The following is a 115,343-nucleotide window of genomic DNA, read 5'->3' as shown; positions in this document are numbered from 1 at the left end:
CCCTTTTTCTCCTGTTCGGACAACTGTCTTAATTAAGTTTACGGACCCTGTATTTTGGAGGGATATTTTATTGGCTGCGATGATTTCCCCACCGCGGCAAACACCACGCACTTTTATATCGTGACCTGCTGTAACCGAACTATGATAAAGCCCTTTCGAGGTCACCTCAATATTGCCATTACTATATAACACGCTATTAATAGCATAGGGTACTGAAAGGTATAATTTCGGAGCTGCTTTCTCACCATACAATTCCACAAGCGTTTTTACTTCCCCGATTAAAAGTTCGAAACCACCCATGTCTTTCAATTGCTTATTTTCAGAAGTTATAAATACCTCATATAATTTGGCTGCCATTTCACTCCATTCTACCGGCAACTGGAGAGAATGATTTTTAACTTTTTGGAGGAAGTGCCTATTCAAATCTTGGAATGCCGTATATTTCTTTTCGAGCAAGAGCCTAATAAGATGGTTCAACTCAGCTGAACTGAGGCTATCGTCCGTCTCTCCCCGTATCAGGAGTATCTGTTGGATTGCAGCTTGAATTAGTTCCAGATACCCCTTAATTTCACTAAGTTGAGTTGTTAGTTCTCCTATTATAAACTCATGTTGCCCGACGCTAATTGTGGAGGAAAAAACATTCCCTTTTACGACAGCCGATTTCATGGCATGAATCGTCGCTTTCGTCACAGAGCCCCCTATGTTAACTGTTCCTGTCGCCCCCACGAACATTGAAGGTTGTATATTCCCTTGTATACTTACGTTCCCCTCAAAGCGAATATTTCCGCTCGCCATATCGACTTCCCCTTGGTGATGAAATTCATGATTGACATCAATTTTCACAAGCTTATTTCGCCATTCCACGGATGGTTTCCCTGAAATCGCTGCAACAATATCATTGTCCACCTGTGTTACATTCACACCAAGACGCAGGACAATGTCATTCGCCTTTTTCACAGGGATCGCTTTCCCAAGAAGGCTACTGCCTGGTGTTCCCTGAATCGGTGGTATATAGGTTGCAATGACTTGTCCAGCTTCTACCGACACAATCAGGTTCATCTCATGGAAATCCACCTTTTCCAATTCCCCCGGTGTTTTTTCCTGATAGTCGATATGCATTTCTAAATCGCCATCCAGTCCTTCAATTGGAGGTACCCCTTTTGCCACAATCGTTTCAAACGGTTTGATCGTGTCCGTCACTTTCTTGATAGCCGGGAAGAGCAACCCTTTTTGTATGCCTAATGATTTCAGGTGCTCAACAATTACTTGAGGGTCTAAATCATTGTAGTACTCAATTTCCTCATCTGCTTCAATATGAAGAACTTGTTCGAACTCCGTATCGCGTAAAGTGTGCTTCACCTTTTTCCCAGGTGTGAAAATAAGCATGGCAAGCATGTCATGCTCAATCAATTGAATTTCAAAATGTGGTGGAATAAGCCCATCGCTTACTGTCACTTCTACTTTATCTCCAGGTGAAATAATTGCTTGCCGCTTTATTTGTTTTCCATTGATTGAGAAATTAACATTTGAACCAGGAACGACTATGGGGTATTTTTTACCTAAAAACTGTATATCAATCTTTTCATTGCTAATACGTGCCCCAGCTACTTTACTAATTGCTGATGACAGGCCACCCAGAGGCTGGGCATCGTTCCATTCCCGATTCGTCCCTTCTGTTGGTACTAATCTATCGAGATATTGTTCGATTGCCAGATTCCGATCTTGCGTCTTTTTCGTAGCGGATGGTGATTCTATGATTTGTGTAACATTTACTTCAGCCAACGTTTTTCGTAAGCCAAAAAGATTCTTTCGCGGATTCGACAACACTTCAATATGGACTTCTTCCAATTTCAATTCTGTAATCGATAAGGCTAGCCGAACAGCTTCCTCAATCGTTTCTGCTTTTACCGTAATAGATTTCCCCATATCTTCCCCCCCCATTTCAAATCTAATTTCCGTTTTAGGCTAGTACATTAATCTTATCATATTTTTCTGTATTTTCTATCATTATACCCAGTGTTTAGATAGTAAATGTGTAAATGCGACCTAATTCGCTAAGGGTTGTCCACAGGCCGATAGTTTTATATTTTTCTATACAACAAAAAAAGAGCCGGTTCACTTTTCAGTGAATCGGCTCTCTTGCTATTTTTACAATACCGCTTCGACTTCTTTAATCATTTCTTTCACAGATTGAAGTCCGCCACCAGACAGGTACCAATAGTCAGGATCTAAGTAAATGATTTTACCGTCTTTATAAGCGCTTGTTTTCTTCACAAGGTCGTTTTCAATTGAATCTTTTGCACTTGCATCGCCGCCAATCGCAGCGTCACGGTCGATAACAAAGAGAATGTCTGGGTTTGTTTCAAGGATATATTCGAATGTGATGCTTTGACCATGAGTCGATACTTCAAGTTTTTCATCAGCTGCTTTAAAGCCAAATACATCATGAATAATACCAAAACGTGAACTCAGTCCATAAGCACTTACTTTTCCTTCATTTCCAAGAATGATCAATGATTTCGCATCGCTCTTGCTTGATTTTTCATTAATCGCTGCAATTCTTTCGTCAATGTCTGCAAGTTCTGCTTTCATTTCATCTTCCTTACCAAAGAGTTCAGCAACCATTTCCATGTTTTCTTTGAATGACTCCATGTAGTTTGTTGTATCCACTCCTACAAAGATTGTTGGAGCAATTTCACTTAGTTCATCGTACATAGCAGATTGACGTCCTGAGATGAGGATAACATCTGGTTTCATTGCATGGATTGCTTCAAAATCAGGTTCTTTAAGACCGCCAACGTTTACATACTTTGAATCTTCATATTTTGACAAGTATGAAGGAATGTTCTTTTGTGGAACACCTGCTACTTCAACGCCAAGCTCGTCTAGCGTGTCAAGCATACCAAAATCGAATACGACAACTTTTTCAGGATTTTTTTCGACTGTAGTTTCGCCAAGGTCGTGCGTAATTACCATTGGTTCTGCTGTTTCAGTTTCTTCAACTTTTGGCTCTGTTTTGTCACCAGTTGTTTTATCGTCTGTTGCATCTTCGTCTTTCGATCCACAAGCTACAAGTACAGCCATTAATGCGAACAACATCATTGTCATTAGTATTTTCTTCATCATTACCATCCTTTTAGTTGTATTGTAAGTTTAAATCTCTTTACTTGAATCGATTTATAAACTCCAGGTAACTACACTTTTCTTGATTAAGAGTCGAAGTACACACATATACGACAATTAGCCATTTGTTTAATTGGAATATCCATATCGTAGATATCCTTTAATGCATCAGAAGTGATGATTTCATCTGTCGGACCGTCTTTGACGACACGTCCCTCTTTAAGCGCAACAATCCGATCCGAATAAACGGATGCGAAGTTAATGTCATGTAAGACGATGACAACTGTTTTCCCTAAATCATCTACAAGTCTTCTCAATATTTTCATGATCTGGACGGAGTGCTTCATATCCAAGTTATTCAGCGGTTCATCAAGCAATATATAATCCGTATCCTGCGCGATAACCATTGCGATGAATGCCCGCTGGCGTTGTCCACCTGACAGTTCGTCGAGGTAATCGTCCTGCATATCCATTAGATCCATATAATCCATCGCTTGATTGACGAAACGAAGATCTTCGGCCGTCAGCCTCCCCCTTGAATGTGGGAATCGACCAAACGACACTAGTTCACGAATTGTTAAACGGACGTTCATGAAGTTCGACTGTTTCAAAATCGAAACTCGTTTTGAAAAATCGTTCGATTTCATCTGTTTTACATTGTCTTTATCAACCAGCACTTCCCCCGTATCTGCATCTAGCAGACGGCTTACCATTGATAGAAGTGTCGATTTACCAGCACCATTCGGTCCGATAAAAGACGTGATTTTTCCGCGGTGGATATTCACGCTTACTTTTTCAACGACCGCTTTTTTTCCATAAAACTTCGATAGCTCACGGACTTGGATCATGTAGATCGACTCTCCTTTAATAGTAAGTAGATGAAGTAAATGCCGCCGATGAAGTTAATAATGACACTGAGAGTCGTCGAGAACGTGAATATTCGTTCAACAACCCATTGTCCCCCGACAAGCGCGATAATACTCATAATAGACGCACCCGCAATAAGGATGCTATGCCTATACGTTTTGAAAAACTGATAGGACAAATTCGCAACGATCAAACCAAAAAATGTGATTGGACCTACTAGTGCAGTTGAGACCGCTATTAAAACAGAAGATAGGATTAGCATGGTCTTGACGACTTTGTCGTAAGAGACACCTAAGTTAAGTGCGGTGTCCCTTCCAAGTGACAGAACATCAAGTTGGTTGAAGTATCTCCATCCAATGACGAGACTGATGATAACGATGGCAAATGCCCACCAAACGAGTTCACCGCTGACGTTGTTGAAACTGGCAAACATCCTATCCTGTACAAGCATGAATTCGTTCGGATCAATTAACACTTGCAAAAATGTCGATATGCTTCCGAAAAATGTCCCGACGATAATTCCTACAAGAAGCAGGAAATAAATTGGGCGTTTGCCCCCCTTGAATAAAAATCGATAGAGGATAAGCGCGAATACAACCATTGCAGAAACAGATATTATAAAATTCACCTGTTTATTGACGATTATCACATGACCCGAACCAAGGAAGAAAATGATTGCGGTCTGCAACAATAAGTACAGTGAGTCAAGACCCATAATACTCGGTGTCAAAATACGGTTATGTGTAATTGTTTGGAAAATGACCGTTGAGTACGCGATTGCAACACCCGTGATGGCCATTGCCATCACTTTGATACCGCGGCGCGGTAACGCATAGTCAAAGCTTCCGTTTAACCCTTGGAAAAGATACAGAATACAGAATATAGCTGCGATTACAGAGAGAATGATGAGTTTCGTTGAGTTACGCATAGGCCTTCCTCCTAAACAATAAATAGAGGAATATTCCACTGCCAATAACGCCTACCATCAAACTAATTGAAATCTCATACGGATAGATAAGCACTCTACCTAAAATGTCACAGACAAGCAGGAATATCGCGCCTAGCAGTGCTGTATGAGGCAATGTCTTCTGTAAATGATCTCCTTTAAAAATAGAAACGATATTCGGAATGATCAATCCAAGGAAGGGAATCATTCCGACCGTCAAGACGACGGTAGTGGTAATAAGCGCAACAAGGATTAGTCCGATATTGACGATCCGCCTATAAGCAAGCCCGAGGTTTTTCGAGAAATCTTCACCCATTCCCGCAACAGTAAACCGGTTTGCGTACAAATATGTGATGATTAGCACGGGAATGCTTATGTATAGAAGTTCATAACGTCCTTTCATAATCATCGAAAAATCACCTTGTAACCATGCCGACATATTTTGAATGACGTTCGCTTTGTAAGCGAAAAACGTCGCAATAGATGACAAAATATTACCGAACATAAGCCCAACTAACGGAATGAAAATCGCATCCTTGAATTTGATACGGTCAAGGATTTGCATAAACAGTAGCGTGCCGGCAAGCGCGAATACAAATGCGACAATCATCTTTTCAATTGTGGATGCGTTTGTGAATAACAGCATCGAAACAAGAATCCCGAGCCGTGTCGCATCCAAAGTTCCTGCTGTTGTCGGTGAAACGAATTTATTTCGGCTCAGCTGTTGCATAATGAGACCTGCTATACTCATCCCTGCTCCTGCAAGAAGAATAGCGACAAGTCGCGGCACGCGGCTGATTAGAAAAATTTCGGTTGCTTCCGATTTAAAATCAAGCAGACCCATTGGCGTAATATGGCTCACTCCAACAAATAGCGATAGGAATGAAAGACTGATAAGTGCGATGACTAAGTAACGTATCTTCATGGGTATCCCCGATATCGATTATTTACTACCAATTGAGAATCCGTTAATGAAAACAGTTATCAATTAGCGCAAATTCAATTATAGCATGCTAGAAACAACTGTCAATGAATAACTGAAAATCATTATCAGTGAGAATACAAGAACAAGTAGGCTACCCTTGGCTACCACTTTTCATATAGTCAGTCATGCGAGTTTATGGACGGTTTGGGATTTGTTGTTATTAATCTTCCGGGTTTTATGATTGGTCTGAGTTTTTTACTGGTCTGGCAGTGTTTCTGATAGATTCCCTTGTTTTTACTTATTGCAATAAAAAAAAACACCGGAGTGGATAACCGGTGCCCATTGTTTCACTGCCCCATCGATTCATTGATATCGACAGCGTTATCTAGTATTTCTTGTGGAATTTTAATTGTGTCGATTTCGTTAATTTTACTGATGTCGGCTTTTACTTTCTGGTCAATATGCATTTCTTCGCCTTCGACTTCCATCGTCATATCCATATTCATATTGAACGCATTTGTGTAGAATGTCTTTTTGTCGATGAAGATTTCATACTCGAGTGATTTCACTTCCATATTTTCCATCACTTCCGCCTGTTCTTCATTCATTTCCATACCAGCAGGCATGTTTTCAGTAGCAACTTTTTTGAATAGCTTGCTGAATTTATCGCCTGCTGCGGATAATGTAAGGATGTAAGCATCATCCGTTTGCTCAAACTTGAAGTCATCTGTAAATTCTTTGAACATGTTCATGTCAAGTGTCGGATCCGCTCCTCCGGACAGTTGGCCACTCATTTCCTCATACATTTCATTTGGTAGCTTAATCCAATCACCCGACTCCGGATCTTTCATGAAGAAGCCTGCATCTGTCATATAGATTTCCATGTCCATCTTCCCTTGCTCACCCATGTCCATATTCATCTTCTGATACATCGAGAGTGGTTCCATAACCATATCCATGTCCATATTTATCTTACTGTTCATTTCAAACTCTTGGCTTGGTACTTTAATCAGCTGATCGATATCCATTTTGGCGTGCATACTCTTTTGCTCTTCCGAAACTGCCATCACCTTCTCATAAACTTCCTGCGCTGTCATGTCGCTCTTATTCTGGACTTCTACCTTCTTGCCCGTATCAGGATCTGTTTTCGGCTCCGCTGTCTTACCACATGCACCAAGTCCAAGTACAAGAATTCCTGCTGCAATACCCTTCATCAAATTGTTCATATTATCCGCTTCCTTCCAATTGCTAATTTTATCTACATATACTCATACGGCTCAAAACACAAAGAGTTCCACATTTCAAAGTAATTGAATATTATTACTCAATTACTTATTCACATCTATTGAACTACATGAGTATTATTTCGGTTTCAGAAATTAATTATCGTCTTCTGTCGCTTTTTCCGCTATACTAGCAATTATCAGACTAAAGGGGATTAAAACGATATGCTCAAAAAGTTCTTTTCATATTACAAACCACATAGGCGACTTTTCATCATCGACTTTTCAAGTGCTATTTTCGTAGCATTGCTCGACCTTGCGTTCCCAGTCGCGGTCCAGTGGTTCATTGATGATTTGCTGCCTAAAGGCAATTGGGGACAAATCACGACGATAAGTATTCTATTATTGGTCGTTTATTTACTGAGTACATTCCTTCAATATATCGTCAGCTATCTTGGTCACAAACTCGGCATCAATATCGAAACCGATATGCGCCAGCAGCTATTCAACCATGTACAGCGGCAATCCTTCCGATTTTTCGACAACACGAAGACCGGACATATTATGAGCCGGATCACCAATGATCTGTTCGACATCGGGGAACTCGCCCACCATGGTCCAGAGGACGTCTTCATCGCGATCATGACGCTTATTGGGGCATTTGCCATCATGTACAGCATCAACCCTGAACTTGCACTGATCGCAATTATTATGGTTCCATTTCTCATTATCCTCGTCACATTCTGCAACATCAAAATGAATGCGGCATGGCAAAACATGTACGGTAAAATTGCTGACGTCAATGCACGCGTAGAAGATTCCGTGTCAGGTTCACGCGTTGTCAAATCATTCACGAACGAAGACTTCGAAATTGCGCGCTTCCGCATAGACAACGGGAATTTCAGAATAGCCAAGCTTGTCGCCTATAAAGTGATGGCCTGGACCCATTCGAGTATGTTCATGATGACCCGACTTGTCACACTTATCGTACTTGTTGTTGGAGCGTGGTTCACACTCAACGACAAATTGTCGAGTGGCGAACTCGTAGCATTTGTACTGTTCGTCAATGTGCTCATTAAGCCTGTCGATAAAATCAGCGCGCTATTGGAACTGTATCCAAAGGGTATGGCAGGATTCCGCAGGTTCCGTGAATTAATTGAACAAGAGCCTGAAATTAAAGATCGTCCAGACGCAGTGGCTGTTGCCCATTTGAACGGAGATATTATCTTCGATGATGTAGATTTCCACTATGACGATAACAAAGCCGTACTAGAAGGTATTAATTTAAACATACGCGCGGGTCAAACGGTTGCATTTGTTGGGCCATCTGGAGCCGGAAAAACAACGATTTGCTCGCTTATTCCGCGTTTTTACGATGTCACTGAAGGTGCGATTTCTATTGACGGGATCGATATCCGCGATATGACGCAGCACTCCTTGCGTTCACAAATCGGTATCGTTCAGCAGGACGTCTTCTTATTCACCGGGACCATTAAAGAAAATATTGGCTACGGAAAATTGGATGCGATGGATGATGAAATTATTTCAGCAGCGAAAAAAGCGCATCTAGAAGACTTCATCGCTTCACTTCCTTATGGCTATGAAACTCAGATTGGAGAACGCGGCTTGAAATTATCCGGCGGCCAGAAACAACGTCTTGCCATTGCCCGCATGTTCTTGAAAAACCCGCCAATTCTTATTTTAGATGAAGCGACATCCGCTCTCGATACAGAAACGGAACGCATTATTCAGCAGTCACTCGCTGAACTTGCTGAAAACCGGACAACCCTTGTTATCGCACACCGATTGGCGACAATCCGTGATGCTGATCGCGTTGTCGTTGTCACAGAAAACGGGATTGCGGAAGATGGCAAGTACGATGAGCTTGTGAAGAAAGGCGGGATTTTTGCCCGACTGCATAACAATCAATTCCAAGAGGTTTAACTTTCATATAAGCGGGCATACTAGAACTATTCCACCCCCTTTCTCTTAGATAGAAAAAACAGCACTACATGACCTCCCTAGTCATGTGGTGCTGTTTTTTGTTTTTTAAAAGATAAGAAAGTATGAGTTTTTTGGACTTAGAATAGTGTCTAGCTCCAGCGCCTAGCCCCTCGAGTCGCTTCAGTCCTGAGGTTAAAGGCAAAGTGCGCCTTTATCTTCAGGCCCTCCAGCGCTTGTCGGGTCTACCAAGGCGCCTTGCGCTTTTCATTAGTGGCTTATGATAAATTCTTCAACCTTGGCCCGCTCTGAAATATCCATTTCCACAGTCATCAGCGTTCCATCTTCTTCATACTCCGTACTTTTGACGTTTGCTTTGTCATTCAAATAGGACACGATATCACCACGGTCAAATGGAATAAGTAGCTTGCATGTACTATATTGTTCAAAAATCTTTTTCTTGATCAACTCAATAAGTTCATCTAATCCTTTTCCTTCACGTGCAGAAATCCACACACTATCATCGCTCACTACTGGATAGGGAACATCCGCAAGATCAGCTTTATTGTAAATATTAAGCGTCGCTACATTCTCTACTCCAACTGCCTGCAATGTGTCATTTGTTACTTCCATCATATAGCCGTGTTCCGAATTCGACACATCCACTACATGTAATAGGAGATCCGCATCACGTGCTTCTTCTAATGTTGAACGGAATGCTTTTACAAGATGGTGTGGCAGTTTCGAAACAAAACCGACTGTATCCGTCAAGATGAATTCTTTGTTATCCTCAAGCTTCACTTTCCGAATTGACGTATCGAGTGTCGCGAATAACATATCTTCCTCATACACTTGCTTCGCATTGTCTACGTCCATCTTCAGCAGCAATTTATTCATAATCGTCGACTTGCCTGCATTCGTATAACCGACAATCGAAACAACAGGGATACCACTCTTTTTACGTTGCTTGCGCTGAGTTTCACGCTGATCCTTCACATGTTCAAGGTCACGGCCAAGTTTGGAAATCTGGTCTTCGATTTTTCGACGATCGAGTTCAAGTTTCGTTTCTCCTGCCCCTTTATTCTGAACACCGCCGCCTGCTCCGCCGCCCTGTCTACCAAGGGATGCACGTAAACCGACAAGTCTAGGAAGCATGTATTGCAGTTGCGCAAGTTCAACTTGCATCCGAGATTCACTCGTTCTCGCACGCCGTACGAAAATATCAAGAATGAGCATTGTCCTGTCAATCACTTTACAGTCCAGTTCCCGCTCCAAATTACGAATCTGAGACGGAGACAATTCATCATTGAAGATAACAAGGTTAGCATCTAATTCTTCGTAGAAGTTCTGAATCTCTTCCATTTTCCCTTTCCCGACATAAGTAGACGGGTTACGCTTTTCCATGTTTTGCGTCACTTCTCCAACGACTTCAACATCGATTGCTTTAGCAAGGTTTTTTAATTCTTCCATTGCATATTCAAAGTGCTGATCCTTTTGTTCATGGACCCCCACAATTACTGCGCGTTCGACTAAAAATTCCATAGAACTACCCCTTCCAGACAAGCTATAAGTATGTTTAGTCTACCATATGTGACGAAATTGTATGTCAGACAGGTCGAACTGCACAACTACTCTGTCACTGTTGGTCAGTTTGCCCAACGATAACATCCGTCAATCTATCTTTGTCGCCATCATGTGCAACAAATTTCAGCACAACATTCGGCAAGACGATGTCATCAGTATTGCCAACTTTCTTCGACAATAAAATGGCCCACTCCGCTGTTACTCTTAATGGATCTTCGACACTAAAAACACACTCCGTAATTTCCAGCTGTTCATTGTCCAGGGAAAGCGTTCCCTCTTCACGTAATTTCACAAAACGTGTTTCTTCTGGCTCCTCCCATTCGATGAAAAATGGATAGGGTAACTCATTCGATACGGGTTGATCGATGAACAACATTTTCCACTTCCGCAATTGGCCATCAGCCGTTCTTCGCTCAGCATCGAGCACACCTGACGTTCGGAACCCTTTATTTTCAACTTCATCATTGAATTTCTCAATACTTTCGACAGACAGACAAATCGTCCCCCACCCATCGCTTTGTTCAAGATCATGCAGCAATAACTTAGTCAGCGGATGCTCCACTTGTTGCGCAATTCCCATTTTCTCGACTGACAACCATTCAATATAAGCATTCTTCGTATAGAGTAGTGCATTATGCGTACCCCATTGTTCATGACGACCACCGACTACAGCGTGACGTCCACTCGCTTGCTGTTCCACTACGATTTTCTCCGGTTCTTTATTCGTGAAATAGACAGTATGATCAAGCTTCATAGTAATAACCCCACCTTCTTAATTTTAAATAAATGAAAAGCCTGCAGTAGTAGATACCGCAGGCTTCCAAATTACTTATCTTCGTTAAGGATTTCAAGTGCTGCTGAGAATTCTTTATCAATCTCGGCATTTGGTTTATATGTGATATTACTAACGACAACTGTAACAATCAGGCAGAGGAGGAAACCAGGTACGATTTCATAAAGGGTGCCCGATAATGCATCGACGTTCCCCCAAATCATAACTGTTATTGCTCCAACTATCATTCCCCACAGTGCACCTTTCGTTGTAAGTTTGCGCCAGTAAAGAGATAGCAAGATGATTGGACCAAATGCAGCTCCAAATCCAGCCCATGCAAACGATACGATTTTCAAAATGGATTCATTGTTAGGCCAAGCAAGTACCATAGCAATTACTGAAACTGCAAGGACGGCCATTCTACCTAAAAACACATAATGCTTATCCGTTGCGTCTTTTTTCATAAACGTTTTGTATAAATCTTCAACTAGCGCAGAAGAGGATACAATCAGTTGCGAAGAAATTGTACTCATAACAGCTGCAAGAACAGCCGCAAGCATGATTCCCGCAATGAATGGATGGAAGATAATCTGCCCTAAGACAATAAATACCGTTTCATTATCCACCAGTGTTGCATTCGTGTTCTGCTGATAATAAGCAATTCCGATAAGTGCAGTTGCAACTGCACCGAATAAACTCAAGAACATCCAACTAATTCCGATACGACGTGCTTTTTTCGCTTCTTTGTGCGAGTTAAGCGCCATAAAGCGGACGATGATATGCGGTTGACCGAAATAACCCAGTCCCCACGCGACTGCAGACAAAATACCTAGGAACGTTGCACCAGATACGAAATTCAGCAATTGTGGATCCACAGCACGGATACTTGTCGCAGTTTCTGTAAATCCTCCTGTGATGAAGATACCGACAATCGGCACAAGAAGGAGCGCAAAGAACATAACGATACCTTGGACAACGTCCGTGTAACTAACCGCCAAAAATCCTCCGAATAGTGTATAGAAAATAACGACACCCGAAACAATCAATAGGCCTACGTGATAGTCCAACCCGAATGAGCTAAGGAAGAACTTCCCGCCTGCAACCATTCCCGAAGACACATAAAACGTGAAGAATATTAGAATAATAATCCCTGAAGCAATACGTAAGAGACGGGATTTATCTTTCAGACGACTTTCCAAGTAACTCGGAATTGTAATGGAGTCACTTGAAACTTGTGTATACACACGTAAACGAGGTGCAACAAAGACCCAGTTCAAATATGCTCCAACTGTCAAACCGACCGCAATCCATGCTTCAACTAAACCGTTGAGATAGATTGCACCCGGCAACCCCATAAGCAACCAGCCCGACATGTCAGCAGCACCAGCACTGAGAGCGGTTACAGCCGGCCCAAGCGAACGCCCACCTAACATATAATCCGTGAGATTGGATGTGCGTTTGAATGCATACCATCCAATGAAAATCATCGCCGCCATGTATATAATAATTGCAATTAATTGATACCCTTCATTTGACATGATGAATCCTCCTTTTATTAGATTGCCTCTATCATATCACCTTTTTAATAAATAAAAATCTGTTTTTTAAAATAACCGATAGTAAATAATGTATATTGAATAGACAGAATACGACGAAGTTATTTCATTCACCTTACATTTCCCAGGAAATAATGCATATTCGACAAGCAACCTTTTTATAACACACAAAAACAGGCGGATACCCCTATGTCTAGAGGTATACACCTGTTTTTTATGAGGGCACTGAAAAAGTACGATTTCCTTCAATCCCGTTGATTTCCGGTCCGAGCGAGGTCTTCAGTTCGCGCTGTTCCCACTGGAGTCGCCGCTCTTCACTACAATCAATTAGTTCTAACTATAAAAAGAACTTTTTCACTGGTTTCGTTTTTTATTGGTATGACTTTTCTACGGACATTTCTCGCAGTTTGAACTTTTGTATTTTCCCCGAAGCAGTCATTGGATATTCTTTTATAAACTCAATGTACTTTGGTATCTTATGATGTGAAATACGCCCCTTACAAAATGCGCGTACGGACTCTTCATCAAGATTCAGGCCTTCTTTCAGAATAACCCACGCCATTAGTTCCTCACCGTATTTCGCATCTGGCACACCGACGACCTGTACGTCTGCGATATCAGGATGCGTATACAGAAATTCCTCAACCTCTTTCGGGTAAATATTTTCGCCACCACGGATGACCATATCTTTGATGCGCCCCGTAATATCGATGTAGCCATCTGCATCCATCACTGCAATATCGCCCGTATGAAGCCAACCTTCTGCATCAATCGCTTCACGTGTTGCTTCCGCATTGTTGTAATACCCTTTCATAATGTTATAACCACGCGTGCAAAGTTCCCCTGGCACGCCAACCGGCAGCTCTTCACCCGTTACAGGATCAATAATTTTGACTTCAACGTTCGGATGCGGCTTGCCTACTGTCGATACGCGTTTTCCGATTGGATCATCTGTCTTCGTCTGTGTAATGACAGGGGACGCCTCTGTCTGGCCGTAACAAATCGTAATTTCACTTGCTCCCATATCTTCAATAACACGTTTCATAACTTCAATCGGACAGACAGATCCAGCCATAATACCGGTACGAAGCGTAGATGTATCGTAGTTCTTAAAGTCAGGGTGATTCAACTCTGCGATGAACATCGTCGGCACCCCATGAAGTGCTGTACACTTCTCATCTTGTACCGCTTGAAGTACACGCAATGGATCGAACTGTTCGAGTAGAATCATCGCAGAACCGTGCGTAACCGCCGCGAGCGTTCCTAGTACACAACCAAAACAATGGAAAAATGGAACAGGAATACAAACGCGGTCCTGCTCTGTCAGTTTCATGTAATCCCCAATTTGTTTACCGTTATTCACGACGTTATAATGTGTCAGCATGACCCCTTTAGGAAAGCCTGTTGTGCCAGAAGTATATTGAATATTAATGACATCATCGGGATCAAGCGATTGAAATTGTCCCTCAAACTGCTCATCCGTTACTTTATCAGCTTGCGCCATGAATTCCGACCATTTGTACATACCTTGTTCTTCTCGTTCCGTCATCAGGATGATTCGTTTGAAATGAGGCAGTTTGACACTTGATATAGAGCCCCTCTCACTCGTCACCAGTTCAGGACAAACCGTACGGATAATATCTATGTAACTCGTTCCTTTAAAGCTTTCATCCAGAATGAGCGTAGTTGCATCAGATTGCTTCAGCAAATATTCCAGTTCTGTAGCTTGGTAATTCGTATTTACAGTGACCAGGACTGCCCCCATCTTCCCTGTTGCATATTGGCTAAGCAGCCATTCCCTTTTATTGTCTGACCATATGGCAATGTTTTCCCCTTTTTCGATGCCCATAGCAATAAATGCTTTTGCAAGTTTGTCCGTTTCTTTATCAAATTCTTTATATGTTCTTCGAATTCCATGTTCCGGATAGACATAAGCTTCCTGGTCCGGATAAAGCTCCGCTTGTTCCCTTACAATTTGCCCCACTGTTTTACGTAGCAATGTCATGTCCATTCCCCTTTTCTGAAACAATCATATAGCAATATGTTATCACGAAGTTCAGATTATTGAAAATTAATTTCAGGTTGTAGTGTATTTGTTGTGAGGTTCCGATGGAGTGTTGTTTTCTTTTGGCGAAACGTTGCGAACACCATAAAAAATACCGTTCCACCTCTCAAGGCAGAACGGCATACTTCAATTCATTCCACAGGGAAGACGCGTCCCCGTTCGTCTTTGTAAACGACATGATGTCGTTCGAGTTTCGTTGGCGAATCCAGACCTGCCGCTGCAGCGACACGGAAAAGTCCTTCTCGCATCGTCAAAATATAATTCGTGACACGGTACTTTTTCTCTTCGACGACGAGGCCTTGCTGTAATTTCTTATCTGTTGTCGCAACGCCCGCTGGACAATCATTCGTATGACAACGGTGCGCCATAATGCAACCGACCGAGATCATAAAACCACGCGCAACTTGAACAAGATCTGCTCCCATTGCTAGAACTATTGCTGCTCGGTCCGGTGTCGTAATCTTACCCGATGCAATAATTTTCACGCGGTCACGTACTTCAAATTTTCGAAGTGCATCGTCCAGAAGAATAATTGCTGACCGCAACGGTAATCCAACGCTATCAGCAAGATCCTGGTATGTAGCGCCCGAGCCGCCCTCCCCACCATCTAATGAGATAAAGTCGGGACCCATACCTGTTTCATGCATGAATGACGCAAGTTCCTCTGCATCCTGTTTCCCACCGAGGACAACCTTAATACCAACCGGTTTACCCGAATGCTGACGAATTTGATCAATGAATTCAAAAAGTGTTGGGTAATCATCAAACTGGTGAAAGCGGTTTGGACTATTAATAGAGACAAACGGAACAACATTACGAATTGCCGCAATTTCTTCCGTTACCTTCGCCCCTTCAACGTGCCCACCACGCATTTTCGCACCTTGCGCTAATTTAATTTCAAACGCTTTGACTTGCGGAATATCCGCTTTTTCACGAACCCGCTCAAAACTGAATTCGCCATCCTCCGTTCTAAATCCGAACAAACCCGAGCCAATTTGTGCAATTATATCTGCACCGCCCGCCAAGTGATGCTGGGACAGACCTCCTTCGCCGGTATTCATCCAAGCCCCTTGCGCCATGCCAATCCCTTTTGACAATGCAGTGATTGCATTTTCCCCGAGTGCCCCATAACTCATCGCGGATTGACCAAGCATGCTGCGGACATGAAATGGATGCTCACAGTTCGGACCAATGACGATTGCATCCTCTTCTGGCAACAACCAAGGCAATGTCGGAATATCTTCGCGGTGTTCTTTACGTGAAAAGAGATTATCTTCATCAACGACATAACGCATCGTATCTATAAGGTTTGAATTATCAACGCGCATTTCCTCATTTTGCTTCGTAAACATTGCGTTGCGGATATAATAACCCGATTCTTCAAAATCACGTTTCGAGCCAAAGCCAATGACACTATTCAAATATTTCCCTGGCATAACCATGTGTAGGTATTCTTCACGATTGAATGGTTCGCCGTCATTATCGTCGTCAAACAGATATTGACGAAGCTCAGGACCCGTCTTCTCCATCACATAACGCATCCGCCCTAAAATCGGGAAATTCCGAAGAATCGCATGTTGCTTTTGGCTTTTGTCATAAAAGTATAGATATATGGCAATTGTAATTGGTAAGATGACTAGAAATAAAATTAACAACGCCGTGGTAATTGAAATACTTTCCGCCCAATTCATAACAACACCCCTTTGTTAAGCTTTAAAGGTAGTTTACCACTATCACAGTCTGTTAATCTTAATTAATAAAACATTTTTTGGAGGGATTCCATGGTTATCGACTTATTATCTGCCCACGCATCTGTTCGAAAATATAAAGACATTACACTATCAAAAGAAGAAGTACTTGAACTCATTCGGGCCGGGCAGCATGCCGCAAGTTCGCACTTTGTCCAAGCATACTCTGTCATTTATGTAACGGATGTTGAAAAACGCAAGAAACTAGCGGAATTCGCGAAGAACCCGCAACAGATTTTATCAGCTGGCGCCGTTTTGGTCTTCTGCGCGGACTATTGTCGATTGAAAAAGGCAGCTAACTTAGTCGGAAAAGACATTGATTTCTCCTCTGCTGAAAGTGTCCTTGTCGGCTCCATTGACGTTGCTTTATTCGCCCAAAATGTAGCGATTGCGGCCGAATCAAAAGGTTACGGCATCTGTTATATCGGGGGAGTACGTAATGCACCTGAGGAAATAAGCGAATTGCTATCGCTTCCCAACGGTGTTGCTCCACTATTCGCCATGACAATCGGCGTTCCTGACGAAGCGAATGAAGTGAAACCGCGCTTACCGGTAGAAGCAATTATTCACGAAAACAGCTACAATACCGATAAATACGACGAACTTATACCTAAGTATGATGAAACAATGAACGACTATTATTTAAGCCGTGGCTCAAACCGTAAAGACGCCGCCTGGTCCGATTCCATGGCAGACTTTTTAGAAGTCCCTCGTCGAACGCATATGAAGGATTTTTTGAAGAAACAGGGATTTGAGTTTAACTAGGAGTGATGACAATGCAATTTGAGGAATTAGTGGACGAATTCACACGACGGATAACAGACGGGTCTTTCATTGGCGGGACAATCAGCCAATCCCGCACAAAAACAGATGAATTAAAACGGGTGAAAGTAAAACCTGTGGAAATAAAAGGACAGCTGCATATTCAATTTGAATACCAGTACGAACGAGTGCTGAACCATGAAAATGTTACCCCTGATGCATTGCGAGCACATTTACAACAACTGCTCGAGCGTTTCAGACAAATACACGCTGAGTTTTCGGATGAAAAAGTCCAGGTTCAGCTGACGAAAAAATTTAAAGTAATGTGGAAGTCTGAAAAAGTAGCATCTGAAAAAGTAGTTGACCTTTCACACAACCGCAAGAAAAATTATTTATTGGATGAAAATACTCCCTATCCATTTCTAGTACGACTTGGCGTCCAAACGCCCGACGGCAAAGTGAAAAAACAAAAGCACGACAAGTTTAGGCAAATTAACCGGTTCGTCGAATTCATCGACGATTCTCTTGCGCACTTACCGAAAGATCGAACTGTACGTATTCTTGATTTCGGTTCCGGTAAATCATATTTAACATTTGCGCTCTATCATTATTTACGTATCGAAAAAGGACTGGATATCAAGGTAACTGGGCTTGATTTGAAAAAAGAAGTGATTGAGGAATGTAGCACCATTGCGAAGGATCTTGGTTACGATAATCTTGAATTTCTAGTAGGAGATATCAATGATTATAATGACGAAACGTCAGTTGACATGGTCGTCACCTTACATGCATGCGATGTTGCGACAGATATGGCGCTTGCCCGTGCGGTGAAATGGGGAGCGAAAGTCATTTTGAGCGTTCCATGTTGCCAGCACGAACTATTCTCGCAGGTTAATTCCCCCGCGCTCGACGTTATGCTTCAACACGGACTCATCAAAGAACGGTTCTCAGCACTTGCTACTGATTCCATTCGTGCCGAGCTGTTATCACTCGTGGGTTACGAGGCTCAGTTACTCGAATTCATCGACATGGAGCACACACCCAAAAACATTTTGATTCGAGCTTATCAGACCGGACGAGAAGCTTCTGCTGATGAAGTGAAACGGTACACTGAATTTAGGAAGCTGTTGAATGCAGATCCTTTTTTAGAGAAAGAACTGGGCGATTTATTGAATATATGATTAAAGCCATCCACATTTGCCTCATGCGAATGTGGATGGCTTTTTCAATTTAAAGAATCACATGTTATCATTTAGAATAATTAGATTTAGTGATTAAAAGGAGACAACAACATGCCGATATATAATAAATTAGTACGCGACCGTATTCCCGAAATCATCGAAAAGTCCGGTCTGATTTGCAATACACGCCTTTTGAATGAAGACGAATACATTAACGAAATCAACAAAAAAATGCACGAAGAACTGGAGGAATACGAATCCACCGAGACGACAGATGACGCCATCGAAGAACTTGCGGATTTGTTGGAGCTCATCCATGCAGCCGTTTCATATTACGGGCTATCATTTGAAGATTTAGAAAAGGTAAGAGTAGAAAAGGCTGAGAAACGCGGCGGATTCGAAGAGCAGATTTTCCTTATGGATGTTGAAGAAGACTGATACCCGATGGTTCACCCTACTTAATAATGCAATGCTGTCCGCGACATTAAGTTCGCGGACTTCTTCCCTTACGAAACTTACCATCCACACTTATTTCCCCAATGATACATCCAAAAACACATAGTCATCCCGTTTATGCTGCCCTGAAAAAACGACCGGGACCCGTTCACTAAAAATCGGTCCGTCTACAACCACAGTGTGAAATTCTCCAGATTCCCCGCATGAATCAATGCCGAGCGCATCGAGTTCATCCATCAGTTCGATAGTAAATTTACGGCCTATGAAGTGGGCAGGCATCATTGTTGTATTGACGACAACGATGTATGCCTCGAATCCGCCCTCTATAAACTCATCCAATATCTTGCGACGCGGCTCCATCCATAATGGATGAACTGCTTTCATATTGACTTTCGCACATGTTTCTTGAACCCACTCCAAATGGTCTTCAAGATCGATATCCCCGAAAACCCCGTGGCTGATGCCTGACTCAACACATTCTTTCATCGCGTCTAAAAATTGCTCTTCATACCCTTTCCAGCTTGCTCCCCGTATCATTAAAGGGACGCCGATCCTTTCAGCTTGGGCTGCTACGACTTCAAAAGGCAGCGCATGTGATTTTGACCGTTCTTCATCCTCTTCAAACATTGTCCATAACCGTTTCGGAATGCCACCCGCTTTCATTGCGCGGTAATAAGCCATCGCAGAATCTTTTCCGCCGCTCCATGATGCAACAAATAATATATCCTCCATCTTGATTTCTCCTCCGTATAGCAGATTTTTTTGTTTTTAAGCATCAGTACTTCTCTCTCAAGATCAGCAATTTTTTCGCAGTGCTTTTCAAGATTCGAAAACTCCCTTGCAAAAAAGAAATAAAACTTTAAAGAACTATAAATCCTCCTAGAAACACAATACTAAAATCTACATTATCGCCATGGCCTACACCCTTACGTTATATTTATTTTACCATGAATTTCCCAATGTTTCGTAAAGGATTCTTTTAATTGATTTTTTTCAGCGAATGAAAACATAAAACTTTTCAGACATGTACCCCGTCAAATAACTATAACGTGTTCGCGACATGTTGGAAATTGGAGAAGGTGAATCTTTTGTCATGACAAAAAATGAGAAGTTTGAGCTTGTAGAAAAATTTATAGTAGAGAATCGTGAAGCCCATTATCGCCTTGCATACAGCTATGTTAGAAATAAAGAAAATGCACTTGATATTGTACAAGATGCCATTTTAAAAGCCCTCAATTCAATTGATCGACTTGAAGAGATTTCCTATTTGAAAACTTGGTTCTACCGGATCATCGTTAATACATCCATTGATTTCATCCGAAAACATCAGCGTATTACAGTGATGGATGATGACATTCTCGGCATTCATTTGCCACAGTTAGAGGATGACATTATCGACATGGACTTACATGATGCCATTGACCAGTTGCCTCCTAAATACAGATCTCTTATTATTCTTAGATTTTTCGAGGATTTGAAAATTGATGAAATCGCTGTAGTGATGGATGAAAATGTGAATACGATTAAAACAAGATTATATGCAGCATTGAAAAAGTTACGCATTGAAGTTGGGGAGGAATTCAGGTTATGAAAGAATTGAAAAAGTTGAAAAAGAACTATGACGAAACAGAGATTCCGTCTGAGTTGGAAGACGTCGTAAAAGCTTCGATTCGTCGAGCAAAAGCGTCACAGAAAAGACGTCCATTTCTAAAACAATGGACGATTGGAGCCGCCGCTGCTGCTGCTCTATTCATCGGTAGTATAAATGTCAGTCCATCCTTCGCACAGGCAATGGCAAATGTTCCGCTTCTTGGGGCGATTGTGGATGTATTTACCGCACAACAATTGACTGTCGATGAAAAAACGTACCAAGCAAATGTCGCCACACCAGCAATTGAAGGATTGACTGATGAAGGACTGCAAGCTTCTCTGAATGAGAAATACCTTGAGGAAAACAAAGTACTTTTCGAACAGTTCCAACAAGAGGCCGCGGAATTGGAAAAGGCAGGTGGCGGTCATCTTGGCATCGACACTGGCTACGAAGTGAAAACAGATACTGACCAGCTTCTATCGATTGCTCGCTATGAGGTGAATACGGTCGGATCCTCTTCAACAACAATGAAGTACGACACAATTGATAAGCAGAACAACGTGTTAATCACATTGCCAAGTCTTTTTAAAGATGACAAATACGTCGATGCTATTAGCTCATATTTAGTAAGTGAAATGGAGCGACAAATGGCAGCAGATGAAGAGGTCTCTTACTTTTTGAATAGCGAATTTTTCGATGACTTCAAAACAATCCAAGCCGATCAGTCATTCTATATTACAGCTGATAATAAGCTTGTCATTTCATTCGATAAATATGAAATTGCACCTGGTTATATGGGTGTCGTGACGTTTGAAATTCCGTCAGAAATTTTGAGTGATTTACTGGTCAGTGACACATACATTAACTAATCCCTTTCCTATATAAAAAAGCAGACACTTTCGCGTGTCTGCTTTTTATAATTCAATTATGCTGGCATCGGCGTTTTTGTTGGTTCTGCGTAGCCTTCTTTATAATTTTCATCGATGAATTCACGGATTTCTTTTAACGATTTACCTTCTTGCTTCATCATTACAGATTGCACGGCGATATCCAGACAAACTTGGCAACGTGTGCCATGGTCATCCCAGACAACAGAACCGTCTTCACGAACTTCGTCGATGAAACAATTCAAGTTACTGTCATGACCTGCGCTTTCACCACACCCACAATAGCAAGGCATCCACTCAATAATATCCGTTGCAGTTCCCGCCATTTGATAGACAAGACGCATATCCTCCGACTTGTCATCTAGGAACGACGGTAAAATATCAGCAGAAGCTGTTACTTCTTGCAAGTCACCGTTTGGTACATGCTGCTGTTCCCCATGTGCCATGTCATGTTCTTTCTCACTTGGCTGCGCTTTTTCTCCGCATGCTGAAAGGACAAGAACTGCTGCAAGCAAGATAAATATCCATTTCTTTTTCATATACTGCCCACCCCTTATTCGCGTAGTTGTCCTTTCATCATAACCCAAAACAACACGTTTATAAGTTACAGTTTGATGGACAATAAAGTTAATCTTCAATCAGAGGGGTCTTACTGCCCGTTAATGAGGGATCAAACACGACGGTGATTAGCCTCTTGCTTAATCCAATGCCTGATACCCTTCCCGGCATACGGCTCATCCGCAAATCTCGGAATCACATGTAAATGCGCGTGCGAAATCGATTGCCCGCCTGTTTTTCCCGTATTCCAACCAACCGAATAACCATCGTGCCCGTACCGCTCTTCCAAATAAGCTTTCACTTTCATTAGCAGTTCCTGTGTATCAATCCATTCCTGCGCGGTTAATGAAAATACATCGACTGCATGCCGTTTCGGAACGATGAGCCCGCTCCCTTCCAACACAGTTTGCTCGGAAGGCTTTTGAATATAAGCGCATGTCGCATTTTCAAAGATAATTTGTTGCTCAGGATCCGCTAGCAAATTGCAATATGGACACTCTTTTTCGTACATACTGAAGTCGACTCCTTATTTCCCAATCATTTTTGAAGGAACGACATACTCGTCAAATTGTTCTTCTGTCAGCAAGCCAGATTTAAGTGCCGCCTCTTTTAGCGTTGTTCCTTCCGCATGTGCTGTTTTCGCGATTTTCGCTGCATTTTCGTAACCGATATAAGGATTAAGTGCCGTCACAAGCATAAGTGAGTTTTGAACTTTACGATCAATTTCTTCACGATTTGGTTCAATTCCAACTGCACAGTTATCGTTGAAACTGATCATCGCATCGCTCAACAACGTCACGGATTGAAGGAAGTTGAATATGATAACCGGTTTGAAGACGTTCAGTTCGAAGTTCCCCTGGCTCGCTGCGAAACCGATTGTTGCGTCATTCCCCATCACTTGTGCGACAACCATCGTCAATGCTTCACTTTGAGTCGGGTTCACTTTTCCAGGCATGATGGAACTGCCTGGTTCGTTCTCAGGAATTGTAATTTCACCAATACCTGAACGTGGTCCACTAGCCAACCAGCGCACATCATTCGCAATTTTCATTAGGTCTGCTGCAAGTGCTTTGATAGCGCCATGAACGTAAACAATTTCATCATAGCTCGTAAGTGAATGGAATTTATTTACCGCAGACGTAAATTCGATTCCTACTGCTGTGCTGATTTCAGTAGCAACACGGTCCCCAAATCCTGCAGGTGCGTTAAGTCCTGTACCAACAGCTGTTCCACCGATTGCAAGTTCTTTCATCGACTCGACGCTGTCCGTAATCATTTTTTCTGTTTTCTCGAGCATCCGGTGCCAACCGCTAATTTCCTGGCCAAGCGTTAAAGGTGTCGCGTCTTGTAAATGCGTACGGCCGATTTTAATGATATCCATGAACTCTTCGGACTTCTTGTTAAGTGTTTCTTTCAATACACCAATTGCCGGTACGAGTTGTTGTTGTACTGCCACGACGCCTGCAACATGCAACGCTGTAGGGAATGTGTCGTTTGAACTTTGTGATTTATTGACATCATCGTTCGGATGAAGGCGTTCTTCCTCGCCCCACTCTTCAAGAAGTTGATTTCCACGGTGTGCAAGCACTTCGTTCATATTCATGTTTGACTGCGTACCGCTTCCTGTTTGCCAAACGACAAGTGGGAAATGATCATCCAGTTTGCCAGAGACTACTTCATCCGCCGCTGCAGAGATAGCCTTCATTTTTGCTTCTGAGATAGCACCGTGTGCATGGCTCGCGATTGCTGCAGATTTTTTCAAATGGGCAAATGCACGAATAACACCAATTGGCATTTTTTCTCCGCCAATTTTAAAATTTTGTTTACTGCGTTGCGTTTGCGCTCCCCATAGCTTGTCCGCAGGTACTTTAATTTCACCAAATGTGTCGTGTTCAATACGATAATCCATCATTCATCCCTCTTTCAATTGTAAGTATTTCCATTATCGCTGATTGGCACCTTTTTTTCATCCGCCCAGTCTCGGATAAATGCTTTTTGCCTAGGGTTTAGGTTCGTCGGCAATTCATCTTTTCCGAAAAAACGATGTGCTTTGCTTTCTGTACCGCCCTGTTTTAGTTCACCCAAATAGTTTTCTGTTTGAAAAATAACTTGCACGCTATATACTTGATCACCATTCGGATACGTCACAAAACAGGCCTCTCCGGAATAAAGACCAAATAGCTTAAGCCCCTCCACATGCAGTCCCGTTTCTTCATATGTCTCCCTTTTCGCCGTTTCTTCAAACGTTTCCCCAAGCTCCATCACACCACCAGGAATACACCAATTGTCCTCATCTGTGCGGTGTTGAAGCAAGATTTTATCTTCATTTGTAATGATGACGCCGCAACCCACCGTTAGTAGTGATTCCTTACCAATCATTTTCCTCATCGTTTGAATGTAATCCATAGCATTCCCCCCTTTTTTTATATAGAAAAGACCCGGTTTCCCGAGTCTTTTTCCATTCTTCATTTCCAATTGAATTGGTTTTTCTTTAATATCTCTATAAATGCATCGACTACTTTAGGGTTAAATTGTGTCCCTCTTCCGCCCTCTAGTTCTTTCACAGCTTCTTGTATAGAAAGGGCCTTCTTATACACTCGATCGGTTGTCATTGCATCAAATGCATCAACGACCGATACGATGGCGGATTCTAGCGCAATTTCATCACCTTTGAGACCATACGGATAGCCTTTTCCGTCGTGTCTTTCATGATGTTGTTCGACAATGAATGCAGTATCTGCTAGCCATTCGACAGCATGCTCACGCATAATCTTTGCACCTTCTGTCGTATGAGTCTTCATAATTTCCCACTCTTCAGCTGTCAGTTTCCCAGGCTTATTAAGAATTTCTAGCGGGACAACGCGCTTGCCGACATCATGAAAATAGGCGCCCCATCTCAAAGTGCTAAGGCTTTCTGTTGGGAGTTCCAACTGTTTCCACACTTCGATTGAATAATCCTTAATTCGGTTGCAGTGCATATAAGTATAGCCATCGACCGATGCAATCGCATCCGCCTCTTCTTGGAGGATTTGTGTTTCGAAAAATCTGTACTCAAAACTTTCAGCTTCCATTTTAATTAAAATATCTGCTTCCGTTTTCCCATAAAACGAAATAATATGTTCATAATTCGATGCTTCAATTGTCTCACCGATTTCCAATAGACGGCGCTTTCCTTCGTATTCCATTTCTACGACCCCGTTAAGAAGCTTATAGGACTCTATGAAGGCGTCTTCGGCATCGTATTGGACCCAAAATGAGCCATTCTTGTGCAATGAATAAAGCGCATTTGACAATCCGTTCCATCTTCCGAGCAATACGACATCCGCATAACCGAGATGAAGTACCGGATATCCTTCGCTAGTTTGATTGCTATACGACTGGTTTAAAATAGTGTACATAAGCGTACTCCTAGGGTTAAGGCATATGATCATCAAAGCATGTCTGAATATTACCATTATAACAAGGCACGCCAACGTTTCATACACCTTTACTCGATTGATGCAAAAATATGTCGATTAGAGTTCCTGCCTCAACGCATTGATGACATCAATTTTCGTCGCTTTACGCGCTGGTCGCCACCCTGAAATCATTGCGACGCCTATGCTGATCGTAGAAGCGATAACCACAAGTTGCCATGGAATAACGGAGAACGTAACAGTCATATCTCCAAAATCTTCTTCACCGAGCGCCGCCGTAACAATTATTGGCAGCACATAATTCGACACAATGCTCACCCCATAGGAAATAACAACTGCAAGAACCGTCCCAACTATACCAATCCACGCACTTTCCATCAGGAATAGTCGTTGGATTAATTTCGGATCTGCCCCGATTGCTTTCATAACTCCGATTTCACGCGTCCGCTCTGTCACAGCCATTGTCATCGTGTTAAATATTCCGATAGATGCAATTAAGATCGCAATTGTCCCAACGAATACAAGTCCAGCTTTCAACGCTAGGAAAAAGACATCTAATTGATCAAGTTCTTCGGATATGGAATACACACTATATCCATCGTCTTTTAATGCAGTAGAGATTGCTTTCACATTTTCTAATTTATCCGCATAGACGTTTACATTGCCATAAAATAATTGCTGTGCGTCTGTATTATCATCCACTGGCTTGTCTACATGTGCATAATAGATTTTTTCTAAATCTGGAATAATAGATGCGTCAGCGTATATTTTTTGATCCTGCTCCCAATCTTTCGCAGGTTTCTTTCCGATTCCCACTATCGTGAGCATCATTTTATCCTCAATCATTTCACCTTCATCGTCACCGATTTGATAGTTGAACTGTTCTCCAATCAATTTTCCGTCATACGTAGTAAATTCACCATCTTCATTTTCATCTTGTTGATTCATCAAGGACTCTGCGAAATTGCTTCCCACGACGACTTCGTTCACTTTTTCAGGTAAACGTCCTTCCTGAAGCTCGAAATTCGCTTTCTTTTCTTCTGTAAAATCCGTCACAACGAGTTGACTATTCCCAGTGAAATCACCAATTGAAGACTGCTGTTCTGCCCCTAAGTTTTGGCGGAATACAACTGCTTTTACATGATCCCGTTTCTTCAGCTCTACAACTTTCTCTTCATCCATCTCACTTGAGAACACTTCAATTTGTGTCACAAGTCGGTTCGATAAGACCTCTCCCCGAATCGTTTCGTGTAGGCCGAATCCAACGGACGCGAGCACAATTAAAAAGGCTGTTCCCATCGTGGCCGCAAGCACGGTCATAAAAACACGCATTTTATTTTTCTTGATATGTTGCCCTACGAAACTAATCTGGTCCTTAAATTGCATGCTGTGCACCGCCTTCCGTTAATACGCCGTCATGCATTCTGTATACGCGATTCGCTGTTTGTGCCACTTCATCGTCGTGTGTAATGATGACGAATGTGATGCCCCGTGTTTTATTGAGCGACTGGATAAGCAAAAGAACGTCCTGTTCTGTTTCCGAGTCGAGACTACCTGTCGGCTCATCGGCGAAAATGATTGGCGGATCCGTTATAAGCGCACGCGCAATACTGACTCGCTGTTGCTGACCTCCCGATAATTCATTTGGATAATGGTCTTGCACATCCGTGAGTCCAACGCTCTGCATCAGGTCTTTTACTTTCTTCTGTCGCCCACTTTTGTTGATGCCCTTTAATGTCAGTGGCAGTTCAACATTTTCAAATGCTGTCAATCCAGGCATGAGTTGAAAGTTTTGAAAGACGAAACCGAAATGATCTAATCGAAACTTCGCACTTTCCACCTCGTTGAATGCAGAGGTCTGAATGCCTTGCACACTGATTTCTCCACTTTCAGGCGTTAGGAATCCTGCCATAATATGAAGAAGCGTTGATTTACCCGAACCACTTTTGCCAACAATCGATACAATTTCACCCTCCGCAACATCAAACGTTAACCCCTTCAACACCGGAACTCGCTTTTCTTTACCTTTCTTGCCGATTTTGAATGAATGATTTAAATTTTGCACACTAATCATCTGTTCCCCTCCAACTTTCTTTATTTCCTTCATTATATAGGGAGAATCTTAAGGGTTTGTAAGGATAGATATGAAGAATTTCTTAAGATGTTGGAGGTGGATGCTGGGTATATGATTGGTCTGGCAGGGGTTATGATCGATCGCGCGAGAGTTATGATTGGTTGGAGGCTTTTATGATCGGTCGTGCGAGGCTTATGATCGGGTGGAGGCTTTTATGATCGGTCGTGCGAGGCTTATGATCGGTTGGCGGCTTTTATGATTGGTCGTGCGAGGCTTATGATCGGTTGGCGGCTTTTATGATTGGTCGTGCGAGGCTTATGATCGGTTAGGGAGTTTTATGATTGGTCTGGCAGGGGTTATGATTGGTTGGAGGCTTTTATGATCGGGCGTGCGAGGCTTATGATCGGTTGGCGGCTTTTATGATCGGTCGTGCGAGGATTATGATCGGTTGCAGGCTTTTATGATTGGTCGTGCGAGGATTATGATCGGTTGCAGGCTTTTATGATCGGTCGTGCGAGCTTTATGATTGTTTCCTTACTTTACGCTCGCTGAGGGGGCCAACAACATAAAAAAAGCCCCGACGCACTATTGCGTCGGGACTCTCCTCTAGTTAGATATTATTCAGCTTCGTCAGCTGCAACTTCTTTTCTTGCAATCACTTGTTGAGTGGGTTGCTTCGTATTTGTTGCTTTTATCTCATTTGTCAGCTGGTCAATACTTGGGCGGATATTGCCTTTGCCCGTGTAGTTTTCAAGCATTTCCTTAACGTCGATGCCCGATGATGCTTTCAAGGATTCTTGCAATGTTGCCATTAAGTTAGTCGCATACGACGTTACTTTATTGGCTCCGCCGCCTTCACCACTACCCGTGTCAACAACAGTAATTTTATCAATATTCGCAAGCGGGCTTGCAATTTGTTTCGCATATTCTGGAATCATTTTAACAATCATATCAAGCATGGCAGCTTGGCCGTACTGTTCGAATGCTTCCGCAATTTTACGTTTCGCTTCTGCTTCTGCAAGACCTTTTAGACGAATAATGTCAGCTTCAGATTCCCCTTGCGCGCGCATCGAATCGGCTTTCGCCTGCCCGTCGAGACGAACTTTTTCTGCATCCGCAAACGCACGTGCTTCAATGCGGTACTTTTCAGCATCAGCTTCCGTAATTTGTTTCGATTTTTGAGCTTCTGCATTTTGTTCGATTGCATAGCGATCCGCGTCAGCTTTTTTCTTAACTTCAGAATCATATTGCTTCTCACGACGCAGAATCTCTTTCTCTTCAAGTTCAATCTGTTTTTGACGTTCAATGATTTGAATTTGCATTTCCTGTTCCATAACTTCCTGTTTCGAGACGGCCGTTTGAAGTTCGTAAGCTTGGTCGGCACGTGCTTTTGCAACATCCTGATCACGACGGTAATCCGCAACCTTCAATTGATTCTCTTTTTCAGCTTCCGCAATTTCAGTCGCACGTTCAATTTCTGCTTTTTGTGCTTCTTTAGATGCTTCCGCATTTTTAATACGCGTTTCTTTTTCTGCTTCAACTGTTGCGATATCCGCATCACGCTTCACTTGTGCGATACGTGGTTTCCCGAGTGAATCGAGATAGCCATTTTTATCGCGCACATCTTTAATTGTAAATGAAACGATGATGAGTCCCATTTTGGAAAGATCCTGTGAAGCAACACGTTGCACTTCCTGAGAAAACATATCGCGATTTTTGTAAATTTCTTCTACTGTCATTGAACCAAGAATCGAGCGCAAATGACCTTCCAATACTTCTTTTGCTTCATTTTCACGATCAGCTTTTGATTTCCCCAAAAATTGTTCAGCAGCTGTTGCAATCTCTATGATTGAGCCACCAATTTTAATAATCGCTGTTCCATCTGCCATAACAGGAACGCCTTGCTCCGTGTACACTTCCGGCGTTGTAACCTCAAGCTTACTTGACAAAAGGCTAAGCGGTGCCGCTTGTTGGAACACTGGCAACAGGAACGTCCCGCCGCCGCGGATGATTTTAATACGATTTCCCGAATCATCCTTATGTACATTTTTAGAACCAAGATAACTTCCTGTCACGATTAGTGCTTCATCTGGCCCGACTGTGCGGTACTTTGTGATGAAGACGAGAACCAGCGCCAGTAAAACAAACGCGACGACTCCAATTGCAATCCAAATTTCCATCTGTTTTTCCCCCTTTTTTATTTGAAGCGGAATGGTTCATACTCTTTAACGATGAATGTTCCATCTCTCACTTCAATAATCAATACTTCTTTTCCGTACTCAATTGCTGTGTTTTCGTACCCTACCGCCCTCTTAGAAATCATGCCATTTACCGATTCGATAACAATTTCACCGAATCCATCAACAGGGACAGGTACAATCACTTTTCCAACCCTACCCATCAGCGACTCATCCGTATACGCGAGGGACACTTCAGCCGATTTCAGTGGAAGAAGGACAAATAAGTACAATAGAAGATCGAGTACAAAAGCAGTAACAAGTGCAATTACCAAAATGATTCCGCTGCCCCATGTTGTAACAAGTTCTAATATATAACCGCCAGCCGCTACAAATGTTATGAATGCAAGTATCACCGCCGGATCCAAGAAAGGACTAGCATCGCCGATTCCTTCCGCCATGTCACTAAATAAGATATAAAGTAACGTTGCAAGGCCTGCAACAATTAGCCCAACCATATAGACTTGCACAATTGGCATCCCAAACAGTTCCATTTCAACACCCCACTTTCACCTTTTTTGTCTCACCTATATATACGTCCCATCATCCCGAAAGTTTCAATTTACTGAAAATTTTTCACAAATTTATTCCATATCAATTAAACCGTTTTTCCTGGCAACGTGAATTGCCTCTGTCCGACTTTTTACTTGCAACTTTTGAAAGATGTCCGAGAAGTAGTTTCTTACTGTTCCCTCCGACAAAAATAACTGCTTGCTGATTTCTTTATTCGCCAAACCTTTTGATGCCAGCATAAGAAGCTCTTGCTCCCGCTCGGATAACTGATCTTTTTCTGTAAATAGTGAAAAGGCCAGTTCTGGATCGACAACTCGCTGACCCGCGGCTACTATGCGAATTGCTTCGGCAAGTGCACTACTCGGTCCGTCTTTCAATAAGAAACCTTTTACGCCTGCATTCACTGAACGCTGTAGATAACCAGTTCGGCCAAACGTTGTCAACATGATGATCGCCACACCGGGGTATTTCTCCACTAATCTTTCTGAAGCTTCCAAGCCGTTCATAATCGGCATTTCAATATCTAAAATACAGACATCGGGCAGTAATCGCTCGACTGCTTCAATCGCTTCCAAGCCATTTGCTGCCTCACCGATGATTTCTAAGTCCTCTTCTATAGAAAGAAGTGCTATTAAAGCCCCCCTCACCATCGCCTGATCTTCTGCAATTACGACGCGTATCACGAGACGACACCCACCTTTTCAATACTTTTCGGTAGCGGAATGAATAACTGAACGACTGTCCCTTCTTTACCGCTTTTCCATCCAATCGTTCCATTAATAAGCCCAATCCGGTTTTGCAGGCCTGTCATACCATGATTTGGAACCGCTTCATCGATACCTTTTCCGTTATCAGCGACTTCAATTAATACACCTTCCACTGAACGTGCAATGTTAATTTGACACCATGATGCAGCGCTATGTTTAACGACATTGGTCACAAGTTCCCGAATTGCCATCACAGCAATCTTTTCATACCCACGATTAATGGAATGGATTTCTCCGTTTACTTCAGAATTGATTCCTGCACTGTGTAAATGTTGCCGGCTGGCAGTCAATTCATCGACAAGCGTGCCTGTATCAAGGTCTTCCACAAGCTCCCGCATCTGTGTTAATGTTTCGCGCGAGATTGTAATCACTTCCCGTAACTCCCCCGCAGCTCTTTCTGTGTCTGAAACGAGTAGCTTCTCGGCAAGCTCAGTTTTCAATGTAATCATCGACAGCTTTTGTCCAAGTGTATCATGCAAATCACGCCCGATTCGCTGGCGTTCTTGCTGCTTCACCAATTCATCAATCCGACTATGTGCTTTCTCCAATTCTCGCTGGGATTCATTCCATTTTCGTCTTGATGAAATCATATAGGCATTAAAGATGGCGAGCAGAATAGGTACAAGCGACATGGATGTTTGCACTATATTTAAGTCCTTAGCCACGCCATAGACAATCCCAACCACTATATAGACGCCAACAGCCGCGATGCGCTTGCGTCCGGACAATAACGAAATCATATTTGAAGAGAAGGCACTCAGCCAGAAAAAAACCGGTCCGAACATATACACCCAAAAACCAATAATAATCGCTTGCACAATGACGAACACTAGATAGCTGTTACGCCAATAGGACTGGCGATAGACGAATAAAAAGGGAGCAAGTAGAAGGATTGAAAACATACGCTCCATGCCCTCTAAAAAGAACGCCCCTATGAGCGGAAACAACATATAGATTAAAATAGTATACGGTTCCCTACCTAAACCTTCGGGAAATACTGCAAATCTCCTGCTCATTAATTCGCCGCCCTTCTATTTATATATCCTCCAACCCAGTAAACCCCTATAAATAGCATCGAATAAAAGATAAGTCCACCCATTTGACCAATCAAGGGATACCCTCCACCCAGTAAACGGAAGGCACCCGCTATCGCGATTGCTCCTGGAGACCCGCTTGCAATAGGTTGCACCCAGCCCGGAAACTGTTCAATCGGAATCCACGTCCCTGCAGAAAACATCACAAATATCCACGTAAAGTTTGCAATACCAGAAACAGTACCCTGTTTCCCAAATGAACTGATGGCCACACCCAACGTCATGAACACCGCGGACACACCGATAAACCATACCGCAATCATACACCATTGCCCTACACTGCCTGGGAGCCCGTGAATCGTCTGAACAAAAACGATTAAGATCACAACCGTGATACTATTCAATAAGAGCTGTGACATCAGTTTCGCACCTGAAACGACTAATTCGGAAACCGGCAATGCCCTCATAGATGTACGCCAAGGTCTGCTGTTGTCGTATGCAAGCCCAATAGCAAATGTCGTGACAGCTCCCGACAACAAACTGAAGACAAGCATTGCGATAAGTAGATATGCATAGTGCTCTGGTTCATTCGAAAGCGAAAAGATTAGGTAGTAGACGATGGGAAGAACGATGGCATAAATGACAAAATAGCGGTTTCTTAGCATGCGCAACACTTCAATTTTTGTCAACAATAAAAAGGGCTTAGTCATTGCACAACCCCTTCCTTCAACAACACAATTCGATGTGCAAGAACTTCTCTTTCTTCCCTGGAATGTGTAATCAGTAAAACGGCAAGCCCTTCATCAACAGCAAGCTTTAGTTGTTGATAGAAATGTTTTTTCATTTCCTCGTCCATTCCCGCAGTTGGTTCATCCGCAATCAGCACAAGTGGTCTACCTGCCATCGACAATGCAAATGACAGCCGCTTACGCTCACCGCCTGATAATTCATGTGTCTTTTTAAGGACCATTTCTTGCAATAATCCTAGACGGACAAGCTCGTCGAATGAATAAGGACTTCTATAGAAGGATTGAAATAAACAAAGCATCTCCTTGACCTTCACATTATCCATGAATTCGGCGTGTTGGAACATGAAGCCTATTTCCGATTTCATTTTCCTTCCTAGTGGTTTCCCTGCCAGTAGAATTCTCCCGCTTAAAGGATGGACGATTCCTGCTATAACGGATACGATTGTTGATTTCCCCGCTCCATTTGCTCCACATAGCGCAACTACTTCCCCAGATGCAATTTCCAAGTTAATATCACCTAACACGTTTTTCCGTTTAAACTCCACACAAAGATTAATAATTCCCAACATACTCTCACCTCTTACGTTAACTTTACTGATAAAGAGGGTATTCTGTGGAGTACATTGAGTCATTTTTCCTTCATGACAATTGTCACTTTCTCTATACAGATTTGATTTTTGTGAATCCTTTGTAGGGTCTTTGTAAAGATTGTGTAAAGTTTGTGCAGATATCGTCGAAATTTGTAGGTATCTCAAATTGTTTTTGATATGATGGGATTGTTAAAAAATTATTTCCCATACTGGGACGGAGGTACAACAATGTTCAGCTCACGTAAACCTGACCCTTTTTTCATAGCATTATTAACCATTGCTGAAAATGTGCAAGAAGCGGTTCATTATGCCAACGACTTTAAAGTGGTGACAGTTGCCGACTTGAAAGAAGTAAGCATTAAACTCAAAAATTACGAGACGGAAGGTGACACGCTCATCCACGATCTCATTACTAAGCTTAACAAGTCGTTCATGACACCAATTGAGCGGGAAGATATCATGAATTTGGCCATTAAGATGGATGATGTTCTTGATGGTATTGAACATTTCGCAGCACATCTTGAAATGTTCTCTCTTACTGAAATTGATGAGTATGTACAGAAATTCATGGAAAACATTGTGAAAAGTACCGACGAAATCGTTAAAGCGATGAAATTGCTTGCGAGGAAAAAACTTGAAGCGATGCACGATCACGCAGTACTTATTAAAGATTACGAACGAGTTTGTGATGAAGTTTTCCGTACATCGGTCAAACAACTCTTCATTAATGAAAAGGATCCAATTCGCATTATCCAATTCAAAGACATATATGAACAGCTTGAAGATGTCGCCGATTATTGCCAAGATGTTGCCAACACAATCGAATCAATTATTATGCGCAACGCATAAGGGGGAGCCAAATGGATACAATACTTCTCCTCACCATACTAGTCGTTGTTTTCGCACTCGCTTTTGATTTCATCAACGGATTTCATGACACGGCGAATGCCATCGCAACATCCGTTTCGACTCGTGCACTGAAACCGAGAACTGCTATTATGATGGCAGCTGTCATGAACTTCGTCGGCGCTCTCGCATTTACAGGAGTCGCAAAAACGATTTCAAAAGACATTGTCGATCCATTCGTTCTCGAAAACGGTTCGCTTGTCATCTTAGCGGCACTTATATCAGCAATTGCGTGGAATCTGATTACCTGGTATTTCGGAATCCCATCCAGTTCATCCCATGCTTTAATCGGTTCAATCGCTGGCGCGGCTATTTCAGCAGCAGGTTTCGGCATTTTAAATTACAGCGGTTTCCTAAAAATATTACAAGCGCTTCTTATTTCTCCGTTCATTGCACTTGCAGGCGGCTTCCTTGTAATGTCGATATTCAAAGTGACCTTGAAGAACAAGAATTTATTTAAGGCAAATAAACGAATTCGTTATATGCAAATCGGAACAGCAGCGCTTCAATCGTTCACACACGGTACAAATGATGCGCAAAAAGCCATGGGTATAATTACAATGGCATTGATTGCAGCAGAATTGCAGACGTCGGACGATATTCAACTTTGGGTCCGGATTGCTGCAGCGACAGCGATGGGGATCGGAACATCAATCGGTGGCTATAAAATCATTAAGACTGTCGGCGGCAAGATTATGAAAATCCGTCCAGTGAACGGCATAGCAGCTGATTTGTCATCTGCTATGATTATTTTTGGAGCGACACTTATCCATTTACCGGTTAGTACAACACACGTCATTTCTTCCGCAATCATGGGTGTAGGTTCAGCTCAACGTGTAAAAGGTGTCAATTGGGGAGTCGCTAGAACGATTGTCACGACATGGATTATTACTTTACCAATTTCAGCAACAATCGCTGCGATTGTCTATCAGATCCTTAACTTGTTTTTTTAATTCAAACATTTCTCTTGCAATGTGCTAATATCCCTGTTATGATAAAGAAGAATTATTTTTGTTCGGCATGATGGTCTCGAATAAATCTTGACCGCTTCAAGACTTGAGCAAGGATAGTAATACAATGTATGCACAAAGCATACGAGGAGGAAACACACATGGAACAAGGTAAAGTGAAATGGTTTAACGCAGAAAAAGGATTTGGCTTCATCGAACGCGAAGACGGAGACGATGTATTCGTACACTTCTCAGCTATTCAAGGAGAAGGCTTCAAGTCTCTTGAAGAAGGCCAAGATGTAACGTTTGAAATCGAGCAAGGCCAACGCGGTCTTCAAGCTACAAACGTAAACAAAAACTAATTTGAATTAACCATTCAAAAGCCATTTCCTTCGGGGAATGGCTTTTTTCTTTGTCCAAAATTAATTGTGGTGACTACTAAGTACTTATAATAAACTGAGCATTGGAGCCTTACTAGGGGTATCAGAAACCTAAGACTGGAGGGTAGCATCCCCTAGCGAATTCAATGTAATTCTTATTTCAACCTATATACGATGAACTTCCCTCCAGGATGCAACCTATTATTACCTACATAGACTCGTTTAGTAACCGCTTGCGGATTTTCACTCATGCTAGATTCCCTAACCTGTGCCGCCTCCTTCGATAAAAGACATTCCCATCATTTTCCGTTATTATAGAAGAATAGAGTCAATCTATACACAGGAAGGAATGATTGTATGCGTACACTTGCGCGTTTTGTAACAAGCGCACATAAATATATTATCTTTGCATGGATTGCAATCTTCGTCATATTGACGCTATTCGCGATTAAGTTGCCCGGACTTTTAGAAGGTGACGGCTTCCAAACAGATGGCGAACATGCCGCAGTCATGAATATTGTATCTGATGAATTCGATATGCCGGCAGAAACCATGTTCCTCGTTTTCGATAATGTGTCAGATGAAAAAATAGTATCTACACTCACTAACGTAGATAAACTTAAGGTCACTTCAGAAATCGTGTCACCGTTTGACAACGATACACAGTATAAAAACACTGCTTCCTACGCACTTCTTCATTTTGATAACGCGGAGAAAGATATGTCTGTTATCGTCACGGATATCCGAGAGGCTGTCGGTAATGAAAAAGGAATCACACTTACAGGTGCTTCCGCTATTTCAAAGGACATTAACACTGCTAGCCAACGTGACTTAATGACAGCAGAGGCAATCGGGTTACCGATTGCAATTATTATACTTCTTTTCGCTTTCGGAACTGTCGTCGCTTCATTCGTACCATTAATTATTGGTATTGTAACTGTCGTATCCTCTTTCGGTGTATTGGCCATTCTTGGCGGAAAAATGGACCTGTCCATTTTTGTCTTGAATATCATCCCAATGCTGGGACTTGCGCTTAGTATAGACTTTGCTTTGTTGTTCATCAGCCGTTATCGTGAAGAACGCAAAAGGAGCGACATGCATGAAGCTATCTCCACTACGATTCGAACAGCAGGAAGATCCGTCATCTTTTCCGCTTTCTGTGTGTTCATCGGACTTGGCGCAATGATGCTTATACAGGTCGACATTTTCCAAAACATTGCAATCGGCGGTATGATTGTCGTAGCAATGGCTGTCCTTGCATCTATAACCTTGTTACCGTCCGTACTTATTGCGCTTGGCGACCGGATTGACAAATGGCAGCTATTGAAAGAAAAATCGGCTGAAGCGAACGGTTGGCGCAAATTTGCCAACGCAGTTATTAAGCGTCCCGTTATGATAACAATTGTTGCGTTTATCCTACTCGGTATCGCAATAATTCCAGTGAAAAATATGGATTTAACAATTCCAGCAATTGATTCATTGCCAAAGTCGTATGATACGCGCCAAGCTTTTGAATTGATTGATAAAGAGTTTGGTCTGGCTGATCAAGCCGCTGTCTATGTCATTGCAGAACGTGCGGACGGCTGGGTGGATGAAAAAGGTCTCCAGTCCATGAAAGAACTCGAAAAAGAACTTTCAAACGATCCGCTTGTGGATAAAGTAACGACAATTTTTACTGCAAGTGACATCGATTCCGTCGAACAATGGGAGCAAGCGATGTTGGCGCCTGAAATCGCCGCCGGACTCTCCCCTCTTATTGAAACATTTGTGAAAGACGACAAGCTGATGATTCCTGTGACACTTAGAGCTAATGGCAGTTCAGATGCCGCACAAGATTGGGCGCGCGACTGGTCCGACAAGCAAACGGAGTGGAACTTATCCATCGGCGGACAACCAAAGTTCAATCAGGAAATCTTCGATGAAATACTGGATAAGATTTTGTACGTTCTGTTGGTTATCCTCGTCTCGACGTTTTTCATCCTAATGATTGCTTTTAAATCTATTTTAATACCGATTAAAGCAATTTTGATGAACATCGTCGGATTGGCTGCCACATTCGGTATTCTCGTCTATATTTTCCAGTATGGTCATTTCGGATTGGAAGCAGGCACAATTGCGCTTATCATCCCTGTCATCGTCTTTAGTCTTGTCTTTGGACTAAGTATGGACTACGAAGTGTTCCTCATCTCAAGGATGCAGGAAGAGTATGCGAAAACATTGGATAATGACCACTCAACTGTTGAAGGTCTTGCAACAACAAGTAAGATCATCACGTCTGCGGCACTGATCATGATTGTTCTGACAGGGGCATTCGCCTTTACGGACGTTATGCCAGTGAAACAGATTGGTGTCGGCATCGCGATAGCAGTCGCCATTGACGCAACGATTATTCGCCTATTGCTCGTTCCAAGCCTAATGAAACTGTTTGGCAAATGGAACTGGTGGTTACCGTTTAGAAAAGGGCCCTATAAGCCAGGAAATTGGCATTAAGAAAAGCGGAAGGTGCCTAAAAGGAACGCAGCTTAAGTACGCCACTTCCTGTGGCAACAGCTGCATGACCTACATCCTGTAGGCCCGCGATAGGCATAAGACGGATCGGCGAAGCGGTGCACTTTACCGCATAGCCGGTTCGACTTATGACCCGAGCATCTGACCGCTGGAGCTAGACATTAAAGAAAAGCGGAAGGCGCCTAAAAGGAACGCAGCTTAAGTACGCCACTTCCTGTGGCAACAGCTGCATGACCTACATCCTGTAGGCCCGCGACAGGCATAAGACGGATTGGCGAAGCGGTGCACTTTACCGCATAGCCGGTTCGACTTATGACCCGAGCATCTGACCGCTGGAGCTAGACATCGACCACAGTGGAAAAAACGTATATATTTTAGCTTTAGAAAAAGCACACCAGGGATTAATCCCTGGTGTGCTTTTTCAATTAGCGATAATCAACTTCTTCTATCAATTCAACAACCGTCACAATCGGCGCCATCCCATTTTCCATATTATTGACTGTTGCCTTCATCGTGAAATAAACAGCAATAATACTTAATAATGTAATTAGCACAAGGCCAATGACAAGGTTTTTACCTTTCACTGCGCATCATCCTCGTCTTCAACTCTGACGAATTCCTCTTCAATCAAATAGACGTCCGCTTCGTTATAATCACCGAAACTTTCTTCAAGATTCAAGCCGTGATACAAATTCCAGAAGCCTTGCTCTTCCATAAGGATTAGCTCTTCACCTTCATTGTTCACAAACTTTTGTACAATAGCCTGTGGTTCAGGTGCCCCTTCAGATAAAGCCTTGATAGAATCTGCAATAATTTTCCGTAGTTCCACTTCTGAAGCTTCACGGATATTGACGAGACCACGTTCATCCGCATCATAACCAGGAATTCCCGCTACATAGATAAAACCGTTACCGTTCGGGTGAAGATGCTGAACGACGACTGTTTTTTCATATAAGCTTTCTTCATAATGATAGTTGACCCGTTTCATTGACACATCTTTACGTGTAAGTTCGGGAATTGTTTCGATAATCTGTTGTTTCTCTTCAAATGTCAACATATATGTTCACTCTTTTCCACTCTGATTTCGTTTAAGTATACCATTATTCTTCTTTCACGGATAATCCAAGCACACGTGCGAAGCCAATTGCCTGATCTTTTGACACAATACAGCCTGCAATTTTCGGGAGCGTGACTTCAATCCGGTCATATGTACTATCAGACAAGTCAACACCATTCAAGTCCGTTTCAGTGAAGTTAATATTATCCAGCTTACACAACTTAAATTGCACGTTATTAAATGAGCTTTCATAAATATCGCCATCTGTTAAATTACACTCAGCGAATTCAACTTCCTTCATGCTAGAGAAGCTGAAGTTAATATAGCGCCCATCACATTCCTTGATTAACGTATGCCCCACTTTCGCATTCGCAAAGTCCGTACCCGTCAGTTTCGAATTAACGATTTCACACCTGTGGAACATGGCACTTTGAAAATTAACATTGGATAAATCGCACGTATCAAACACTACATCAACAAATTCTGCTCCCGCTAAATCACTTCCCGCAAACGATACATCTTTAAAGATCACGTCATCGAAAGTCAGTCTTCCACCTTCCGCACCTGTCATATGACCTCCGTCAATGCGGACTTTTTCAATGTATCCTTCATTATCGAGAATCGCTTCCACTTGCATAGCCTTATGAGTAACAGACAACTTCGGTTTCTGTCGTTTACTAACCTTTTTTTTAGTCATAAATGAATCCCCCTTTAGCGCGTCTTCCATTCCATAATAATAATAATTAGTATAACTACCGCAATCGCGAGAATATAAAACCAGCTTGGAACACTGCTAATTCCACCAAACATCTTCCTCGCCCCTTTCTTTACTCAACCCTCTTCACACCTGAAATGACGGTGAAGTCGATTGTAATGTTCTGTATATCCATTCCTAGCGCTTCTTCAATCTTTTCCTCACTCGCGCCCCACGTGAGCGGAGTCATGCGGATAAGCGGTGCAAGAAGCCCCGACGATAACGGGAATACATACGTAATCCGTTCCGTTGTGACAGCGTCATAGTGTTGCGCAAAGCGCGCAACGGGATCCGTATCGCCTGTGCGCTCTTCATCATCATAAAAAACAGCTCGTAACTCCTTTAGATAACCGCTTTCCGGTACTGCTTTCACAAACAATCCATCTGGTTTTAGAAGACGTGTAAACTCTGCGTAATTTGCCGGCGATAAAATATTTAAAATAACATCGAATTGGCTTTCTTGGAACGGGCAGTTCGCCAGGTCCGCGACACTCCAAATTGAACCTGGATACTCTTTCGCCGCCGCAGTAATCCCCTCTTTTGCAAGATCAATGCCTATTCCAGTTGTTTTACCAGGCAGCTGTGAAAGAATTGCCGACAAGTGCGTGCCTTCCCCGCAACCCGCGTCCAGAATGAAGGCCTGTTCCCGCCCTTCTATATGCTCATGAACTTTATGTGTAATAAATTCCAGAACCTGATTGAAAAACCCACTGCTCATTACCGTTTTTCTTGCTTCAAATAGCGATTTATCATACTTCGTCACATGTGCCTGCGGTGCTAAATTGACATAGCCATTTTTTGACAAATCGAATGAGTGATTGTCTACACAAACGAGCCGCGACTTGTCCTCCATGACCATTCCAGATGCGCAGATTGGACATCTAAATAAATGCGAGTTGCTTTCCATCACTTGTGCATTGAATATTTTTTTTGATATAGTCATACGTTGAAAACCCCGTTCATCAGTTGTTCTATTAGTATACAGCTTTTCGACGAGTACTGGAAATGGAGCGAACCCAGTTTATTACCGTCACCATAAATACCTTCATACTGTATTCAACTAGTCCCATGGGGTTACAATAGCAGGTAGGAGGCGATTCCATGAAACGATTATTCCTTTTCATCCTTTTCATTGCTGCACTTTATTTCACAAAACCGTACTGGGAAGAACCAGTCTCACAATATGTCGACATCTCTTTTCTAGAACCTGTCGATGAAAAAATCGATACTCTTTTGACAAAGGAATCCCTCGACACAACAATCCGTTCCATCAGCAACACCATAGATAAAGCACTATCTTACCTAACTTCAAAGACAACTGAAACCGAAGAATCTATCCCTGTTGCAGAAAAACCAGTGTTGGATAAACCCTTGAAAACCCAGGTCTCAATCCACAATATCGAACTTGGTAGCCCACAAGAAAACGTGACAGCTGAACTTGGGGAACCAAAAAATCAATCCATGAACGAATACGGTACCGAATGGTTCACTTATCATGATGGCTATCAAAACTTCGTCATGGTTTCGTTCGATGATAAACAGATAGTGAACGCCATTTATACAAATGACGACCTCATTTCATCAACTGCTGGCATCAAATACGGTTCTTTAAAATCAACGGTGCGCGAAACATTCGGCGAACCGATTAAAGAAATTCGAAAAGGTTTGAACATTTACATGCTCCAGGAAAGTGAGGGTTTTGACGTCTTCAAATCAGGCGATACCTACACTTATGTTTTTTATGATTTACATCAAAATGACAAAGTTACAGCCATCCAGCTAATTAACGATTCATTGGAAAAGAAAAAAACCGGCATCTATGCCGGCGGTGATGCAAACTTACGAAACGGGTTCGAACAACAACTTTTCGACTTAACGAATGCAGCGCGCGTCCGTCACGGGCTTTCCATCCTAAAATGGGAGTCAAACGTAGCAGTTACAGCGCGCAAACACAGTGCGGATATGGCAGATAATGATTATTTTAGCCACGAAAACAAGCAAGGGAAATCCCCATTCGATCGAATGAAAGATGACGGCGTCAGTTTCCGGGGTGCAGGTGAAAATCTTGCATATGGCCAATCAAGCAGTATTTTTGCGCATGAAGGCCTTATGAATTCAGAGGGACATCGCGAAAACATTTTGCTAGATACTTACAGCCACCTGGGGACGGGCGTTTCGTTCAATGATAAATTGCAGCCTTATTATACAGAGAACTTTTTGCTGAAATAAGCTCCATTTAGGATTAATGGGTCATATTCAGGGAATTGGATAGACTATTAAGCATAATGGAGGGGATTTATCAATGAAAGCTGTTACATTCCAGGGTGCAAAAGATATTAAAGTAAAAAAAGTGGATGACCCAAAAATTGAAAAGCATGATGACATTGTCGTCAAGGTAACTTCTACTGCCATTTGCGGATCAGATTTGCACATCTATTTGGGCGCTATACCGACGCATAAGGACTATGTCATCGGACATGAACCGATGGGTATTGTCGAAGAAGTCGGGCCCAATGTGACGAAAGTAAAAAAAGGGGATCGCGTCGTAATCCCGTTCAATTTGGCATGCGGGCATTGTTTTTATTGTGACAATGAAATGGAAAGTCAATGCGACAATTCGAATCCGAATCCCCATGTGGACACGGGCGGTTATCTTGGATTCACCGAACGCTACGGCAATTACCCAGGCGGACAAGCCGAGTATTTACGTGTTCCTTATGGCAACTTTACACCGTTTGTCATCCCTGAAACATGTGAGCTCCCCGATGAAGCCCTTCTTTTCATGTCGGACGTCCTGCCGACAGCTTATTGGAGCGTAGAAAATGCGGGTGTTAAAAAAGGTGATACGGTCGCTGTCCTCGGATGCGGGCCAGTCGGTCTTATGGTTCAGAAGTTTGCTTGGATGAAAGGCGCTAAACGTGTGTTGGCAATCGATCACGTTCCATATCGCCTAAACCATGCTGTTAAAATGAATAAAGTGGAAGCACTGAACTTCGAAAAATTCGACGATATAGGCAGCCACATTAAAGAGATGACCAGTGGCGGGGTCGACATAGTCATTGATTGTGTCGGAATGGACGGTAAAAAGAACATGCTTGAGAAAGCTGGACAGAAATTGAAGCTGCAAGGCGGAACATTAAGCGCTATTGATATCGCTTATAAATCCGTTCGAAAGTTTGGGACCATCCAGCTAACAGGCGTTTATGGTTCCCTTTACAATATGTTTCCTCTCGGTAATCTTTTCGAACGCAATATTACGCTAAAAATGGGACAAGCGCCTGTCATTCATTACATGCCGATGCTTTTCGATAAAATCACGAAAGGCCAATTCGACCCGACAGAAATCATTTCCCACGTGGTCCCACTTGAAGAAGCTGCTACCGCTTATCAGCGTTTTCACGATCATGAAGATGAGTGTATTAAAGTCATATTGAAGCCTTGAATGAAAAACCGGTGGATGCACATCTTAGTGATGTATCCGCCGGTTTTTTCGTGGTCTAAAGTATACTTTTTATGACTATCCCTTACTTCTTTTTAATAACCGCACAGGCAATTCGATCACCTGAGTTACCCGATGGATCCGTTTTGTAGTCATCTACTTTTTCATGAATAACAAGCGAACTGCCGTCAGCGTCAAGAAGTGAGTTCTTAACGTCTGGCTTTAGCGTAACTAATGCAGTCGTCACTTCAGCAGTGACCTTACCATCTGCATCGACTTCGAGGTTCGGTAGATCACCTAAATGAAACCCTTTTGGATTATCAAACCCGTGTTCTTTATGTCCCGGATTGAAATGGTCTCCTGCAGATTTAAAATCAGGTGGTGTACACACAGCCATTTCGTGAATATGAACGCCATGTTTGCCTGGCGACAATCCTTCAGCCTGGATATTGATTGTCACACCGTCGATTCCTTCAACAAAGCTGGCTTCACCAATTTTATCCCCTTTCGTGTTCAAAATCGGCGACATCACCGACTGGACGCTTTCTCCAGTGACTGGTAATTTCACTCCATTCTTTCCACACCCACCAGCAATCAATAGCGCAGACAACATAATGGATAGTACAATTTTTTGTTTCAATATAATTCCTCCTCACTATCTCTTTACTAAGGAGGATGGCTTTAATTCATTTTAATATGTATGGAAAGTAGAATTATTTTCCTATCTAAGTTGAAATAATGATTCATTTCAATTACGCTTCAGCGCTTAGGGAGTGCCTTCACTCCCTTTTTACACGTATTCATATGTTCAATTATCTATATCTTATATTTTCTTCTGCGATTGCTTAAACACAGATCGGGTTAACACACCAGGAAACTAATTCCATATCACTTCGTCTTACCTTTGACAGAAAGGGTGGAAATCGCATGTCTTTCTTGACAATTACAATGTCTTTAGCTGATTTGCAAAGTTATTTGAATAAAATTGATGAATTGTTAATCATCGGATTGCTATCAAGTATTGTCTTTATTTGGAGAAGTAAAAAGCTTGGAATAGCTCAGTATTTACTTTACATCATCTCAGTTATGTCGATAGGTATTGCTGGCTATACTGGAATTCTTGGTGGAATCCTAGCCGATGAATTAAATTTGGGTGGAACCATTGTTCGTGAACTAATCGTTATTTCACTAGGTATCTTCACTATATTTTATACACTTGAGAAATCGGCAGATGATACAAACAAGTAAAAAAACCGCTACCAATTCCAGTTTACGTCGAATTGGCGGCGGTTTATCTCTTTTATTTAATTAACTTTAAAACAGTTCCTTCGCTAATAGACGATAAACATCCAAGCGTTTCTTTTGCGAATGAGGAATGCTGCAAATCATGGCTTCATCAAATCCGTAATGCTCCTGCTCTGTTTGTAACAGCGTCGCAATCTCTTTAGCTGTTCCCACTAAATGCAGTTTACGATTTTCTTTAATGGTCATACGATCCATTTCCGTCAACGGATAATCTTGGGCCTCTTCAGGTGTTAAGGATTGCCCGAGGTGACCTTTCATTAGCATTAAACGGGCAATGTCCTGAGGTACAGCTTCGAATTCAGCCTCTTCTTTTGTTTCAGCTACCGTTACCATATAGGACACATTGATTTCCGGTTTTTCCAAGAACACCGAGGGTTGGAAATTCTTTTTATATGCATCTAAAATCTCTTTAGTCATACCGCCGTTGAAGAACTGCGCAAACGAATAGCCTACACCCATCCGACCTGCCTGGATTGCGCTGTTGCCGCTCGAACCAAGCAACCATGCTTCCGGTAAAACGATAGTAGAAGGGGTTGCGATTGTTTTGTTGTACAAATTGTCTTCCGGCACTTCATCGTTAATCAATTGGAGTGCCGTCTCAAATTTCTCATACATATCATTGACCATCGGTTTGCGGCCTTCTGATAATGCATAAATGGCTTGGTTATCCCCACCCGGCGCGCGACCGACACCAAAGTCAATTCGACCAGGAGAAAACGCACTCAATGTTTTAAACACTTCAGCTAGTTTCAATGGCGAATAATGCATCATCATTACACCGCCTGTACCAATACGAATGTTTTTCGTTTTGGCAGCCAAGTGAGCTGCTGTTACTTCGGGTGCTGAACTTGCAAATGATTTTGTTCCATGATGTTCAGCCATCCACATCCGATGGTAGCCTAATTCATCTGCCAAGATAGCCAGTTCTTCTGCTTTTTTCAAAGCACCTGGGGCAGTATTTCCACTAGTAACAGGTGCTTGATCTAGTATACTTAATCTCATATGTTTAACGTCCCTTCTCTTGGCGAAGCTTCTCAGGTGTGACGTCTTCCCCAAGTGGGTCAATCACAGTTATACCTGAAACAGTGTTCAGAACTTGCCCACGAATTTCTCGTAAGTAGTCTTGCTGCAATACTGTTTGTTCAACCATTTCGGCATTTGTCAAACCTTCTTCACGTTGTTTTTTTGCTAGCTCATTAATGCGGTCTAAGTCTTTAATCATTTTTTCTCCCTCTTCCCCTATCATTTACTTTTCAATGGCTTCACTTCTCAATTGATGGAAAGTGAGGAAGTACATATTCCCCTATTTCCTGAATTACATCTTCCACGGGGCGGTTACCCGTTTTCAAACCCAATATGACATGATTAACACCAATATTTTGTAAAGCATACAAGTAATCGATTAGAAACTTATGACCTGACCTAAAGCCTACTTTTATAGGTACTGGGTTCGGTGCGGCCAACGGATTCTCTGATAAGTCGATAACCAATGGTTGTATAAATGGTTTAAACTCACCCGTTGCCTGTCGCCAAAGTTTGATCATTTCACGCTGGTGATTCGCTTCTTGCGCATAAAACATCCAGCCATCCATATGTTCTGCCAGCCATTCAGTCGTTTGACCAGAATAGCCTGTTGCTAAAACGGGGATATCGGCTAAGACAGGCTTGGGAATAATATCCCCTTCTGTCATGGCAACCCTTTCTGTATGAACCTGTGGGTATGATTCTTCCCACACTTTTTTCATGACCGTTAACGACTCCCGAAACAATTCTGCCCTATCATTATGCTCCACTTTAAATGCGGGAAATTCGATTGGGCGGTCACCAGTTGCAGCGCCAAACAAGAAACGTTGATTAGACATTTCATCCAAAGATGCAGCTGATTTGGCTAAGTGCAGGGGGTGACGTAATGTTGTGACGACACTTGCAGTACCAAGCGCGAGTTTATTCGTATGTGCTGTTACATAGGCGAGAAAAATAAAAGGATCATATATAACACCTGTATCTCCAAATTTAGGATCGAATAACGGTGAATCTCTAACAAACAAAGAAGCAAATCCTAGATCTTCTACTTTATTCACAAGCGTCATTTGCTCTTTCAAATCCATCTTGGGGAGACTTCCAGCATCCGGCTCCAAAGGAAACATAAACCCAAGCGTTAATTTGTTTTCCTTAAACGTTCGTGTAAAACCATTATGTGATTGGAATTTCCCCATAATGCCATCCTCCTAGCTGCCACTCTTTTCAATCACAGAACCATTTTTTCGCGAATCAATTCTTGTAGAAATTCCACTTTCTCTTGATAGCGCTCTGTCTGAATTCCATCTGATAGGGATGCGATTGTTTCACGCTTCAGTACGGATTTCCAAACCGATTCAGCTTCTCCCATTAAGTCCGTTAACAAACAACCTGTATCTTCTTTTTCCAAATCAAGCATGTCGTCGAGAATCCCACTCGCGGAATAAAGGGATTGCTGACCCTCTATTGCGAGATAAATATCGTATATCCGGATCTCTTCGGGCTTTTTCTTTAATTTGAACCCACCTTTTACACCTGACACAGAAGTAATCAAGTCTGCACTGACCAGTTTTCTCAACAACTTTTGAAAATATGTTGGTGAGGTTCCCAGTTGCTGGCTGATTGCATCTCCTGGTAGTACTGCTCTATCCGGCAGCATGTTTAGCATGAGAATCGCATAAACAGACTGCTCAACGCCTGTTTTCATTTGCATAAAATTCGCCTCTTTTATTAATCTAATGTAGATATTCATTATCCTCTTTATCGAATTTTATCTTACAGTACTCGTAAAGTACATTTATTTGATTGTAATAAAAACCGCTGCCAACTCCAGTTTCGTGGAATTAACAGCGGTTTGTCATTTATGCAAGTATCAATTTTTCAAGATCCATTGGTGCAATATATGTACCGTCTTTATAGACGCGCATATTACCACCGGAAATTTCGTCAATCAGCATGATCTTACCTGATTCAGCGTCGCGTCCAAACTCGAGTTTAATATCATACAAGTCAAGACCTTTTGCTGCAAGTTCAGCTCTAACTACGCCTGAAATCTCTTTCGTTAATGCTTCGAGCGTAACGTATTCATCAGTTGTCAATAGACCAAGTTGTGCTAGTCCATCCTTGTTTATCGGCGGGTCGTTACGGTCATCGTCTTTGAGCGTGACTTCTACGAAGGCATCCAAAGGTTGTCCTTCTTCACAGTACGCACCGTATCTACGCAAGAAGCTTCCAACAGCGCGGTATCTGCAAATCACTTCAAGGCCTTTGCCGAATACCTTCGCTGATCGTACTGTCATCGTTACTTCATCAATATTAGCATCTACATAATGAGTAGGAATATCTTTATCCGCCATTTTTTCAAAGAAATATTTCGTCATCCGAAGTCCGGATTGCCCCGCGCCTTCAATCGATAAGCCAACTGTGTTCGCACCAGGATCGAAAACCCCGTCTTCTCCGGTTACATCATCTTTAAATTTCAGTAGTACATTGTTGCCGTCCAATTTGTATACATCTTTCGTCTTCCCTTTATATATGAGTTCCATGCGTCTGTTCCCTTCTATAGTAGGATGAACGTTCACCTTTAGTATAATTGAGAATCGTCATAAGAAAAAGAGTTTTTCTTAAATATCGGATAATGTTCTTTCCATCACGCCAAAACTGTACGATAGTAGACAAATTCTCATAATTGAAAGACAGTATATATGTTGAACAAATGAATACGGCGTATGCGCTTTACAAGGGCTTTTGGGAGGCTACTGAAAAAAAACTTGTACTTGAAATGAATTAGGATTCCCCCTAATACCGCTTCGGCGCTTTGTGGATGCCTCCCGCGAAGACGCGCCTGCGCTAGATAGTCTATGTGAGAAAGAGCTTTTCATTATCTGCGATGAAAACTGCAACCCGGAGTGTGTCTTTCTTGAATAGAATTAGTAGCAAAAAATAAGCACATTATAATCTCGGCGTATACATCTCAAAATCACATTTCTCTCGATAATGAACATCCTAGCGCAGGCGCGGCAAAGGCATCCCCAAAGCGCCAAGCGTTCTACAATCCCCCCCGAATTAATACTCTCTCCTTATTGAGCGCCACAGTAAATTTAGTGGGATTCCTTAATTCAACTTAAATAGGTAAAAACTTTCTCCCTTACACAACCTAATAGCCCATTTTTAATAATTCCCACTCGTCTACTTGCATATAATTGTTGTATACTTATTGTAGTAAATCTATGCTTAATCGAAAGTGAGTGGAAATTCATGGGCCGTAAATGGAACAATATCAAAGAGAAAAAAGCTTCAAGAGATGCGGACACGAGTCGCATTTATGCTAAATTCGGACGTGAAATTTATGTAGTAGCGAAGCAAGGCGAGCCTGATCCTGAATTGAATCAAGCGCTAAAATTTGTCGTAGAACGCGCAAAAACATATAGTGTACCAAAAGCGATTATTGACCGGGCAATTGAAAAAGCAAAAGGTGGTTCAGAAGAAAACTTTGACGAGCTTCGCTATGAAGGATTCGGACCAAATGGCTCGATGGTTATTGTCGATACACTGACAAATAACGTCAATCGTACTGCATCAGAAGTACGCGCCGCATTCGGTAAAAATGGCGGTAATATGGGTGTCAGCGGATCCGTTTCCTATATGTTTGATGCGACTGCAGTTATCGGAATTGAAGGTATGTCCGCCGACGACGTTCTCGAACTTCTAATGGATGCGGACGTCGAAGTGCGTGATATTCTAGATGAAGAGGAGTCGGTCATCATCTATGCTGAGCCAGACCAGTTCCATGCTGTTCAGGCAGCTTTAAAAAGTGCCGGTATTACAGAGTTTAACGTCGCTGAAATAACAATGCTTGCACAAAACGACTTGACTCTGTCACCAGAAGCTCAAGCACAATTCGAGAAAATGATTGACGTACTGGATGATTTGGAAGATGTTCAACAAGTGCATCATAACGTCCACTTAGACGACTAAGCGCAACTGTTCATCCTTTCATTCATTCCATTGACGTGCTATGCTACTAATAGATTGACAACTTCATAACATATTCGACCATTAGGGGAATCCTTTTAAAGGACTGAGAAACGAGTTCCACTCCGCTACCCTTATCACCTGAACAGGTTTGTACCTGCGTAGGGAAGTGGCGTGTCTTCCTATCAGTGCATTCTAATGCCATCGACAGACCACTTTCCATACCTGGAAAGTGGTCTTTTTTTATCAAGAAAAGCAGAAGGCGCCGCTCAGCTCCGACAGGCATAAGACGGTTTACGAAGAGGGCGTCCTTCAGCCCTCGCAGTAAAACGACTTATGACCCGAGGAGTTGGCGCCTGGAGCTAGACAACAAGAAAAGCGGAAGGCGCCGTTTAGCCCCGAAAAGCGCTGGAAGGCTTGACGATAAAGGCGCTCTTTGCCTTTTCGGCAAGACTGAAGCGACTCGAGGGGCTGGCGCCTGGAGTCTAGACAACAAGAAAAGCAGAAGGCGCCGCTACAAATGAACGCAGCTTAAGTGCGCCACTTCCTGTGGCAACAGCTGCATGACCTACATCCTGTAGGCCCCCGACAGGCATAAGACGGTTTACGAAGAGGGCGTCCTTCAGCCCTCGCAGTAAAACGACTTATGACCCGAGGGGTTGGCGCCTGAAACTAGACCCTATTCCCAGGTGAAAACATATACTATTTCTTTTCGATAAGGAGGAGTTCGATGAAGATAATTGCCGTAACAGATGACAAAATGGAACGTAGCCAATTGCTTGATACATTGCTAGCAATCGAACCTTTTATCGACGCAGCCATCTTACGTGAGAAATCGAAAATGGATTCAGAAATAATAGCGTTGATTCGACAATTAATCGAATCTGGCTTTGATTCAACTAAACTAATTGTCCATGGGCGAACGAATGTCGCTTCAATTACCGGGATTAACAAAGTTCAACTTCCCGGATACGGCGAACCGCTAACGCTACTCAAAAAAAAATTCCCGGCTATCTCCTTCGGCAGATCTGTCCACTCTTATGGTGAAGCTGAAACTGCTTATAAAGAAGGTGCTGACTGGATTCTTTATGGTCATTTATTCGAGACAAGTTCAAAAGTTGGCCTCTTCCCCCGTGGAACCGATGAGCTTTTTCAAATCGTTGAATCGCTAGCAATTCCCATCTATGCAATTGGTGGAATTCAGCCCCATCACCTTCCGCAATTAAATCAAGGCGGAGTTGCAGGAATTGCAGTGATGTCGTCCATTTTTGGCAGTGACAATCCTGAAGTTGCCACAACAGCCTATAAGGATGCCAACCATGTCACAACCAGTTGATGTTGTCGTTATTGGGGGAGGGATTATTGGTTGCAGTACAGCTTATTATTTAGCAAAAGAGGGTTTGTCAGTTCACCTTGTTGAACGCGATAAAATCGCTCAAGGCACTACTCGGGCGGCTGGCGGCATGCTTGGTGCACACTCTGAATATTTGAATGACACCTTTTATTCATTCGCGCAAGAAAGTCAGGTACTGTATTCAGAATTCCAACGTGATGCAGGGGCGGACTTCGGTTATACAGCTGGCGGTATTGTTCAGTTTGCTTGTTCCGAAGAAGAACGAATTGCCCTCTCCCGTTGGAAAAACGCAGTTCATCTTTCAGCTGAACAAGTTCGCGAACGAATTCCGCATGTTGCTCCACCTGCTTTTGGTGCGTATCTTTTTGAAGAAGACGTCCATGTTCATCCTGAAAAGGCTTGTCTGGCATTTTGCGCAGCGGCTAAAAATTTGGGTGCTACTATTTCAGAACAGGCCACAGTCGATGAAATCACACTGTTACATGGTGGCTATCAGATACGCATTGCGTCGTCCATTATCAACGCAAAACATCTAGTCATCGCAAGCGGTGCAGCGAGCACCAAGCTTGTGTCAGGGCTGCAAATGACCGCAGTGAAAGGCCAATGTATGCAACTCAATGCGGTAGGCATGCAATTACCTTATACACTTTTCCATAAAGGCTGTTACGTAATTCCACGCTCGGGTGGAACGCTCGTCATCGGGGCCACGATGGAATACGGACATACAGACTTGCAGATAACTGATGCCGGTAATTTGGCATTAAGTGCTATTGCGGAACGTTTTATACCTGGTCTTTCCCGCCTTCCTGTTATGAACAGATGGGCAGGTCTACGTCCAAAAACCGTTGACGACTTACCGTATATCGGTCGGATTCCAGGGAATGAAAATATGTATATTGCAGCTGGTCATTTCAGAAATGGGATTTTATTGGCGCCCGCAACCGCCTGCTTGATTCGTGATTTGATCATCGGAAATGAAGTGAATACAGAACGGATTAAGGCATTTGATCCGAAAAGGGGGATTTTTCATGAAGCGAACAATCGAACTGAACGGCAATCGGTATGACATGCCCGCAGAAGTTGAAAATGTGCAGGAACTGCTTGGGCATCTGGAACTTGCGGAACGCATCGTCATCGTGGAAATGAACCGAGATATTCTTGCGAAAGACGCATATGACAAACCGATCAACGACCGCGACCAAATAGAAATCATTCACTTTGTAGGAGGAGGATAATTATGCTAACAATCGGCAATAAAACATTCAATTCAAGACTATTACTAGGTACAGGAAAATACCCGTCATTTGATGTGCAAAAAGAGGCAGTGCGTGTATCGGAGTCAGAAATTCTTACGTTCGCAGTAAGACGTATGAATATCTTCGAGCCATCACAACCAAATTTCTTGGAACAACTCGATCTTTCGAAATATACACTATTACCAAATACAGCGGGCGCAAAAACAGCGGAAGAAGCGGTACGCATCGCGAAACTGGCGAAAGCATCAGGACTTTGTGACATGATTAAAGTTGAAATCATCGGTTGTGACCGATCATTACTCCCGGATCCAGTAGAAACACTTCGGGCAACTGAAATGCTGTTAGATGAAGGATTCATCGTCCTGCCTTATACGTCAGATGATGTTGTGCTCGCACGTAGGTTATGCGAAATGGGCGTTCATGCAATCATGCCAGGCGCATCCCCTATCGGATCAGGGCGCGGTATTTTGAATCCACTTAACTTGTCGTTCATCATTGAACAATCCAATGTACCCGTTATTATCGATGCAGGAATTGGCTCGCCGAAAGATGCAGCTTATGCAATGGAGCTTGGCGCTGACGCAGTTTTATTGAACACAGCGGTATCAGAAGCTGGAGATCCGATTAAAATGGCCCTTGCCATGAAGCTCGCGATTGAAGCGGGACGACTCGGCTATGAAGCAGGCCGGATGCCGATGCGCGATTATGCGGTTGCAAGTAGCCCACTGGAAGGACTTGTAACGAATTGATTGAAAAATATTCACGTCAGGCATTATTCGCTCCAATTGGCGATGTCGGCCAAAAAAGGATTCGTAAAACTAGTATTTTCATATTAGGTGCCGGCGCGCTTGGCTCATCCGGTGCTGAAATGCTCGTCCGTGCAGGCGTTGGACGTGTAACGATTGTGGACCGGGATATTATCGAGTCGACCAATCTGCATCGCCAGCAATTGTATACGGAACAAGACGTCATTGAGCAATTGCCAAAAGCAGTTGCGGCGGAGAAACGATTGACGGCGATTAATAGCGATGTAGCTATAACAGGTATTGTAGTCGATGTAACGCCACAAAACGTCCTCGATCTAATGACCGACCATGATTTAGTTTTGGATGCAACAGACAATATTGAAACACGGCTGCTAGCGAACGATGCAGCGCTGAAACTCGGCATCCCCTTTTTCATGGGGGCATGTGTCGGAAGTTATGGCCTAACGTTTCCGATTGGCATTCAAGACAACCAGCCGTGTCTACATTGCTTGCTAGAAACATTGCCATCACAGACATTAACATGTGATACAGTCGGCGTCATCAGCCCGGTTGTGGTTACTACAGCGGCTCGGCAAGTTACTGACGTGTTGAAATATATAACGGGAACACCTTTTGGACCGAAACTCGAATCTGCTGATTTATGGACAGGCGACCGCGCTTCAATTGGAGTTGCAAGCATGAAGAAAGCCGGTTGTCCAAGCTGTTCCGAAAATGCAGTGTATCCGTTCCTTTCTGCCCGTGAGTCTATGAAAACAGCGGTGCTTTGTGGACGTGACACCGTTCAATTGTCTTGGCCTAAAAGTAGAAAGTTTGAACTCCTCCCTTTTGCCGAATCAATTCGCGGAAGCGTCTCAAAATTAATTCACAACCCACATCTTGTTGCCTGTGAATACAACGGTCACCGCATCGTGCTGTTCCGTGACGGTCGCATGCTTGTACATGGAACGAAAGATATTGTAACTGCGAAGAAAATTGCTGCCGGGTTGCTAGGATAATTGTTGAATGAAAAAAGAGCATAGCTTTTATGCTCTTTTTTCAGTTCCCCCTCGTAAAGGTAAACCAAATGGTCCCCCCTAATTGCGAAAACTAAAAATGGTGAACAACTGAATACCTACATAAACTAAGCGAATGCGCCTTAACAGGAATAGCTGGAGCCACGAGATCGGCTAGTGGTTTTTCTACTGGCTTATCGTGGGGGGCATCCCCGAGCGCCACAGCGAATTCAATGGTATTCTTTACGTCAACTTATAAAATACAATTCCCGCCATATACATGCTTTAAGGACAGCTTTTTAATAATGCTAGCAGTACTTCCCCTCCCCACTCTCATCAAACACAACATAAATTCCCTCCAACAGGAATTTCATCAAACGTTTAAGGGTACCATTTCTATATATGGTTCGTTACAATGGAAGTTCTAACAAGTTATTTTATCTTTATTGAAAACAACAGGAGGTTGTCATGTTTTTCTTAGAAGCAAAACGCATTATTGTCGTTATCTTTGGTTCCTTGTTACTTGCAATCTCGCTTAACTTCTTTTTAATCAATGCAAATGTCTATGCCAGCGGATTTGCGGGTGCTGCGCAACTGACATCTAGTGTATTAAATGATTTCATCGGCGTTGAGATTAGTACAGGAATATTATTGTTACTATTCAATATTCCCGTCTTTATATTAGGATGGTACAAAGTAGGTAAAGGATTTACCATCTATAGCATCGTTTCCGTTATCTTTGTTACAATTTTCTTAGAACTCTTACCTGTCCTATCTCTATCAAACGATATTATTCTAAATGCCGTGTTTGGCGGTGTAATTGCAGGTGTAGGAGTTGGGATTTCGATGAAACTTGGGGCATCTACAGGCGGAATGGATATTATCGCTATGGTCCTATCACGCTTACAAGATAAGCCTATTGGAACCTATTTTTTACTGCTGAACGGTATCATAATCGTCTTGGCAGGTTTTCTGTATGAACCGGAAAACGCATTATATACGATGTTAGCATTGTATGTAACTACAGTTGTGATTGACGCACTCCATACACGTCACGAAAAAGTGACCGCAATGATTGTTACACAAAAGGCAGACGAATTACAGCATGCGATTCATCAGAAAATGGTACGTGGCATAACGATTCTTCCCGCAAAAGGTGCGTATTCAAAAGAGGATAAGCATATGCTTTATCTTGTGATCACTCGTTATGAATTATATGATTTGGAAAAAATAATTAATGAAATAGATCCAAATGCGTTTACGAATATTGTTCAAACTGCTGGTGTTTACGGATTCTTTAGACGTGAAGGCGATCAAGTTAAATAAACCTATAACACTGAATTCCAAATAAGTTGAAATAAAGATTCCCTTCAACACTGCTACGGCGCTCGGGGATGCCTGCCCCCCCTTGTAAGGCACCTTCGCTCAGTTAACATAGGTGTTCATTTGTTCAACATATACAGTACTAAAAATGACCAGACATCAATTGATGTCTGGTCATTTTTAGTAGATACCGATTTTACTTCGAACCAGCTTGCCAACTCATTCCCCATCCATAAGCCTGGTCCATCTTGGCATGCCCTGGAAAATAGTCGACAAGTCTTTTGACGCTAAACGTCTCGTTTTGTACATTTTCAATCATTGCAATTGCACACATAATTTGTCCGTTGCGGTGCTCATCAAGCTTGACGACAATATCTTCTCCACCGCCGTATGTCAACTTGACGATCCCGCCCGCTTCTGACCAATTCGCAGCGCCCTCATAAATGAATGCATATACAAGCACTCGTTTAATGTCCTTAATACGAGAACCATTGATACGTAAATTTTCTCCGCCTGTGGAAGCCCCCGTACGATCGTCGTGGTCCAGCTGAATATAAGGGAAATCCTTCAACGAGCCAAATGCGTTACCAAGGGCCTGAACACAGCCCTTTTCTCCCGAATTCAATTCATACAGGCAACCAAGATCTAAATCAAAGTTTTTCTGTCCGCCACCAAACAGCGAGGATAGGAATCCGCCACTTTTAGCCGCTTTGGAGTTTTGATTCCAGTTTAAGTTAACTAGAATCTCACCTACATCATTTCCTTTTTTCGTTAAATTTATGGACTGCCCTTTTTTCTTCAGTTCGATCATATCGGTTCCTCCAGTCACTTACCGAAATTTTTCATGCTGTCCTGTAGCTGTGCAATCCGTTTCATGCCATCTTCCCTTGTACGTTTGTTTTCATCTTCAATAGCTCTCGTTTCCTCGAGCCCTTTCACGATTGTGCTCCAACTTTCTTCAATCGTTTCAATTTTAATACTCGGACCACCTGCAGTACGGGCAATTTCCACACTTTGCCTAGCGATATTCTGCGAGTTTTTTAGTAGCATTTCATTGGTCCTTTTATCAAGTTCGTCCATAGAATCCGCTACAAGTTTTTGACGTTTCGCAGCAACTGCTTGGATAATGCCGTTTTTAAATATTGGAATCGTTGTAATGAATGCCGAATTGATCTTCCCAATAAGTTTCGTGTTTCCGCGTTGTAGGACCCGGAGCTGGGGTGCTGTCTGCAACGCGACCATTCTTGCCATTTCAAGGTCATAGACCCGCTCTTCAAGCGACTGTATCGCATTATTCATAGTATCTAATTCCATCTGCGCTAATTGATCGCCGCCTGCTGATCTTTGTTCAAGACCTGGAACGAGCGCCCGCAGCTCTTCAGCTTTAATCTGCCCAGCTACAACATACTTTTCAAGTGCCATGTAATAGTTATAGTTTTGGTCATACATTTCGTCCATATTGGTCGTTGAACGAATCATTTCGTCTTTATACTTTGAAATTTCGATGTGTATGCCTTCGATTTCCTTGCCGAGCGTTTGGTATTTGCCGAACACTTTTTCAATTAATTTATCTCCACGCTTGAAAAACTTGCCCAAAAAACCTTTTGACTCGTCAAAGTCATTTTTATCGAATTTATCCATCGTTTTCCCAAGTTGTTTCAACATCTCGCCTGAATCAGTTACACTCGATGAACGCATGGAAGCCAATATGCGATCAGCAAAAGTGGAAATTTCAACGGCCGGTTCTTTCCCAAATTCTAATAATCCGGTCTGGTTTCTAGTATCGATTGACCGGACTAAATTTTGAACCTCTGGATCCTGTCGTAACTGTAAGCGTAGTGCTTCCGCTTTGTTTTCCGTCAATACTTCCACTTCATAATTCTTTGTTTCTTCCATGCCATTCAATCCCTTCCGTTAAAAAGTCGATTTAAAAAACCGCTTACAATTGATGCATCCTTTTTATTCTCCTGAAAGGATAGATCGAACACCATATCTTCCAGCATATGATGATCAAAATATTCTTTCCTTATGAAGTGTTCCAAATCATTGTGACCGGGTGGATTGTATAAGATAATATCAAGTCCAATTTCATTCAACAGTAACAGCAATGCTGCATCTGCTCTAGACAAAATACCATTAACTTCATTGTTATATAAAATCACTTTTGGAACCTCTTGCGCATAATCAAACGTTTGCAAAAGATTGATCAATTCTTCCGGTATGGAAGTTGCCTGTGTGAACAAATAGAGAGAGACTTGTTCCGGTGTTTCCCCCGGTTGTGCCTTCATTTTCGAATGGGCGCAAATCCTTGAAATGGCCGCCGCGAGTCCTAGTTGAGCACCGTCATGTAGTTGACCGTACTGCCACCAGTTGCTTTGCATCATTTTTTCCGGGACCAAACGACCATCTTTGCCAAGTGCATGCTGGTAATGATATTGGTTATTCGCTTTCGTTTCTTGTATGAATGGGAATTTTTTCACTACTACACAATTCGGTTGGCTAGTGAGCCGATGCATTTTATCCCAATATTCTTTTCGGCTGGTTGAAACGCCGGAAACTTTCGTGAACAATGCGGGTATCTTCACTTCATCCCCATTGGCAGAGAAATTTGGTCGTATAAATGCCTTTTCTTTCGCCAATAGAAAAATCTCGTCATATGTCGTTTTTAATGTAACTGCCACGGGGAGATGGTTGCGGAATTGCCATGGCTTATAATAAGCAGAACCTTCATGGTGAAGTACGTGATCGATTTCTTTCGAAGCACGGTATGCGACTGTCCCTTGTCGTTTCGGTTCTTCTTGCGGAAAAGGTTGGATTTTCATGGTGGTCGGATATTCCGTCAAGAAGGACCAGTTGTTGTCAGGATCAAGCTCTTTAAAATCGTCTTTTCCTTCCGGATGAAGAATGACAACATCCATTCCCAATAAGATTGTATAGAACAGAAAATACATCTGACTTTTGTTCATATCGCCGTACCAGATAATGTGTGGGATATCCTTATCGATCGGTGTTCCCTTGACCCATGGATCAATATGATTCCACGTCCATTTGATGATATCAAGAAAAACTCGTCGGAATTCCGGATGATGAAATGCACCCGCATGATTTTTCTTGAATAGTTCAAATACCTCAATGAGTGTTGACCGGATTAATCTATTGAAATCAGGGTCTTCGCCGTATTTTGGAAGCAACTGTGCCCCCTCCAAAAAAGCTACAAAGCGGTTAATCGATAGATTCGGTTTTTCCTGAATAAGATCATAAATTCGCTGGATGGCTTGAAATCGTTCTGGTGGCATGTTCTTATCAAGTGTTTCAGATAATACATACACACCAGGGGCCTGGCTCGCTGTGTATAATTCAATCATATATTCTGTTTCATCAAAACCTGATCCGACAATACGTGTAGCAATCTGACTGTATTGTATACGTTCTTCTCCCAATTGATAATCAGGGCGGGTAGCAATTGGCTTGCTGAGTTCGGTTGCCCAATTCGAGTATTCAACCTTCTTAAGTATCAGTTTCCTTATCATCTTCACTCCCCCCAATCACCTATTTTTTTGCGTCAATGGAAGGGGCGTAGTCCGATATCGTCAACGGATTCCAGGAGTTAATTGGAGACGCTTCGAAAGAATAGCTTCAATGATTTCCTCCGATGCCAAAATCCCTGTTTTTTGTGTCAGTCCTAGATGACCAAATTTAGCTGCCGCTTCCCCGTGCCGTGGTATCAGACCAAACTCCGCCTGTTCAATCAAGCAGACATCCAAATTGGAATCCCCTGCCGTATAAACCGTTTGCTTTCCTTCTTTTTTTGCAACATAGTCCACCGCATCCCATTTATTGATGAATGATGGAATGAAGTAAACTTTTCTGCCTTGAACTGAAAATGCCCAGTCATGCGCTGCCGCCCACTGTGAATAATAATTGATCCGCTCAGCTGATAGCGGTGGTTCAATAATCAAGTACACAAAAAATCGCTCTACCACACGAATGGATTTCAACCAAGACGCATCCGCAGTCTCTTCTATTTTCCGCTTCACATCATCCACTGAAGCGGTACTTCCATCTATTTTAGTACGGATATAATCCTGCCAGTGCGTATCTATATGTCCATCTTTCAGCACAACGCCGCCATTACAAGTAATCGCGTATGTAGGACGTATTTCTTCATGAAATAGTGAGACTCGATTATACTGTTCAATTGTTCTTGTCGTTACAGGAACAAACATCATCTCATCGGACAGTTCGCGTAATAGCGCAATCGCTTTTTCTGTCATGAATGAAATGTCTCTTCCATTATATACTTCAATATTACGAACAGATACATTCAAGGTTTCCTCGCCAAAGCGCCGTTTCGAATAAATAAGTGTTCCATCTAAATCGCTTGCGAACATCATACTTTTTTCTCCAACGGTTTAATAAGTCCACAACAAGTATAAGTCATCTGTTCATAAACCTCCACAGGTACAGCTCTTTCCTTTGCAAGTTGGAAAATATGTTTAAGCCGCACATCGTTTAAATCCTTAACTAATATCTTCCATGGTAGACGTCGTAAAAGAACACGTGTCGTCTCTCCAACACCAGGTTTGATGAGATTCACATTTTCAATGCCGTAGTGCTCCTGAATTGATGCAATTGTTTTCATTCCCTGCCATGTCGGGCTCATATCTGTTTTCTTTAAAGCTTCTTTCGCCGCTTCGATTAACATTGCTGCCGCTTCAAATTCTGCCGTAATGACATCAATATGATGATTCGATACATCTTTATCCTGAAGTTCCGAATAGAATTTCGCTCCGTGGAAATCCGTCGCTCCTATCCAGCGGCTGTTCAGAACCGTTCGGCTAACTAGGCCTGATACTGTTGAATTCAAACAGGCGCTAGGGATTAGAAAGTCCTCCCGCGTCCCATATAAGGAAGAGCAGTGACCCGGATCCGCCAATACAACGAGTTCGTCGTCCAGTAGGATACCATATTTTTCTTTAAACGACTCCACAGACTTTGTCAGCTCCATAGATATCGCACCTTTACCAGTCCAACCGTCGACAAAAACGACGCGCTTATCAGGATGTTGACTCGTAATATACAGCATCGCATTTTCATCGATGCCACGTCCTCGAATGATCGATATGCTATAATGCGGTAAATTCAACCCATATACCGCATTAATATAACGTTTCATCAAGATACCTATCGGCGTCCCAGCCCTCGCAAGGGAAACAAGAACAAGTTCCTTCCCTTTTTTCTCAATGAGGAGTTCCGAAACTGCGCCGACCGCTGTTGCTACTTTTCGCTTTGAAGTATTGAGTGACTCGTAAAAAAGATTTAAATAGGCTTCGGTTGGCTCATATTCAATGGGAAGCATTTCCGAATAATGGGCGCCGCCTTGAATAGCCTCTTCCCGTTCATTCAGGCTTCTTTCAAGGCTCGCATCTGACAGATCTTTCAATAGAAAAACGACATCTTCAGATGAATAACTTCCAGTCACTGTTTTAGTCATTTGTTGCATTTTCTACTCACACCTTTCAAGTGAAGTCTACAATATAGATTGCAGGTAATCCTTTGAACTGGCGTAATATCGGTTCAAGCCTGTTGTCATCTATAGGACGTTCGAAAAATAAAAAGACTTCATCGTATTCCATGTCGGATACATTATATGCATAATTCATAGTTGCTGGATCTTCAGGACTTTCAAAAGCCATTCGACTTTTTATCGGATAACCTTCTCGGTCAATTGGGAATATCGGGCTTCTCGTTGTTGAATGATAAGATACACCTTCGCCCATGTAAACAGCCGTTTTCATGGGGATATGCATGAATTCCCCAGTACCTAAACATAATGTCCGTTTTCCTGTCCGATACTTCCTCAAATATTCTCCTGCACTCTGACAGTATGCTTCAACATCCTCTTTGTTGTCCGACGAGATACCGAATCTACCAGTCAGAGACAAATAACTTGAATCATTTTTAAATCCAAAAGAATCAATTGAAGAATAAGGATAGTGAGGAAGAGGGATAGGCAATGACTTCAGACTGATTCTCTCAAAATCGGGAACTTTAACAACCAATTCGTCAATGACACTGGCATCTTCAGCTAAACCAGGTGTGCCTTCTAATTGGATTGTTCCCGTCAATAAAGCATACGTCGTGATGCGTACATCATGCAATTTCTCAAATGCCTTCAATCGTTGCTGATCTTCTACACTTCGCCAGTCCAACAGGGATAGTATTGTGTATTCCTTACGTGGAAAACGCTTTTGAATAGAAGCGATGATATTCAATGCTGTCTTGCCTGTCGTAATTTCATCATCTACCAGACAAATCGAGTGGTCATTATTCAAATACTGTTCCGGTGCATAGCAACGCTGATCTGTAGCGTGGGAATGCTCTTCTTCAAAGTAGAGCGTCACCTCTTCATCAGCAAGCATTTCTCTAGTCGAATGAATGTAGGTAGCATCCGAAAAACAGTCAAAAACGCCATGACCGAGGGCCGTTGCCGTTTCCGCAAAACCGATGAACACAACCGGCTCATCAAGTTGACAGTGTAGTTCCTGTACAATTGAATATGCTGTTTGCAAGTTTTTAGTGGAACCGTCCTTAACTGCTTCGATGAGCTGTTCTTTTCCAGGCATTTGTTTGCTTGTCTTACCTTCATAATAAGCAGAGGCCAGCAATGCTGATGCAATCAAGGGCAGTTGAGGCGGAATAGAAATATGTTTCCCGAGTACTTTACTGACGAATAAAAAAGAACGTTTTTTGTTAATTCTTGCGGCCATCTCATATAAACTTTCAACTGAAAGCTCATATGGATTTTGGTCAATTTGTACATGTACTTGCATGGTTTCGCAAACTTCATGCGTGTACCTACTCGGATAATAAATCGATGAATGTAATGTTTTCATTGTACACCCCGTATATATCAGACTTAATTAACACTTTTTGTGCCCAGTATAAATGGGGCTTAATCTCATTCATTTTGTTCATAAATTCACTTTTGAACACACCTTTTTCACCTGTGGCCTGCTGGAAGATACTAAGTGCGTCCACATATTCTTCCTTCGTGACGACATGCAATGCCTGCACAGGCAAAAGGTGAGACGGATGAATGATTGTTTTCCCAACTAAGCCGTTCGCTCTATCTAGCAACGTTTCCTGAATTAGCCCGTCAAAATCTTTCCGTATCAATTCTTTTCTGAGTAGAAGACCCACTGAACCTGAACTTTCTTGAAATGGCGTCTCACGCAGTTGTGGTTTTAAGATACGACCGTTTGATGAGAAATGTTCCCACACTGGACCCGATACCACGAAACCGTCATGTTGCCTGGCAAATATATTGACAACATCCGTAATTAGCTCATTGACAATGGAAATCTCATAGACAGTCGTCTCACTATCCCTCCTCAACCCGTAAAGTCCACATAAATCCGTAGCACCAATCCGGATATTCAGAATGAAGTCAGCATACCGATCAACTATCTCCTTTAAACTAAGCAACTCTGCCAAGCGACGCTCCTTGTAAAGAACATTCGGCGATTCAAGAATTGGCATACCATATAAAACTGTATTCGCTTGCTCATTCAACTGTCGCAGACCCGATAAGTAGTCCTCCGCATTATCCGATGCAAACTTAGGAAACACAAAGCCTACGAGGTTCTTCAACGAATCACCGAGCCGCTCCCCTATGTCCAGCATCTGTTGTGCACTTCTTACCCGAACAAAAATAAGTGGAGTCGTTTCTTCCGTAAGTCGACCATCCTGAACTGCAGCACTAATTTGTTGCATATGCGTAATCAGTTTATTTTCCGCCCGTTCAACTTCATGATCACCTATTGCATCTTCAAGACAGATCGCTACTGTGACAAGCTCCTTAAATTTGTTGGTAATAATGAGATGGGCTATATCCTCACGGGTTGCTGGCATATACAATAAAGCCCCCAGACTGTATGATAGCCGTTGTTTATCGGTATGCTTCGTAACCGTCTCCGGTTTCCGATAAAATAAATCTTCTAAGCCAATAGCAGCTAAGTCATTAAAATACCTCAATCTGAGCACCAACCTTATTTATTATTCGATTTAGGGTAAAAGAAAAAAGAAGGGGCTAGCCTTCTTTTTTTCTTTGTATTAAGCCATTTTCTTTTTATTCATGTTGTGAACAACGAATGTGGCAATGAACGTAAGGATTAGAATGATAAAGAATACGTAGTGGTGGACGTCAATACCAACAACGCTCAATCCCATTTTAATCGCTATTAACATAATCAGCACATATGCTGACGTTTCAAGTTCTGGTACCTTGTCGATTAACTTCAAAAATACGCCGGCAATTCCACGCATCATCAAGACACCGAGCATTCCTCCAAGAAGAAGTACCCAAATCTGTTCACTGACACCGAAAGCAGCAAGAACACTATCTACTGAAAAGGCGATGTCCATAATCTCTACAGCAGCGATTGTTCCCCAGAATGTACCGAAAAGACGGATTAGAATACCTTCTGTTTTCATCCCTGCAATTTCTTCGTCATTACCTGCCTCTTTAGACTTATCCATAAAGTATTTAATCGCCAACCATGCGAGATAAGCCGCACCTAATGCCTTGACCCACCACAATTTAATGAGGAAAACACCGACCCCAATTGCGATAAAGCGGAAGACATAAGCACCAAGAAGCCCGTAAAACAGAGCTTTTTTTCGTTGTTTTTCTGGTAAATGTTTGACCATGACCGCCAAAACGAGAGCATTATCAGCTGACAATAGCCCCTCAAGTATGATGAGGGTACCGATTAAGCCCCAACTGACTGGATCCGATAATACTTCCACCCACATACCCCAATCAAAAAAAGCGGCATATGTATCGATTATTCCATTAAGTATCTCCATTAGTTCCTCCTGATAATAAAACAATAAAAGACTCCGACCTTTTATCAGCCCGTAAATTTATACTTCTAAACCATAATTCCGGCAAAGTGCCCCTAGCCCTCCAGAGAAGCCACTACCGATTGCATTAAATTTCCAATCGTTACCGTGCCTGTACAGTTCGCAAAAAACAACTGCCGTTTCAATCGAGAAATCCTCTCCTAAATCGAAACGCAGCACCTCTTCTCCGGTCGCTTCATCCGATAATCGAACAAAGGCATTTGATACCTGACCAAAGTTTTGACTTCTTCCTTCTGCATCGTGAATCGTAACCGTAATACCAATGCGGTCAACGTACGCAGGGATTTTAGGGAAATCAACGATTACTTGCTCGTCATCCCCATCTCCTTCGCCCGTCCGGTTATCGCCAGTATGTAGAAGAGCGCCACTCGGATGCTTAAGATTATTATAGAAAATGAAGTCATGATCATTCTGGCAACGATTGCTTGCATCGACAAGAAACGCCGATGCATCAAGGTCAAACTCCTGACCGCCAGAGTATTTATTCGTATCCCAACCTAGTCCGATAACACCTCTTACAAGGCCGGGATTTGTCTTCGTCAAATCGATTTTTTGACCTTTTGATAAAGTAATCGCCATCTGAATCACTCCTGTTTATCATGATTAGAATTCAAAACTTCCATAACTATATAGATTGAATAGATGATTCCATTCAACTCCGCTCCGGCGCTTAGGGGATGCCTCCCGCGCCATAAGCCAGAAAGCCTTCGCCACCAGTCTTACGGCTTCGGCTCCCCCTGTAAGGCGCCTACACTGAAGTTCAAATACAAACCCGATGTCAGCAACTGGCACCGGAAACAACATATATAGTTATATCAATTAATTAAGCTTGTAGTCCGTAGTCCTTAACAAGTGAACCAAGTCCGCCCTGATAGCCGCTACCAATTGCATTGAACTTCCACTCACTACCATGTCTGTAAAGTTCCCCTACAACAACAGCCGTTTCAATAGAGAAGTCTTCGCCAAGGTCATAACGGATTAACTCTTCACCGTTTGCATCGTTGACGATTCGTACATAGCTATTTGAAACTTGCCCGAAATTTTGGCTACGTTGTTCTGCATCATGAATTGTAATTGCGAATGCAATTCTTTCAACTGTAGTTGGTACAGTTGAAAGGGAAACTTTGACTTGCTCATCGTCTCCATCACCTTCACCAGTCAAGTTATCACCAGTATGAACGACGGAACCATTTCCACCCTCAAGGTTATTGAAGAAAACGAAATCTTTTTCATTTGCACATACACCCGCTGCATTCAATAAGAATATAGAAGAATCTAGATCAAAATCTTGTCCACCGTCATATTTATTCGTATCCCAGCCAACACCAACCGTAATATTCGTTAATCCCGGGTTACTTTTCGTCAAATCTACTTTTTGTCCTTTACTCAATGAAATAGCCATTTATGTCATCCTCTTTTCTGTTTTTTATAGTTTATGAGTACCTTTTAACCATTTCGCCAAGACCTGCATCAGATGATCCTGATCCAACAGCGCCGAATTTCCATTCACTGCCGTGACGATAAATTTCTCCAACAGTTAAACTAGTTGAACCTGCATAGTTTTCGGACAGGTTGAATTTAAGTAATTCCTCATTGTTCGCTGAATTCATGACACGGATAAACGCATTTTCTACTTGGCCGAAGTCTTGCTTACGTTTTACACAATCATAAATATTAACAACGAATACAAGTTTGTTAACGTTTGCGGGTACCTTTTTCAAGTCAACAATCACTTGCTCGTCGTCTCCGTCGCCTTCTCCAGTGATATTATCACCAGTGTGCGTTACGCTACCACATTTACTTTTCAAGTTACCAAAGTAAACCAAGTTGTCATTGCTCGCAAACTTATCGTCTTGAAGCATGATAACAGAAGCGTCTATATCCATATTTGTAGCACCGCTACCGCCACCACCGAAAAGTCCGCCGAGTAATCCGCCAGCTTTTTTCTGACTTTGAATTGGGTCCCAACCGAGGCCTACTATAATCTTCTCAAGACCTGGATGACCTTTTGTTAAATCAATTTTTTGACCCTTTTGTAAAATAATTGCCAAACCAATCATTCCTTTACATTTTAATGAATTTTTTATCTTTTCGTAAAAACACCATCATTATATATTTTACTACATCTGATACCGAACTACCAAAATGATGATTACCTATAGCCTTTTCCACCCTGCAATGCCAAATTCAACTTTCATGAATATTCTAATCGTCATTGGATAATGAATAGTAAACCTCAAAGATGACCTGACGAACCATCCAAACATCTTGGATTCCACAATGCTTGTGTTGACAGCAATATCATATAGCACAGATATTATGCAATAATGACTACTTTCCAGTTCATCACAATCATCTCTTGTTACTAGTACGTACGAACATGCCAAATGGTTTCAAAAAAAAGAAATCCACAGCACTTAAGTTCCTACATCTTCAATGCACTACTCATTTCAAACACATCAAAGACATTTTCCTTAAAAATGAGTGACATGATTTTCCCTTCTTTTTCGTAGAAGTGGATATTCCCTTTTTGTTCATCTTCAAGTTCCGTCCAGCCCCACTTTTTTATTTCCTCCAAGTAGTGCTCCGGCGGTTCTCCCTGCTCCCCGCCAATATCGTTCAACTTGTACTTTGCCGATTTCGAAATTTCCGTCGTACACGCTTCTGGCTTTAGTTCACTCGCATTTTTCGGAACCGGGAAACCATGATTGATAACCGCCATGCGATAGCCCTCTTCTGCGCTATACACATTCGAACAGCCTGCCATCATACCAACAATGAAAAGAAGTATGAGTATCCGTTTCATAGCGTCATCGCCCCTTACAGAAAATTCACAACATATCACTTCTATTTTACTAGATGGATAGTGACTTGTCACGGGACGTATTTGTGACAAAGTAGATGAAATGGTTCATAGCTGTAATCAAGCATAGATTACTTTATGATTATACAATTTCCATCGACAGTCTAATCATATCCCTGCACTGGATACCGTTTTCAATGATCTCTTCCTCGTAGTGATCAACGAAAAAGTCTTTTATAACACCATCGATACGAAACCCAGATTTCTGATAAAAAGCCAATTGACCAATGCTGGAGTTACCCGTCCCAACTTCCAGGAACTTGCAGCCCAACACCTTTGCGGTCTGGATTGCGTCACTCATTAACTTCTTCCCAATCCCGCGACCATGTATACGCTCATCTACAGCTATATTTATAATCTCCATCGTTGTTATACCTAACTTCACTAGCACATAGACACCTACGATTTCGCCTTCCTCTTCAGCAACACGGCACTCCCCATTAGCTATATACAGCTCTACCTGTTCTCGCGATGGGTCGGCAAGTAGCAAGAGTTCGAAAGGTGGGGCTTCATGTTGTAGTAATTTCCTGATTTTCATTTAGGCACCTTCCTTGCACCTCACACATAATTTTTTCATACGTTGCATGCCAACCTTTATAGTATTTGGAGACGTCTTCAAAGGGGATGAAAATTCTTCTGCTTGATTCATACTTCGCTTCAAAAGGATGTAATTCAGTTATGTCCATTTTGTAAAAAACCTGATAACCCACTTTCGGATAAGGACTGTGTTCATTCCACAAAGGATTTTCATTATGGTCGATTTCTATTGAACCGAGGAGTACACAATCTCCCGTTACATAACCTTCTTCCATTGCCTCACGTCTAAAGCACACCTCCACAGTTTCATCGACTTCAATATGACCGCCCGGAAAATCCCAACCCCGATCATCCAAATCGACCATCAACAGTTGCCCGTCCTTAAAACAGAAGCCATGGACACTCGTGATCAAATCCCTTTCCGGCAAAAAACCACTTTCCCATGTCAGCTTCAGCTTATGGCCCCCCCAATCTACATATGTACTTGTCATATACGGTCTCCTTTCCCCATTGAATACCCTTCAAATAGCCTGCCACCATATGGTTTCAACACTTCATCTGCAAGATCGATAATTGCATCTTTATTACCCGTTTTATAAAATGCATCGAATGCTTGTACAAACGTTCGCGCAAAGTTCTTATCAAATTGATTTAAAGCACGCATAATCCATTTTGACGCACCAATCCATTGAACATTTGTCCGCAAGAAGAATTCATGTATGGCATCGGCAAGTGTATTCGCTATGAAGATTTCTTCCGCACGATTGGTTGAACCAATGAGATCATCGAGCGCATCCGTTATCATATACCGTTTCATTTCTATCGTTTTTATCGACCATACTTCAGGACCTTTTTTCAATAGTTCATTAGCTTCTTCCTTTATTAAAGAAACAACTCCTGAATCGAATAAGATGATTCCTTCAGACACCATTCGCGGCAATGAAGGTCGAGCCCTTTCACAGTCTTCCATAAAAAACACCTTGTAAGACGAAAAGTTATGAACGAACACTTCGATTGGCCATCCATACTCAATAAGCGACTCACGATACGCTGATTCTATCTTTTCATCAAAAACAACGATATCCAAGTCTGACGTTGCTGTTTCTTCGCCCCTGACAACACTTCCCGCAAGCAATGCAGCTTGGCAATCCGCGAAGTGTTCTGTTATAAACCTTTTTGCGGCTTCAATGGGCTGTAATCTGATACTGTTCATATACTCATCTCTCTCCTTACAATTTCAAGGTCTATATAGTGTATAGTCAATCAACCAACAATCCCTGTATTCCCCTTCATGTAATTCATTTTTCGGGAGCAATTTCACTTTTTCAAACCCGCATTTTTCATAACAACGAATGGCTCGTTCATTCCACGTTTGTGGGTCCATCACAATCCGGTCCGCGCCTTTTTCTTGAATTAAATAAGCCACCATCGCACGGACAATCTGTGTCCCGACGCCTTTATTCCAATACGCTGATTCCCCGATGAACTGATCCATCCCATAGAGTGTTTCTATTGAGTCGCTGTAGCCATAGGTTTGTCTTTCATCCTCATCGACTTCATAAAACTGGACATAACCTATTGGGCCCTCATCGAATTCAATTATGCAGCGTGTAGCATCGGCTTCTGCTTCGAAAAACTTCTGTTCCACTTTCTTCACATCAAACGGATTATCCCGCCCTTCGTAATACTGCAAAATTTCTGGATCTGAAAGCCATTTGGAAAGGAGGTATTTATCCTTCCATTCCAATTCGCGGATGAGTAGATTTCCTTTTTGAAACAGCATTCTATTCACCTCTTTGCTCGGAATTCAAAATCATTTACTAACCACACCAAAAATCAATTTAAATTTGTTGCGGCTCTTTTTCACCCTTTTAAAACCTTCTCTTATATCCAATATGAAAACAGTTTTAAATATCCACACTCTCATATATATCGCATGAATTTTTAGCGGACCGATGATGCCTTATTCTTCGAATTCAGTACCATCTTCTAACTCTGTTTCCGTCCTCAACAACCATCTGTTCCCAAATCCAGGCTCAACGAATTACATCAATCTCCCCTTCTCGCAAGAGTATTATCCTGTCTACAAAATCCTTTTTACCCTCTGCATAGGAACGCTCATTAGTAGGAAACGCTTCCGCCATTTCCTTCTTCAGTACTTCATATTGTTTTGCGACTTCGGGATGGTCATTTAAATAATCTCGGAAAAATATGTGGTTTTGCCACCAGTCCCCACCATATTCCACAACATGAAGGACATGTGTCTTCGTTAAGTTCTCCAAATTTGAGAACTTGGCAAACACTTCTTTCCCTTCGATTTGAACACGTCCTAAATGGTAAATGTTCGCCTCTTTCAACTTGTGCTTATCAAATTTCTTCGCGTCTCCTATCGACTTAACGCCCACGAGTATATCGAGAAGTGGCTTTGCAACAATTCCGTCAATCGCCGTGCTACCGATATGTTGGATATCTACTATATGCTCACCAACCAACGAGTTCAATAGACTTTTTTCCACCCTGAAAAGTTTTTTCCAGTTATTCGTGTATCCCACTAATTTCACTACGTCTTTATTTAAACCTAACATTCCAAACCCACTCCCAATTTTAGACTTCACTTGTGGGATCAACCGAATATCCCCGCTTCACTTCTCATATGTCAAAAATGGCTCATACATCGTGATCGCGTGGTTTTCTGTGATGAATTCGTCATCGATAAGTTCGCCGTTCAGGTTGTACGCTTCCCTATAAATTGTATTATGGCGCACATAACCACCCCATGATTCACGCGTGAAACTGTGGTCTTTTTCGTATACTTTATACGTTCGATTCGCACCCATATGCGCACGCCATTCACCAACAAGCGATGTGTCCGTCAAATAGATGAGGAGCTGATAGGGCACATTCGTTTCATTCTTTATTTGTAAATCTAGATAGTTATAAGCACATGTGGCACCACTTCCGAATGGCTGTTTCCGTTTCGAATCTGGGAATACGTCATAACTATGACGGTATCGCTCAGTAATCGTGAGCGGCGTGTGAAGTGTCATCCAGTAAATCAGGTTCGACAACTGACACAAACCGCCTCCAACACCTTTCGTCACTTGCCCGTAATGCAAAATCATTCCGTCAACGTAACCTTTTCGCTTCGTCGTACTGCCTATCAAGCGCCAATAGGAAAATGTCTCTCCAGGCTGGAGCATAATTCCGTTCAATCGTTTTGCTGCTATTTTCAAATTCGTAATTTTGTTTGTTTGCAATTCCATCTCTACATCTTTCAATTTGCGGAGCAACGGCGTTCGATGTTTGAAGATGACATGTTTTAATTTCTCCATTGACCGCCTTGTTGCATATTTCTTTCCGTCCATGTACCACTCCGAATACCGTCTCAATCGATACACTTTCTTCCCGAAGAATATTCGCAACTTGCTGCGCTTTTTTGGTTGCAATGAATTCATCCGCGTCATCCCCTCTTCTACTTATTCTCTTCTCTACCAGCTTTGTCCTTTTAATTTATCGGAAAACCAAATGCATTTCATAGGACGTTTTCTACAAGTCACCTTCCTATTATTGCGGTTCACGGGAATACCGAAGACAGCAAGACCGAGACAACATACACTTTGGTTACAAAGAACTTTCAAACGGAGGGATAGCAATGAATATCATCAACGTTAGCAACTTGAAAAAAGCTTACGGAACAAACGTCGTTTTAAAAGGGTTGGATTTTCAAGCACAAGAAGGCGAAGTAATTGGGGTTATCGGGAAAAACGGGGCGGGCAAATCAACGTTCCTTGAAATTATTATGACCATTAAACAATACGACGCTGGAACAGTCTTCGTTTTCGATGAAGATATTAAAGCACTTTCAATAAACCGGATGGAACAAGTTCGAAAACAAATTTCCGTCGTCCTGCAGCCTACACAGTTCTATCAGACACTGAAAGTACAAGAGTTACTACGGTTATTTAAAGCCTATTACAAATCCCCAATTGACATCGAAACAATCATCGCTGATTTTAAATTACAACCGCATCGAAAAAAGTACTTCGATAAACTTTCTGGAGGATGGAAACAGATTGTAAGCTTGGCCATCGCCTTTTTATCACAACCGAAACTTCTAATTTTAGATGAACCGACAACTGGTCTGGATCCGCATATGCGCAATATTCTTTGGACGTATATTACCGATTACAACGAGAAAACAGGCGGTACAGTCATTCTGACAACACATAATATGGATGAAATCGAATTGTACTGCGACAAGGTAATGCTTATAGATAATGGTGTGAATGAAGTCTTCGATACGACAGAAGCTATTTTGGCATCAGGCTATAAATCCATCAATGAATTTTATCTCGAGAAAGTATCCATATAAGGAGGAGAAAATATGTTAGCGACTCAGTTAAAATACGACTTACTCATGTTTTCAAGAGAGTTATTTTACTTAGTTTTCACGATTGTGGTACCGCCTGTTACGTACATTTTCATGGGGCAATTGTTCGGAGACCAAACCTACGCGGGTAACTTAAGTTATGCACAAACATATACACCCTCGTATATTTTACTTATCACGTTCACCACTGTATTTTTCGCTTTCGGGTTCGACCAGGTGACGCATCGTACGACGGGTGTCGAAAAACGAATTAGACTTTCTCCCGTTTCTAAAAATATGCTTCTGCTATCCAGTATTATCCGCTCCATTATCATTACAAGTTTTGGCTACCTGTTTGTTTATGCGATTGGTATGCTCTTGTATGATTTGCAGTTTCATGTACTGAATTTCATCTTGGCCTATGGATTTTTCATCGCACTCAATGCTGCTCTGCTCGTTATCGCATCTGCCATCTACTCTTTTTTCAACGAGATGAAAAGTGCATTAGTGTTCTCCATCGTTATTTTCCAAGTCGTTATCTTTACAGGTGGCTTTGCATTTCCAATTAATATGATGCCGAAATTTATACAAGTTATCGCCGAATTTAATCCGCTCTATCATATGAATAATTTGTTCATTGGTGTTTGGAATGAACAGCTTACTTTTGACAATAGTACGCTTATATCCGTCGTCTATATTTCTTGTTTAGTGATTGTCGCATTGTTCGTTCTCCATATTTCTACTAAAAGACGTATTTGACAGACTACCAGGCAATGGTAAATTTAATGTATATACTATTGCCGATAGGGGTGCATCGCAATGAAAGTATCATTAAACATTGATCGCGATTATGAAGAAACCAAGGTGACGATTGAATGCCCGACATTGGATGATTCCGTACAAGAAATTCTAGATTTTATCAAAGGGCAGGACACAGAATTCCTCGTCGGAAAAGACGGCGATATGCAACATATTTTAAAACCGGCAGAAATTCACTTTTTCCATACAGAAAAAGATAGCGTTATCGCCGTGACTTCTGCTGGCTCATTTAAACTAAAAGAAAAGTTATACGAACTTGAAAAAATTCTTCCGGCGAGTAAATTCATTAGGCTCTCTAAATCTGTCATTGCAAATCTACATGAATTAAGCCGCTTCGAAGCGTCGTTTAATGGAACACTTTGTGTGTATTTTAAATCAGGTACGAAAGAATACGTCTCTCGAACATACGTCAATGCCATTAAAGAATCCTTGAAAATGAATAGGAGGAAAGGCGAATGAAAACCTTTTTATATAGAAGCTTCATCGGTATTCTGTTCGGTGCATTTATTGCAGTCATATTGACGAATTCTGTTGTGCTATTCAGCGGTAAAGATATGCTAGACGGACAATTATTCTTAAAGAACTCACTCGGTTCCATCTTCTGTGGTTGGTTTTTCACAGTCACACCGCTCTTTTTTGAAAATACGTCTTTGCGTTTGTCCCAACAGACCGCATTACATTTCGTTACGGTAGTTATCCTTTACTTCATCCTAGCGTTCGGAATCGGTTGGGTTCCATTTACAGTGAAAAGCTTTTTACTCGTATTCGGAATGTTTGTTGTCTGCTATTCCATATTTTGGACTTCCTTCTATCTGTATTTCAGAGGGCAGGCGAAGAAGTTGAATGCGGAACTCCAGGAGCTTTGATATATTACTATTCATTCCTATTCTTTGTGTTATGACCAGCATGGAAGTAGTTATGCTCGATACGATGCACGTTATGACCGGCATAGGTTAAATTACAGAAAAACCGTGCCAGTTTGTTACTCGGCACGGCTCTTACATCATATTCTTGATAAGTCTGATTGCCATATACACAGCAACTCCCCAAACGACTAAAGCGGATACTTTATTCAGCAGCGCCATTAGTTTCCCACTCGAATCCAACTTTCCGAAATAGCGTCCGCCCGTTGCAAGCCCGATAAACCAAAGCCATGAAACGATGATTGTCGTCAGCGTAAATGCAATTCTTACGTCCCCCTCGTAATTGAGTGAGCTTGACCCGATAACTCCAATCGTATCGAGGATTGCATGAGGGTTCAATAAAGAAACCGATGCTGCAAAGATGATTTGCTTTTTTGTAGAAAATCTCTCTCCATCCACCTTCGTCGACATCGCATCACTTTTCCATAAGACAAAACCGATATAGAGTAAAAAGAGAATACCGATACTGAAGATAATGTTTTCCAACCAGGCAAACGTTAGGACAAGAAGTGATACGCCCGACACCGCCGCAACAATCAAGATTGTGTCACAAATACCCGCGGTCACGACTACAGGTAGGGCTCTCATGAATGTCGGTTGCAATGCCCCCTGATTAAAAACAAACACATTTTGGACACCTAATGGCACAATAAGTCCAAATGCAAGGATAATTCCATGTAAAATTGCCTCAGTCACATGCCCACCCCTATTCAATCTCAATCCTAATCAATTCTCGATTGAAAGGCTTAGTCCTCTTTTATGAATAAAAAAAAGCCGCACCAGAAGAATCCTAGCACGGCTTTTGTATTCCACATTTATTTCGTCTTCTGCACAATAACAACTTTTAAATAGTTGAATTCAGGGTAATCACGGTTTGTCCGGAAGTCTTTCGGCAATGTTGATTCCTCAAGAATTTTATACCTAGATCCTGCTTCTTCGAAGGCCTGCTCGATGAACGTTTTGAATTTCTTCATTCCGAAACTCGCATTATTTGTCGATGCAACAATGATGCCGTTTTTCTCAGTAATCGCAATCGCATCCATAAGAAGTGCCGGATAATCCTGCGCTGTACTGAACGTATACTTTTTAGTACGAGCGAAACTAGGCGGGTCAAGAATGATTAGATCGAATTTCAAATCATTCCGTTTTGCATAGCGGAAGTAGTCGAAGACATCCATCACTTTGATATCCTGCTGTTCGTAATCTATGGCATTCACACTGAACTGCTCGATTGTTTTCGCATTGCTACGCTTCGCCAAGTCAACGTTTGTCGTCTTAACTGCGCCGCCGAGTAGTGCTGCAACGGAAAATGCGCCCGTATACGAGAATGTGTTCAACACATTTCTTCCCTCGGAATACTTATCGCGAACCGCTTTACGCATATCACGCTGATCAAGGAAAATCCCAGTCATTGCGCCGTCATTTAAATTGACTGCGAAATTCATGCCATTCTCTTTGACGATAATTGGGAAATCACCTTGCTCCCCTTTAACGAAATCATCCTGTTCGATGTATCCGCCTTTTGTGTCAAAGCGTTTCTTCTCATAAATACCTTTGTAATCAATGATTTTATCAAAGACGCTGTAGACATGATGCTTCAGCGAATAAATTCCTTCGCTATACCAACTCACCATAAAATAGCCGTCGAAATAATCAATTGTCAGTCCGCCGATGCCATCGCCTTCACCATTGAACACGCGGAACGCTGTCGTGTAGGCATCCGCAAATAAAGCTTCACGTCTCGCAAATGCTGCGGCGATTCTTGATTCGAAGAAGTCAAAATCGATTACTTCTTCCTCTTTTCTCGACAGTACCCAGCCGAGACCTTTATTTTGCAAGCCGTAATAGCCTTTCGCAACGAAGCGACGATCTTTATCCACTAATCGTACAATCGTTCCTTCCGCTTCCGTTGCAAGCACGCTAGAATTAATAATCGCATCTTTTAAAATTAACGGATAGCCTTTTTTGAAATCTTTAATATTTCTTGCATTTACTTGTAAATCGATTGTTTTTGTCATTTCGTCATCCTTACTTGATCGTTTTCTTTATTATCGCACGTTTTATCATTAATTGCGAAACCGGCAAGTTTTATTCAAGATTCCGTCCGCATCATCCGAAAATCTATAGCTCTTCGAATAATCATCGTAATTGTGGTCACTGTAAAGAAAGTCGTTGAAAATAATATGCCCGAGCTATTAGACAGTTTGCCGTTTTCTGTAAAGATAAACACATCACTCCAAATCGATTGTCCAATGACAAACCAACCAAATAATACAACAAGCCCAAACATCGGAATATAGACATTTGGATTTTTCTCCTTTTTACTCGTATACGCACCTTTCCAAATTGCCATCACCGTCAAGTACATCATCGGAATATAAATGAGTACCAATACTTCCATCAGAGGATCCGCCCAACTATAATTCATTTTTATAATGCCATTCACAACAATGAGCGCTATTGTCAAAATGAATGCTTGATAACCAATACGATGTCTCTTCGCAATTTGAAATTCATCAAAGCGATCATTTTGCATCTTTCATCCCTCCCAAAATAATTCATCTAATGTTTTATCCAACACTTTACATACGGCAATGCATAATTTCAGGGAAGGATTGTATTCACCATTTTCAATGGCATTCATCGTCTGCCTCGTAATTCCGATTGCCTCTGCAACATCCTTTTGTGACATATCCTTAGCCGCCCGCGCAGCCTTAACTCGTAAATTCTTTGTCATGGTAAACCTCCCGTTAACAGAATTATACTGAAAATCGAATCATGAAGTCAAAAATACCCGACATAAGGTAACTTATATCTTCCTCTACTTATATGAAAAAGCAGCGGAACTAATCATTCCGCTGCTTTTTCATATTGCTTCTTTTTTTAGTCTGCCTTCAATAACGTCCGTGAATATACCAGTCCGACAACACCAACGATGGTGAACAATATTGCCCGAACAAGAATGGATATGCTTGATAAGTCGACGATGAAGAGCTTCAGCACACAAATGATAATGAGCACAGCTCCGATTATTTTGACATACTTCCAATTCATTTTCCCACCGATACTGATGGACACAAACGCAAAAGCAAACAGTAAGAACGTATGCGCAAACAACACATATTCCAAATCCCATTCATAAGCTGTCGTGAAGGCAAAGTACCATTTATTTAGGACGATGAAATAGATAATTTGCAGTACAATCGCCAGTTGCGGCGTCTCCCACTTCAGCTCTTTGCTCGAAAGATAGAAACGGTCTTTTACAATCGCCCACACTACAGCCGTAAAAGCGGCCACAAAAGCTAATTGCACAAAGAAATTAAATAAAAACTCGCCGTGTTTATAATATGAACCCAAGCCCGTCAGCAGCACTATCATACCTGCTATCAGAAACAGAATAACTGCCCCATGCGTCAAGTACAGTCCTTTACTCCACTTGTGGAAGAAATACATAGCACTAAGTACCACCAATAATACAAACGCATGAACATGATTAGCTGTGTCAAACGATACATAAGTATTCGCAAGCCCTAGCTTTGTTAATTTAAAAATATAGACAAGAACAAGTAGTTGACCAACAATCAAACTTTTGTCAATTGACTTCGTTTTCCCCAATAAACGAGAAGGCGTAAATCGGTAAAGCGTGTAAAATATCCAACTGAATGAACCAATAAAGACAAGCCACACCGCATTCTCCATGGACCAAAATACATTTATTTGCATTGTAGTCAGGACTGCTGGAACCGTAAATAAGTAAATTACTGAACCGGTCACAATTGTCCTAAGTGTGTTGAAACGCAAACCTACCCAAATTCCAATTGCCCCATTCACTAGAAGCAATATTAGAACAACCCGAGTATCATCCATGTCGAAGGATAGGATGAATACAGTGACTGCAAATACGGCTACAGCAGACAAAATACCTCGTAGCGCGCTTTCTTTCTTCCAAAAAGAATATACCGCAAGCAGACTATACAACAGCGCCAACAAGCCGTAAACAGTCACTTCCTGCATATGGTCAAGTAGTTTTATCCAGCCGATTGTTAAGACAAAATTCGAGTAGAGAAGTGCTTCTGAAAATACATCCCTTGAAATTCGACCTTTTAAGTAAAACAATAAAATCACACCATGCTGAATTAACACCGTCGCAACAAGTATCGATTCTTCCGCAAACGCACTCTCGAGAAGTGCATAAACGAACAACGTTAAATGGAATAGTGAGAACATGACGTAGAACGTATACTTATACTTTTGACTGAGTGACACATAAAACAGTGATAAAAATAACAACAGGATGTACGCACAGAATTGAATGGAAGTTGCTCCTTCTCCTTCTAATAAAAAAGGAAGTAAAAATCCTGCAATCCCAGAAAATATCGTCAACGTTTCCGATTTTGTTTTTCTCGATAACAACAACCCTGCGATAATATAAGCCACGCCTATCACAAATGCAATCGTGAAATTCAGATAGCCATATAAAAGATGTGCCGCGAATGTCGTCAAAATTCCGAGTCCGATAAAACCGCCAAGTAATGTTAGACCAAACCCTTTTTTTCCACCATTGTAGTAATGCATCCCAAGAAAATAGAGCAAAATTGTTCCTGTGTAGCCCATTCCAACTCGTACTGGATTGGTGATAAATCCATTATCCATTCCAACTTTCAATCCCCATAAAACTCCAAGTAGTAGAATAAACATAAATATTCGCGGAAGCCAGTTGCTTAACGCTTTCTCAAGATCGAATTCTTTCCTTATTTTCTGCTGAATCGGAACTTCTTCTCGAACTGGTTGCTCAGGCAAACGTGCCATTATCGAGGCTAAATGAACTTTTTCCACTTTCTCCGGAACAGGGCTTGGAGGGGTTTTCATTTCAGCCAATTGCCGCTTCAACGTGCTTACTTCCCCTTCTAGATCAGACACCCGTTGCAAAATAACCTTCAGTTCTTCATCCAACTTCATCCCTCATTTCCTACTTACTAGTTTCAAAGAACTTAAACCGGGTATAAAAAAGAGAGTCCCCTCGATAAACCGAAGTACTCTCACGATAAATAGGTTACTTATTTAGGCCAGTAATCGAAATGCTAAACTCTTCCACACACTCATACGGATAGGCTGTCGTTCTTGTTGGCCCCTCGTCTGATCCAAATACGTCTGTAAATCACCTTCAAAAACAGGCTCCAAACAGGGCAATTGTGAAAAATGATGTGGCTGCACTAAACTTGGTGAAATATTAAACATTTGTAAGCCGCCTTCATTTACGACCATCGCCACAAATTGTGAACAGAAAAATGCATGCTTGCGTTGAATTCCCTTATTCAGAGCCACGCCAAATAAACCAATGAAATTATATTTATAAAGTTCTTTATTCTGTTCAATTAAGCGGATTTTATCAAGCATGCGTGTGTATTCTTCAATTGTCACTTCACAACTATAAACCTCACATGTTGCTTGCCGGAATATGCCCTCTGTAGCACTTTCTTTCACAAACCCACCTACGAAAGGATTATGCCGCTGCTTTCGACCGAAACTGTACATCTCGTTCAGCTGTTCATCAAACGCGATTGACGTATGATTTAAATCCTTCCGCGTATACATCCCAATCGCTTTTGACAGCAACGTCCCCGTATCCGTAAGCACGATATATATTGTTTTTTTCATGACTATCAACCCCTTGCGATCTCTTACTGTTACATCCATTATGTACGTTCCGATAGGTTAACTAAACCGGCTGTGGATGGAAACTGTCTAAGACCCGGGACCTAGATAGTAACGGGTATTTAAGACAGTTGATAAAGTTAATCTTCAATCAGAGGGGGGTTATCATCCCCCTCTGATTGTTAGTTTAACCATTCGGGCTTTTACGGGCAGTTGATCCCCCACTTATTCTTCTCGTGTCCTTGATGACTTGAAGTGGGGATCTTACTGCCCGTTAATGCGGGATAAACTAAATTTCTTTATACTTACTATACGTTTCATAAGGGGCTGGGGTTTCATTTTCCCGAGAAGGTTCGGATACCGAATCAAAAAAAACAGAGCGAACGAATTTGTTCGCTCTGCGAATTAGTACAGCCATAATAGACACCCATTTGTTCGGGTGCCCCCATTTTAAAGTCCTTGTTCTACTATACGTCTCTCGTGAGCCATTATACATGACTTTAACACAGACCTACAGAGATGCAAAGTTATATCCTAGACTCTCTGTCTTATTTTCCCTTTTCGACATAAACCGCCATCGCATCCCTCATAAACAGTGCAAGGCCATCTCCAAACTGGTCGATATTCTTCGTAAATCTTTCATCCGCAACATACATTTCACCAAGTCCTTTAAAGGCCTCAAGCGAGTACGTTCCAAAATTAGTATTCAGCATATTGAACCAATCGCCGATTGCTTCTTGCGCTTCGTCCGAAGACGGTGAAGTATTGCGGAGCTCCGCAAGATTAAAGTATATGCGATTCATTTCCTCTTGAATTTCCGGTCCGAACTGTGCAACCTTCTTTTTAGATGCATCTACCGCTTTATCGCCCCAACGCGCTTTCGCCTCTTGTTCATATGGGTCCTTGCTGAAATCGAACCCTTTAAATTTCTCTTCGTTTGTCATTACTAATTCCCCTTTTCCATGTTGAATTGTCTTCTCAATCGTTTTGATCATACTATCAAGCTGCTTGCGCTTTTCATGGAGCATTTTACGCTGCATTTCAAAAGCTTCCTGCCGACTAAATGCAGGACTCGTAAGCAGTTCTTTGATTTTTTTCAAAGAGAAGCCAAGTTCACGAAAGAACAGAATTTGCTGCAACGTCGCCAAATTATCGTCCGAATAAAGCCGGTACCCTGCTTCTGTCGTACAATCCGGCGTTAACAAACCGATGTCATCATAATGATGGAGTGTGCGCACACTAACACCGGTCAACTGCGATACTTCTTTCACTTTCATCGCTACCCGCCTCCCTTCAAAACTAACTATAAAGTATGACGTAACGTGAGAGTCAACACCTAAAAGAGATTTAATTCATCCTTTGAGCCATAGGAAAAACACCATTGTATACGCCAGCTTTTCATCGGATGAAATATGTGCCCCGAACTGGATATGCTCATGATGGGCAGTACTTTGAAAGATCGGTCTCATTGCATACGGAAAAATACCAAAACGGTATCTGGCCGTCATACGCCCCTCATCATCTTTCACGTCGAGATCGCCCGCTATTGACTTCGCTTCAAGTTCTCGCCAGACCGAACCATCTGCATGATACAAAACGCCTTGATTTTTGAGTTTTGCTTTCCAATGTTGCTGCACGTAAGCGGCCATGACTGTACCATCCGGTTCCTTTAATGTAAGTTCGTCACGCTTTATATTACTTCGGATTGTGATTGTCGCTAGCAGTTGTCCGTTTGTATCTAAGATGTCGTAGTGCACCGGAATGATAACCCCCTTCTCAAATAGCTCGAAAAATGTTAGCCATCTCGATAACCGCCCTTTGGATGGTTCAATGACAAACAGTGGATTGCCCTCTGAATCGACGTTATACATTTTGAACAAAAAAGAAGGAATTCGTTTGAGAATCAATTCATCTAAATTCTCCAAGTTCAATGTGCTCACTGATATGTCGATTGTTTCATTGACTAATTTCTCATGTACGCTTTTGAATCGAAATCCCGTCCCGATCGAACATAACGCAAATATGCCGTTTATAACTAGCACATCTCCATTTTCCATGAAACTTGTATAACCAATGAAATAATATAAAATGCAAAAAATCGCCAACCCTATCCCGATAACAAAACCGGAAATCCATGTCTTTCTATAGATTTCTATCAATCTTCTTCCTCACCATCCCTTACATTTATGTTGATGGATTAGACTACCAATTGTCAACTACTATCCAAATGTTCTAACAATAAAAAAGAGATCCACGGACTGAACCGTAATCTCTTCATTGCACACAATTCGTTACCTTTTTTTCTATCACTCAATCGGTAGCCAAACCTCAATGTCATACCCGTTCGAACCTTCAGGATGAACATATCGTTCAAAACTAAAACAATTTCGCAGTTGAATACCATCCGTTTTCATAAGTGCATTAAACGCGGTTGGTATCGCGTGGACTCCACCTTCTACCTTTGCAACGACGAACTTGCCAGCTGGGACCACAGCTTCTTCTGTATTCTGCAATCCTTTGGCAAGATTCGATTTGACGCCGGCGATGTAGTGAATTTCCCCATCTTTCATCGCTAAGCAAAGTCCAAATGATTCTTCTGCAACGATTCCGTTCTCGGCAAGTTCCATATTCAGCACATCCCATTTACCCGGAATTTCTGACAGCGGTCCTTTCAATCCATACCCTTTAACATTGAACTCCTCAACTTCAATGACGCGTGTTTCCATGTGAATCTCCTCCTTTATTCAACTATACAATGATAATTCAATCAGAGGAATTTTTGCTGTCCATAAAAAAGATGAACTCAATTGAGTCCATCTTTTTATCCTTATTCAATAATTACATCTGTCTCTATCTTATTTGCTTTATTTTTCTTAGCTTTCACAAAGAACATCACCGCCAAAATAGCAGTTAACACAATCCCAACTATAAACGATAATTTTAAATCTAAATTAAATCCGATCTTTTGATTTAAGATATAAACGAATACCATATAGGTGATAAACAACGCGGGTACTAACGACACAAAGTAGTTCTTCCCTTTAATAAATAGATACATGGTCGCTATCCATAATGCGATAGCGGCAGTCGCTTGGTTTGCCCAAGAGAAGTATCTCCATAACAGGTTGAAGTCAATTTGTGTTAATAAAGCAGATACAACAAACAAAGGAACAGCAATCATTAAACGTTTCACTAATTTTTTCTGATCAATCTTCAAGTAATCAGCAATAATAGATCGTGCGGCACGGAACGCTGTATCCCCTGACGTAATGGGTAGTACAACAGCACCTAATACAGCAATCGTTCCACCAACAGCTCCTAATAATGTCATGGATACTTCATTGACAACAGAGGAAGGCGTACCTGTTTTGATGAATTCGCTTAATGTTTGCCCATCCAACATACTCATCGCTGCAGCTGCCCAGATCATCGCAATAACAGCTTCAGTAATCATCATGCCATAAAATACATAACGTCCCTGTGATTCTTTTTGCACTGTTCGAGAAATAATTGGTGATTGTGTCGCATGAAATCCAGATAAAGCACCACAAGTAATAGTGAAGAAAAGAATTGGGAAAATCGGTACATTATCTGGATGCAAATTGGCTAATGTCAATTCCGGAATCGTATAATCCGAGAATAGCAAAGCGCCTCCGACCCCAACTGTTCCGATCAACAGAACAGCACCAAAATACGGGTATAGTCTACCAATTATTTTATCAATCGGAAGAATTGTAGATAGGAAATAATAAATAAAAATGACAGTTATCAAAATCCATATAGCTACTTTGCCATTTAATAATAAACTTAATAACGATGCTGGAGTCGTGACAAATACAGTCCCAACTAATAGAAGGAGTAACAAAGCGAAAACGTTTACAATATGTTTAGAAACGTTACCCAAGAATTTCCCTGCCAATTCCGGAATATGTGCCCCTTTATTCCGAATTGAAATCATGCCCGTTAAATAGTCATGCACTGCCCCAGCAAAAATCGCTCCAAAAACAATCCACAAGAACGCAACTGGTCCAAATAAAGCACCCATAATAGGTCCAAAAATCGGGCCTGTTCCTGCTATATTCAGGAGTTGGATTAACGCATTTTTATGTTTATTCATCGGCACATAGTCAATGCCATCTGCATTTGCATAAGCAGGTGTCTTTCGAGCATCAGCAGGATCAAAAATCTTTTCAATGAATTTTCCGTACGTAAAATATCCGACAACTAACAGTACAATTGCGCTAAAAAATGTAATCATTTATACACCCCTATTCACTTTTGTTAAATCTACCGTGCCACACTGCCTACTCTTCATTCCCCTTTTCAGAATGTAATCCCATATATTCAGTCTATGGCAATTTTTCTGAAATAGAAGCTTTTCGGCGTAACATGCTAGTTTGGCAGAATAACAGGCAAACAAGGAGGCTCAACAGGTATATAATGAATTAACAAGTTAAACCACTTCAGACTTTCACGCGGTGATTATAGCTAACAAGAATTAGAATCAGTTGAAAATCATAATTCCAACCTTTCCCGCAAATTCTTCACATAATTTCTACTGACGGAAAGTTTCTCATCCAGACCTTCCAGTTCAAGCCGATAAGCACCGTTAAACCAGGGCGTCAATCGGCTGACATATATCAAATTAACGAGGTAGCCTTTATGAATCCTAAAAAATGAAAACGGTACCAATCGACTTTCAAGTTCTTTTAATGTTGTCCGTATTTCATAGTTATCCGTTCGAGTAATGATTTTGGTCACTTTTTCATCCCGATACATATACAAAATATCTTGTGGAAGAATATAATCAATCTCGCCACCTGCTTCTACTGCCAATTTTCCAAGTTTTTCTGCGGTATCAGGTGGTAGAGATGGATACACTATTTTTTCAATCCGATGAATCGTTTGCTTCAACTGCTCTTCATCATACGGTTTTAATAAATAATCAATGGCATTAATTCGAAACGCTTCCGCTGCAAATTGGGGATAAGCGGTTGCAAAAATGATAAGCGGGACTTTTTTTAATTCTACCAGTACTTTAGCTACCTCAACCCCATTCATTTTGGGCATCTCCACATCCAAAAAAACGACGTCTGGCATTAACTGCACTGTTTTTAATATGGCAGCCTCTCCACTTTCTGCCTCCCCCACCACTTGCACATCGGGAAATTTGCTGAGTAAATATGTTAATTCTTCACGGGCATATCGTTCATCATCTACGACTAAGGTACGGATTGTTCGTATCACACGCCTACCTCCAATTTGGGAATACGAAACGAAATTGTTGTCCCCTCATTTCGTTCACTCTTGATTGATAATGCGGCTTGGTCACCAAACGTCATCATTAAGCGGCGATTGACATTGAATAGCCCCACTCCAGTTCCAGTTTCAGACTCAATCTGGGCCGAGCCCAAAATCGCAATCCGTTCAGGAGTGATTCCTTTCCCATTGTCTTCCACTCTGATTTCGATTTCTGTACCTACATTATGCACGGTCATTTTGATGATACTGTTTTTCTCCATATCATTAATGCCATGGTGAATCGCATTCTCAACAATTGGCTGCAATGTGAAAGGGGGAATCTTTTCATCCAATAGATTGTCATCGACATCATACAAAATCGTCAGTCTATCTACAAATCTTGCTTCTATAACTTCCAAATATGATTTTACATGCGATAGTTCTTGTTCTAGGGATATTTGAGTTGCCGTTGTACCTGTCACGTTTTGCCGTAAAAAGTAAGACAAAGACGTCAGTAACTTTCGCGCCTGATCGGGATCCGTGCGAATCAAGGACATAATCATATTTAGAGAATTAAATAAAAAGTGAGGACTAATCTGAGCCTGCAATGCCTTGATTTCCGCTTCTTTTGCCAACTGATACGCACGATCTGTTTCCGCGATTTCTAATTGGTTACTTAATAGTGAACTCAGTCCAGCAATCAGTTCGATGCTGACATCCGTAATCACTTTTTCAGTTGGATAATACAGTTTTAGTGTCCCAATCGTTTCTCCACGCCTTATGAGGGGCGCAATTACTGCTGCTCCTAATCGACAGCCCGGATAATCACAGTGGATGGTACCATCATTGACAACAACCAACTCGCCATGATGAATGACATCTCTTGTTTCATCCGTACGAATCGGGCTGCCTATCTTGTGATGATCACTCGCTATTCCAACATGGGCAAGGATATCCGTTTTATTAGTCATGGCGACCGCACTGGGTTGTAATTCGCGGAATAAAATCGTGCAGACAGCTTGCGCCGTGTCAGTGTTCATGCCAGTTCTCAAGTAGCCGAGTGTCTGGTTCGCAATGCGCAGCGTTTTCTGCGCCTGCATTGCCGTCACTTTCTCCTGTTCACTGATGACATTATGGACGATCAACAGAAAAAGGGCCGTACCGACACCATTGGCCAGAATCATCGGCACGCCGATTACCTCAACCAAAGTGAATGCTTTCTCAAACGGTTTGGAAATCAACAGAATCATGCTCATCTGCATGGCTTCCGCAAGTGCACCAATGCCAAAAACAGTAAGCGGTTTAAGTGCTTTCCCCTTCCGATAAAAAGCACCAGCCACCACGCCTGCAACGATTGTTGACAGACCGCAAGAGATTGCAGTAAACCCACCCAAGGTCATGCGATGAATACCGGCAATCAGTCCAGCCCCAATCCCCACACGATAGCCACCTAACAAACCCGCAACAACAACGCCAATAACACGCGAGTTCGCAATTGCCTCATCCGAAGTCAATACCGTTGCAACACTATTAAAATGCAGTGTATTCATATTAAGCGCAACCCCAAAATACGTACCCACAATACCGAAAAAACCAAAAAACAAAATCGCCGTAAGCTCCTGCTTGCGATTCAATTTGTCATGATGAACCAAATCTTTAAAAAACTGAAAACGAGTTAAAATGAAGGCAACTGCTACAATCATACCCACTCTTTCCAACATTATGACAAGCAAGTCTAACAGCGAAATCCCCCCAATTTAAAAAGAACATTCCCTAAATTATACTTTAAACTCACTTGTATACATATCTTTATTTTCAGTTTTTAGTAAAGCAGGGAGTGAGTTTATGATTAGCAAAAGCAACACCGTTCCCTGTAAATAACCGAGGATAATTTCACAAACCTTGTCCACAACTACCAATGTCATCTATCCACTTCCTCACTGTCAATACTGGTTATTTATGGTATACTTTCATAAACAAAGCCATTATGGAGGATGATTAAATGACGACTATGCAAACAATGTCGATCCATCGCGCTTTATCAGAATTAAAAACCTTAAACGAGCGCATTGCGAAAGCTATTAATGAAGCAGATCATGTGGCAACAGACCGCAAATCTGCTCAAAAAATTAAAGGCCTTTCCATCGAAGACTACGAAAAAACAATCCAATCAGGTTTTGATAAAGTCGTTTCATTAATCGAACGACGCATCCACATTAAAGATGCAATTGTACAATCGAACGCAATGACAGAAGTAATCGTCGCTGGTGAAACTATGACTGTTGCCAAAGCAATCGAGCGTAAAACCTCTATTGAAAATGAAGAAAAGTTACTGACCTCCATGATTGAAGCCCGGAGAATAGCCATCAACAAGCTCACAAAAGAAAATGAGTCCCTTCCAAAACGCTTAGAAGAGTACTTAACGGCTATTTTAGGTAGCAAAGAAAACGCAAAAAAAGAAGAAGTTGAGCTACATACAAAGGCATTCATGGAACGAAATGAATATATTTTAATCGATCCACTCAAAATCAGTACACGAATCGAAGCATTAGATGAAAAAATTACAAACTTCAAAGCAGAAGTAGACGCAGTGCTTTCTGAATCGAATGCACTTACAACAGTTAACGTATAACTAGCCTTGCATGAGTATTCGAAAACGATATCCACAAGACCCTTCTTTTGTTGGTATTTCTTTGGGGAACAAGTAAAACCAACACCCAACTTACAACTTAATCTACAAGTAATGATGATAAAAGCTCAAGGCTTAAATCTCAAAGCTGTAAAACTTACGCATTAAAGTTCTTTACTGTTTAAAGGTCAACGTTCAGCACTCAAACCTCTTTTAAATCTTGGACAAACAGTTACGGGATTCTTGTGTTCGCCCATCGTTGTCTGCCAAGCTGAATATATTGTGCAAATTAAAATCGGTTAGAGAAATGATTATTTCTCTAACCGATTTTTTCTTCGTATTATGAATCTACCCGCGTTTCTCAAAATCCGCTGAATTAAGTAGGCGTCCCTCTACATCAATCTCTTTAATAATTTTCGCCGGGTTCCCACCTACAATCACATTATCCGGTACATCTTTTGTCACAATCGCTCCTGATGCGATCACTACATTATTTCCGATGGTTATTCCAGGGTTAATAACAGCTCTCCCGCCAATCCACACATTATCACCAATTGTGACTGGCTTGCCATACTCTACACCCGAAATTCGTTCCAATGGATTTACTGGATGTGTAGCTGTGTAAATATGTACACCGGGAGCAATCATACAATTATCACCAATCCTAATTTCACATACATCCAAAAACACGCTATCAAAATTAGCGTAGAAGTTATCACCGACATGAATATTAGATCCATAATCACAACGCAAGCTAGGCTCAATATTAAGTTCCTTACCAGTTGAACCAAATAGCTCTTTTAATAATTTAGTCCGTTCCCTATGTTCATTTTCCATCGTCCCATTAAATAACCTCGTTAAACGACGAGCGTTTTCCCGTTCTTTTGTTAATTCAAGATCCGAGGGACAATACAATTCGCCAGCTAGCATTTTTTCTTTCTCTGTTTTCATTGTAGGTCTCCCCTATTACTATAAAATTTGAGCGAAAGGATTCCCTATTCCAACTCAACCTTCGCCAAATAAAATGCACCTTTAATCGCCGAAAACCCTTCAATGCCAGGTGTTACAATATAATTAGCCATCTGGTCCTCCAGCTGCGGGAAAACCAAATAATGATTATTCATCGCCTGCAAATGTTTGTAAATAACGGGCAACAATTGTCTTTGCCTCATGACCCCACCACCTAGAATAATTCTTTCGGGTGATAGCGTTAGAATATACGTCATTAACGCTTGAGCGATATAATAGCCTTCGATTTCCCACACTTCCGGTCGACCTTCAAGCAACATAGCTTTCTGGTTCCATCTTTTTTCAATCGCTGGTCCAGAAGCTAGTCCCTCCAAACAATCTAGGTGGAATAGACAACCGCCCTCGAAATGATCATCTGGATGTCTTCTGACCGTGACATGCCCCATCTCAGGATGACTAATTCCATGCAGCATTTTGCCATTATTCACCGCGCCCACGCCGATTCCAGTCCCAATCGTGATATAGATACAGCTATCAACATCCTGAGCAGCTCCAAACTCCGCCTCTCCCAATGCTGCAATATTGACATCCGTATCGAACACTATCGGGACATCCAAGTACTCTTTTAACGAAGACAGGATATTAAAATGCTGCCATTGTACTTTAGGCGTCGTTGTAATACAACCATAACTTGCAGAGTTCGGGTTAATATCAGCCGGACCGAATAAGCCCACTCCTAATGCTTGAATCTCAAATTGTTGAAAGAATTCCTGAACTTTCTCCATAGTCATAGTAGGGGTTGTTGTTGGAATTTCAATCAGCTCAATTACATTAAAATCCATATCCCCCACAGCACAGACAAACTTTGTTCCACCCGCTTCAATTGCACCTAGCAAGATACATTCTCCTCTCCATACTTATAATGAGTGAGATACTGAAATATAGCTATTTGTTAATTGGATAGCTCCACCTGATGCGAATAGGGCAATCTCTTCACAGACCTTATCTGGATAAATCAGGCTCGTTACAGCATAAGCACCCTCATTCAAGAATATTTCAATAGAAGAAGAATCTACAATAATACGCAATTTCATCTGATTTGTAACTTGCAGGTTCAACTCTTGGCGATTCGAAAAGTTTTCCGAGAATGTAATCTCTCCCGAATTCTTTCTATCCAACGTGACATAATTCGTCTCTGCATCTATCGTTAGCAACGTTTTTTGGCTTTCCGTATGGGACAACTCGACACCGAATTGCTTCGCATCATGATTATCAATCGTTAAAACAATCTCCACACTCGACTTATCCACCGCAAACGTTTTTGTCTCTTCGCCGTTGATTAGCACATCGTCAATTTCAACAACTTTCGTAAAGTATGAATCTAGTTCCTTGACGGGATTTTGAACGACCAGTAGCTGATCTCCAACATGTTGTAACGCTAACGTTCTCGGCAACGTCATCTGGCTTCTCCAACCCTCAGTCGGTACTTCGTTGGCATAGCGCCAATTACTCATCCAGCCCAGATATATTCTTCGACCATCCTCAGTAGGAATATCTGAAAAACTAACACCAGCATAATTGTCTTTTCCAAAATCTAGCCATTGAATCTCTTGATGGTCAGCTGTAAAAGTAGAGCCATCAAAAGAACCTACAAAGTATTGCGTTCTTGAGCCACTATCAAATTGAGGGTTGTCCCCAATACTGACCAATAACACCCACTTCTTCTCTTCACTATTATCCACGACTAATTCAAATAGATCAGGACATTCCCAAACACCATCATGGGAGCCAATATTATCCCCAAACTCACTTTCAAATTGCCAGTCTATTAAATTCGGTGACGAGTAAAAAGTCACCGTTTGTCCTGTTGCTAACGTCATCAGCCACTTTGCCGTTTTAGTATGCCAAAACACTTTCGGGTCCCTAAAATCTACTTTTGTCGGGTGCCCGAGTACAGGATTCCCTTCGTACTTCGTCCATGTTCGGCCTTGGTCATGACTATAGGCAAGACTTTGCGTTTGAATAGCCGTCGTTCCATCAGCCTTATCCAAATGATGCGTAAAAATCGCTACAATTCCTGGCTCATCCGGGAAAAGACCCGTTGTATTATGCCAGTCTACTACAGCACTTCCTGAAAAAATGGTCCCTAGTTCATCTGGATAGAGGGCGATCGGCAATTCCTGCCATTCAATCATATCCCGACTGACAGCATGGCCCCAATGCATGGGACCCCATATGCTATCATTTGGATTATGCTGAAAGAATAAATGATATTCACCTTTAAAATAAACCATTCCGTTCGGATCATTCATCCAATTTTTCTGTGGTGCAAAGTGCAAGGTTGGTCTATACTTCTCAAGATTATAAGTCCGCAATTACTATTTCCTCCTCTGTTAGTTTGAATTTCGGTCATAGCCATCTTGTTTAATTTGTAGCCAAGTAGGGAAATTCAATCGATCTAGCTCCGCCAAATACTCGCCCCACTCTTCTTCTGCCTTTCCATTTTTAATCCACTCCGCTCGTTTTCTGTGGACATAAGCGAATAAATCTGCTTCGATTGTCGATAGCTCTTTTAACTCATCAAGAGAGAAAAATACTTTCGGATAAATATTGTCTGCATTCATATGCGGTGACATGACTTCCTTCATTAAATCCAATCTTTCTATTGCGTCATCTGGCTTTGTCGTAACAGTGCCATAGTATTCATCAAGAATAGCCAATGGTCCGCCAATATTTGTTTTTTGTCTTAGCTCAACGGGGGCAGTTCCTTCCAGTGCAAGATGTTTTAGCTTATTGGTATTCTCGTCAAACTCAAAGATATTTTGTTGCTCTGTATCTCCATAAGTTCCCCAGTTATTTTGCACAGATTGCACAGGATCATAAAGTTGGTCAATCCATTTAGCTGTTAACTCTAAGTTTTCATTGGCACTTGTGATAACCATTTTCCCTCTGTCAAAGCCCATGCCATTTGTGCGCGCAACATGGATATTGCCTTCAGCATCAGCAAGCGGAGGCATCAGTTCATAGTGATCGTTGTCGCCACTAATGTTCGCTTTATCCCACGTGAAATATAAACCATATTTCTCGTCTTTTCCTTTTGCCACATACGTATTGAAGTCTTGTTCAAAAGCTTCTTCATCAATGAGGTTATTTTTATACAGGTCCGCAAAGTACATCATGGCATCACGGTAACCTTCGTCTGCTGCTGTAAAGATTACTTCACCGTCGTCGGAAACGACCGTGTGATCCCAATTATCCCCCAAGCCAAATGGATTGAACAAAAATGCAAGATCCTCCCCACCTTTGTTAATGATGAAAGAAAGCGGGATTTCATCGGCTTGTCCATTGCCGTTTGGATCGTCATTTTTGAAGGCTAGCAACACTTCTTTTAACTCTTCTACATTGGTTGGCATGTCCAATCCTAAGTTGTTTAGCCAATCCACGTTAATCCATGGAAACGTGTCAATGGAGTGAATGTTTTCTTTACCTGCTCCTAATTCCTCAATCCAAGGGAATGCGTAGATATGGCCATCTGTTGCCGTAATCATAGACCTGTATTCCGGTTTTGCTTCTAATACCTTTTGCAAATTCGGCATATACTGGTCAATGAGATCTTCCACGGGAATAATCGTGCCATCCTTCCCTAATTTCTGAAGATCATAGTCACTGTAAGCGGCGTCTAGAATAGCATCTGGCAAATCACCACTCGCAACCGTCAAGTTTCTCTTTTCAATAAATGAATCAGTCGTATAGTTTTTCCATTCAATATCGACACCCGACTTTTCTGCTAATCGTTTGTAAATTAGCTTTTCATTCGGATCTGTCGGTGCTAAAGGTGAGCTTTGTGTCATGAATTTTAAGCTCACTGCTTCTTCCAATGGAAATGTGATATCTTTTAGCTCATAAGCTTCAGATGACGTGCCACTATCTTTGCTACATCCCGCAAATAATAATCCCGTCACGAGTAAAGCTGTTAGTGCCTTGTTGCTCTTTTTCATACTAAAACCCCCATTTTTTTATTTTATTGAACCAACCATTACGCCTTTTTCAAAATACTTCTGGAAGAAAGGATACATAATGATTAGAGGTAAACTAGAAAGAATAATAGATGAGTATTTAATCATTTCCGACATCTTTTTCAACTCTGCCATGGCAAGCTGATCGCCAATCATACCAGGCTGTACTTCATTTTGGATAAGAATCGAACGTAACACCAATTGCAATGGATGCAATTTAGCATCCTCTAAGTAAATCATGGCGTCAAAATAAGAATTCCATTGTCCTACAAAGGCATATAAGGCAAGAACAAAAATAATCGGTTTAGATAGCGGTAAAATAATCTTGAAGAATATAAGTAAATCAGATGCCCCGTCGATTTTTGCCGCTTCCTGTAGTTCCTTAGGAATGGCTTTGAAATATGTTCTAGCTAAAATAATATTCCAGACACTAATCGCACCTGGCAAAATAATAGCCCATATGCTATTTAACATCCCTAGATCCTTGATCACTAAATACGTCGGGATTAAACCACCACTGAAAAACATTGTGATAAGGAAGAAAATCATAATGACTTTCGTACCCCTAAAGCCCTCAACCGATAATGGATAAGCAGCTAGTATGGAAACAATAACTGTCACCAAAGCAAATCCAACGGAGTACAGAATCGAGTAAAAGAACCCTCTAATAATCGCTTCGTTTTGCAAAATTTTCACATAGCCTTGCACACTCCAATCGTCCGGATTGAACGATATGCCTTTACTTAGCAAAACGTTAGGTTCTAAAAATGAGGCTAACAGCACATAGAGCAAAGGCAACAGAATAATCAACGTCGCAATAATGAGGAAATACTTATTTATCATGAGCAGAAATCGATCTTTTTTCGAATAATTCATATCTCTATCTTGTCCCCCTTTTAATAAAGACCTTCACCTTCATTAAGTTTTTTAACTACGTAGTTCACAAAAATAAGCAAAATCACATTGATAATGGAGTTAAATAATCCGACTGCCGATGAGTATGCATAGTCTCCGGCTTGTAGCCCCACTTTGTAAACATAGGTTGCAATAATTTCAGACGTTGGAATATTCATGGCGGTTTGCATCAAATAGGCTTTCTCAAATCCAATGCCCATGATTCCACCTGCCGCCAGGATAAATAGAACAGCCATCATAGGTTTTAATGTCGGAAGATCGATATGCTTTACTCTTTGCAACAATGATGCTCCATCAATGGTTGCTGCATCATGTAGCTGAGGATCCACATTAGAAAGCGCTGCCACATAAATGATAGAAGCCCAGCCTGCACCTTGCCAAATACCCGAAAGAATATAGATGGATACAAATGCATCTGGATCAGACATGAACGAAATCGGCTTGTCCATGAAAAACGATAAAATCGTATTAATAGGTCCCGTTGGTGACAAGAAGATAAATAGCATCCCTGTAATAACAACAACCGAGATAAAATTCGGTGCATACAGAATGAGTTGAATATTTTTCTTAATGGATGCTCGTTTCACCTGATTCAACATTAATGCCAGAATAATCGGTACCGGAAATCCTAACACTAACCCGAAAACACTTAGTTTAAGCGTATTCATAAAAATGTCTCCGAAGTTGGGGGACGTTAAAAATTTTGTGAAATGGTCAAACCCTACCCAATCACTTCCCCATATCCCTTTCATAGGACTAAAATCTTTAAAGGCAATAATTGATCCGTACATTGGAATATACTTAAAGATAATTGTCAAAATAATCGCTGGAGCTAAAAATAAATACAGCATATAGTTTTGTTTCATATACTGAAACAAACTTTTTCTCTTACGGGATACGTTTGTTTTTGAATCAGTAATCATCTCTATACATAGCCCCCTTAAGTATTTTTTGATTTGTGAGTTAATATTATGTTAACCGCTTTCATATGTCAACCGCTTGACATAAAATAAAATAAAAAAACCTAATCCCATGAAAATTAGGTCGTCTCATTGATTAATAGCTGAACTGGCAACACCGTTTCATACGGACCTGAAAGTTCCGAGTTATCAATCATATCCATCAACTTTGTCACAGATGTTTTAGCAATCTCCTCGATCGGTTGTTTAATTGTCGTGAGCTGAGGTAACAAACTTCTGGTCGTTTTCGTTCCATCATAGCCGATGACCTTTAGTTGCTCAGGCACTTGGATGTTCAATTCTCTAGCAACTTGCAAACAAGCAGCCGCCATCAGATCATCACTGGCGAATATGCCATCTGTTTCAGGGCGTTCCAATAAAATTTTTCTGATTGATAATACAATATCTTCTTCATCAAACTGCAGTTCATATGTAACGGGATTATCGACCAGATCCTCATAAGCTTTTCTTCTATATTGGGTGGGGGTTTCTAATTCAAGAGGACCATTAATATGAATAATTGACAGACATCCTCGATCGATTAAATGCTGAACCGCCAATTTTCCACCCATATAATTATCAGAACCGACTACAGGTATTGTCGGTGCCAAGTAATGGTCAATCGCAACAATCGGGAGCTTCGGATACTTATACGTATCGATTCCCCGGTTATACGAACAAACAAGAATACCGTCTACTTGATGTCGAATCAGCATCGTCGAATAAGCCTTCTCTTTTTCAAATTGCCCTGAACTATTACAAAGAATAATTTTATACCCTAAAGATGAGCAGATATTTTCAATATACAACGATAATTCTCCAAAAAAAGGATTACTAACCGTCGGAACGATTAGTCCGATAAAATTCGTTCTCTTTTTGAACAGAGACCTTGCAACGTCATTCGGGTAATAATCCAATTCTTCGATGGCGTCCTCTACTTTTTTCTTCGTCAGCTCACTAATGTAACCTCTATTATTCAATACCCGAGATACAGTCGTTGGGGACACCCCGGCTGCTTTCGCAACATCTTCTAATTTAACTTTCATAATATGTCTCCTCATATATAAAGTATATTTATTCCCAATATTAATTACATCTTAGCATATATTACTATTTAGTACGGGCCAAGGAAGCCACTTACAAGCAAAGTCGTAAGATAAAACGCAAAAACCCCGTCCTTCTTCATCGACGGGTTTTCTTGTCTATGCTGCGTTATATAGGTTGAAATAAAGAATTCCATTGAATCCGCTATTGTGGGAGGCCCCCCTATGAAGGCTTCTTCGCTCAGTTTTAAAAAAGGCACTGGCACTAAAACAATCATGTCATTTCAAACAAATGGAATTGTTTGAACTTTCACGACTGAACGAGTGCCTGTCACCTTTTTTCTGCCCCATTGGAATACAGCTCTTTTTCAATTTGCACCCATGCTTTTAACTGTTCCCGCCCTGGGTATGATTCTTCGTATTTTTTATGTTCTTCCAACAACTCAATTCCTTTTTGAGTTAAACGGGCTGCATTTAGAGAGAATTCATCATTTATCCTTAAAACTCTCTCTAGATACCCTTTGTTCTCTAAAAAAAAGATAATGTTTTCAAACTCTCTTTCTTTTAACCCGTAATCATTTGCTTTAGGTATGAAGCTTTTCCTATGAATTTCCCTTAAAATGCTATAACCCGCTCTCAACCAAGTCCCACCTTTGATAAACCGTAATGACGGTACGAAAAATGTATACTTTTCACTTCAGCAGGCAGAAATTAAAGTGCTAAAAGAGTAAATACATTTTCGGTGTATTTTTATTCTCCCTTCAAAAAAACTTCTATGCATTTAGTTCTTCAATTGCTTTTTTACTGCATTAAATTCGATTGGATATATTGTCTCATTTCGTCTACATCATCTATCTCTCTTTTAGGCAGGATATAGGAACTCACTGAACTATTGTAAAGAAAGAAATATCCATCGTCTTCTTGAAAACTTGTAATGCCTAACCAAGTTACTTTTGTTTCTTTATTTGAAGACGTATCCATTAATCCTTCTTCCGTCAATTTCAGTTGATGATTCCCTATTAGGCCATCATTGTTACCTTCTTTAATCATTTTCTTAGCATTACGGGCAATGAGGCCATAAAAATACTTCGGATAAAACATAACCCATAGAATACTCGTTACTAAAAAAATGATAAACAGCGGTAGAAACGACATGTCACTTATCAAGGAGTAAATATAGGAAATAATGATAAAGAATAATGGCGTTATAAACCTTTGTAACGCCAACGCCCGCTTACCAGTTTTAGAATTTTTGATGTGATACAAATTGAAGTGTATGTAATCTTCCTCAGTTAACTTGTAGTGTATTTCCATTGTAATCTCCTTTTTCTTTAAATCATCTTTTCCGTGACTGCCACCGAAAATTTACTGTCTAGGATTGAGAGGGATGGACACTCCCTATCTACTTTTCCAATTTTCTTTCAAACCTAAAGTAAGAATATATCCTATATAACACTGGAAGTAAGGCTATAATTGAGACCCACTTCATCGAACCAAAAGCAAATCCGATACTCACCAAGACTGCAGCGACAAACAAAAAGTTACCCAGAAAACCGTTAAGCGGTTGATTATCTAAGAAAAGTCCTCTGAACCCTTTCAAGTCTTTTACATAACAATCTTCATGATAAGCGACTATAACAAAAAATAAAGTTGCGGTTACTAAATCTCCCCTAAACTTAATTTCTTTAGAACACTTTTCACAATAAACAGCCTTAGACACCGTCATCCCACCTTTCAAGCACTCCAGTCACCTGTTTCTTTTTCAAAAAACTAAGCTTTGTCTCGGATAATACAATCGCTCCAAGAATAAGAATCGCTCCAACACCCATTTTCACCGTCATCACTTCACTTAAAATCGCAACGGAAAATGCCATGCCCCAAAATGATTCGGTAGATAGAATGATTGCTGCTTTTGTTTCTGTTATGTACTTTTGGGCAACTGTCTGTAATAGAAATGCGATTGTTGTCGAAAAAACTGCCAGATAGAGGAGTGGAATCAAACCTTCCGTTTGCGTAGAAAAAGTTGTTTCACCTTTAAATACTACAAACAGACACCCGATGACTGCTGCTGCCATCATTTGAATAATCGTTAGCTGGATAGGGTCCTCGTCTTTTACAAATTTAGAGGTGTAGAAAATATGGAAAGCAAATCCAACTGCACAGCATAATGTTAGTAGATCCCCTACGTTGACTTCAGAAGAGAATTTAAGTGATAGTACCGCTACTCCGATTATCGCCATAAATGCCCCACCGAGTTCAAAAATATCGATTTTCTTTTTATAAATGACGAGCCCTATAAAAGGAACAATAACTACATTGATAGCAGTTAAGAATGCATTCTTTGAAGGAGTCGTATATTGTAAACCTACCGTTTGAAGAGCAAAAGCGATATAGAGGAAAATCCCTAATATCGACCCTTTTATAAATGTGCTTTTCTTTATCGTTTTTAGCCGTTTATTAAATACGATTCCTAAAATGAGTACGCCGATTAAAAAGCGCCCTGCCAGTATTTGATACGGCGTGTAGTATTCCAAGGCTACGGCACTGCCCACAAACCCGCTGCCCCAAATAATTGCTGTAATGATAAGTCCAATTTCCCCAATATATTTCCGCATATGATGCACCGCCGTTTTTATATCTAGTGTACCAAATCAGATTGACGAATGGACTATGTTGTTAGACAAATCTTTCAATAATGTTCTTGAGTTTTCCACTGGTGCTTAAATGCACACTTTCACCCGCCCATAATGACATGAATTCAGTATCCCCTTGCTTTGCCGCCTCTTTACGAATCTCTTTTGTTAAATCATTCTGAAATGGGTACGGAGCAATGATTGCTTCATTCATTTCACTGATGAAGCGATTGCTAATTCCGCGTGCCATTTTACCGGAGAACGCCTTTGTTAACACTGTACATCTTTTATCCGCGTCCAAAACTGCCTGCTTATAAAGCGGATGTGCACCACTTTCGTCAGCAGCTAGAAGTACAGTTCCGATTTGAACAGCTTGTGCCCCGCTAGCTAACACATCCACCATTTTTTCTTTACTTGCAATGCCGCCCGCTGCAATAACTGGAAGTCGAACGGAGGAGACTACTTTCAGCAGTAATTCATTCAATGAAATCAATTTTAATTCGCCTACAAAGGAACCACGATGCCCACCTGCTTCACTACCTTGTACTACAACCGCATCCATTCCCACCTGCTCCGCCAGTTCTGCCTCTTCTATTGAAGTCGCTGTCCCTATTAGAAATACATCATTTCCCTTCAATAATTGCACAGTTTTTTCGTCCGGCAGTCCGAAAGTAAATGAACAGACTTTCACACCTTCTTCTATTAGTACCTGAACTTGCCCTTCAAATTCCGTTTTTGAAAATGGCGTATTCCACTGAGGAATCCCGAGTTCCTTACCTATCGGTTGGAGTGCTTCATATGCCCCCCGTAATTGCTCCTGACTCGGATTCACCGTTTCTGGAACAAACAAATTCAACGCAAATGGCTTCATCGTAAGACTTTTCACTTCACGAATGAAATTCCGCGTCTCTTCGGCCGAAAGATACCCAGCCCCAATTGAACCAAGAATCCCCGCTTCTGCAGATGTTGCTACAAACTCTGGCGTCGTCACACCCGCCATTGGTGCTTGGATGATTGGATGCTCGATTCCTAACATTGCCATCAAATTCAGCTTATTCATTCGACTCTCCTCCAATTCTCTGCGTTCAACGTAAATACCGCTATATATGTTGGACAAATGAAACCTATATTAACCAAATGAAGGCGCCTCACAAGGGGTAGCCACTGAAAAAGTTCTTTTTTATAGTAAAAACTAGTTGATTGTAGTGAAGAGCGGCGACTCCAGCGGGAACAGCGCGAGCTGAAGACCCCGCAGGAAGAGCCGTTACGAAGAACGGCTTTTGCGAGCAAAAGCGCTAGCGTTGGGAGCACGGGGCAAGAATGCCTTAATTTCTGCAAAGAACGCAGAAATACGGCAAATCGAACCCTTTGCTGTTCGATTGGCTGAAGCCGTGCCCGCGGAAAGCGTCCGCTCGGAACGGAAATCAACGGGATTGAAGGAAATCGTACTTTTTCAGTGCCCTCGCTTAGTTCAAGAGGCATCCCGAAGCGCCGAAGCGAATTCACTAGAATTCTTTATTTTAATCTCTATAGTACCCATTATATAGAAAAAAAGGTAGCTAAGTCAGCTACCTTTCACTTTTTCTATTGGATACTAAGTAGTAAAGCTAAATAACTTGTAAAGATGAAAAGAATACTCAAAATGAAAGTTACGATTACCGGTGCTTTCTTAATAAATGAGTACACAGTTAAAACGACGAAAAGAATCGCTAACAGTATAAGAGAGAGACCTGTGGCATTTGCTACAAGTTCGACATTCATTCCTTGCTGAAACTGACCTTGATAAAAGAAACTGAACAGCTTGGAAAGTCCTTCATTTTTCAATATGTTTTCGCTAGGCGGCGATTGTTGACCTAATGCAGCCGTTATCGAAAAAACAACCAAAATAAGTATGCTTTCCACTCTTGTCCAAGGTATTGGATTAAAGTCATTATCCTTAAATAACTTCTTTCTAATAAGTATGCTGTTGATCCCTGCATATACCAGTAATGGAATGATCGTTAAATGTTTTAATAACAATAATTGACCATACGGAAGCATCCACGCATTGGCATATTCATTAAACTCCACTACAAATGTCATTAAAATAAGTCCTGACACAATGGTGATGCTAAAACAAATAATGGCAACAGGCGAGAACCATTTCAAGAAATTCAACCAGTTTGAATGATCTTTTGAAAACCAGCTAACTACAAGCAAGATTCCTACCCAAATACCCACCGCTGTAAAATGGCTTGTATGCGTTAAAAATCCTTTGACATGATCAAGGGAACTAGCGTGACTAGCCCAACCAATTCCCATGATTAAAATGACAACAAAAATGATTCCTATATAAGAGTAGATTGGTTTCTTACGATCATCAAACCAAACGATAAAAATGAATAAGACATTGACAACTAGAAAAGTGAAAATCCATGCTTTGCCGACTTCAAAAGTAAGTAGAACTGTCTGTAGTGTTTCAGAAAGCCCCATATTCTCGTACAAATATATGATTAGCACTAAAACAGGCGCAAATGAGAAAACTGCGATACCGATTGTAGCTATAATTTGTACACTTCTTGGTATGTTTACTTCCGGTCGAAAAGAACTCGGTACTAGAGCTATAAGAAAACTTCCTATAAGAAGCGATACGCAAAGATATAAAAGTATTTCACTAACAATTACCATAAACATTTATTATTTTTTTCTCCTTAACCCGACGAAAATCCCCATAATAATTGCAATTAAGACAATAACGATTACAGGAATGAGATAAGAAGGTAATTGACTTTGTTCATTTGTTTTAGTATCTTCAACATTTTCTAATGGTGTTTCATCTTGATTTACATCTTGTGAATTGGCTTCGGCTTCGGCTTCGGATTCATTTTCAACTGCTGTTTCAGATACAGGAACATCTACAGTGAAAGAAAATTCTCCTGCAATCGGATGACCATCTGCTCCAATAATATTCCAAACAACTGTATAGTCACCATTTTCCAAGGCATTTGTAAACGTCCCTGTCATTTGCGTATCTGCTATGGAAATATCTTCAACTGGAATAGATTGGCCATTTGAATTACTGACCTCTAACGTTCCGCCTTGTTCGATTTTCCCTTCGTAGGTTAAGGCTATCTCGCGCATTTCTTCTGTAACAACTTCTCCATCTTCTGGGGAAGACGTTTCTAACCCTGTATGTGCCAGAGCACTGGTAGTAAAAGTAAACATGAAGACAAATGTAATTAATAATAACTTTTTCACTGTAATTCCTCCTAATTTAATTGCTGATTAAAACTATGGACTTAAAAACTTGAACATAATCAAATCAATTTCAGTGTAGCTTTTCGTTGTGAAAAATTCGTGAAGTGTTTTTATTCCTTATACTATTACGAGTAAAGCAATCCCGTTTTCAGCCTATCGGTTTGTAACATACCCCGTCTTCTCGATGATCGCCTGTCCTTGGTCAGACAAAATCCAATCGATGAATTCCCCGATATGTGAATTATCACTGCCCGCAGTCACGGCATAAATATCAGCCGTAAGAGGATAATCTTCGGACCGGATTGTTTCTGATGACGGTTCAACCCCTTCAATTTGAAGCAATCGGATTTTATCGTTAGTGACCATTTCGGTTGAATAATATCTGAATGTAAAGCCTAATGCATTGTTGTAGTTCGTATAGTCCGATACCTCATTAATAATTCCTCCCATAAGATCAATCACATTTTCAACAGGAGGATCCATGATCGGCACGTCACCCATCAAGTTTTGAAGTGCAGTCTGACTGCCGCTGTCTTGTGGCCGCTGGAATGCCCGTATCGCTTTTTTCTTTCCGCCTACGTCTTTCCAATTTGTTATTTCTCCGGAATAAATCCCTTTGATTTCATTCATCGTCAAGGTTTTTACAGGGTTTTTCGCATTGACGAAAAAAACGAACGCTTCTTTACCGATTGGTGTCAGCGTTAATTCTTTGCCAGCTCGTTCTGCTGATGCCAATTGAGTAGAAGAAGGACCTGCTACAAAAATTATATCGACTTCCCCATCAATGAGCTTTTCGTAGGCTACGTTTGTCATATTCGACATCACTTCACTGTTATAGAGGTTGTATTCCTTTTCTGGATAGACTGCCTGTGCGAATCCAGCATACATTGGGTAAAGCGCGGTCGCACCATCTATGACAGGTAAATCCGATTCCAGCTTCAAGGTCGCTGGCTCGTCCAGTTTCATAGCTTTCGTCCCAGATGCGAACGGACTGTATTGTTGCAGGTTCACTTCTGTATCCTCCAACCTGTCCAAGTTCTGCTTATATATACCGGAAGCCGTGAAAGACAATGCCACAACGGCTATCAGCGCAGCAACGCCATAAAAAGCTTTTTTTCCGTTCGGATATTTCGTCCAACCTATCGTTTTGAATAGAATCAGAACAACCAGTATTACGTAGATTGCAATAAGCAAAGGTATTATATAATACATATTCGGCGTTATGAATAAAACAGATATAAAAGCCAATGGCAACGCCAATATCGTCGCCGCTACAATAATCATTAGGATGGTTGCAATCATTAGGATGTTTTTCAAGCTGAGTCCCCCTTAGTATTAAAACATTTCTGTATAGCGAACCTCAATTGAGCCCGTTCCTGTTCTCTCCAATCATACACATCTTTTTGCACATTAAGTTCAACTCCATTGATTGAAACTGTATTACTATCAATCCGAACGATCTTCGCTTGATTTTCCCGGTTACTTTTAGAACAATCTTCATTGTGCACCCACTCCTATCGAGACGTTTCCCTCCATACAAATGTTTCCAATACACAATTGTTGATTAACCAGTAAATAACTGCTTGCTTTTGTGTTTAAACACTAGACGCCCTATACACAGATGCTCTCGGATCACTTTGGACTGAACGACTACTGCACCATTATTAGGATTTCTTGCTGCGTAGGGTGAACGCTCACTCGTCCATCGCTCTCAAACAACTCTAAAACAAACGTGATTTTTTAAACTTTCACGTTTGATGGATAAAAGTCACAACCTATCTATTTATGATTTATATGTCATAGTACAAAATTAATTGAACGAAATGTTCTATAATTATTGAACTTCGCATTCCAAATAGGTATACTTTACCAAGTAGGAGGCGGATTAGTATGAATACACTAACAATTACAGGCAGAAAAAGAGAATCGTACAAAGTGGAGCTCGAGTATTCTCTATTATGGGAATGTGCATTAGGTATTGCAGCGATCACAAATACACCGCTGCTAGACACGCTCGAGAAAAAAAGGACATTTGAATTACTTCGAAATGAAATACCTGACGAGTTAGTTAGCGAACTGAATTACGTTGAAGAACACAATACATGGAAAAGTTTACTTCAACTTTTACACGCTTTTGAAAGAAATTCGAATGACATTGAAAAATTCAAGATTTATGTCAACAATTTAAGCGATGTTGAACTGAAGTATACTTGTCTCCCATACTTCGGAACAGATTTACAAGAAAGTAGGATGCTTGCGGCGAATGGTGATAAAGTTGCTGTCGATTTAATAAAACAAGTAGCAAAGGAAAACCCTTTTCTACCTGCTTATATTGACTTTATCAGCAATGTAAATGGCGTTGACTTTAAAAAGCATTTACTAACTGTCATGTCTTTGTGGACTGAAACAGTTCTTGATGCAGACACAAATCCCTTGTTAGCCATCTTGGAAAGAGATCTCGATGAAAAAATAAATATGAAAGAGAAACTGACGCCTGAAGAATTTGTTGCATGGGCCACAAATGGAACAGAGTATATTCCTGAGCCAAGCGTTCATCGTGTTTTATTGATTCCCCAATTGACGTACCGCCCTTGGACGATTGTATCGGATATTGAAGAAACGAAAGTTTTTTATTATCCGATTCCGAACACAAGCATTGATCCAACTGATAAGTATCTTCCCGATTACTTTTTAATTCAGAAACATAAAGCATTGGGAGATGAAGTCCGGCTTCGCATGGTTAAGCTTTTATCTGAACAAGATTGCACGTTAAAGGATATAACTGAGCAGCTCGAATTAGGGAAATCAACTGTTCATCATCATTTAAAAATTTTAAAGGCCGCCTCTTTAGTTGGTCAAAAATCCTCCAATTATTATTTGAAAGAAAAGTCCGTTGCTTCCTTGCCCAAAGAGTTGGAACTCTATTTAACCCAATAATACTTGAAGGAGCGGCAGCTTATGAACACTACTGTCTTAAAAAATAGGGGCTTCGTTTCATTGTGGGCGGGGAGTGCCATATCCGAACTGGGCGGCTCCTTTGGCACGTTTTGCAATTCGATTATTGTTTATGAACTCACGGGGTCAAAACTGGCGTTGGGTAGTATGTGGTTACTGTACTTTCTCCCCTCAATCGTGTTTCAACTCGTCAGTGGGCCGTACATTGATAAATGGAGTCGCAAATGGATTATGATTTTCTCACAGTGGACACGGGCATTGATTTTTCTGGTGCCACTTTTATCAATGTTCCTTGGCCATTTGGAAGTTTGGCATATCTATGTAGTTCAGGTCATCATTGGCCTTGTCACCCCACTTTACGTTCCTGCAAGTCAAGCGATTACACCGACAATCGTAGCTAAGGAACAGTTAAGTACGGCCAATGCATATCTCGATGGTACAACGAGGCTTATGATGTTCTTAGCACCCATGGCTGGTGGAGTTGTTATTAATTATATAGGGACGGATTTCACTTTGTTACTCGTGTTTATATTGCTTGCGCTAAGTGGATTTTTGCTGTTACGGATGGACGAGCAACGAGTTCCTCAAGATATACGGAAGACTTGGTTGGAACAATTCAAGGAAGGCATCCATTACTTTTTTAAAGAACGAACAATCGTGTGGCTGGGAATCTTCCTTGCATTCGTCCAATTTGGCGTTGGTGTCACAATGGTGATTAATTTACCGTATATCACGGATGTGCTGAAGGGGAATTATGAAGATTATGGCCTCTTTATGGCTGGCTTTCCATTGGGTTATGTCATCGGATCTCTGTTAATTGGAAAGATAAAATTCCGAAGTCGAAGAATGTTCATGTTAGGATCCCTAGTAATCGGTGGATTAACCTACATTTCGTTAGGAATTATTAATGCAATCATTTTAGCGATTATCGTCGAAATTATTGCAGGAATTATGATGGCTTTCTTCAGTATTCACAACATCACAATTTGTCAGCGGGCGATTCCGAATCATATGATGGGGAAAGTGATGTCGGTTAGATTAGTAATTAGTAGAACGGCAATGCCAATTGGGATTGTTTTTGGAGGTATTGTTAGTGAGTTATGGGGAATTAGACCTTTATATATAATGATTGGATTAGCGATAAGTTTGGTATCTATCATTGGTATCGTCTTTCCTTATTTCAAGTTCATTGATGGTCCACCCCAACCTGAATTATTACCTAAAAAGAATAACTACGCGCGGCAATAGACTGCGCATGGTTATCCTTTTTAGGCCTTTTCTTATTATAAAATCTCGCAAACCCGTCCAACTTGTCCGTCTTCTAAGCGTACTTTAATGCCATGCGGGTGGAAACTTGAGTTCGTCAATAAATCTTTAACGACACCTTCCGTTTTCGAGCCCGACCGCTGATCTTTTTTCAAGATAACTGCTACTTTTAAGCCTGGTGTTACATCTGCACGATTCTGTCCATTCATATATTATTCTTCCTCTCTTTTTTGAAACATACTTTGCACGACGTGTGCGGTTCCTGTATGAAGTTGGCCTTCCACGCGATTGACTTCCCCGATATGGAAGTGTTTGACGAAATAACCATCGAATTGTTCGAGCATCTTAATAGGATTACACAGCATTTCTTCAACCCGTGGGCCGCCTGTTCCGTACTGGAGCTGTTCTTTCGTATACAACTCACTTACATAGCATCCACCAGGTTTTAATGCCTTTTTAATCCCTGCTAGTGTATGGTCCATAACGTTTCCCGGGAAATGTCCGAAGATGTGAACGATGGCATCCCACTGCTCTTCTTCCCATGCCACTTCTGCCAAATCGTGCAGTTCCGTTTTTACAACGACACCTTTTTCACCCGCCAACTGCTTTGTCTTCTCCAGTCCTGCCGGCGCATAATCCCATGCTGTCACATCAAAGCCAAGCGTTGCCAAGTAGACTGAGTTACGCCCTTCACCTTCCGCGATACAAAGCACTTTACCCTTCGGTAATTGCTGTGCCGCCTCCATAAGAAATCCGTTGGGTTCTTTGCCATAGACGTATTCTTCAACGGAAAAACGTTCATGCCACATATTTGTCATAGCTTCTCAGTCCCCTTTGTATCTGCTTCCTTCAGTTTATCATAAAATGGCCGATTACTTTGCCGTTGACATTTATTCGTCTACCCCCTAAACTACTATTATTGGTTTAGGGGGTAGACTATATTGAGAGAAAAACTACTAGAAGCTGTTGATTTATTCGAAGAAGTAATGATTTTCGGGACAGAACATGTTATTAAAAACATGGATATTCCCATTTGGAAAGAGTATTCTCCAGAGCAAATTCAAGTACTCAAAATCCTTTCTACTTATGGAGCACTTTCGAGCGGAAAGCTTGCCACAATTCAAGGTGTACATAAAAGCGCCGTCTCGAGCCGTTTAAAAAAGTTGGAGGAAAAAGGACTTGTGACATCCGAGCGTGACGAAAACGATCAGCGTGCCAAAATCATACGACTTACATCGGAAGGTATCGAGGTTCTTCAAACGTCCAATAATGCGGTCTATGAAAATATTGAAAAACTTTTTAAAGATCGGATTGATGAAAAGGAACTGGAGACATTCGTTAAGACCTTCCGAAAACTTAAAGAGATTTTACAAATGAAGGAGATGTAATTTTGAGAGCTATTATAAAATTCAAATGGCCGATTTTCATCGGCTTACTTACATTGACAATTGCGTTATTCATTTTAGCACCAAATTTGGCAAAACAAGCAGAAGAAGCGGGCTCACTACAACTTCCAAGCAGTGCTGATTCGCAAAAAGCGGCTGATATGCTAGAAAAAGCCGGTGCTTCCGAAGATACGATTTCACTCGTCTATCCGCTGAAAAAACCAGTAGATGCTGCGATGAAAAAAGAAATTCAATCGGTTGTAGACAAACTTGAAGCCCTGGGCAAGCCAGTTTCAGCAATACTTAACCCATTTGAAAGTAAAGAACTGGAAGCGCAACTTGTTTCAAAAGATCAGAAGACAGTCCTCGTACCAATTACTGTGGACGGTACATTTGATGAAATTATTGCCCTTGCTGATAAAATTCATAGTGATATTTTATCCAAAAACCAGACAGTCTATTTAACAGGTGAAGCGATTATCGGCAATGATGTAAACCAAAGCGCACAAGACGGCTTGAAAAAAACAGAAATTATTACCGTCGTGCTTATTTTCGGTTTGCTTCTCATCGTATTCCGCTCAATTGTCACACCATTTATACCGCTTATTGCGGTAGGGATCTCCTATTTACTCAGTCAATCATTTGTTGCCTTTTTCATTGACTGGTTCGGATTCCCTGTTTCTAATTACACACAGATTTTCCTTGTAGCCATCCTCTTCGGACTAGGAACGGATTATTGTATTCTGTTGCTCAGCCGTTATAAAGAAGAATTGCTAGCAGGTCATAGCGTCGAGGATGCAGTCGTTAATACGTATAAAACTGCAGGTCGCACACTGTTCATCAGCGGTCTTGCCGTCTTTATCGGATTTGCAGCAATCGGATTTGCAGACTTCCCGATTTTTAAATCAGCTGTGGCCGTCGCGGTCGGAATTGCCGTGTTGATGGTCGTGCTATTTACAGTTGTTCCATTGTTCATGGTTTTATTGAAAGACAAATTGTTTTGGCCTTCAAAACAAGCTGCATCGCATAAAGACAGTAAAATATGGGTTGCCTTCAGTAAAGTTTCGGTCAAGCGGCCGCTCATTTCTATGCTAATTGTGGCAGTTATCACAGTCCCTCTTCTATTGACATATGATAATGATTTGTCATTCAACACAGTCGATGAGATTGATAAGAGTAAAGAATCGGTCATGGGCCTCAATGCTATTTCTGAAGCATTCGGGAAAGGAGATTCGTTGCCAATCCAGGTTTTATTGAAAAAAGACGGCCCGATTGTCAATGAAACTGACGTCACCTATCTCGAAGCAATCAGCCGGGATATCGAGAAGATTGACGGCGTGAAAACGGTCCGGACGATTACGCGTCCAACTGGTGAAATTATCGAAGACTTGTATGTAGACCACCAGCTTGGTCTTATGTCAGAGGGTCTTGGTGATGCGACTGGTGGACTGGATGAGGTAAAAAAAGGACTGACAGAAGTTCAAGGCGGACTGGACCAAGTGACCGGCATGTTTTCTACCGGTTCTGCAGCTGAAGTCAATGGTGCTGGACTTGCACAAGCCGCAGGTGGTATCGGGCAGCTTTCTGCAGGTGTTGGTGCTTCTACTAAAGGCCTGGATGAAATCGGTTCCGGTCTTGGCGAATTATCCGCATCATTAAAAGAAATGAGTGAGTCGGACAGTGTGCGTGCTACCGGTTTGTTCATCCCGTCAGGCACGCTCAGCAATGAAACGTTCAAGCCGGTGATTGACCGTTATACGTTCGGAGCCGAATCAGGGATTTTACTTGAAGTGATTTTGGACTATGATCCTTATTCAAGGGAAGCGATCCAAACGGTGCATGACATTAAAGACAGCGTAACCCGTTCAGTTATCGGAACACCTTTCTTTGACGCAGAGCTTGCATATAGCGGAGTATCCAGTATGAATTCGGATCTGTATGATATTTCGTCAAAAGACTTCAAGCGCACAGTCATTATTATGCTTGCCAGTTTGTTCGTCGTCTTGACGTTCTTATTCCGTTCTGCAATCATGCCTTTGTATATGATTGGCTCCTTGCTGCTCACATATTACACATCTATCGCTGTAACTGAACTCATCTTTGTCAATATGTTGGGTTATGATGGTATCAGCTGGGCAGTTCCATTCTTTGGCTTCATTCTGCTTATTGCGCTCGGTGTGGATTACTCCATTTTCTTACTCGACCGCTTCCGTGAGGAGAGCATTAATGGGCTGAATATACGAGAGGCCCTTACGATGTCGATGGCTAAAATGGGTACGGTCATCATTACTGCATCCATCATACTCGCCGGAACATTTGGTGCAATGATGCCTTCAGGCGTGTTGAGTCTCGTACAAATCGCTACAATTGTCATTACAGGACTCCTTCTGTATGGACTCATCATTCTTCCATTACTCATTCCGGCGATTACTGTATCGTTTGGCAGAGGGGTATGGTGGCCGTTCAGAGGTTGATCCTATATGTAAAGCGTCCGTTCCTTTTATGGGGAACGGACGCTTTTTTAATGATTCTACTCTTTGTTACTGATACTCTCCAAATATTGATCCAATCGTGCTGCCATCATTTCATCCGTCAAACCTGTAACACCAAACGCCGCCCAGCCACTATATACAACAGGAGGTCCGTCCAAGAAATCAAACACGGAGACAATATCCCAATAGGGCTCATACGAAAATGAGGGTTCAGCATGTCTTTGATAAGCTTGTAAAAATAGGTCTGCCACTTCGACGCTATGCAACAGCGCGAGGTTCACACGACAATGACCCACGTCGATACCCGCTGGACCGCGGCATGCATTCGGCCAATCGACAATCCCACTGACTTCTTTGTTAGTCCACAACACGTTTGCAGGATGAAAGTCGCGGTGAATAAACGTCTCGAGAAATTCAGGCTCCGTTCCATGGAAACGTTCAAATGCCGCCTGCCACACATCCCGTTTCTTCGTCCATTCGGGGAATTTGACGTCCGCCCGTTTTGTATATGGCGCATATTTCCATGTAAAATCATTCGCTTTAACTTGATGAATTTGCACAAGTGCTTTTGCCAACCCATCCGTCCATTGGTTGAAATCATCTGGCAGAAGCTCTACTTTCCCTTCAACTTTCGTCATAAGGATAGACGGCAACCCGCTCAGCTTTCCTGTTTCATCAGACCCAATCAGCGCTGGAATCGGCAGCCCACTATCCGAAGCTTTTCGAAGGCTAGACGCTTCGTGCTTGACGAGATCAGGTTCTTCAAGAAGCCACTCCTCATTGTCAAATTGTCGTAAAACCATTTCCGAGTCTTCCGTCTTCACTTCATAAAGAAGTGAGGATGTACTGCCTGGGAGTCGTTTCATCCAATGGACGACACCCCCTACTTCTTGCTGCACCCAGATTTCTGCTTTTTCGATTGGTCGCAAATTCCACCCCTCCTTTAAACATGAATCATGGATTAGGCGAGTCCCATTTCACCCTCTATACATCACTTCACCCGCAACAACGGTCATCACAACATTCGCGTTCACGATCTCTTCATCTTCCACTCGGAATAAATCCTTGTCGAGCACAGTGAAATCAGCATCGAACCCGGGCGCAAGCTTACCGCGGACGTCCGCTTTTCCGATTGTTCCCGCACTCCCCGTCGTAAAGAGGCCGACCGCTTCAAAGCGACTTAGTTTTTCATCTGGAAAATAGCCTTCGTGGGTTTCCCCAGGCTTCCGACGCGTTGCCGCTGCATAGATGCCAAGCAATGGGTCGACCTCCTCGATTGGCGCATCCGAACCGCCGCCGCAAATGAATCCACGGTCAAGCAGCTTTTTCCACGCATAGGCCCAATCAAGACGGTCTTCCCCTAAACGATCCATGACCCATGGGAAGTCTGATGATACAAACACCGGCTGTATATCAAGGATGACTGGCAACTTTTCCATCCGCTCGACTAGATCTTCACGCAAGATATTTACATGGATAAGTCGATCACGTTTGCCAGTAGGTACCGGGTACTTCTCTATCGCATCTAGTGCTTTTTCAACAGCTGCATCCCCAATGACATGAACAGCAATTGCTTCGCCATACTTGCGTGCGAGCGACACTATCGCACCAATTTCTTCATCCGTAATGACTGTCATGCCGAATGTTTCGGGCGTATCTGCATACGGTTTACTTAACAAAGCCGTTTTACCGCCAAGCGCTCCGTCGATGAAAAACTTCATCTCGCCGGGCTCAATCCAAGGTTCATTATAAGTAGCTTGCTCTTCCTTCAATTGCTGGAAAACAGTTGACCGTCGTAATAAATGTGCGCGGAATTTCTTCTGTTCACCAATAACGTTTTTGAATGCTTGTAGCGGGTTTTTATAATCCCCATAATACCCGAGGTCATCCGTCACTCCCCCTGTCAGTCCAAGTGACAGCAAATCATCAACTGACTTTTGTAAGGCCCGAGTCAATGATTCTTCTGTCGGCTCTGGAATAAGGGCAAGTACAATCTCCTGCGCTCCTTCTTTCAAGTAGCCCGTAGGTTCCCCGTTCGCATCACGCATAATGACACCATCTTCGGGATCAAGTGTATCTTTTGAAATACCTGCCAGCTCAAGCGCTTTTGAATTGGCGAGCGCCGCATGTCTACATGTCCGTTTCAAAATCATAGGGGAATCCGTCACCTTATCCAATTCATGTCGCGTGAGGATCTTTTTATCTGGGAAGTTATTTTCATTCCATCCCTCTCCGATAAACCATTCGTCAGATTTCAAATCAGGATGAGTATTTATCAGCATATCCATCATGTCATCAGCGGACGTTGCCTTCGATAAGTCCAAACTTAGTAATTTTTCGCCGTGACCAATCATATGCATATGACTATCGACGAATCCTGGATAAAGAACGGAACCCTGTAAGTCAATTTCATTATCTGCTCGTTCTTTTAAATCGCCATATGTGCCAACTGCACTAACCTTACCGTTTTCTGTGAGCAGCGCCTCAACTTGGTCTCCTTCTTGCTCCATCGTATACATCGTGCCATTATGCCAAAGTGTTTTCATCTCAATTCCCCCTATCTCTCTAGTTATAGTCTAAACTTTCGGTCATTCACGAGCAACATTTTGAATATGAATGCTACAATTAAGATTAATGATTAGGAGGGGTTAAGTTGAGATTAACTGTTTACCTGGCAGGGGAAATCCATAGTTCATGGCGTGAGGAAGTAAAGATGAAAGTGGCTGCACTTAAGTTGCCAATCGATTTCGTCGGTCCCATGGAAGACCATGACCGTTCTGATAACATCGGGGAAGATATTCTAGGCAAGCAGCCGAATTCAATTTCCAAAGATGCTGCGGCATCAAACTTTAATAATTTGCGTACGGAGCTATTAATGAAGCAAGCCGATCTTGTCATCGCTTTATTTGGGGAGAAGTATAAGCAGTGGAATACCGCGATGGACGCGAGTGCCGCCGTCGCATTCGGCAAACCACTCATCCTAATTCGTAATGAAGCACATCATCATGCACTAAAGGAATTGTCCCGCAAAGCAAACGCTACCGTCGAAACTGTCGATCAGGCTGTAAAAGCACTGCATTATATTTTCGAATGAACTAAGAAAAGCGCAAGCTGCCGTTTAGCCCCGACAGGCATAAGACGGTTTGCGAGGAGGCGTACTTCAGCCCCATAGCAAAACGACTTATGACCCGAGGGTTTGCGCCTGGAGCCTAGACACTGCTCCAGGTTGAAAAAACTTATACCTTTTTAAATACCATCCCACGGGCTGTCCTCATCAGGGCAGTCTTTTTTAATGGCGTTCCTACACCGATCATACAACCGCGAAGAACAATCATATACCCTTCCACACCGATCATATCCCCCTATCTCGTTTACAAAACCTTAACGATTCCTTCATACCCGCTCAACAATTCTCCTCTATCATTTGAATTGTAGTCAAAACACTCTAGGGGGGCAACAACAGATGAAAAACATGAAAACACTCGCAACACTCGGACTTGCATGCTCGATCTTTCTCGCTGCTTGCGGTGGAGCGGACGGTAATACATCAGCTAAAACTAGCGAAGGCTTAAGCGGTAGTGTAGCAGGGGACGGATCGTCGACTGTTGCGCCAATCATGGAAGCGATTGTTGAAGAATATGCACAAGCTGAAAAAGACGTTAAAGTATCCGTAGGTGTTTCCGGTACAGGTGGCGGATTTGAAAAATTCATCGCTGGTTCAACAGACTTCTCAAATGCATCCCGCCCCATTAAAGATGAAGAGAAAGCAAAGCTTGACGAAGCAGGCGTTGATTATACAGAACTTAAAATTGCAAACGACGGTTTAACAATCGTTGTAAATAAAGAAAACACTTGGGTCGATTCACTTACTGTTGAAGATCTCGCGAAAATGTGGGCAGAAGATGGATCAGCAAAAAAATGGTCTGATATCAACCCAAGCTGGCCAGCTGAAGAAATCGTCTTCTATTCACCAGGTACAGATTCTGGCACATATGACTACTTCAATGAAGTTGTCTTGGAAGATGCTGATCTTGTAAAATCTGCAACACTTTCTGAAGATGACAACGTTCTTGTTACAGGAATTAAAGGTGACAAAAATGCAATTGGATTTTTCGGTTATGCTTACTACGAATCAAATAAAGACGCGCTAAATGCAGTATTAATAGATGGTATTGAACCGAATGCACAAACAATCGAGTCTGGCGAATACACTCCATTCTCTCGCCCACTATTCATTTATGTCAGCAACGATGCAGTTAAAGAGAAAAAAGAAGTTCGTAACTTCATGGAGTTTGTTATCGACAACTCAGCAGAAATGGCCGAAGCAGTTGGTTATGTACAACTGCCTGAAGCAGACTATGAAGAAGGACGTAAAGCATTGGATTCTCTGAAATAATAGAACGATTCCTGGCTGTCCTGCATAGTAGGGCAGCCATTATCCTTTCAACACCGTAACTAAACAACGTTATCCAATAGGAGGTCCATAGATTGACTTCAATAAAACCGACAGATAAGTTGCGAACACGCGATGTCATTGCTGCTGCTAAAAAGAATGAGAAGTTTGGCAAACTCATCCCGCATCTTTTACTCGCTGTCACTTCCATCACTGTACTGGCAACATTTGGGATTATCTACACATTACTGAAAGAAACATTCATCTTTTTTCAAGAAATAAAGATCACTGACTTCATTTTTGGAACTGAATGGGCACCTTTCTCCAATGCTGATCAGGCATTCGGTATACTTCCCTTAATCGTCGGGACTTTAAAAATCGCAGGTGTTGCGCTTCTTATCGGGGTCCCTTTCGGACTTGCGTGTGCAATTTTCCTCAGTGAATATGCGTCACCAAAAATCAAAAAGTTCATCAAACCAATTATTGAGTTACTGGCTGGAATTCCAACGATTGTTTACGGATTTTTTGCCTTAACAGTCGTGACACCATGGCTCCAGTCTTTCATTCCACAATTGAAGTTATTTAACGCACTAAGTGCCGGTATTGTAGTCGGTATTATGATTTTACCAATGATAATCTCGCTTTCGGAAGATGCACTTTCTGCTGTTCCTGCTTCATTCCGCGAGGGGTCTTACGCGCTTGGGTCTACAAAATTTGAAACAGCTATCAAAGTCGTCTTTCCAGCAGCAATTTCCGGTATTGCAGCATCGATTATCCTTGCTGCTTCACGGGCTGTAGGAGAAACAATGATTGTCTCACTTGCCGCAGGTTCCACGCCAATATTCAATATGGACTTTACAGGTTCAATTCAAACGATGACTTCTTATATCGTTCAAGTCGCAACAGGCGACGCAGGCTATGGCACAACAATCTATTATTCCATTTACGCTGTCGGGTTCATGCTATTCTTGTTCACATTCCTAATGAACCGGGCCGCTTTGTACATCAAGACGAAATTCAGGGAGGAATACTAATATGGACCGCGTTCTTCAGTCAAAAACAAATCGTCGACTTACAAAAGATTCAGCGATGAAATGGCTGTTCGGTGCAATCGCTGCCGCCGTCCTCGGAATTACATTCTTCCTGTTTTACGGCATTGGTGCAGATGGCGTCGGACGGTTGAACTTTTCATTCTTTACGAATTTCGGATCCCGCTTCCCTGAAAAGGCGGGCATTAAAGCAGCTCTTGTCGGTACACTGGCTCTCATGGCCGTCGTTATTCCGGTATCCATGTTCCTAGGCCTTTGTTCCGCTATTTACCTTGAAGAATATGCTAAAAAAAATAAATGGACCTCTTTTATTGAAATGAATATCAGTAACCTTGCCGGCGTTCCTTCCGTTGTCTTCGGACTTCTTGGTCTAACTGTTTTTGTCCGTGCATCATCATTAGGCAATAGTATCTTGGCTGCTGGATTGACGATGAGTTTGCTAATCTTACCAATCATCATCGTAGCTTCCCAAGAAGCACTTCGTTCCGTTCCAGACACACTTCGAGAAGCTTCATATGG

The 115,343-nt window shown here is 41.7% G+C and carries 118 protein-coding genes, 1 pseudogene and 1 riboswitch (2 of these 120 only partly in view); of the genes and pseudogenes, 33 read left to right on the top strand and 86 right to left on the bottom strand.

The window, feature by feature from the left end; genetic code table 11:
* From MKY15_RS09745 to MKY15_RS09720, 6 genes are all read right to left on the bottom strand, one after another.
* Positions 1-1,926, bottom strand: partial view of a FapA family protein gene (locus tag MKY15_RS09745; protein ID WP_342539576.1) — the 5' portion only. The gene continues 129 nt to the left of window position 1, outside the view; 1,926 of the gene's 2,055 nt are visible here — the first part of the coding sequence; its start codon is at positions 1,924-1,926; the stop codon falls past the left edge of the window.
* Between the two features lie 222 nt (positions 1,927-2,148).
* Entirely contained in the window at positions 2,149-3,123 is a 975-nt protein-coding gene (locus tag MKY15_RS09740) for a siderophore ABC transporter substrate-binding protein (RefSeq protein WP_187047763.1), read from the bottom strand.
* A gap of 86 nt (positions 3,124-3,209) precedes the next feature.
* Entirely contained in the window at positions 3,210-3,971 is a 762-nt protein-coding gene (locus MKY15_RS09735; protein WP_067205137.1) for an ATP-binding cassette domain-containing protein, read from the bottom strand.
* Complete coding sequence (locus tag MKY15_RS09730) at positions 3,968-4,918, bottom strand: iron chelate uptake ABC transporter family permease subunit (protein ID WP_067205134.1); 951 nt, start codon at positions 4,916-4,918, stop codon at positions 3,968-3,970. Before MKY15_RS09730 ends, MKY15_RS09735 begins: the two co-directional genes overlap by 4 nt.
* A complete protein-coding gene (locus MKY15_RS09725) occupies positions 4,911-5,861 on the bottom strand; it encodes an ABC transporter permease (RefSeq protein ID WP_067205131.1) in 951 nt (316 codons plus the stop codon). The genes MKY15_RS09730 and MKY15_RS09725 overlap by 8 nt, the downstream gene beginning before the upstream one ends.
* Positions 5,862-6,208: 347 nt before the next feature.
* The gene (locus MKY15_RS09720) at positions 6,209-7,087 is read right to left on the bottom strand and encodes a DUF6612 family protein (RefSeq protein ID WP_187046527.1); all 879 of its coding nucleotides are present in this window, start codon (positions 7,085-7,087) and stop codon (positions 6,209-6,211) included.
* Positions 7,088-7,309: 222 nt separating this feature from the next.
* Here MKY15_RS09720 and MKY15_RS09715 point away from each other — a divergent pair, with 222 nt between their 5' ends.
* Positions 7,310-9,028 carry an ABC transporter ATP-binding protein gene (locus MKY15_RS09715; protein WP_067205125.1) on the top strand — a complete coding sequence of 573 codons (1,719 nt, stop codon included), beginning with the start codon at positions 7,310-7,312 and terminating at the stop codon, positions 9,026-9,028.
* A 267-nt stretch (positions 9,029-9,295) separates the two neighbouring features.
* Here the strand turns inward: MKY15_RS09715 and hflX are convergent, their stop codons facing one another.
* The 5 genes from hflX to MKY15_RS09690 all read right to left on the bottom strand — a co-directional run bounded on the left by hflX (position 9,296) and on the right by MKY15_RS09690 (position 16,693).
* Positions 9,296-10,567 (bottom strand): GTPase HflX, encoded by a 1,272-nt coding sequence (gene hflX, locus MKY15_RS09710; RefSeq protein ID WP_342539571.1) that lies wholly within the window; start codon positions 10,565-10,567, stop codon positions 9,296-9,298.
* Positions 10,568-10,661: 94 nt separating this feature from the next.
* Positions 10,662-11,363 (bottom strand): VOC family protein, encoded by a 702-nt coding sequence (locus MKY15_RS09705; RefSeq protein WP_187046526.1) that lies wholly within the window; start codon positions 11,361-11,363, stop codon positions 10,662-10,664.
* Positions 11,364-11,434: 71 nt separating this feature from the next.
* Positions 11,435-12,919, bottom strand: a complete 1,485-nt coding sequence (putP, locus tag MKY15_RS09700) for a sodium/proline symporter PutP (RefSeq protein WP_187046525.1) — start codon at positions 12,917-12,919, stop codon at positions 11,435-11,437.
* 388 nt (positions 12,920-13,307) lie between these two features.
* On the bottom strand, positions 13,308-14,942 hold the full coding sequence (locus MKY15_RS09695) for an AMP-binding protein (protein WP_067205116.1): 1,635 nt from the start codon (positions 14,940-14,942) through the stop codon (positions 13,308-13,310).
* Positions 14,943-15,133: 191 nt separating this feature from the next.
* Positions 15,134-16,693 (bottom strand): glutamate synthase-related protein, encoded by a 1,560-nt coding sequence (locus tag MKY15_RS09690; RefSeq protein ID WP_187046524.1) that lies wholly within the window; start codon positions 16,691-16,693, stop codon positions 15,134-15,136.
* Between the two features lie 90 nt (positions 16,694-16,783).
* Between MKY15_RS09690 and nfsA the strand changes: the two genes are divergently transcribed.
* The 3 genes from nfsA (at position 16,784) to MKY15_RS09675 (ending at position 19,131) form a co-directional block, all read left to right on the top strand.
* On the top strand, positions 16,784-17,515 hold the full coding sequence (gene nfsA, locus MKY15_RS09685; protein WP_187046523.1) for an oxygen-insensitive NADPH nitroreductase: 732 nt from the start codon (positions 16,784-16,786) through the stop codon (positions 17,513-17,515).
* Between the two features lie 11 nt (positions 17,516-17,526).
* A complete protein-coding gene (locus tag MKY15_RS09680) occupies positions 17,527-18,693 on the top strand; it encodes an SAM-dependent methyltransferase (protein ID WP_187046522.1) in 1,167 nt (388 codons plus the stop codon).
* A gap of 111 nt (positions 18,694-18,804) precedes the next feature.
* Positions 18,805-19,131, top strand: coding sequence for a nucleoside triphosphate pyrophosphohydrolase (locus MKY15_RS09675; protein ID WP_342539569.1), 327 nt, complete (start codon positions 18,805-18,807; stop codon positions 19,129-19,131).
* Positions 19,132-19,221: 90 nt separating this feature from the next.
* Here the strand turns inward: MKY15_RS09675 and MKY15_RS09670 are convergent, their stop codons facing one another.
* Positions 19,222-19,881, bottom strand: a complete 660-nt coding sequence (locus tag MKY15_RS09670; RefSeq protein WP_067205105.1) for a diphthine--ammonia ligase — start codon at positions 19,879-19,881, stop codon at positions 19,222-19,224.
* Between the two features lie 361 nt (positions 19,882-20,242).
* Between MKY15_RS09670 and MKY15_RS09665 the strand changes: the two genes are divergently transcribed.
* Both MKY15_RS09665 and MKY15_RS09660 read left to right on the top strand, forming a co-directional pair.
* Positions 20,243-20,740 (top strand): RNA polymerase sigma factor, encoded by a 498-nt coding sequence (locus MKY15_RS09665; RefSeq protein ID WP_067213807.1) that lies wholly within the window; start codon positions 20,243-20,245, stop codon positions 20,738-20,740.
* A complete protein-coding gene (locus MKY15_RS09660) occupies positions 20,737-21,609 on the top strand; it encodes an RsiV family protein (RefSeq protein ID WP_338653809.1) in 873 nt (290 codons plus the stop codon). The genes MKY15_RS09665 and MKY15_RS09660 overlap by 4 nt, the downstream gene beginning before the upstream one ends.
* A 56-nt stretch (positions 21,610-21,665) precedes the next feature.
* Here MKY15_RS09660 and MKY15_RS09655 read toward each other — a convergent pair whose 3' ends face one another.
* The 13 genes from MKY15_RS09655 to MKY15_RS09595 form a co-directional block, all read right to left on the bottom strand.
* Positions 21,666-22,166, bottom strand: a complete 501-nt coding sequence (locus tag MKY15_RS09655) for a PCYCGC motif-containing (lipo)protein (RefSeq protein ID WP_067205100.1) — start codon at positions 22,164-22,166, stop codon at positions 21,666-21,668.
* A gap of 131 nt (positions 22,167-22,297) precedes the next feature.
* Positions 22,298-22,696 (bottom strand): HIT domain-containing protein, encoded by a 399-nt coding sequence (locus tag MKY15_RS09650; RefSeq protein ID WP_067205097.1) that lies wholly within the window; start codon positions 22,694-22,696, stop codon positions 22,298-22,300.
* A 15-nt stretch (positions 22,697-22,711) separates the two neighbouring features.
* Positions 22,712-24,094 (bottom strand): class II fumarate hydratase, encoded by a 1,383-nt coding sequence (gene fumC, locus MKY15_RS09645; RefSeq protein WP_067205095.1) that lies wholly within the window; start codon positions 24,092-24,094, stop codon positions 22,712-22,714.
* Between the two features lie 14 nt (positions 24,095-24,108).
* The gene (locus MKY15_RS09640) at positions 24,109-24,591 is read right to left on the bottom strand and encodes an NUDIX hydrolase (protein WP_067205094.1); all 483 of its coding nucleotides are present in this window, start codon (positions 24,589-24,591) and stop codon (positions 24,109-24,111) included.
* Positions 24,592-24,650: 59 nt separating this feature from the next.
* Entirely contained in the window at positions 24,651-25,583 is a 933-nt protein-coding gene (locus tag MKY15_RS09635; RefSeq protein ID WP_338653813.1) for an HD-GYP domain-containing protein, read from the bottom strand.
* Positions 25,584-25,700: 117 nt separating this feature from the next.
* The gene (locus tag MKY15_RS09630; RefSeq protein WP_067205088.1) at positions 25,701-26,987 is read right to left on the bottom strand and encodes an FtsX-like permease family protein; all 1,287 of its coding nucleotides are present in this window, start codon (positions 26,985-26,987) and stop codon (positions 25,701-25,703) included.
* Positions 26,977-27,675, bottom strand: a complete 699-nt coding sequence (locus tag MKY15_RS09625; RefSeq protein ID WP_067205086.1) for an ABC transporter ATP-binding protein — start codon at positions 27,673-27,675, stop codon at positions 26,977-26,979. The genes MKY15_RS09630 and MKY15_RS09625 overlap by 11 nt, the downstream gene beginning before the upstream one ends.
* Positions 27,676-28,292: 617 nt before the next feature.
* A complete protein-coding gene (locus MKY15_RS09620) occupies positions 28,293-29,855 on the bottom strand; it encodes a flotillin family protein (RefSeq protein WP_067205083.1) in 1,563 nt (520 codons plus the stop codon).
* A gap of 17 nt (positions 29,856-29,872) precedes the next feature.
* A complete protein-coding gene (locus MKY15_RS09615; RefSeq protein ID WP_067205081.1) occupies positions 29,873-30,406 on the bottom strand; it encodes a hypothetical protein in 534 nt (177 codons plus the stop codon).
* Between the two features lie 90 nt (positions 30,407-30,496).
* Positions 30,497-31,108, bottom strand: a complete 612-nt coding sequence (locus tag MKY15_RS09610; RefSeq protein ID WP_067205079.1) for a response regulator transcription factor — start codon at positions 31,106-31,108, stop codon at positions 30,497-30,499.
* Positions 31,105-32,208: a sensor histidine kinase gene (locus tag MKY15_RS09605; RefSeq protein WP_067205077.1), complete on the bottom strand. Its 1,104-nt coding sequence runs from the start codon at positions 32,206-32,208 to the stop codon at positions 31,105-31,107. The genes MKY15_RS09610 and MKY15_RS09605 overlap by 4 nt, the downstream gene beginning before the upstream one ends.
* Entirely contained in the window at positions 32,208-32,936 is a 729-nt protein-coding gene (locus MKY15_RS09600; protein WP_342539562.1) for an ABC transporter permease, read from the bottom strand. The genes MKY15_RS09605 and MKY15_RS09600 overlap by 1 nt, the downstream gene beginning before the upstream one ends.
* Positions 32,933-33,544, bottom strand: a complete 612-nt coding sequence (locus MKY15_RS09595; RefSeq protein ID WP_342539561.1) for an ABC transporter ATP-binding protein — start codon at positions 33,542-33,544, stop codon at positions 32,933-32,935. Before MKY15_RS09595 ends, MKY15_RS09600 begins: the two co-directional genes overlap by 4 nt.
* A 249-nt stretch (positions 33,545-33,793) precedes the next feature.
* On the opposite strand from MKY15_RS09595, the gene MKY15_RS09590 reads away from it, so the two are divergent.
* The 4 genes from MKY15_RS09590 to MKY15_RS09575 all read left to right on the top strand — a co-directional run bounded on the left by MKY15_RS09590 (position 33,794) and on the right by MKY15_RS09575 (position 38,291).
* Positions 33,794-34,414, top strand: coding sequence for a DUF47 domain-containing protein (locus tag MKY15_RS09590; protein ID WP_067205068.1), 621 nt, complete (start codon positions 33,794-33,796; stop codon positions 34,412-34,414).
* Positions 34,415-34,425: 11 nt separating this feature from the next.
* Positions 34,426-35,424, top strand: a complete 999-nt coding sequence (locus tag MKY15_RS09585) for an inorganic phosphate transporter (protein ID WP_067205066.1) — start codon at positions 34,426-34,428, stop codon at positions 35,422-35,424.
* A 158-nt stretch (positions 35,425-35,582) separates the two neighbouring features.
* Positions 35,583-35,783 carry a cold-shock protein gene (locus tag MKY15_RS09580; protein ID WP_067205063.1) on the top strand — a complete coding sequence of 67 codons (201 nt, stop codon included), beginning with the start codon at positions 35,583-35,585 and terminating at the stop codon, positions 35,781-35,783.
* 375 nt (positions 35,784-36,158) lie between these two features.
* On the top strand, positions 36,159-38,291 hold the full coding sequence (locus MKY15_RS09575) for an MMPL family transporter (protein WP_342539559.1): 2,133 nt from the start codon (positions 36,159-36,161) through the stop codon (positions 38,289-38,291).
* 443 nt (positions 38,292-38,734) lie between these two features.
* Here MKY15_RS09575 and MKY15_RS09570 read toward each other — a convergent pair whose 3' ends face one another.
* The 4 genes from MKY15_RS09570 to MKY15_RS09555 all read right to left on the bottom strand — a co-directional run bounded on the left by MKY15_RS09570 (position 38,735) and on the right by MKY15_RS09555 (position 41,063).
* A complete protein-coding gene (locus MKY15_RS09570) occupies positions 38,735-38,893 on the bottom strand; it encodes a hypothetical protein (RefSeq protein WP_187046511.1) in 159 nt (52 codons plus the stop codon).
* Positions 38,890-39,366: a hypothetical protein gene (locus MKY15_RS09565; protein WP_342539557.1), complete on the bottom strand. Its 477-nt coding sequence runs from the start codon at positions 39,364-39,366 to the stop codon at positions 38,890-38,892. Before MKY15_RS09565 ends, MKY15_RS09570 begins: the two co-directional genes overlap by 4 nt.
* A 43-nt stretch (positions 39,367-39,409) precedes the next feature.
* On the bottom strand, positions 39,410-40,063 hold the full coding sequence (locus MKY15_RS09560; RefSeq protein ID WP_342539556.1) for a pentapeptide repeat-containing protein: 654 nt from the start codon (positions 40,061-40,063) through the stop codon (positions 39,410-39,412).
* Positions 40,064-40,193: 130 nt separating this feature from the next.
* The gene (locus tag MKY15_RS09555; RefSeq protein WP_342539555.1) at positions 40,194-41,063 is read right to left on the bottom strand and encodes a putative RNA methyltransferase; all 870 of its coding nucleotides are present in this window, start codon (positions 41,061-41,063) and stop codon (positions 40,194-40,196) included.
* A 158-nt stretch (positions 41,064-41,221) separates the two neighbouring features.
* Between MKY15_RS09555 and MKY15_RS09550 the strand changes: the two genes are divergently transcribed.
* Together MKY15_RS09550 and MKY15_RS09545 are read left to right on the top strand one after the other, a co-directional pair.
* A complete protein-coding gene (locus MKY15_RS09550; protein WP_067205050.1) occupies positions 41,222-42,349 on the top strand; it encodes a CAP-associated domain-containing protein in 1,128 nt (375 codons plus the stop codon).
* Positions 42,350-42,422: 73 nt separating this feature from the next.
* A complete protein-coding gene (locus tag MKY15_RS09545) occupies positions 42,423-43,562 on the top strand; it encodes a zinc-dependent alcohol dehydrogenase (protein ID WP_342539552.1) in 1,140 nt (379 codons plus the stop codon).
* Positions 43,563-43,644: 82 nt separating this feature from the next.
* Here MKY15_RS09545 and MKY15_RS09540 read toward each other — a convergent pair whose 3' ends face one another.
* Positions 43,645-44,199: a superoxide dismutase family protein gene (locus MKY15_RS09540; protein WP_342539551.1), complete on the bottom strand. Its 555-nt coding sequence runs from the start codon at positions 44,197-44,199 to the stop codon at positions 43,645-43,647.
* A 287-nt stretch (positions 44,200-44,486) separates the two neighbouring features.
* On the opposite strand from MKY15_RS09540, the gene MKY15_RS09535 reads away from it, so the two are divergent.
* Complete coding sequence (locus MKY15_RS09535; RefSeq protein WP_342539550.1) at positions 44,487-44,807, top strand: hypothetical protein; 321 nt, start codon at positions 44,487-44,489, stop codon at positions 44,805-44,807.
* 66 nt (positions 44,808-44,873) lie between these two features.
* Here MKY15_RS09535 and MKY15_RS09530 read toward each other — a convergent pair whose 3' ends face one another.
* The 5 genes from MKY15_RS09530 to MKY15_RS09510 all read right to left on the bottom strand — a co-directional run bounded on the left by MKY15_RS09530 (position 44,874) and on the right by MKY15_RS09510 (position 48,427).
* Positions 44,874-45,866 (bottom strand): LLM class flavin-dependent oxidoreductase, encoded by a 993-nt coding sequence (locus MKY15_RS09530; RefSeq protein WP_342539549.1) that lies wholly within the window; start codon positions 45,864-45,866, stop codon positions 44,874-44,876.
* A gap of 4 nt (positions 45,867-45,870) precedes the next feature.
* On the bottom strand, positions 45,871-46,086 hold the full coding sequence (locus tag MKY15_RS09525; RefSeq protein ID WP_067205039.1) for a DUF896 domain-containing protein: 216 nt from the start codon (positions 46,084-46,086) through the stop codon (positions 45,871-45,873).
* A gap of 40 nt (positions 46,087-46,126) precedes the next feature.
* Complete coding sequence (locus tag MKY15_RS09520; protein WP_338653841.1) at positions 46,127-47,080, bottom strand: LLM class oxidoreductase; 954 nt, start codon at positions 47,078-47,080, stop codon at positions 46,127-46,129.
* Positions 47,081-47,112: 32 nt separating this feature from the next.
* Positions 47,113-47,595 (bottom strand): Rrf2 family transcriptional regulator, encoded by a 483-nt coding sequence (locus MKY15_RS09515; RefSeq protein ID WP_187046506.1) that lies wholly within the window; start codon positions 47,593-47,595, stop codon positions 47,113-47,115.
* Positions 47,596-47,743: 148 nt separating this feature from the next.
* Positions 47,744-48,427 (bottom strand): phosphoribosylaminoimidazolesuccinocarboxamide synthase, encoded by a 684-nt coding sequence (locus MKY15_RS09510; protein ID WP_067205032.1) that lies wholly within the window; start codon positions 48,425-48,427, stop codon positions 47,744-47,746.
* 712 nt (positions 48,428-49,139) lie between these two features.
* On the opposite strand from MKY15_RS09510, the gene MKY15_RS09505 reads away from it, so the two are divergent.
* The 7 genes from MKY15_RS09505 to MKY15_RS09475 all read left to right on the top strand — a co-directional run bounded on the left by MKY15_RS09505 (position 49,140) and on the right by MKY15_RS09475 (position 55,551).
* On the top strand, positions 49,140-49,859 hold the full coding sequence (locus MKY15_RS09505; protein ID WP_067205029.1) for a YebC/PmpR family DNA-binding transcriptional regulator: 720 nt from the start codon (positions 49,140-49,142) through the stop codon (positions 49,857-49,859).
* Between the two features lie 73 nt (positions 49,860-49,932).
* A riboswitch (TPP riboswitch) is annotated at positions 49,933-50,041 on the top strand.
* A 545-nt stretch (positions 50,042-50,586) separates the two neighbouring features.
* Positions 50,587-51,192 (top strand): thiamine phosphate synthase, encoded by a 606-nt coding sequence (locus tag MKY15_RS09500; RefSeq protein WP_342539546.1) that lies wholly within the window; start codon positions 50,587-50,589, stop codon positions 51,190-51,192.
* Positions 51,176-52,276 (top strand): glycine oxidase ThiO, encoded by a 1,101-nt coding sequence (thiO, locus tag MKY15_RS09495; protein WP_342539545.1) that lies wholly within the window; start codon positions 51,176-51,178, stop codon positions 52,274-52,276. The genes MKY15_RS09500 and thiO overlap by 17 nt, the downstream gene beginning before the upstream one ends.
* Positions 52,239-52,445 (top strand): sulfur carrier protein ThiS, encoded by a 207-nt coding sequence (gene thiS, locus MKY15_RS09490; RefSeq protein WP_187046503.1) that lies wholly within the window; start codon positions 52,239-52,241, stop codon positions 52,443-52,445. Before thiO ends, thiS begins: the two co-directional genes overlap by 38 nt.
* Positions 52,442-53,215 (top strand): thiazole synthase, encoded by a 774-nt coding sequence (locus tag MKY15_RS09485; protein ID WP_187047759.1) that lies wholly within the window; start codon positions 52,442-52,444, stop codon positions 53,213-53,215. The genes thiS and MKY15_RS09485 overlap by 4 nt, the downstream gene beginning before the upstream one ends.
* The gene (locus MKY15_RS09480; protein WP_067205017.1) at positions 53,212-54,228 is read left to right on the top strand and encodes a ThiF family adenylyltransferase; all 1,017 of its coding nucleotides are present in this window, start codon (positions 53,212-53,214) and stop codon (positions 54,226-54,228) included. Before MKY15_RS09485 ends, MKY15_RS09480 begins: the two co-directional genes overlap by 4 nt.
* A gap of 465 nt (positions 54,229-54,693) precedes the next feature.
* Positions 54,694-55,551, top strand: coding sequence for a YitT family protein (locus MKY15_RS09475; RefSeq protein WP_067205014.1), 858 nt, complete (start codon positions 54,694-54,696; stop codon positions 55,549-55,551).
* 193 nt (positions 55,552-55,744) lie between these two features.
* Here the strand turns inward: MKY15_RS09475 and MKY15_RS09470 are convergent, their stop codons facing one another.
* From MKY15_RS09470 to MKY15_RS09380, 19 genes and pseudogenes are all read right to left on the bottom strand, one after another.
* Positions 55,745-56,359 carry a TerD family protein gene (locus MKY15_RS09470; protein ID WP_340741308.1) on the bottom strand — a complete coding sequence of 205 codons (615 nt, stop codon included), beginning with the start codon at positions 56,357-56,359 and terminating at the stop codon, positions 55,745-55,747.
* Between the two features lie 14 nt (positions 56,360-56,373).
* Positions 56,374-57,444: a toxic anion resistance protein gene (locus MKY15_RS09465; protein ID WP_342539543.1), complete on the bottom strand. Its 1,071-nt coding sequence runs from the start codon at positions 57,442-57,444 to the stop codon at positions 56,374-56,376.
* Between the two features lie 5 nt (positions 57,445-57,449).
* Entirely contained in the window at positions 57,450-59,078 is a 1,629-nt protein-coding gene (locus MKY15_RS09460) for a YceG family protein (protein WP_342539541.1), read from the bottom strand.
* Between the two features lie 60 nt (positions 59,079-59,138).
* Positions 59,139-59,942: a hypothetical protein gene (locus MKY15_RS09455; RefSeq protein ID WP_187046501.1), complete on the bottom strand. Its 804-nt coding sequence runs from the start codon at positions 59,940-59,942 to the stop codon at positions 59,139-59,141.
* On the bottom strand, positions 59,939-61,051 hold the full coding sequence (locus MKY15_RS09450; RefSeq protein ID WP_342539539.1) for a cysteine protease StiP family protein: 1,113 nt from the start codon (positions 61,049-61,051) through the stop codon (positions 59,939-59,941). Before MKY15_RS09450 ends, MKY15_RS09455 begins: the two co-directional genes overlap by 4 nt.
* 16 nt (positions 61,052-61,067) lie before the next feature.
* On the bottom strand, positions 61,068-62,444 hold the full coding sequence (locus MKY15_RS09445) for a phosphoribosyltransferase family protein (protein WP_082786462.1): 1,377 nt from the start codon (positions 62,442-62,444) through the stop codon (positions 61,068-61,070).
* The gene (locus MKY15_RS09440) at positions 62,407-63,585 is read right to left on the bottom strand and encodes an HpcH/HpaI aldolase/citrate lyase family protein (protein WP_187046499.1); all 1,179 of its coding nucleotides are present in this window, start codon (positions 63,583-63,585) and stop codon (positions 62,407-62,409) included. Before MKY15_RS09440 ends, MKY15_RS09445 begins: the two co-directional genes overlap by 38 nt.
* A 78-nt stretch (positions 63,586-63,663) precedes the next feature.
* Positions 63,664-64,419 (bottom strand): DUF475 domain-containing protein, encoded by a 756-nt coding sequence (locus MKY15_RS09435; RefSeq protein ID WP_067204993.1) that lies wholly within the window; start codon positions 64,417-64,419, stop codon positions 63,664-63,666.
* A 57-nt stretch (positions 64,420-64,476) separates the two neighbouring features.
* Positions 64,477-65,055, bottom strand: coding sequence for a TerD family protein (locus MKY15_RS09430; RefSeq protein ID WP_067204991.1), 579 nt, complete (start codon positions 65,053-65,055; stop codon positions 64,477-64,479).
* Positions 65,056-65,299: 244 nt separating this feature from the next.
* On the bottom strand, positions 65,300-65,878 hold the full coding sequence (locus tag MKY15_RS09425; RefSeq protein WP_067204989.1) for a TerD family protein: 579 nt from the start codon (positions 65,876-65,878) through the stop codon (positions 65,300-65,302).
* A gap of 31 nt (positions 65,879-65,909) precedes the next feature.
* Entirely contained in the window at positions 65,910-66,527 is a 618-nt protein-coding gene (locus MKY15_RS09420) for a TerD family protein (RefSeq protein WP_067204987.1), read from the bottom strand.
* 374 nt (positions 66,528-66,901) lie between these two features.
* On the bottom strand, positions 66,902-67,282 hold the full coding sequence (locus MKY15_RS09415) for a hypothetical protein (RefSeq protein ID WP_067204984.1): 381 nt from the start codon (positions 67,280-67,282) through the stop codon (positions 66,902-66,904).
* Positions 67,283-67,421: 139 nt separating this feature from the next.
* Entirely contained in the window at positions 67,422-67,877 is a 456-nt protein-coding gene (locus MKY15_RS09410; protein ID WP_187046498.1) for a GNAT family N-acetyltransferase, read from the bottom strand.
* A complete protein-coding gene (locus MKY15_RS09405) occupies positions 67,849-68,367 on the bottom strand; it encodes an NUDIX domain-containing protein (protein WP_342539534.1) in 519 nt (172 codons plus the stop codon). The genes MKY15_RS09410 and MKY15_RS09405 overlap by 29 nt, the downstream gene beginning before the upstream one ends.
* On the bottom strand, positions 68,364-69,089 hold the full coding sequence (locus tag MKY15_RS09400) for a nucleotidyltransferase domain-containing protein (protein ID WP_342539532.1): 726 nt from the start codon (positions 69,087-69,089) through the stop codon (positions 68,364-68,366). The genes MKY15_RS09405 and MKY15_RS09400 overlap by 4 nt, the downstream gene beginning before the upstream one ends.
* A 24-nt stretch (positions 69,090-69,113) precedes the next feature.
* Positions 69,114-69,659 carry a GNAT family N-acetyltransferase gene (locus MKY15_RS09395; RefSeq protein ID WP_342539530.1) on the bottom strand — a complete coding sequence of 182 codons (546 nt, stop codon included), beginning with the start codon at positions 69,657-69,659 and terminating at the stop codon, positions 69,114-69,116.
* A gap of 30 nt (positions 69,660-69,689) precedes the next feature.
* Positions 69,690-69,890 (bottom strand): annotated as a pseudogene (locus MKY15_RS09390) (DUF3977 family protein).
* A gap of 22 nt (positions 69,891-69,912) precedes the next feature.
* Positions 69,913-70,461: a GrpB family protein gene (locus MKY15_RS09385; RefSeq protein WP_255428559.1), complete on the bottom strand. Its 549-nt coding sequence runs from the start codon at positions 70,459-70,461 to the stop codon at positions 69,913-69,915.
* Positions 70,462-70,518: 57 nt separating this feature from the next.
* Positions 70,519-71,331, bottom strand: coding sequence for a VanW family protein (locus MKY15_RS09380; RefSeq protein ID WP_342539527.1), 813 nt, complete (start codon positions 71,329-71,331; stop codon positions 70,519-70,521).
* Between the two features lie 197 nt (positions 71,332-71,528).
* Here MKY15_RS09380 and MKY15_RS09375 point away from each other — a divergent pair, with 197 nt between their 5' ends.
* From MKY15_RS09375 to MKY15_RS09360, 4 genes are read left to right on the top strand one after another with little or no spacing between them, the layout of a single operon-like run.
* Positions 71,529-72,248 carry an ABC transporter ATP-binding protein gene (locus tag MKY15_RS09375; RefSeq protein ID WP_342539525.1) on the top strand — a complete coding sequence of 240 codons (720 nt, stop codon included), beginning with the start codon at positions 71,529-71,531 and terminating at the stop codon, positions 72,246-72,248.
* 12 nt (positions 72,249-72,260) lie between these two features.
* Entirely contained in the window at positions 72,261-73,004 is a 744-nt protein-coding gene (locus MKY15_RS09370) for an ABC transporter permease (protein WP_338653869.1), read from the top strand.
* A 60-nt stretch (positions 73,005-73,064) separates the two neighbouring features.
* A complete protein-coding gene (locus MKY15_RS09365; RefSeq protein ID WP_338653870.1) occupies positions 73,065-73,523 on the top strand; it encodes a LytTR family DNA-binding domain-containing protein in 459 nt (152 codons plus the stop codon).
* Positions 73,520-73,930: a DUF3021 domain-containing protein gene (locus MKY15_RS09360; RefSeq protein ID WP_067204957.1), complete on the top strand. Its 411-nt coding sequence runs from the start codon at positions 73,520-73,522 to the stop codon at positions 73,928-73,930. The genes MKY15_RS09365 and MKY15_RS09360 overlap by 4 nt, the downstream gene beginning before the upstream one ends.
* 132 nt (positions 73,931-74,062) lie before the next feature.
* On the opposite strand, the gene MKY15_RS09355 is transcribed toward MKY15_RS09360, so the two are convergent.
* From MKY15_RS09355 to MKY15_RS09295, 13 genes are all read right to left on the bottom strand, one after another.
* Positions 74,063-74,683, bottom strand: coding sequence for a LysE/ArgO family amino acid transporter (locus MKY15_RS09355; RefSeq protein ID WP_067204954.1), 621 nt, complete (start codon positions 74,681-74,683; stop codon positions 74,063-74,065).
* 119 nt (positions 74,684-74,802) lie between these two features.
* Positions 74,803-76,005, bottom strand: coding sequence for a class I SAM-dependent rRNA methyltransferase (locus MKY15_RS09350; protein WP_338653877.1), 1,203 nt, complete (start codon positions 76,003-76,005; stop codon positions 74,803-74,805).
* Positions 76,006-76,079: 74 nt separating this feature from the next.
* Positions 76,080-76,523: a hypothetical protein gene (locus MKY15_RS09345; protein WP_340766448.1), complete on the bottom strand. Its 444-nt coding sequence runs from the start codon at positions 76,521-76,523 to the stop codon at positions 76,080-76,082.
* 3 nt (positions 76,524-76,526) lie between these two features.
* Complete coding sequence (locus MKY15_RS09340; RefSeq protein ID WP_340741298.1) at positions 76,527-76,724, bottom strand: helix-turn-helix transcriptional regulator; 198 nt, start codon at positions 76,722-76,724, stop codon at positions 76,527-76,529.
* Between the two features lie 146 nt (positions 76,725-76,870).
* Positions 76,871-78,940, bottom strand: coding sequence for a DUF2339 domain-containing protein (locus MKY15_RS09335; RefSeq protein ID WP_342539523.1), 2,070 nt, complete (start codon positions 78,938-78,940; stop codon positions 76,871-76,873).
* Positions 78,941-79,048: 108 nt separating this feature from the next.
* The gene (locus tag MKY15_RS09330; protein WP_255428558.1) at positions 79,049-79,645 is read right to left on the bottom strand and encodes a hypothetical protein; all 597 of its coding nucleotides are present in this window, start codon (positions 79,643-79,645) and stop codon (positions 79,049-79,051) included.
* Between the two features lie 545 nt (positions 79,646-80,190).
* Positions 80,191-80,919 carry a MerR family transcriptional regulator gene (locus MKY15_RS09325; protein ID WP_342539521.1) on the bottom strand — a complete coding sequence of 243 codons (729 nt, stop codon included), beginning with the start codon at positions 80,917-80,919 and terminating at the stop codon, positions 80,191-80,193.
* A gap of 75 nt (positions 80,920-80,994) precedes the next feature.
* Entirely contained in the window at positions 80,995-81,801 is an 807-nt protein-coding gene (locus MKY15_RS09320) for a hypothetical protein (RefSeq protein WP_342539519.1), read from the bottom strand.
* A gap of 147 nt (positions 81,802-81,948) precedes the next feature.
* Entirely contained in the window at positions 81,949-82,368 is a 420-nt protein-coding gene (locus MKY15_RS09315) for a GyrI-like domain-containing protein (protein WP_338653882.1), read from the bottom strand.
* 101 nt (positions 82,369-82,469) lie between these two features.
* The gene (locus MKY15_RS09310) at positions 82,470-83,900 is read right to left on the bottom strand and encodes a carbon starvation protein A (protein WP_187046485.1); all 1,431 of its coding nucleotides are present in this window, start codon (positions 83,898-83,900) and stop codon (positions 82,470-82,472) included.
* Positions 83,901-84,157: 257 nt separating this feature from the next.
* A complete protein-coding gene (locus tag MKY15_RS09305) occupies positions 84,158-84,889 on the bottom strand; it encodes a LytTR family DNA-binding domain-containing protein (RefSeq protein ID WP_342539517.1) in 732 nt (243 codons plus the stop codon).
* Positions 84,886-86,625, bottom strand: coding sequence for a sensor histidine kinase (locus MKY15_RS09300; RefSeq protein ID WP_342539731.1), 1,740 nt, complete (start codon positions 86,623-86,625; stop codon positions 84,886-84,888). Before MKY15_RS09300 ends, MKY15_RS09305 begins: the two co-directional genes overlap by 4 nt.
* Before the next feature lie 36 nt (positions 86,626-86,661).
* Complete coding sequence (locus MKY15_RS09295; protein WP_187046484.1) at positions 86,662-86,808, bottom strand: hypothetical protein; 147 nt, start codon at positions 86,806-86,808, stop codon at positions 86,662-86,664.
* Positions 86,809-86,885: 77 nt separating this feature from the next.
* Between MKY15_RS09295 and MKY15_RS09290 the strand changes: the two genes are divergently transcribed.
* Complete coding sequence (locus MKY15_RS09290) at positions 86,886-87,515, top strand: hypothetical protein (protein WP_338653888.1); 630 nt, start codon at positions 86,886-86,888, stop codon at positions 87,513-87,515.
* A 345-nt stretch (positions 87,516-87,860) separates the two neighbouring features.
* Here MKY15_RS09290 and MKY15_RS09285 read toward each other — a convergent pair whose 3' ends face one another.
* From MKY15_RS09285 to MKY15_RS09215, 15 genes are all read right to left on the bottom strand, one after another.
* Complete coding sequence (locus MKY15_RS09285) at positions 87,861-88,463, bottom strand: maltose acetyltransferase domain-containing protein (protein WP_187046482.1); 603 nt, start codon at positions 88,461-88,463, stop codon at positions 87,861-87,863.
* 44 nt (positions 88,464-88,507) lie between these two features.
* Complete coding sequence (locus MKY15_RS09280; protein ID WP_342539516.1) at positions 88,508-89,377, bottom strand: ROK family protein; 870 nt, start codon at positions 89,375-89,377, stop codon at positions 88,508-88,510.
* Between the two features lie 21 nt (positions 89,378-89,398).
* Positions 89,399-90,856, bottom strand: coding sequence for a glycoside hydrolase family 32 protein (locus tag MKY15_RS09275; protein WP_342539515.1), 1,458 nt, complete (start codon positions 90,854-90,856; stop codon positions 89,399-89,401).
* Between the two features lie 18 nt (positions 90,857-90,874).
* Positions 90,875-92,479, bottom strand: coding sequence for an ABC transporter substrate-binding protein (locus tag MKY15_RS09270; protein ID WP_342539514.1), 1,605 nt, complete (start codon positions 92,477-92,479; stop codon positions 90,875-90,877).
* 18 nt (positions 92,480-92,497) lie between these two features.
* Positions 92,498-93,373: a carbohydrate ABC transporter permease gene (locus tag MKY15_RS09265; protein ID WP_187046479.1), complete on the bottom strand. Its 876-nt coding sequence runs from the start codon at positions 93,371-93,373 to the stop codon at positions 92,498-92,500.
* 20 nt (positions 93,374-93,393) lie between these two features.
* The gene (locus MKY15_RS09260) at positions 93,394-94,335 is read right to left on the bottom strand and encodes an ABC transporter permease subunit (protein ID WP_342539510.1); all 942 of its coding nucleotides are present in this window, start codon (positions 94,333-94,335) and stop codon (positions 93,394-93,396) included.
* Between the two features lie 116 nt (positions 94,336-94,451).
* Positions 94,452-95,417 (bottom strand): LacI family DNA-binding transcriptional regulator, encoded by a 966-nt coding sequence (locus MKY15_RS09255; RefSeq protein WP_187046477.1) that lies wholly within the window; start codon positions 95,415-95,417, stop codon positions 94,452-94,454.
* 328 nt (positions 95,418-95,745) lie between these two features.
* Complete coding sequence (locus MKY15_RS09250) at positions 95,746-96,054, bottom strand: hypothetical protein (RefSeq protein ID WP_342539507.1); 309 nt, start codon at positions 96,052-96,054, stop codon at positions 95,746-95,748.
* A gap of 161 nt (positions 96,055-96,215) precedes the next feature.
* Entirely contained in the window at positions 96,216-96,728 is a 513-nt protein-coding gene (locus tag MKY15_RS09245; protein ID WP_067204926.1) for a YcxB family protein, read from the bottom strand.
* A gap of 88 nt (positions 96,729-96,816) precedes the next feature.
* Entirely contained in the window at positions 96,817-97,134 is a 318-nt protein-coding gene (locus tag MKY15_RS09240) for a hypothetical protein (RefSeq protein ID WP_338653891.1), read from the bottom strand.
* Complete coding sequence (locus tag MKY15_RS09235; RefSeq protein ID WP_342539504.1) at positions 97,127-98,029, bottom strand: DMT family transporter; 903 nt, start codon at positions 98,027-98,029, stop codon at positions 97,127-97,129. The genes MKY15_RS09240 and MKY15_RS09235 overlap by 8 nt, the downstream gene beginning before the upstream one ends.
* Positions 98,030-98,090: 61 nt before the next feature.
* Positions 98,091-99,107, bottom strand: coding sequence for a nitronate monooxygenase (locus MKY15_RS09230; protein ID WP_187046473.1), 1,017 nt, complete (start codon positions 99,105-99,107; stop codon positions 98,091-98,093).
* A gap of 524 nt (positions 99,108-99,631) precedes the next feature.
* Complete coding sequence (locus MKY15_RS09225; protein ID WP_342539503.1) at positions 99,632-100,720, bottom strand: CopD family protein; 1,089 nt, start codon at positions 100,718-100,720, stop codon at positions 99,632-99,634.
* 3 nt (positions 100,721-100,723) lie between these two features.
* Complete coding sequence (locus MKY15_RS09220; RefSeq protein WP_342539501.1) at positions 100,724-101,284, bottom strand: copper resistance CopC family protein; 561 nt, start codon at positions 101,282-101,284, stop codon at positions 100,724-100,726.
* Positions 101,285-101,437: 153 nt separating this feature from the next.
* A complete protein-coding gene (locus tag MKY15_RS09215) occupies positions 101,438-102,601 on the bottom strand; it encodes a substrate-binding domain-containing protein (RefSeq protein ID WP_342539498.1) in 1,164 nt (387 codons plus the stop codon).
* Positions 102,602-103,174: 573 nt separating this feature from the next.
* Between MKY15_RS09215 and MKY15_RS09210 the strand changes: the two genes are divergently transcribed.
* Positions 103,175-104,221, top strand: a complete 1,047-nt coding sequence (locus MKY15_RS09210) for a metalloregulator ArsR/SmtB family transcription factor (RefSeq protein WP_342539497.1) — start codon at positions 103,175-103,177, stop codon at positions 104,219-104,221.
* Positions 104,222-104,242: 21 nt separating this feature from the next.
* Positions 104,243-105,487, top strand: a complete 1,245-nt coding sequence (locus MKY15_RS09205) for an MFS transporter (RefSeq protein ID WP_342539495.1) — start codon at positions 104,243-104,245, stop codon at positions 105,485-105,487.
* Between the two features lie 35 nt (positions 105,488-105,522).
* On the opposite strand, the gene MKY15_RS09200 is transcribed toward MKY15_RS09205, so the two are convergent.
* Both MKY15_RS09200 and MKY15_RS09195 read right to left on the bottom strand, forming a co-directional pair.
* Complete coding sequence (locus MKY15_RS09200) at positions 105,523-105,714, bottom strand: YwbE family protein (protein ID WP_338653908.1); 192 nt, start codon at positions 105,712-105,714, stop codon at positions 105,523-105,525.
* Positions 105,715-105,717: 3 nt separating this feature from the next.
* Positions 105,718-106,323: a class I SAM-dependent methyltransferase gene (locus MKY15_RS09195; RefSeq protein WP_342539493.1), complete on the bottom strand. Its 606-nt coding sequence runs from the start codon at positions 106,321-106,323 to the stop codon at positions 105,718-105,720.
* A 123-nt stretch (positions 106,324-106,446) separates the two neighbouring features.
* Here MKY15_RS09195 and MKY15_RS09190 point away from each other — a divergent pair, with 123 nt between their 5' ends.
* Positions 106,447-106,893, top strand: a complete 447-nt coding sequence (locus tag MKY15_RS09190; RefSeq protein WP_338653916.1) for a MarR family transcriptional regulator — start codon at positions 106,447-106,449, stop codon at positions 106,891-106,893.
* A 2-nt stretch (positions 106,894-106,895) separates the two neighbouring features.
* On the top strand, positions 106,896-109,364 hold the full coding sequence (locus MKY15_RS09185; RefSeq protein WP_342539492.1) for an MMPL family transporter: 2,469 nt from the start codon (positions 106,896-106,898) through the stop codon (positions 109,362-109,364).
* A gap of 56 nt (positions 109,365-109,420) precedes the next feature.
* Here MKY15_RS09185 and MKY15_RS09180 read toward each other — a convergent pair whose 3' ends face one another.
* Together MKY15_RS09180 and MKY15_RS09175 are read right to left on the bottom strand one after the other, a co-directional pair.
* A complete protein-coding gene (locus tag MKY15_RS09180) occupies positions 109,421-110,311 on the bottom strand; it encodes an aminoglycoside phosphotransferase family protein (RefSeq protein ID WP_342539491.1) in 891 nt (296 codons plus the stop codon).
* Between the two features lie 48 nt (positions 110,312-110,359).
* Positions 110,360-111,928: an amidohydrolase gene (locus MKY15_RS09175; RefSeq protein WP_342539490.1), complete on the bottom strand. Its 1,569-nt coding sequence runs from the start codon at positions 111,926-111,928 to the stop codon at positions 110,360-110,362.
* Between the two features lie 107 nt (positions 111,929-112,035).
* On the opposite strand from MKY15_RS09175, the gene MKY15_RS09170 reads away from it, so the two are divergent.
* The 4 genes from MKY15_RS09170 to pstA form a co-directional block, all read left to right on the top strand.
* The gene (locus tag MKY15_RS09170) at positions 112,036-112,476 is read left to right on the top strand and encodes a YtoQ family protein (protein WP_338653922.1); all 441 of its coding nucleotides are present in this window, start codon (positions 112,036-112,038) and stop codon (positions 112,474-112,476) included.
* Between the two features lie 369 nt (positions 112,477-112,845).
* Positions 112,846-113,778: a PstS family phosphate ABC transporter substrate-binding protein gene (locus MKY15_RS09165; RefSeq protein ID WP_067204890.1), complete on the top strand. Its 933-nt coding sequence runs from the start codon at positions 112,846-112,848 to the stop codon at positions 113,776-113,778.
* Between the two features lie 92 nt (positions 113,779-113,870).
* Positions 113,871-114,809 (top strand): phosphate ABC transporter permease subunit PstC, encoded by a 939-nt coding sequence (gene pstC / locus MKY15_RS09160; RefSeq protein ID WP_340741275.1) that lies wholly within the window; start codon positions 113,871-113,873, stop codon positions 114,807-114,809.
* A 1-nt stretch (position 114,810) separates the two neighbouring features.
* Positions 114,811-115,343, top strand: the 5' portion of a protein-coding gene (gene pstA / locus MKY15_RS09155) for a phosphate ABC transporter permease PstA (protein WP_067204887.1). It continues 340 nt past the right edge of the window; the window shows 533 of its 873 coding nt (coding positions 1-533); the start codon lies at positions 114,811-114,813; its stop codon lies off the right edge, out of view.

Origin of the sequence: Sporosarcina sp. FSL K6-1540 (assembly GCF_038620285.1) — a bacterium.
Classification (GTDB): Bacteria; Bacillota; Bacilli; order Bacillales_A; family Planococcaceae; genus Sporosarcina; species Sporosarcina psychrophila.
Note: the sequence above shows the minus strand (reverse complement) of the source record. Positions and strands in the feature narration are given on the sequence as shown.

What these genes read in the sequence shown, in the direction of transcription:
- MKY15_RS09740 (WP_187047763.1), bottom strand. Translation starts at nt 3,123, where the DNA reads ATGAAGAAAATACTAATGACAATGATGTTGTTCGCATTAATGGCTGTA.
- MKY15_RS09735 (WP_067205137.1), bottom strand. Translation starts at nt 3,971, where the DNA reads ATGATCCAAGTCCGTGAGCTATCGAAGTTTTATGGAAAAAAAGCGGTC.
- MKY15_RS09730 (WP_067205134.1), bottom strand. Translation starts at nt 4,918, where the DNA reads ATGCGTAACTCAACGAAACTCATCATTCTCTCTGTAATCGCAGCTATA.
- MKY15_RS09725 (WP_067205131.1), bottom strand. Translation starts at nt 5,861, where the DNA reads ATGAAGATACGTTACTTAGTCATCGCACTTATCAGTCTTTCATTCCTA.
- MKY15_RS09720 (WP_187046527.1), bottom strand. Translation starts at nt 7,087, where the DNA reads ATGAACAATTTGATGAAGGGTATTGCAGCAGGAATTCTTGTACTTGGA.
- MKY15_RS09715 (WP_067205125.1), top strand. Translation starts at nt 7,310, where the DNA reads ATGCTCAAAAAGTTCTTTTCATATTACAAACCACATAGGCGACTTTTC.
- hflX (WP_342539571.1), bottom strand. Translation starts at nt 10,567, where the DNA reads ATGGAATTTTTAGTCGAACGCGCAGTAATTGTGGGGGTCCATGAACAA.
- MKY15_RS09705 (WP_187046526.1), bottom strand. Translation starts at nt 11,363, where the DNA reads ATGAAGCTTGATCATACTGTCTATTTCACGAATAAAGAACCGGAGAAA.
- putP (WP_187046525.1), bottom strand. Translation starts at nt 12,919, where the DNA reads ATGTCAAATGAAGGGTATCAATTAATTGCAATTATTATATACATGGCG.
- MKY15_RS09695 (WP_067205116.1), bottom strand. Translation starts at nt 14,942, where the DNA reads ATGACATTGCTACGTAAAACAGTGGGGCAAATTGTAAGGGAACAAGCG.
- MKY15_RS09690 (WP_187046524.1), bottom strand. Translation starts at nt 16,693, where the DNA reads ATGAATTGGGCGGAAAGTATTTCAATTACCACGGCGTTGTTAATTTTA.
- nfsA (WP_187046523.1), top strand. Translation starts at nt 16,784, where the DNA reads ATGGTTATCGACTTATTATCTGCCCACGCATCTGTTCGAAAATATAAA.
- MKY15_RS09680 (WP_187046522.1), top strand. Translation starts at nt 17,527, where the DNA reads ATGCAATTTGAGGAATTAGTGGACGAATTCACACGACGGATAACAGAC.
- MKY15_RS09675 (WP_342539569.1), top strand. Translation starts at nt 18,805, where the DNA reads ATGCCGATATATAATAAATTAGTACGCGACCGTATTCCCGAAATCATC.
- MKY15_RS09670 (WP_067205105.1), bottom strand. Translation starts at nt 19,881, where the DNA reads ATGGAGGATATATTATTTGTTGCATCATGGAGCGGCGGAAAAGATTCT.
- MKY15_RS09665 (WP_067213807.1), top strand. Translation starts at nt 20,243, where the DNA reads ATGACAAAAAATGAGAAGTTTGAGCTTGTAGAAAAATTTATAGTAGAG.
- MKY15_RS09660 (WP_338653809.1), top strand. Translation starts at nt 20,737, where the DNA reads ATGAAAGAATTGAAAAAGTTGAAAAAGAACTATGACGAAACAGAGATT.
- MKY15_RS09655 (WP_067205100.1), bottom strand. Translation starts at nt 22,166, where the DNA reads ATGAAAAAGAAATGGATATTTATCTTGCTTGCAGCAGTTCTTGTCCTT.
- MKY15_RS09650 (WP_067205097.1), bottom strand. Translation starts at nt 22,696, where the DNA reads ATGTACGAAAAAGAGTGTCCATATTGCAATTTGCTAGCGGATCCTGAG.
- fumC (WP_067205095.1), bottom strand. Translation starts at nt 24,094, where the DNA reads ATGGATTATCGTATTGAACACGACACATTTGGTGAAATTAAAGTACCT.
- MKY15_RS09640 (WP_067205094.1), bottom strand. Translation starts at nt 24,591, where the DNA reads ATGGATTACATTCAAACGATGAGGAAAATGATTGGTAAGGAATCACTA.
- MKY15_RS09635 (WP_338653813.1), bottom strand. Translation starts at nt 25,583, where the DNA reads ATGTACACTATTTTAAACCAGTCGTATAGCAATCAAACTAGCGAAGGA.
- MKY15_RS09630 (WP_067205088.1), bottom strand. Translation starts at nt 26,987, where the DNA reads ATGCAATTTAAGGACCAGATTAGTTTCGTAGGGCAACATATCAAGAAA.
- MKY15_RS09625 (WP_067205086.1), bottom strand. Translation starts at nt 27,675, where the DNA reads ATGATTAGTGTGCAAAATTTAAATCATTCATTCAAAATCGGCAAGAAA.
- MKY15_RS09620 (WP_067205083.1), bottom strand. Translation starts at nt 29,855, where the DNA reads ATGGAAATTTGGATTGCAATTGGAGTCGTCGCGTTTGTTTTACTGGCG.
- MKY15_RS09615 (WP_067205081.1), bottom strand. Translation starts at nt 30,406, where the DNA reads ATGGAACTGTTTGGGATGCCAATTGTGCAAGTCTATATGGTTGGGCTA.
- MKY15_RS09605 (WP_067205077.1), bottom strand. Translation starts at nt 32,208, where the DNA reads ATGAGCAGGAGATTTGCAGTATTTCCCGAAGGTTTAGGTAGGGAACCG.
- MKY15_RS09600 (WP_342539562.1), bottom strand. Translation starts at nt 32,936, where the DNA reads ATGACTAAGCCCTTTTTATTGTTGACAAAAATTGAAGTGTTGCGCATG.
- MKY15_RS09595 (WP_342539561.1), bottom strand. Translation starts at nt 33,544, where the DNA reads ATGTTGGGAATTATTAATCTTTGTGTGGAGTTTAAACGGAAAAACGTG.
- MKY15_RS09590 (WP_067205068.1), top strand. Translation starts at nt 33,794, where the DNA reads ATGTTCAGCTCACGTAAACCTGACCCTTTTTTCATAGCATTATTAACC.
- MKY15_RS09585 (WP_067205066.1), top strand. Translation starts at nt 34,426, where the DNA reads ATGGATACAATACTTCTCCTCACCATACTAGTCGTTGTTTTCGCACTC.
- MKY15_RS09580 (WP_067205063.1), top strand. Translation starts at nt 35,583, where the DNA reads ATGGAACAAGGTAAAGTGAAATGGTTTAACGCAGAAAAAGGATTTGGC.
- MKY15_RS09575 (WP_342539559.1), top strand. Translation starts at nt 36,159, where the DNA reads ATGCGTACACTTGCGCGTTTTGTAACAAGCGCACATAAATATATTATC.
- MKY15_RS09565 (WP_342539557.1), bottom strand. Translation starts at nt 39,366, where the DNA reads ATGTTGACATTTGAAGAGAAACAACAGATTATCGAAACAATTCCCGAA.
- MKY15_RS09560 (WP_342539556.1), bottom strand. Translation starts at nt 40,063, where the DNA reads ATGACTAAAAAAAAGGTTAGTAAACGACAGAAACCGAAGTTGTCTGTT.
- MKY15_RS09555 (WP_342539555.1), bottom strand. Translation starts at nt 41,063, where the DNA reads ATGACTATATCAAAAAAAATATTCAATGCACAAGTGATGGAAAGCAAC.
- MKY15_RS09550 (WP_067205050.1), top strand. Translation starts at nt 41,222, where the DNA reads ATGAAACGATTATTCCTTTTCATCCTTTTCATTGCTGCACTTTATTTC.
- MKY15_RS09545 (WP_342539552.1), top strand. Translation starts at nt 42,423, where the DNA reads ATGAAAGCTGTTACATTCCAGGGTGCAAAAGATATTAAAGTAAAAAAA.
- MKY15_RS09535 (WP_342539550.1), top strand. Translation starts at nt 44,487, where the DNA reads ATGTCTTTCTTGACAATTACAATGTCTTTAGCTGATTTGCAAAGTTAT.
- MKY15_RS09530 (WP_342539549.1), bottom strand. Translation starts at nt 45,866, where the DNA reads ATGAGATTAAGTATACTAGATCAAGCACCTGTTACTAGTGGAAATACT.
- MKY15_RS09525 (WP_067205039.1), bottom strand. Translation starts at nt 46,086, where the DNA reads ATGATTAAAGACTTAGACCGCATTAATGAGCTAGCAAAAAAACAACGT.
- MKY15_RS09520 (WP_338653841.1), bottom strand. Translation starts at nt 47,080, where the DNA reads ATGGGGAAATTCCAATCACATAATGGTTTTACACGAACGTTTAAGGAA.
- MKY15_RS09515 (WP_187046506.1), bottom strand. Translation starts at nt 47,595, where the DNA reads ATGCAAATGAAAACAGGCGTTGAGCAGTCTGTTTATGCGATTCTCATG.
- MKY15_RS09510 (WP_067205032.1), bottom strand. Translation starts at nt 48,427, where the DNA reads ATGGAACTCATATATAAAGGGAAGACGAAAGATGTATACAAATTGGAC.
- MKY15_RS09505 (WP_067205029.1), top strand. Translation starts at nt 49,140, where the DNA reads ATGGGCCGTAAATGGAACAATATCAAAGAGAAAAAAGCTTCAAGAGAT.
- MKY15_RS09500 (WP_342539546.1), top strand. Translation starts at nt 50,587, where the DNA reads ATGAAGATAATTGCCGTAACAGATGACAAAATGGAACGTAGCCAATTG.
- thiO (WP_342539545.1), top strand. Translation starts at nt 51,176, where the DNA reads ATGTCACAACCAGTTGATGTTGTCGTTATTGGGGGAGGGATTATTGGT.
- thiS (WP_187046503.1), top strand. Translation starts at nt 52,239, where the DNA reads ATGAAGCGAACAATCGAACTGAACGGCAATCGGTATGACATGCCCGCA.
- MKY15_RS09475 (WP_067205014.1), top strand. Translation starts at nt 54,694, where the DNA reads ATGTTTTTCTTAGAAGCAAAACGCATTATTGTCGTTATCTTTGGTTCC.
- MKY15_RS09470 (WP_340741308.1), bottom strand. Translation starts at nt 56,359, where the DNA reads ATGATCGAACTGAAGAAAAAAGGGCAGTCCATAAATTTAACGAAAAAA.
- MKY15_RS09465 (WP_342539543.1), bottom strand. Translation starts at nt 57,444, where the DNA reads ATGGAAGAAACAAAGAATTATGAAGTGGAAGTATTGACGGAAAACAAA.
- MKY15_RS09460 (WP_342539541.1), bottom strand. Translation starts at nt 59,078, where the DNA reads ATGATAAGGAAACTGATACTTAAGAAGGTTGAATACTCGAATTGGGCA.
- MKY15_RS09455 (WP_187046501.1), bottom strand. Translation starts at nt 59,942, where the DNA reads ATGATGTTCGCAAGCGATTTAGATGGAACACTTATTTATTCGAAACGG.
- MKY15_RS09450 (WP_342539539.1), bottom strand. Translation starts at nt 61,051, where the DNA reads ATGCAACAAATGACTAAAACAGTGACTGGAAGTTATTCATCTGAAGAT.
- MKY15_RS09445 (WP_082786462.1), bottom strand. Translation starts at nt 62,444, where the DNA reads ATGAAAACATTACATTCATCGATTTATTATCCGAGTAGGTACACGCAT.
- MKY15_RS09435 (WP_067204993.1), bottom strand. Translation starts at nt 64,419, where the DNA reads ATGGAGATACTTAATGGAATAATCGATACATATGCCGCTTTTTTTGAT.
- MKY15_RS09430 (WP_067204991.1), bottom strand. Translation starts at nt 65,055, where the DNA reads ATGGCGATTACTTTATCAAAAGGTCAAAAAATCGATTTGACGAAGACA.
- MKY15_RS09425 (WP_067204989.1), bottom strand. Translation starts at nt 65,878, where the DNA reads ATGGCTATTTCATTGAGTAAAGGACAAAAAGTAGATTTGACGAAAAGT.
- MKY15_RS09415 (WP_067204984.1), bottom strand. Translation starts at nt 67,282, where the DNA reads ATGAAACGGATACTCATACTTCTTTTCATTGTTGGTATGATGGCAGGC.
- MKY15_RS09410 (WP_187046498.1), bottom strand. Translation starts at nt 67,877, where the DNA reads ATGAAAATCAGGAAATTACTACAACATGAAGCCCCACCTTTCGAACTC.
- MKY15_RS09405 (WP_342539534.1), bottom strand. Translation starts at nt 68,367, where the DNA reads ATGACAAGTACATATGTAGATTGGGGGGGCCATAAGCTGAAGCTGACA.
- MKY15_RS09400 (WP_342539532.1), bottom strand. Translation starts at nt 69,089, where the DNA reads ATGAACAGTATCAGATTACAGCCCATTGAAGCCGCAAAAAGGTTTATA.
- MKY15_RS09395 (WP_342539530.1), bottom strand. Translation starts at nt 69,659, where the DNA reads ATGCTGTTTCAAAAAGGAAATCTACTCATCCGCGAATTGGAATGGAAG.
- MKY15_RS09385 (WP_255428559.1), bottom strand. Translation starts at nt 70,461, where the DNA reads ATGTTAGGTTTAAATAAAGACGTAGTGAAATTAGTGGGATACACGAAT.
- MKY15_RS09380 (WP_342539527.1), bottom strand. Translation starts at nt 71,331, where the DNA reads ATGAATTCATTGCAACCAAAAAAGCGCAGCAAGTTGCGAATATTCTTC.
- MKY15_RS09375 (WP_342539525.1), top strand. Translation starts at nt 71,529, where the DNA reads ATGAATATCATCAACGTTAGCAACTTGAAAAAAGCTTACGGAACAAAC.
- MKY15_RS09370 (WP_338653869.1), top strand. Translation starts at nt 72,261, where the DNA reads ATGTTAGCGACTCAGTTAAAATACGACTTACTCATGTTTTCAAGAGAG.
- MKY15_RS09365 (WP_338653870.1), top strand. Translation starts at nt 73,065, where the DNA reads ATGAAAGTATCATTAAACATTGATCGCGATTATGAAGAAACCAAGGTG.
- MKY15_RS09360 (WP_067204957.1), top strand. Translation starts at nt 73,520, where the DNA reads ATGAAAACCTTTTTATATAGAAGCTTCATCGGTATTCTGTTCGGTGCA.
- MKY15_RS09350 (WP_338653877.1), bottom strand. Translation starts at nt 76,005, where the DNA reads ATGACAAAAACAATCGATTTACAAGTAAATGCAAGAAATATTAAAGAT.
- MKY15_RS09345 (WP_340766448.1), bottom strand. Translation starts at nt 76,523, where the DNA reads ATGCAAAATGATCGCTTTGATGAATTTCAAATTGCGAAGAGACATCGT.
- MKY15_RS09340 (WP_340741298.1), bottom strand. Translation starts at nt 76,724, where the DNA reads ATGACAAAGAATTTACGAGTTAAGGCTGCGCGGGCGGCTAAGGATATG.
- MKY15_RS09330 (WP_255428558.1), bottom strand. Translation starts at nt 79,645, where the DNA reads ATGAAAAAAACAATATATATCGTGCTTACGGATACGGGGACGTTGCTG.
- MKY15_RS09325 (WP_342539521.1), bottom strand. Translation starts at nt 80,919, where the DNA reads ATGAAAGTGAAAGAAGTATCGCAGTTGACCGGTGTTAGTGTGCGCACA.
- MKY15_RS09315 (WP_338653882.1), bottom strand. Translation starts at nt 82,368, where the DNA reads ATGGAAACACGCGTCATTGAAGTTGAGGAGTTCAATGTTAAAGGGTAT.
- MKY15_RS09310 (WP_187046485.1), bottom strand. Translation starts at nt 83,900, where the DNA reads ATGATTACATTTTTTAGCGCAATTGTACTGTTAGTTGTCGGATATTTT.
- MKY15_RS09295 (WP_187046484.1), bottom strand. Translation starts at nt 86,808, where the DNA reads ATGACATTGGTAGTTGTGGACAAGGTTTGTGAAATTATCCTCGGTTAT.
- MKY15_RS09290 (WP_338653888.1), top strand. Translation starts at nt 86,886, where the DNA reads ATGACGACTATGCAAACAATGTCGATCCATCGCGCTTTATCAGAATTA.
- MKY15_RS09285 (WP_187046482.1), bottom strand. Translation starts at nt 88,463, where the DNA reads ATGAAAACAGAGAAAGAAAAAATGCTAGCTGGCGAATTGTATTGTCCC.
- MKY15_RS09270 (WP_342539514.1), bottom strand. Translation starts at nt 92,479, where the DNA reads ATGAAAAAGAGCAACAAGGCACTAACAGCTTTACTCGTGACGGGATTA.
- MKY15_RS09265 (WP_187046479.1), bottom strand. Translation starts at nt 93,373, where the DNA reads ATGAATTATTCGAAAAAAGATCGATTTCTGCTCATGATAAATAAGTAT.
- MKY15_RS09260 (WP_342539510.1), bottom strand. Translation starts at nt 94,335, where the DNA reads ATGATTACTGATTCAAAAACAAACGTATCCCGTAAGAGAAAAAGTTTG.
- MKY15_RS09255 (WP_187046477.1), bottom strand. Translation starts at nt 95,417, where the DNA reads ATGAAAGTTAAATTAGAAGATGTTGCGAAAGCAGCCGGGGTGTCCCCA.
- MKY15_RS09245 (WP_067204926.1), bottom strand. Translation starts at nt 96,728, where the DNA reads ATGGAAATACACTACAAGTTAACTGAGGAAGATTACATACACTTCAAT.
- MKY15_RS09235 (WP_342539504.1), bottom strand. Translation starts at nt 98,029, where the DNA reads ATGCGGAAATATATTGGGGAAATTGGACTTATCATTACAGCAATTATT.
- MKY15_RS09230 (WP_187046473.1), bottom strand. Translation starts at nt 99,107, where the DNA reads ATGAATAAGCTGAATTTGATGGCAATGTTAGGAATCGAGCATCCAATC.
- MKY15_RS09225 (WP_342539503.1), bottom strand. Translation starts at nt 100,720, where the DNA reads ATGTTTATGGTAATTGTTAGTGAAATACTTTTATATCTTTGCGTATCG.
- MKY15_RS09210 (WP_342539497.1), top strand. Translation starts at nt 103,175, where the DNA reads ATGAATACACTAACAATTACAGGCAGAAAAAGAGAATCGTACAAAGTG.
- MKY15_RS09205 (WP_342539495.1), top strand. Translation starts at nt 104,243, where the DNA reads ATGAACACTACTGTCTTAAAAAATAGGGGCTTCGTTTCATTGTGGGCG.
- MKY15_RS09200 (WP_338653908.1), bottom strand. Translation starts at nt 105,714, where the DNA reads ATGAATGGACAGAATCGTGCAGATGTAACACCAGGCTTAAAAGTAGCA.
- MKY15_RS09195 (WP_342539493.1), bottom strand. Translation starts at nt 106,323, where the DNA reads ATGACAAATATGTGGCATGAACGTTTTTCCGTTGAAGAATACGTCTAT.
- MKY15_RS09175 (WP_342539490.1), bottom strand. Translation starts at nt 111,928, where the DNA reads ATGAAAACACTTTGGCATAATGGCACGATGTATACGATGGAGCAAGAA.
- MKY15_RS09165 (WP_067204890.1), top strand. Translation starts at nt 112,846, where the DNA reads ATGAAAAACATGAAAACACTCGCAACACTCGGACTTGCATGCTCGATC.